General features: G+C 66.4%; 121 protein-coding genes and 6 tRNA genes (2 of these 127 running past the window's edge). 47 read left to right on the top strand and 80 right to left on the bottom strand.

From position 1 onward, the window contains the following. From AM590_RS16155 to AM590_RS16125, 7 genes are all read right to left on the bottom strand, one after another. Positions 1-190, bottom strand: the start of a protein-coding gene (locus AM590_RS16155; protein WP_058828351.1) for a Gfo/Idh/MocA family protein. Its footprint begins 905 nt before the window's first position; the window shows 190 of its 1,095 coding nt (coding positions 1-190); the start codon lies at positions 188-190; its stop codon lies off the left edge, out of view. Positions 191-346: 156 nt separating this feature from the next. Continuing rightward, positions 347-550 carry a hypothetical protein gene (locus tag AM590_RS16150; RefSeq protein ID WP_004042869.1) on the bottom strand — a complete coding sequence of 68 codons (204 nt, stop codon included), beginning with the start codon at positions 548-550 and terminating at the stop codon, positions 347-349. A gap of 101 nt (positions 551-651) precedes the next feature. After that, complete coding sequence (locus tag AM590_RS16145) at positions 652-1,839, bottom strand: ABC transporter ATP-binding protein (protein ID WP_058828350.1); 1,188 nt, start codon at positions 1,837-1,839, stop codon at positions 652-654. 2 nt (positions 1,840-1,841) lie between these two features. Beyond that, the gene (locus AM590_RS16140) at positions 1,842-2,801 is read right to left on the bottom strand and encodes a carbohydrate ABC transporter permease (RefSeq protein ID WP_058828349.1); all 960 of its coding nucleotides are present in this window, start codon (positions 2,799-2,801) and stop codon (positions 1,842-1,844) included. Position 2,802: 1 nt separating this feature from the next. Continuing rightward, complete coding sequence (locus tag AM590_RS16135; RefSeq protein ID WP_008095088.1) at positions 2,803-3,750, bottom strand: carbohydrate ABC transporter permease; 948 nt, start codon at positions 3,748-3,750, stop codon at positions 2,803-2,805. Between the two features lie 126 nt (positions 3,751-3,876). Further along, positions 3,877-5,424, bottom strand: coding sequence for a substrate-binding domain-containing protein (locus AM590_RS16130; RefSeq protein ID WP_157575475.1), 1,548 nt, complete (start codon positions 5,422-5,424; stop codon positions 3,877-3,879). A 180-nt stretch (positions 5,425-5,604) separates the two neighbouring features. Further along, the gene (locus AM590_RS16125; protein WP_082677752.1) at positions 5,605-6,582 is read right to left on the bottom strand and encodes an aldo/keto reductase; all 978 of its coding nucleotides are present in this window, start codon (positions 6,580-6,582) and stop codon (positions 5,605-5,607) included. Between the two features lie 125 nt (positions 6,583-6,707). On the opposite strand from AM590_RS16125, the gene priS reads away from it, so the two are divergent. The 3 genes from priS to bcp are packed head-to-tail and all read left to right on the top strand — an operon-like array spanning position 6,708 to position 9,352. Continuing rightward, positions 6,708-7,865, top strand: a complete 1,158-nt coding sequence (gene priS, locus AM590_RS16120) for a DNA primase small subunit PriS (RefSeq protein ID WP_058828346.1) — start codon at positions 6,708-6,710, stop codon at positions 7,863-7,865. After that, positions 7,862-8,848 (top strand): hypothetical protein, encoded by a 987-nt coding sequence (locus AM590_RS16115; protein WP_058828345.1) that lies wholly within the window; start codon positions 7,862-7,864, stop codon positions 8,846-8,848. Before priS ends, AM590_RS16115 begins: the two co-directional genes overlap by 4 nt. A 36-nt stretch (positions 8,849-8,884) precedes the next feature. Continuing rightward, entirely contained in the window at positions 8,885-9,352 is a 468-nt protein-coding gene (bcp, locus tag AM590_RS16110; protein WP_058828344.1) for a thioredoxin-dependent thiol peroxidase, read from the top strand. Positions 9,353-9,663: 311 nt separating this feature from the next. Here bcp and AM590_RS16105 read toward each other — a convergent pair whose 3' ends face one another. Together AM590_RS16105 and AM590_RS16100 are read right to left on the bottom strand one after the other, a co-directional pair. Then, positions 9,664-11,928 (bottom strand): CDC48 family AAA ATPase, encoded by a 2,265-nt coding sequence (locus AM590_RS16105; RefSeq protein ID WP_058828343.1) that lies wholly within the window; start codon positions 11,926-11,928, stop codon positions 9,664-9,666. Continuing rightward, positions 11,929-12,180, bottom strand: a complete 252-nt coding sequence (locus tag AM590_RS16100; protein WP_008095074.1) for an Hsp20/alpha crystallin family protein — start codon at positions 12,178-12,180, stop codon at positions 11,929-11,931. A 251-nt stretch (positions 12,181-12,431) separates the two neighbouring features. On the opposite strand from AM590_RS16100, the gene AM590_RS16095 reads away from it, so the two are divergent. Continuing rightward, positions 12,432-13,214 carry an alpha/beta fold hydrolase gene (locus tag AM590_RS16095; RefSeq protein WP_058828342.1) on the top strand — a complete coding sequence of 261 codons (783 nt, stop codon included), beginning with the start codon at positions 12,432-12,434 and terminating at the stop codon, positions 13,212-13,214. A gap of 45 nt (positions 13,215-13,259) precedes the next feature. On the opposite strand, the gene panB is transcribed toward AM590_RS16095, so the two are convergent. Then, positions 13,260-14,069, bottom strand: a complete 810-nt coding sequence (gene panB, locus AM590_RS16090; RefSeq protein ID WP_058828341.1) for a 3-methyl-2-oxobutanoate hydroxymethyltransferase — start codon at positions 14,067-14,069, stop codon at positions 13,260-13,262. A 142-nt stretch (positions 14,070-14,211) separates the two neighbouring features. Here panB and AM590_RS16085 point away from each other — a divergent pair, with 142 nt between their 5' ends. The 3 genes from AM590_RS16085 to AM590_RS16075 all read left to right on the top strand — a co-directional run bounded on the left by AM590_RS16085 (position 14,212) and on the right by AM590_RS16075 (position 16,028). After that, positions 14,212-14,718 (top strand): type IV pilin, encoded by a 507-nt coding sequence (locus AM590_RS16085; RefSeq protein ID WP_058828340.1) that lies wholly within the window; start codon positions 14,212-14,214, stop codon positions 14,716-14,718. A 133-nt stretch (positions 14,719-14,851) separates the two neighbouring features. Further along, on the top strand, positions 14,852-15,088 hold the full coding sequence (locus tag AM590_RS16080) for a DUF5822 domain-containing protein (RefSeq protein WP_058828390.1): 237 nt from the start codon (positions 14,852-14,854) through the stop codon (positions 15,086-15,088). Between the two features lie 91 nt (positions 15,089-15,179). After that, on the top strand, positions 15,180-16,028 hold the full coding sequence (locus AM590_RS16075) for a translation initiation factor eIF-2B (protein WP_058828339.1): 849 nt from the start codon (positions 15,180-15,182) through the stop codon (positions 16,026-16,028). Between the two features lie 51 nt (positions 16,029-16,079). Here the strand turns inward: AM590_RS16075 and AM590_RS16070 are convergent, their stop codons facing one another. The 3 genes from AM590_RS16070 to AM590_RS16060 form a co-directional block, all read right to left on the bottom strand. After that, complete coding sequence (locus AM590_RS16070) at positions 16,080-17,198, bottom strand: Gfo/Idh/MocA family protein (RefSeq protein WP_058828338.1); 1,119 nt, start codon at positions 17,196-17,198, stop codon at positions 16,080-16,082. A 3-nt stretch (positions 17,199-17,201) separates the two neighbouring features. Beyond that, complete coding sequence (locus tag AM590_RS16065; protein WP_058828337.1) at positions 17,202-18,170, bottom strand: sugar phosphate isomerase/epimerase; 969 nt, start codon at positions 18,168-18,170, stop codon at positions 17,202-17,204. 108 nt (positions 18,171-18,278) lie between these two features. Beyond that, entirely contained in the window at positions 18,279-18,755 is a 477-nt protein-coding gene (locus AM590_RS16060) for an N-acetyltransferase (protein WP_004969418.1), read from the bottom strand. A gap of 177 nt (positions 18,756-18,932) precedes the next feature. On the opposite strand from AM590_RS16060, the gene AM590_RS16055 reads away from it, so the two are divergent. Together AM590_RS16055 and AM590_RS16050 are read left to right on the top strand one after the other, a co-directional pair. After that, on the top strand, positions 18,933-19,343 hold the full coding sequence (locus AM590_RS16055) for an archease (protein WP_058828336.1): 411 nt from the start codon (positions 18,933-18,935) through the stop codon (positions 19,341-19,343). A gap of 87 nt (positions 19,344-19,430) precedes the next feature. Then, positions 19,431-20,936 (top strand): RtcB family protein, encoded by a 1,506-nt coding sequence (locus tag AM590_RS16050; protein ID WP_058828335.1) that lies wholly within the window; start codon positions 19,431-19,433, stop codon positions 20,934-20,936. Positions 20,937-20,958: 22 nt separating this feature from the next. On the opposite strand, the gene AM590_RS16045 is transcribed toward AM590_RS16050, so the two are convergent. The 3 genes from AM590_RS16045 to AM590_RS16035 form a co-directional block, all read right to left on the bottom strand. Beyond that, the gene (locus AM590_RS16045; RefSeq protein ID WP_058828334.1) at positions 20,959-21,306 is read right to left on the bottom strand and encodes a DUF6249 domain-containing protein; all 348 of its coding nucleotides are present in this window, start codon (positions 21,304-21,306) and stop codon (positions 20,959-20,961) included. A 105-nt stretch (positions 21,307-21,411) separates the two neighbouring features. After that, positions 21,412-21,825: a hypothetical protein gene (locus AM590_RS16040; RefSeq protein ID WP_058828333.1), complete on the bottom strand. Its 414-nt coding sequence runs from the start codon at positions 21,823-21,825 to the stop codon at positions 21,412-21,414. Between the two features lie 193 nt (positions 21,826-22,018). Next, positions 22,019-22,573: an HAD family hydrolase gene (locus AM590_RS16035; RefSeq protein ID WP_058828332.1), complete on the bottom strand. Its 555-nt coding sequence runs from the start codon at positions 22,571-22,573 to the stop codon at positions 22,019-22,021. A gap of 75 nt (positions 22,574-22,648) precedes the next feature. On the opposite strand from AM590_RS16035, the gene AM590_RS16030 reads away from it, so the two are divergent. Further along, positions 22,649-23,062, top strand: a complete 414-nt coding sequence (locus tag AM590_RS16030) for a hypothetical protein (RefSeq protein WP_058828331.1) — start codon at positions 22,649-22,651, stop codon at positions 23,060-23,062. A 38-nt stretch (positions 23,063-23,100) separates the two neighbouring features. Here the strand turns inward: AM590_RS16030 and AM590_RS16025 are convergent, their stop codons facing one another. From AM590_RS16025 to AM590_RS16010, 4 genes are all read right to left on the bottom strand, one after another. Continuing rightward, a complete protein-coding gene (locus tag AM590_RS16025) occupies positions 23,101-24,246 on the bottom strand; it encodes an acyl-CoA dehydrogenase family protein (RefSeq protein ID WP_058828330.1) in 1,146 nt (381 codons plus the stop codon). 99 nt (positions 24,247-24,345) lie between these two features. After that, positions 24,346-25,536, bottom strand: a complete 1,191-nt coding sequence (locus AM590_RS16020; protein WP_058828329.1) for an alanine--tRNA ligase-related protein — start codon at positions 25,534-25,536, stop codon at positions 24,346-24,348. A gap of 35 nt (positions 25,537-25,571) precedes the next feature. Next, positions 25,572-26,093: a multiprotein-bridging factor 1 family protein gene (locus AM590_RS16015; protein ID WP_058828328.1), complete on the bottom strand. Its 522-nt coding sequence runs from the start codon at positions 26,091-26,093 to the stop codon at positions 25,572-25,574. A 274-nt stretch (positions 26,094-26,367) separates the two neighbouring features. Continuing rightward, positions 26,368-26,452 (bottom strand) — tRNA-Leu (locus tag AM590_RS16010). A gap of 143 nt (positions 26,453-26,595) precedes the next feature. On the opposite strand from AM590_RS16010, the gene AM590_RS16005 reads away from it, so the two are divergent. Beyond that, entirely contained in the window at positions 26,596-27,156 is a 561-nt protein-coding gene (locus AM590_RS16005) for a DUF420 domain-containing protein (RefSeq protein ID WP_058828327.1), read from the top strand. 337 nt (positions 27,157-27,493) lie between these two features. Here the strand turns inward: AM590_RS16005 and purF are convergent, their stop codons facing one another. The 3 genes from purF to AM590_RS15990 form a co-directional block, all read right to left on the bottom strand. After that, on the bottom strand, positions 27,494-28,975 hold the full coding sequence (purF, locus tag AM590_RS16000) for an amidophosphoribosyltransferase (protein ID WP_058828326.1): 1,482 nt from the start codon (positions 28,973-28,975) through the stop codon (positions 27,494-27,496). 395 nt (positions 28,976-29,370) lie between these two features. Continuing rightward, positions 29,371-29,547: a 50S ribosomal protein L37e gene (locus AM590_RS15995; RefSeq protein ID WP_004042936.1), complete on the bottom strand. Its 177-nt coding sequence runs from the start codon at positions 29,545-29,547 to the stop codon at positions 29,371-29,373. Next, positions 29,544-29,774: an LSM domain-containing protein gene (locus AM590_RS15990; RefSeq protein WP_004042938.1), complete on the bottom strand. Its 231-nt coding sequence runs from the start codon at positions 29,772-29,774 to the stop codon at positions 29,544-29,546. The genes AM590_RS15995 and AM590_RS15990 overlap by 4 nt, the downstream gene beginning before the upstream one ends. Positions 29,775-30,156: 382 nt before the next feature. Here AM590_RS15990 and AM590_RS15985 point away from each other — a divergent pair, with 382 nt between their 5' ends. The 4 genes from AM590_RS15985 (at position 30,157) to AM590_RS15970 (ending at position 35,219) form a co-directional block, all read left to right on the top strand. After that, a complete protein-coding gene (locus AM590_RS15985; RefSeq protein WP_004974618.1) occupies positions 30,157-31,509 on the top strand; it encodes a ribonuclease J in 1,353 nt (450 codons plus the stop codon). Continuing rightward, positions 31,509-32,555: a geranylfarnesyl diphosphate synthase gene (gene idsA3, locus AM590_RS15980; protein WP_058828325.1), complete on the top strand. Its 1,047-nt coding sequence runs from the start codon at positions 31,509-31,511 to the stop codon at positions 32,553-32,555. The genes AM590_RS15985 and idsA3 overlap by 1 nt, the downstream gene beginning before the upstream one ends. A gap of 180 nt (positions 32,556-32,735) precedes the next feature. Further along, positions 32,736-34,493, top strand: coding sequence for a glutamate--tRNA ligase (locus AM590_RS15975; RefSeq protein WP_058828324.1), 1,758 nt, complete (start codon positions 32,736-32,738; stop codon positions 34,491-34,493). Between the two features lie 66 nt (positions 34,494-34,559). Continuing rightward, positions 34,560-35,219 carry a cyclase family protein gene (locus tag AM590_RS15970; RefSeq protein WP_058828323.1) on the top strand — a complete coding sequence of 220 codons (660 nt, stop codon included), beginning with the start codon at positions 34,560-34,562 and terminating at the stop codon, positions 35,217-35,219. Positions 35,220-35,247: 28 nt separating this feature from the next. Here AM590_RS15970 and AM590_RS15965 read toward each other — a convergent pair whose 3' ends face one another. Continuing rightward, positions 35,248-35,727: a DUF456 domain-containing protein gene (locus tag AM590_RS15965; protein WP_058828322.1), complete on the bottom strand. Its 480-nt coding sequence runs from the start codon at positions 35,725-35,727 to the stop codon at positions 35,248-35,250. A 167-nt stretch (positions 35,728-35,894) separates the two neighbouring features. Between AM590_RS15965 and AM590_RS15960 the strand changes: the two genes are divergently transcribed. From AM590_RS15960 to AM590_RS15935, 6 genes are all read left to right on the top strand, one after another. Then, positions 35,895-36,224 (top strand): ferredoxin family protein, encoded by a 330-nt coding sequence (locus AM590_RS15960; protein ID WP_004974610.1) that lies wholly within the window; start codon positions 35,895-35,897, stop codon positions 36,222-36,224. A 130-nt stretch (positions 36,225-36,354) separates the two neighbouring features. Continuing rightward, positions 36,355-37,236 (top strand): electron transfer flavoprotein subunit beta, encoded by an 882-nt coding sequence (locus AM590_RS15955; protein WP_058828389.1) that lies wholly within the window; start codon positions 36,355-36,357, stop codon positions 37,234-37,236. 2 nt (positions 37,237-37,238) lie between these two features. Further along, positions 37,239-38,966 carry an electron transfer flavoprotein subunit alpha/FixB family protein gene (locus tag AM590_RS15950; RefSeq protein WP_058828321.1) on the top strand — a complete coding sequence of 576 codons (1,728 nt, stop codon included), beginning with the start codon at positions 37,239-37,241 and terminating at the stop codon, positions 38,964-38,966. After that, on the top strand, positions 38,963-40,627 hold the full coding sequence (locus AM590_RS15945) for an FAD-dependent monooxygenase (protein ID WP_058828320.1): 1,665 nt from the start codon (positions 38,963-38,965) through the stop codon (positions 40,625-40,627). The genes AM590_RS15950 and AM590_RS15945 overlap by 4 nt, the downstream gene beginning before the upstream one ends. A 13-nt stretch (positions 40,628-40,640) precedes the next feature. Continuing rightward, the gene (locus tag AM590_RS15940; RefSeq protein WP_058828319.1) at positions 40,641-41,081 is read left to right on the top strand and encodes a hypothetical protein; all 441 of its coding nucleotides are present in this window, start codon (positions 40,641-40,643) and stop codon (positions 41,079-41,081) included. Positions 41,082-41,178: 97 nt separating this feature from the next. Then, complete coding sequence (locus tag AM590_RS15935; protein ID WP_058828318.1) at positions 41,179-41,913, top strand: GNAT family N-acetyltransferase; 735 nt, start codon at positions 41,179-41,181, stop codon at positions 41,911-41,913. A gap of 130 nt (positions 41,914-42,043) precedes the next feature. On the opposite strand, the gene AM590_RS20950 is transcribed toward AM590_RS15935, so the two are convergent. Together AM590_RS20950 and tmcA are read right to left on the bottom strand one after the other, a co-directional pair. Continuing rightward, positions 42,044-42,208, bottom strand: a complete 165-nt coding sequence (locus AM590_RS20950; RefSeq protein ID WP_172795821.1) for a hypothetical protein — start codon at positions 42,206-42,208, stop codon at positions 42,044-42,046. Between the two features lie 78 nt (positions 42,209-42,286). Beyond that, complete coding sequence (gene tmcA / locus AM590_RS15930; protein WP_058828317.1) at positions 42,287-44,551, bottom strand: tRNA(Met) cytidine acetyltransferase TmcA; 2,265 nt, start codon at positions 44,549-44,551, stop codon at positions 42,287-42,289. A 372-nt stretch (positions 44,552-44,923) separates the two neighbouring features. On the opposite strand from tmcA, the gene rpl7ae reads away from it, so the two are divergent. From rpl7ae to AM590_RS15905, 5 genes are all read left to right on the top strand, one after another. Next, positions 44,924-45,286, top strand: coding sequence for a 50S ribosomal protein L7Ae (rpl7ae, locus tag AM590_RS15925; protein ID WP_004042964.1), 363 nt, complete (start codon positions 44,924-44,926; stop codon positions 45,284-45,286). 6 nt (positions 45,287-45,292) lie between these two features. Beyond that, on the top strand, positions 45,293-45,517 hold the full coding sequence (locus AM590_RS15920) for a 30S ribosomal protein S28e (RefSeq protein ID WP_004042966.1): 225 nt from the start codon (positions 45,293-45,295) through the stop codon (positions 45,515-45,517). Positions 45,518-45,519: 2 nt separating this feature from the next. After that, the gene (locus tag AM590_RS15915; RefSeq protein WP_004974594.1) at positions 45,520-45,720 is read left to right on the top strand and encodes a 50S ribosomal protein L24e; all 201 of its coding nucleotides are present in this window, start codon (positions 45,520-45,522) and stop codon (positions 45,718-45,720) included. Beyond that, a complete protein-coding gene (ndk, locus tag AM590_RS15910; protein ID WP_004974592.1) occupies positions 45,720-46,184 on the top strand; it encodes a nucleoside-diphosphate kinase in 465 nt (154 codons plus the stop codon). Before AM590_RS15915 ends, ndk begins: the two co-directional genes overlap by 1 nt. Before the next feature lie 215 nt (positions 46,185-46,399). After that, on the top strand, positions 46,400-46,972 hold the full coding sequence (locus tag AM590_RS15905) for a hypothetical protein (protein ID WP_058828316.1): 573 nt from the start codon (positions 46,400-46,402) through the stop codon (positions 46,970-46,972). Between the two features lie 26 nt (positions 46,973-46,998). On the opposite strand, the gene AM590_RS15900 is transcribed toward AM590_RS15905, so the two are convergent. From AM590_RS15900 to AM590_RS15860, 9 genes are all read right to left on the bottom strand, one after another. After that, positions 46,999-47,511, bottom strand: coding sequence for an ester cyclase (locus AM590_RS15900; RefSeq protein ID WP_058828315.1), 513 nt, complete (start codon positions 47,509-47,511; stop codon positions 46,999-47,001). Between the two features lie 143 nt (positions 47,512-47,654). Beyond that, on the bottom strand, positions 47,655-48,728 hold the full coding sequence (locus AM590_RS15895) for a methionine synthase (protein ID WP_058828314.1): 1,074 nt from the start codon (positions 48,726-48,728) through the stop codon (positions 47,655-47,657). Further along, a complete protein-coding gene (locus AM590_RS15890; RefSeq protein WP_058828313.1) occupies positions 48,725-49,732 on the bottom strand; it encodes a 5-methyltetrahydropteroyltriglutamate--homocysteine methyltransferase in 1,008 nt (335 codons plus the stop codon). Before AM590_RS15890 ends, AM590_RS15895 begins: the two co-directional genes overlap by 4 nt. Before the next feature lie 59 nt (positions 49,733-49,791). Then, positions 49,792-50,388, bottom strand: coding sequence for a HemK2/MTQ2 family protein methyltransferase (locus AM590_RS15885; RefSeq protein WP_004042978.1), 597 nt, complete (start codon positions 50,386-50,388; stop codon positions 49,792-49,794). Then, entirely contained in the window at positions 50,385-51,620 is a 1,236-nt protein-coding gene (locus tag AM590_RS15880; protein WP_058828312.1) for a mechanosensitive ion channel family protein, read from the bottom strand. The genes AM590_RS15885 and AM590_RS15880 overlap by 4 nt, the downstream gene beginning before the upstream one ends. Positions 51,621-51,623: 3 nt before the next feature. Then, on the bottom strand, positions 51,624-52,487 hold the full coding sequence (locus tag AM590_RS15875; RefSeq protein WP_058828311.1) for a 16S ribosomal RNA methyltransferase A: 864 nt from the start codon (positions 52,485-52,487) through the stop codon (positions 51,624-51,626). Between the two features lie 42 nt (positions 52,488-52,529). Further along, on the bottom strand, positions 52,530-53,123 hold the full coding sequence (locus AM590_RS15870) for a DUF655 domain-containing protein (protein WP_058828310.1): 594 nt from the start codon (positions 53,121-53,123) through the stop codon (positions 52,530-52,532). 53 nt (positions 53,124-53,176) lie between these two features. Further along, positions 53,177-53,533: an RNA polymerase Rpb4 family protein gene (locus AM590_RS15865; RefSeq protein WP_004042989.1), complete on the bottom strand. Its 357-nt coding sequence runs from the start codon at positions 53,531-53,533 to the stop codon at positions 53,177-53,179. A 3-nt stretch (positions 53,534-53,536) separates the two neighbouring features. After that, a complete protein-coding gene (locus tag AM590_RS15860) occupies positions 53,537-53,827 on the bottom strand; it encodes a 50S ribosomal protein L21e (protein ID WP_004974579.1) in 291 nt (96 codons plus the stop codon). A gap of 123 nt (positions 53,828-53,950) precedes the next feature. On the opposite strand from AM590_RS15860, the gene AM590_RS15855 reads away from it, so the two are divergent. Both AM590_RS15855 and AM590_RS15850 read left to right on the top strand, forming a co-directional pair. Continuing rightward, positions 53,951-55,111: a cystathionine gamma-synthase gene (locus AM590_RS15855; RefSeq protein ID WP_058828309.1), complete on the top strand. Its 1,161-nt coding sequence runs from the start codon at positions 53,951-53,953 to the stop codon at positions 55,109-55,111. Positions 55,112-55,230: 119 nt separating this feature from the next. Continuing rightward, a complete protein-coding gene (locus tag AM590_RS15850; protein ID WP_058828308.1) occupies positions 55,231-55,488 on the top strand; it encodes a hypothetical protein in 258 nt (85 codons plus the stop codon). A gap of 57 nt (positions 55,489-55,545) precedes the next feature. On the opposite strand, the gene AM590_RS15845 is transcribed toward AM590_RS15850, so the two are convergent. The 8 genes from AM590_RS15845 to AM590_RS15810 all read right to left on the bottom strand — a co-directional run bounded on the left by AM590_RS15845 (position 55,546) and on the right by AM590_RS15810 (position 61,536). Further along, positions 55,546-55,812 carry an elongation factor 1-beta gene (locus AM590_RS15845; protein ID WP_004969379.1) on the bottom strand — a complete coding sequence of 89 codons (267 nt, stop codon included), beginning with the start codon at positions 55,810-55,812 and terminating at the stop codon, positions 55,546-55,548. 2 nt (positions 55,813-55,814) lie between these two features. Further along, entirely contained in the window at positions 55,815-55,994 is a 180-nt protein-coding gene (locus tag AM590_RS15840; RefSeq protein WP_004042997.1) for an HVO_2753 family zinc finger protein, read from the bottom strand. Between the two features lie 83 nt (positions 55,995-56,077). Next, positions 56,078-57,361 (bottom strand): tripartite tricarboxylate transporter permease, encoded by a 1,284-nt coding sequence (locus tag AM590_RS15835; protein WP_058828307.1) that lies wholly within the window; start codon positions 57,359-57,361, stop codon positions 56,078-56,080. 187 nt (positions 57,362-57,548) lie between these two features. Further along, positions 57,549-57,887, bottom strand: a complete 339-nt coding sequence (rpl12p, locus tag AM590_RS15830; RefSeq protein ID WP_004974573.1) for a 50S ribosomal protein P1 — start codon at positions 57,885-57,887, stop codon at positions 57,549-57,551. Between the two features lie 21 nt (positions 57,888-57,908). Next, entirely contained in the window at positions 57,909-58,955 is a 1,047-nt protein-coding gene (locus tag AM590_RS15825) for a 50S ribosomal protein L10 (protein ID WP_058828306.1), read from the bottom strand. Beyond that, the gene (locus AM590_RS15820; RefSeq protein WP_004969375.1) at positions 58,952-59,590 is read right to left on the bottom strand and encodes a 50S ribosomal protein L1; all 639 of its coding nucleotides are present in this window, start codon (positions 59,588-59,590) and stop codon (positions 58,952-58,954) included. The genes AM590_RS15825 and AM590_RS15820 overlap by 4 nt, the downstream gene beginning before the upstream one ends. A 305-nt stretch (positions 59,591-59,895) precedes the next feature. Further along, positions 59,896-60,375 (bottom strand): 50S ribosomal protein L11, encoded by a 480-nt coding sequence (locus AM590_RS15815; protein WP_058828305.1) that lies wholly within the window; start codon positions 60,373-60,375, stop codon positions 59,896-59,898. Positions 60,376-60,471: 96 nt separating this feature from the next. Then, on the bottom strand, positions 60,472-61,536 hold the full coding sequence (locus tag AM590_RS15810; protein WP_058828304.1) for a M42 family peptidase: 1,065 nt from the start codon (positions 61,534-61,536) through the stop codon (positions 60,472-60,474). A gap of 150 nt (positions 61,537-61,686) precedes the next feature. Here AM590_RS15810 and AM590_RS15805 point away from each other — a divergent pair, with 150 nt between their 5' ends. The 3 genes from AM590_RS15805 (at position 61,687) to AM590_RS15795 (ending at position 63,954) form a co-directional block, all read left to right on the top strand. Continuing rightward, positions 61,687-62,031, top strand: coding sequence for a hypothetical protein (locus AM590_RS15805; protein WP_058828303.1), 345 nt, complete (start codon positions 61,687-61,689; stop codon positions 62,029-62,031). 121 nt (positions 62,032-62,152) lie between these two features. Next, a complete protein-coding gene (gene mvk, locus AM590_RS15800; RefSeq protein WP_058828302.1) occupies positions 62,153-63,211 on the top strand; it encodes a mevalonate kinase in 1,059 nt (352 codons plus the stop codon). Further along, complete coding sequence (locus AM590_RS15795; RefSeq protein WP_058828301.1) at positions 63,208-63,954, top strand: isopentenyl phosphate kinase; 747 nt, start codon at positions 63,208-63,210, stop codon at positions 63,952-63,954. The genes mvk and AM590_RS15795 overlap by 4 nt, the downstream gene beginning before the upstream one ends. A gap of 12 nt (positions 63,955-63,966) precedes the next feature. On the opposite strand, the gene AM590_RS15790 is transcribed toward AM590_RS15795, so the two are convergent. Further along, positions 63,967-64,713, bottom strand: coding sequence for an MBL fold metallo-hydrolase (locus tag AM590_RS15790; protein ID WP_058828300.1), 747 nt, complete (start codon positions 64,711-64,713; stop codon positions 63,967-63,969). Between the two features lie 102 nt (positions 64,714-64,815). Here AM590_RS15790 and AM590_RS15785 point away from each other — a divergent pair, with 102 nt between their 5' ends. After that, positions 64,816-67,572, top strand: coding sequence for an ATP-dependent helicase (locus AM590_RS15785; RefSeq protein WP_058828299.1), 2,757 nt, complete (start codon positions 64,816-64,818; stop codon positions 67,570-67,572). 24 nt (positions 67,573-67,596) lie between these two features. Here AM590_RS15785 and AM590_RS15780 read toward each other — a convergent pair whose 3' ends face one another. Beyond that, on the bottom strand, positions 67,597-70,251 hold the full coding sequence (locus tag AM590_RS15780) for an AAA domain-containing protein (RefSeq protein ID WP_058828298.1): 2,655 nt from the start codon (positions 70,249-70,251) through the stop codon (positions 67,597-67,599). A gap of 122 nt (positions 70,252-70,373) precedes the next feature. Between AM590_RS15780 and AM590_RS15775 the strand changes: the two genes are divergently transcribed. Together AM590_RS15775 and AM590_RS15770 are read left to right on the top strand one after the other, a co-directional pair. Then, complete coding sequence (locus AM590_RS15775; RefSeq protein WP_058828297.1) at positions 70,374-70,952, top strand: hypothetical protein; 579 nt, start codon at positions 70,374-70,376, stop codon at positions 70,950-70,952. A gap of 100 nt (positions 70,953-71,052) precedes the next feature. Then, positions 71,053-71,280, top strand: coding sequence for a hypothetical protein (locus AM590_RS15770; RefSeq protein ID WP_058828296.1), 228 nt, complete (start codon positions 71,053-71,055; stop codon positions 71,278-71,280). Positions 71,281-71,547: 267 nt separating this feature from the next. Here AM590_RS15770 and AM590_RS15765 read toward each other — a convergent pair whose 3' ends face one another. Continuing rightward, positions 71,548-72,510: a zinc-dependent metalloprotease gene (locus AM590_RS15765; protein ID WP_058828295.1), complete on the bottom strand. Its 963-nt coding sequence runs from the start codon at positions 72,508-72,510 to the stop codon at positions 71,548-71,550. Positions 72,511-72,620: 110 nt separating this feature from the next. Between AM590_RS15765 and AM590_RS15760 the strand changes: the two genes are divergently transcribed. Beyond that, positions 72,621-73,439: a VOC family protein gene (locus tag AM590_RS15760; RefSeq protein WP_058828294.1), complete on the top strand. Its 819-nt coding sequence runs from the start codon at positions 72,621-72,623 to the stop codon at positions 73,437-73,439. Between the two features lie 57 nt (positions 73,440-73,496). Here AM590_RS15760 and AM590_RS15755 read toward each other — a convergent pair whose 3' ends face one another. The 14 genes from AM590_RS15755 to AM590_RS15690 all read right to left on the bottom strand — a co-directional run bounded on the left by AM590_RS15755 (position 73,497) and on the right by AM590_RS15690 (position 80,938). Then, a complete protein-coding gene (locus AM590_RS15755) occupies positions 73,497-74,657 on the bottom strand; it encodes a rhodanese-like domain-containing protein (RefSeq protein ID WP_058828293.1) in 1,161 nt (386 codons plus the stop codon). Positions 74,658-74,832: 175 nt separating this feature from the next. Then, the gene (rpsB, locus tag AM590_RS15750; protein ID WP_058828292.1) at positions 74,833-75,615 is read right to left on the bottom strand and encodes a 30S ribosomal protein S2; all 783 of its coding nucleotides are present in this window, start codon (positions 75,613-75,615) and stop codon (positions 74,833-74,835) included. After that, positions 75,612-76,811: a phosphopyruvate hydratase gene (gene eno / locus AM590_RS15745; RefSeq protein WP_004974537.1), complete on the bottom strand. Its 1,200-nt coding sequence runs from the start codon at positions 76,809-76,811 to the stop codon at positions 75,612-75,614. The genes rpsB and eno overlap by 4 nt, the downstream gene beginning before the upstream one ends. A 4-nt stretch (positions 76,812-76,815) precedes the next feature. Continuing rightward, complete coding sequence (locus tag AM590_RS15740; RefSeq protein ID WP_008094957.1) at positions 76,816-76,992, bottom strand: DNA-directed RNA polymerase subunit K; 177 nt, start codon at positions 76,990-76,992, stop codon at positions 76,816-76,818. After that, entirely contained in the window at positions 76,989-77,183 is a 195-nt protein-coding gene (locus AM590_RS15735) for a DNA-directed RNA polymerase subunit N (RefSeq protein WP_004061330.1), read from the bottom strand. The genes AM590_RS15740 and AM590_RS15735 overlap by 4 nt, the downstream gene beginning before the upstream one ends. Positions 77,184-77,195: 12 nt before the next feature. Beyond that, on the bottom strand, positions 77,196-77,594 hold the full coding sequence (locus AM590_RS15730; protein WP_004043023.1) for a 30S ribosomal protein S9: 399 nt from the start codon (positions 77,592-77,594) through the stop codon (positions 77,196-77,198). Further along, a complete protein-coding gene (locus tag AM590_RS15725) occupies positions 77,588-78,025 on the bottom strand; it encodes a 50S ribosomal protein L13 (RefSeq protein WP_004974520.1) in 438 nt (145 codons plus the stop codon). Before AM590_RS15725 ends, AM590_RS15730 begins: the two co-directional genes overlap by 7 nt. After that, the gene (locus tag AM590_RS15720) at positions 78,022-78,372 is read right to left on the bottom strand and encodes a 50S ribosomal protein L18e (RefSeq protein ID WP_004043025.1); all 351 of its coding nucleotides are present in this window, start codon (positions 78,370-78,372) and stop codon (positions 78,022-78,024) included. Before AM590_RS15720 ends, AM590_RS15725 begins: the two co-directional genes overlap by 4 nt. Before the next feature lie 26 nt (positions 78,373-78,398). Beyond that, positions 78,399-78,483 (bottom strand) — tRNA-Leu (locus AM590_RS15715). Positions 78,484-78,627: 144 nt separating this feature from the next. Continuing rightward, positions 78,628-79,407: a DNA-directed RNA polymerase subunit D gene (locus tag AM590_RS15710; RefSeq protein ID WP_004061327.1), complete on the bottom strand. Its 780-nt coding sequence runs from the start codon at positions 79,405-79,407 to the stop codon at positions 78,628-78,630. Between the two features lie 6 nt (positions 79,408-79,413). Continuing rightward, positions 79,414-79,806 carry a 30S ribosomal protein S11 gene (locus AM590_RS15705; protein ID WP_004043027.1) on the bottom strand — a complete coding sequence of 131 codons (393 nt, stop codon included), beginning with the start codon at positions 79,804-79,806 and terminating at the stop codon, positions 79,414-79,416. Further along, positions 79,803-80,330, bottom strand: a complete 528-nt coding sequence (locus AM590_RS15700) for a 30S ribosomal protein S4 (RefSeq protein WP_004043028.1) — start codon at positions 80,328-80,330, stop codon at positions 79,803-79,805. The genes AM590_RS15705 and AM590_RS15700 overlap by 4 nt, the downstream gene beginning before the upstream one ends. Next, entirely contained in the window at positions 80,327-80,830 is a 504-nt protein-coding gene (locus tag AM590_RS15695; RefSeq protein ID WP_004969358.1) for a 30S ribosomal protein S13, read from the bottom strand. The genes AM590_RS15700 and AM590_RS15695 overlap by 4 nt, the downstream gene beginning before the upstream one ends. A 23-nt stretch (positions 80,831-80,853) precedes the next feature. Continuing rightward, positions 80,854-80,938 (bottom strand) — tRNA-Ser (locus tag AM590_RS15690). A gap of 206 nt (positions 80,939-81,144) precedes the next feature. Between AM590_RS15690 and AM590_RS15685 the strand changes: the two genes are divergently transcribed. Then, positions 81,145-81,495, top strand: a complete 351-nt coding sequence (locus AM590_RS15685) for a co-chaperone YbbN (protein WP_058828291.1) — start codon at positions 81,145-81,147, stop codon at positions 81,493-81,495. 27 nt (positions 81,496-81,522) lie between these two features. Here AM590_RS15685 and AM590_RS15680 read toward each other — a convergent pair whose 3' ends face one another. From AM590_RS15680 to AM590_RS15650, 7 genes are all read right to left on the bottom strand, one after another. Continuing rightward, entirely contained in the window at positions 81,523-82,239 is a 717-nt protein-coding gene (locus AM590_RS15680; protein WP_058828290.1) for a TetR/AcrR family transcriptional regulator, read from the bottom strand. A 20-nt stretch (positions 82,240-82,259) separates the two neighbouring features. Continuing rightward, entirely contained in the window at positions 82,260-82,727 is a 468-nt protein-coding gene (locus tag AM590_RS15675; RefSeq protein WP_058828289.1) for a zinc ribbon domain-containing protein, read from the bottom strand. Between the two features lie 212 nt (positions 82,728-82,939). Further along, positions 82,940-85,417: an RND family transporter gene (locus AM590_RS15670; protein ID WP_058828288.1), complete on the bottom strand. Its 2,478-nt coding sequence runs from the start codon at positions 85,415-85,417 to the stop codon at positions 82,940-82,942. Positions 85,418-85,438: 21 nt separating this feature from the next. Beyond that, on the bottom strand, positions 85,439-87,064 hold the full coding sequence (locus AM590_RS15665) for a COG1361 S-layer family protein (RefSeq protein WP_058828287.1): 1,626 nt from the start codon (positions 87,062-87,064) through the stop codon (positions 85,439-85,441). A gap of 174 nt (positions 87,065-87,238) precedes the next feature. After that, positions 87,239-88,132, bottom strand: coding sequence for a universal stress protein (locus AM590_RS15660; protein WP_058828286.1), 894 nt, complete (start codon positions 88,130-88,132; stop codon positions 87,239-87,241). Positions 88,133-88,186: 54 nt separating this feature from the next. Beyond that, positions 88,187-89,149: a GTP 3',8-cyclase MoaA gene (gene moaA, locus AM590_RS15655; RefSeq protein ID WP_058828285.1), complete on the bottom strand. Its 963-nt coding sequence runs from the start codon at positions 89,147-89,149 to the stop codon at positions 88,187-88,189. A gap of 76 nt (positions 89,150-89,225) precedes the next feature. Continuing rightward, a complete protein-coding gene (locus AM590_RS15650) occupies positions 89,226-90,596 on the bottom strand; it encodes a PQQ-binding-like beta-propeller repeat protein (protein ID WP_058828284.1) in 1,371 nt (456 codons plus the stop codon). A 121-nt stretch (positions 90,597-90,717) separates the two neighbouring features. Between AM590_RS15650 and AM590_RS15645 the strand changes: the two genes are divergently transcribed. The 5 genes from AM590_RS15645 to AM590_RS15625 all read left to right on the top strand — a co-directional run bounded on the left by AM590_RS15645 (position 90,718) and on the right by AM590_RS15625 (position 93,983). Continuing rightward, positions 90,718-91,758 carry an Mrp/NBP35 family ATP-binding protein gene (locus AM590_RS15645; RefSeq protein ID WP_058828283.1) on the top strand — a complete coding sequence of 347 codons (1,041 nt, stop codon included), beginning with the start codon at positions 90,718-90,720 and terminating at the stop codon, positions 91,756-91,758. Further along, positions 91,755-92,072 carry a hypothetical protein gene (locus AM590_RS15640; RefSeq protein ID WP_058828282.1) on the top strand — a complete coding sequence of 106 codons (318 nt, stop codon included), beginning with the start codon at positions 91,755-91,757 and terminating at the stop codon, positions 92,070-92,072. Before AM590_RS15645 ends, AM590_RS15640 begins: the two co-directional genes overlap by 4 nt. A 293-nt stretch (positions 92,073-92,365) precedes the next feature. Beyond that, positions 92,366-93,001, top strand: coding sequence for a uracil-DNA glycosylase family protein (locus AM590_RS15635; protein WP_058828281.1), 636 nt, complete (start codon positions 92,366-92,368; stop codon positions 92,999-93,001). Positions 93,002-93,097: 96 nt separating this feature from the next. Beyond that, positions 93,098-93,853: a hypothetical protein gene (locus AM590_RS15630; protein ID WP_042661764.1), complete on the top strand. Its 756-nt coding sequence runs from the start codon at positions 93,098-93,100 to the stop codon at positions 93,851-93,853. Between the two features lie 46 nt (positions 93,854-93,899). Continuing rightward, positions 93,900-93,983 (top strand) — tRNA-Ser (locus AM590_RS15625). A gap of 199 nt (positions 93,984-94,182) precedes the next feature. Here the strand turns inward: AM590_RS15625 and AM590_RS15620 are convergent. Further along, positions 94,183-94,914 (bottom strand): GNAT family N-acetyltransferase, encoded by a 732-nt coding sequence (locus tag AM590_RS15620; RefSeq protein ID WP_042661763.1) that lies wholly within the window; start codon positions 94,912-94,914, stop codon positions 94,183-94,185. A gap of 150 nt (positions 94,915-95,064) precedes the next feature. Here AM590_RS15620 and AM590_RS15615 point away from each other — a divergent pair, with 150 nt between their 5' ends. After that, entirely contained in the window at positions 95,065-95,385 is a 321-nt protein-coding gene (locus AM590_RS15615) for a DUF5785 family protein (RefSeq protein WP_042661762.1), read from the top strand. 36 nt (positions 95,386-95,421) lie between these two features. On the opposite strand, the gene udk is transcribed toward AM590_RS15615, so the two are convergent. Next, on the bottom strand, positions 95,422-96,117 hold the full coding sequence (udk, locus tag AM590_RS15610; protein WP_042661761.1) for a uridine kinase: 696 nt from the start codon (positions 96,115-96,117) through the stop codon (positions 95,422-95,424). 186 nt (positions 96,118-96,303) lie between these two features. Here udk and AM590_RS15605 point away from each other — a divergent pair, with 186 nt between their 5' ends. Continuing rightward, complete coding sequence (locus AM590_RS15605; protein ID WP_042661760.1) at positions 96,304-97,617, top strand: ABC transporter substrate-binding protein; 1,314 nt, start codon at positions 96,304-96,306, stop codon at positions 97,615-97,617. A gap of 156 nt (positions 97,618-97,773) precedes the next feature. Next, positions 97,774-98,934, top strand: a complete 1,161-nt coding sequence (locus AM590_RS15600; protein WP_058828280.1) for a hypothetical protein — start codon at positions 97,774-97,776, stop codon at positions 98,932-98,934. Positions 98,935-98,973: 39 nt separating this feature from the next. Here the strand turns inward: AM590_RS15600 and AM590_RS15595 are convergent, their stop codons facing one another. The 4 genes from AM590_RS15595 to AM590_RS15580 are packed head-to-tail and all read right to left on the bottom strand — an operon-like array spanning position 98,974 to position 102,890. Next, on the bottom strand, positions 98,974-99,735 hold the full coding sequence (locus AM590_RS15595; RefSeq protein WP_058828279.1) for an ABC transporter ATP-binding protein: 762 nt from the start codon (positions 99,733-99,735) through the stop codon (positions 98,974-98,976). Beyond that, positions 99,732-100,595: an ABC transporter ATP-binding protein gene (locus AM590_RS15590; RefSeq protein ID WP_042661757.1), complete on the bottom strand. Its 864-nt coding sequence runs from the start codon at positions 100,593-100,595 to the stop codon at positions 99,732-99,734. Before AM590_RS15590 ends, AM590_RS15595 begins: the two co-directional genes overlap by 4 nt. Then, positions 100,588-101,955 (bottom strand): branched-chain amino acid ABC transporter permease, encoded by a 1,368-nt coding sequence (locus AM590_RS15585; RefSeq protein WP_058828278.1) that lies wholly within the window; start codon positions 101,953-101,955, stop codon positions 100,588-100,590. The genes AM590_RS15590 and AM590_RS15585 overlap by 8 nt, the downstream gene beginning before the upstream one ends. Then, complete coding sequence (locus tag AM590_RS15580) at positions 101,952-102,890, bottom strand: branched-chain amino acid ABC transporter permease (protein WP_172795825.1); 939 nt, start codon at positions 102,888-102,890, stop codon at positions 101,952-101,954. The genes AM590_RS15585 and AM590_RS15580 overlap by 4 nt, the downstream gene beginning before the upstream one ends. Positions 102,891-103,218: 328 nt before the next feature. Here AM590_RS15580 and AM590_RS15575 point away from each other — a divergent pair, with 328 nt between their 5' ends. Both AM590_RS15575 and AM590_RS15570 read left to right on the top strand, forming a co-directional pair. Then, positions 103,219-103,776, top strand: coding sequence for an N-acetyltransferase (locus tag AM590_RS15575; protein WP_058828276.1), 558 nt, complete (start codon positions 103,219-103,221; stop codon positions 103,774-103,776). Between the two features lie 11 nt (positions 103,777-103,787). Beyond that, positions 103,788-103,861 (top strand) — tRNA-Thr (locus tag AM590_RS15570). A 94-nt stretch (positions 103,862-103,955) separates the two neighbouring features. Here AM590_RS15570 and AM590_RS15565 read toward each other — a convergent pair. Then, positions 103,956-104,375 carry a hypothetical protein gene (locus AM590_RS15565; RefSeq protein ID WP_004974462.1) on the bottom strand — a complete coding sequence of 140 codons (420 nt, stop codon included), beginning with the start codon at positions 104,373-104,375 and terminating at the stop codon, positions 103,956-103,958. A gap of 59 nt (positions 104,376-104,434) precedes the next feature. On the opposite strand from AM590_RS15565, the gene AM590_RS21020 reads away from it, so the two are divergent. Continuing rightward, positions 104,435-104,608, top strand: coding sequence for a hypothetical protein (locus AM590_RS21020; protein WP_157837697.1), 174 nt, complete (start codon positions 104,435-104,437; stop codon positions 104,606-104,608). Positions 104,609-104,820: 212 nt separating this feature from the next. Here the strand turns inward: AM590_RS21020 and AM590_RS15560 are convergent, their stop codons facing one another. The 6 genes from AM590_RS15560 to sdhC all read right to left on the bottom strand — a co-directional run. Further along, entirely contained in the window at positions 104,821-105,039 is a 219-nt protein-coding gene (locus AM590_RS15560) for a helix-turn-helix domain-containing protein (protein WP_008094913.1), read from the bottom strand. A 234-nt stretch (positions 105,040-105,273) separates the two neighbouring features. Then, positions 105,274-105,371: transfer RNA gene (locus tag AM590_RS20580), tRNA-OTHER, on the bottom strand. A gap of 148 nt (positions 105,372-105,519) precedes the next feature. After that, on the bottom strand, positions 105,520-107,367 hold the full coding sequence (locus tag AM590_RS15555; RefSeq protein ID WP_058828275.1) for an FAD-binding protein: 1,848 nt from the start codon (positions 107,365-107,367) through the stop codon (positions 105,520-105,522). 55 nt (positions 107,368-107,422) lie between these two features. Next, complete coding sequence (locus AM590_RS15550; protein ID WP_058828274.1) at positions 107,423-108,304, bottom strand: succinate dehydrogenase/fumarate reductase iron-sulfur subunit; 882 nt, start codon at positions 108,302-108,304, stop codon at positions 107,423-107,425. Continuing rightward, positions 108,304-108,675 (bottom strand): succinate dehydrogenase hydrophobic membrane anchor subunit, encoded by a 372-nt coding sequence (locus tag AM590_RS15545; RefSeq protein WP_058828273.1) that lies wholly within the window; start codon positions 108,673-108,675, stop codon positions 108,304-108,306. Before AM590_RS15545 ends, AM590_RS15550 begins: the two co-directional genes overlap by 1 nt. Then, on the bottom strand, positions 108,675-108,937 hold the 3' portion of the coding sequence (gene sdhC / locus AM590_RS15540; protein WP_004974453.1) for a succinate dehydrogenase, cytochrome b556 subunit. Its footprint extends 133 nt past the window's final position; the window shows 263 of its 396 coding nt (coding positions 134-396); the start codon falls outside the window, past its right edge — the gene reads right to left on this strand; its stop codon occupies positions 108,675-108,677. Before sdhC ends, AM590_RS15545 begins: the two co-directional genes overlap by 1 nt.

Raw genomic sequence — 108,937 nt, 5'->3', positions numbered from 1 at the left:
CCGCGAACAGTTCCGACTTCTCTTCGTAGGTGTTCACGTCATACTTCTCGGCGAAGCGACGACGGGCGTCCGCCTGGATGTCGAGGCCGCCGACGAGAGTCGCGCCGAGGTCGACGAGGCGGTCTGCGTGGTGGTGTCCGATGTTTCCGAGTCCGACGATACCGACTCGGACCGATGATTCCGTACTCATGATTCGATGATTAACTACAGGTGGTGTTAAGTTTCACGTTCTTTGGCCTGAATTGCCAGAATCGACCGCGAGCGCCCGTTCAGGCGGCGTTCGAGACGCGGGGAGGGACGAACAACGAGCCGGGACGAGGCGACTGGCACGGGTCGAGACTGGGCATCAGTAGAGCTGTTCTTCGCGCTCTTTGCGCTCTTCCTCGCGGCGCTTTTCCTCCTTCAGCCGGCGTCGCCCGCGGAGGTACTGCTTGCCCTTCGGGATGAACTTGTTCTTCAGGTCGAGCAGGAACGAGACGATGCCGTAGGCCCAGAAGAAAAACAGGACCGTCATCCCGCCGAGGTAGAACAGACCGAGTTCGTTGACCATGGATGTGTGATGTGGTGTGGCTCCGATAAGCGTTGTGCGGGCTGTGCGAGTCGCGAACGTGCGAGCGAGGACGAACCGACGCGGGCCGTGTTACGGGCGCGTCAGTCGTCGCTTTCGGCTTCCGTGCCGGGCGCGCCGCTCGTCTGGACGGGCGTCTCGATGCCGTGGCTGATTGCCTCGCCCGTCGCCGTGTCGAAGAGGTGGACGCGCGAGCGGTCGAGGACGACCGTCACGTCCTCGTCCTCCTCGATGTCGGTGTCGGGGGCGACGCTCATCAGCAGTTGGTCGTTGGCGACGCCGCTGGTGTCTTCGAGGTCCGTCTCGGCCGACTCCGAGAGCTTTAGGTAGACGAATATCTCGTCGCCCATCGGTTCGAGCACGTCGGTCACGGCCTCGATGCGGTGGCTGGGGTTCGAGACGAGCGCCTCGTCGCCGACGAGGTACACGTCCTCGGGGCGGATACCCATCGTGACGTCAGTCCCCGCCTCGATGCCGAGGTTCGCGGGGTCGAACTCCACGTCGATGTTGGTCGAGACGAACCCGTCTTCTGTGACCTCGCCGTCGAGGAAATTCATCGAGGGCGAGCCGATGAAGCCTGCGACGAACAGGTTCGCCGGCTCGTTGTAACAGACGAGCGGCGGGTCGATCTGCTGGAGCTGGCCGGAGTCGATGACCGCGATGCGGTCGGACATCGTCATCGCCTCCGCCTGGTCGTGGGTGACGTAGATGATGGTCGTGTCCAGTTCCTTGTGCAGGCGCTGGAGTTCGGTCCGCATGTGGACGCGGAGCTTCGCGTCGAGGTTCGCGAGCGGCTCGTCCATCAGGAAGACATCGGGGTTGCGGACGATGGCGCGGGCGATGGCGACGCGCTGTCGCTGCCCGCCGGACATCTCGTCGGGCATGCGTTCGAGCATGCCCTGCAACTGGACGATTTCGGCGGCGCGCTCGACGCGGCGCTCGATTTCCTCCTTGTCGTAGTTGCGGAGGCGGAGCCCGAAGGAGATGTTGTCGTAGACGTCCATGTGGGGGAACAGCGCGATGTTCTGGAACACCATCGCCACCCCGCGGTCCTTCGGCGGGAGGTTCGTCACCTCCCGGTCCCCGATGAACACCTTCCCCTCCGAGGGGATGGTGAGACCCGCAATCATCTCCATGGTCGTCGACTTACCGCACCCCGACGGACCGACGAGGCAGATAAATTCGCCGTCCTCGATGTCGAGGTTCATGTCGTCGACCGCCGTTACGTCGTCGTAGTGCTTGCTTACGTGTTCGAGTGTTACGTCTCCCATGGTTACTCCTTCAGCGCTCCTGCAGTCAGTCCACTCACGATGCGTTCCTGTGCGATGATGACAAGGATGGCCACGGGTAAGACTCCCACGATGGAGGCGGCGGCCATCAGGTTGTACGGGGTGTCGAACTGCCCCTGATACTTCAGGATACCCGCGACGATAGGCGCCCACGAGTCGGCCTCGCCGTTGTTCATCAGGAACGAGAAGAAGAACTCGTTGTAGACGCTGATGAACGTGAGGACGCCCGCGGTCGCCACGCCGGGTGCCGAAAGCGGCACGATGACGCGGAACAGCGCGCCCAGTCGGGTCGTCCCCTCCACCCGCGCCGCGTCCTCCAACCCGTCGGGAATCTGCCCGTAGAAGGTCGTGAGGATGAATATCGACAGCGGCAGGAACAGCGCGCTGAACGGGAACACCATCGGTGCGGGCGTGTTGAACAGGTCCGGCGTCGATATCGTCACCATCCCGATGCTAATCGCCGTGTTCCCGGTGAACAGCTCGAAGAGCGGGATGAGGAACGCCGCCGGCGGGAAGTAGCTGATTGCGAGGATGCCGAGCATCAGCACGCCCTTTCCGGGGAACCGGAGGCGGCCGAAGACGTACCCCGCGAGGCTGGCGATGAGCAACACGAGCACGGTGGTCGTGATGCCCAGCACGAAGCTGTTGAACATGTACAGGTGGAACGGCACACGGTCGAACATCGCGATGAACACCTCGGGGTTGAAGCCCTTCGGAACGAGCCCCATGTTGGCGATGAGGTTGTTCGGCGTGAGCGCCAGCACGAGCAGCCAGTAGAACGGGAACAGCGTCGTGACGAGGAAGAACAGCATCGCGACGTAGAACATCGCGCGGTAGACCTTGTCGGGGTTCTTGATGGCCGAGTCGACCCAGCGGCCGAGCGGCCCGCGCTTCATGTCGGCGTCGGCGGAGCCGATACCGGCTCCCTGAGTTTCGTTGGACATATCAGAGACCCTCGCTGGCGAAGTTCACGATGTACACCGAGACCACGACGGCGATGATGCCCGCGGTGACGAACGCCACGGTCGCCGAGGTCCCGTACAGCGGCGTGTTGAACGTCGTGACGACGAGACACGACAGCGACGGGACCGTCTGACAGCCGGCCATGGTCTGGATGATGCCGTAGACGCGCATCGCGTCGATGGTGCGGAACAGCATCGCTACGAGCACCGTCGGCAGGATGAGCGGGAAGGTGATGAGCTTGAACTGCTGCCAGCGCGACGCGCCGGCGACCTTCGCCACGTCGTACAGCGACCGGTCGATGCTCTGCATCCCCGCGAGGATGAGAAGCGCCATGAACGCCGAGGTCTTCCACACGTCGGCCACGATGATGAGGAACAACGCGTCCGCGGTGTTCCGAAGCGGCGTCGTGCCGATGAGCCCGAGTTGGTTCAACAGCGCCGGGTTCTCGCTCGTCCCGACGAGAAAGCCGATGTTCGGCTGGAACATCAGGTACCAGATCATCCCCTGGATGACGATGGGCACGGCCCACGGGATGATGATGGCGACGCGGACCCACCGCCGACCGCGGAAGTCCTGGTCGAGGATGAGCGCCTGACCGAAGCCGATGAGCGTTTCGAACAGCACGCTGAACACGGTGAAGATGAGCGTCACCGCGAGCGCGCTGGAGTAGATGTTCGTGACGAAGGGGAACTCCGAGGAGAACGTCGGGAGGAACTGCGACGGGAGCGCGTAGTTGCGCGCGCCGGTGAACAGGTCCACGTAGTTCTGCAGTCCGACGAACTCGCCGAGTCGCGCGGTCCCCGTCAGCCGGTCGGCGAACAGCGACATGCTGAACGTCGAGACCAGCGGGTAGACGGCGATTACCCCTAAGAGGACGAGCGCGGGCGTCAGGAGCAGGTACGCGAACTGCGTCTCGGAAAGCGACTCCATCCAATTGACGGCCGACGCGTACGGGCCGCTCCGCTGGGTGTCGGAAAATGTCTCCCCTGATTGTTGTTCGGTAGCCATGTCAAATGATAACGTGTGTATTGGTTACGTCTCGGTAAAGACGTTGCTCTACGCGTTCTGCTCGATCTGTTCGAGCTGTGATGCGAGGTCGGACATCGCCTGTTCGGGGGATTTCTCCTGGGCGAACGCGGCGTTGACCTCTTGGGAGATGCGGCCGGACTGCTGCGGCCAGACGACGGTGACCGGGCGCGGAATTGCGTTCTCGCCGGCGACCTTCAGAGCGTCGAGGTAGCGGCCGATGATTGGCACCTCGGCGGCCTGGTCGGATTCGAGCAGCGACGGGCGCGGCGGAATCCAGCCGATGATACGGAACATGTCGAGCTGGAACTGCTCGGTTTGCATCGTCCGAAGCACCTGCACTGCGGCCTGCTTCTGTGCGTCCGAGGAGTTGGGGTTCATCGTCATGTGCCAGCCACCGAGGGCGGCGACGGGGCCGCCGGTACCCTCGTACTTGGCCTCGTCGGCGGTGACGCCGTACGGAATCGGCATGACGCCGAGATCCTCGCCGAAGCCGGTCTGATCGTTTTCTTCCGACGGCTCCGCGCCGTTGATGACGATGGAGTACGGCCAGTTGCGGTGCATGACCGCGTTGCCCGTCGTGAAGGGCTGTCGGGACGGGTCCTCGGTCCACTGGAGGACCGCCTCGGGCGAGATGCCGCCCGTGATACCGTCGAGGGCGTACTCGTCGTCCTCGCCGTGGATGAGCGTCCGGACCATCCGAATCGCGTTGATGACCGGCTCCTCTTCGACCGTGATGGGGCGGTCGCCGATGGGGCCGAACAGGTTCTCGCGGCCGCCGAAGTACGCGCCGCCGTACGAGGTCATGAACTCGTTGAAGTCACAGCACGACAGGCCCTCGTAGACGTTCGCCTGGAACGTGAAGCCGTTCTCGATGTCGGGGTTGGCGTCGAGCGCCTCCTTCGTGACGCGCGAGAAGTCCTCCCACGACATCGACTCGGTCGCCCACGTCGAGAAGTCCTCGTCGGTGTAGCCCGCGTTCCGGAGCAGGTCCTTTCGGTACTGGACCGTCGGGAAGTCGGGGAACAGCGGCTGGCCGTAGAGGTCGCCGTTCGACCCCTTCGCCGTCGAGACGCTGGCCTCGAAGTACTCCTCTTCGATGGTGGAGGTCAGCTCCTCCGGGAGCGACTGCGAGAGGTTCTGCAGTTGGTTACGCGCGATGAACGGAATCGTCCACCCGCTGTCCATCATGAGCAGCGTCGGCTCCGAGCGACCGCCGGAGAGCCACTGCTGGTACTGCGCCTGCCGGTTGTCCGTCACCTGCGACCCGGCGAGGATGTCGATGTCGATGTTCTCCGGGAGGCCTGCGTCCCGAAGCGCCTGCACGACTTCCTCTTCGGCCTCCGCGACGCGGGTGTCTGCGGCCCACTGCAGCGTGATCTCCTCGGTCGATTCTTCGGTGTTAATCGGCGTGTCGGTGTCGGTGTCCGTCCCGCCGTTACCGCCGTTGTCGTCACCGCCGCCTGTACTAATGCACCCGGCCAGTCCGACGGCGACACCCGATGCGCCGGCCGCTTTCACAAAACTGCGTCGAGAGACGCCAGTACGCTTGCCCTTGCGTGAGTCAGCATCAACCATTACAGTCTGTATTCTACAATTAGTGATTATTTATAGTTTTGGTGCTGGCCACTATTGGTGTTGTAGTAAATTACTTGTCAATATTCCCGGCAGTCCGAAATTCAATCAGTCGAGAATCTGTAACTACGGTGGCTCCGATGAATTATAACTATTGTTTGTGTAGTTTGGACTCGCCGACGTTTAGTCTTTACCCGGTGCGGGCCACCTCGGCGTCTTCGGAGCCTCGATTCGTTCGACGTCGTCGTCGCTCAGGTCCACGTCGAGCGCGCCGACGTTCTCTTCGAGGTGGTCGAGTCGGCGCGGGCCGATGATGGGCGCGTCGACGACGGGCTTGTGGAGGAGCCACGCGAGCGACACCTGCGCGGGGGTGGCGTCTTTCTCCTCGGCGAGCGACCGAATCGCGTCGAGGACGGCCCAGTTCTCGTCGGTGAACCGGTTCGACGTGTACTCGTCCGAGTCCGCGCGCGTGTCAGCGGGCACCTCGGCGTCGCGTTCGTACTTGCCCGTGAGGAAGCCGCCCGCGAGCGGCGACCACGGGATGACGCCAATACCCTCGCCCTCACAGACCGGAAGCAGATTCGCCTCCTCGTGGCGGTCGACCGCGTTGTACTCCGGTTGCATGCAAGCGAAGCGTTCGAGGTTCTCCACGTCGGCGGTGTACAGCGCCCGCGTGAACTGGTACGAGGTCATCGTGGACGCGCCGACGTAGCGGACGAGGCCCTCCTCGACGAGGTAGTCGAGCGCCGAAAGCGTCTCCTCGATGGGGACGCCCTCGTCCCAGCGGTGAATCTGATAGAGGTCGATGTAGTCCGTGCCGAGGCGGTCGAGGCTCGCGTGCGCCTGGTCGATGATGTGCTTGCGCGAGAGCCCGGACTTGTTCGGCCCGTCGCCCATCGGGAAGTAGACCTTCGTCGCGATGGCGAGTTCTTCCCGGTCGCGCTCGGCGATGGCCTCGCCGACGATTTCTTCCGACTCCCCGCGGGAGTAGGCGTTCGCCGTGTCGAGGAAGTTGATGCCGGCGTCGAGCGCGCTGTCGAGGAGGTCGAGGCTCGCCTGCCTGTCGTTCATCATCCACTCCGCGCTGGAGCCGAAGTTCATACAGCCCAGACAGAGCCGCGAGACTTCGAGGCCGGTGTCGCCGAGGTAGGTGTACTCCATGTCGGTCACACGGGTGCATACACAAACGATAATGATAAGCATACGCACACCACGGTGGTGAGAGAAACGACCACGGACGCGCGGAGACGTAATCGCTTTACCCACGCCTCCGGAACCCGAGGTGTATGGACGGGCGCACTCGCGAGTACCTCGAAGGTCGCTTCGGCGATTACTACCGGAGCACCGACGTTCCGCTCCCGCCCGCCCCGGGCGAACGTGAGTGGGGCGTCATCCCGTGGTCGGCCGGCGGCACGCGGATGCACCGCCACCAGTCGCTTCTCGACCTCGGCGACCTCTCGGACTACCTCGCCCGGAGCGCGCCCCGGCACGTCTACTTCTCGTCGGCCCGGTTTTCGGACCCCGGCGCGGCCTCGATGGACGACAAGGGCTGGCGCGAGGCGGACCTCGTCTTCGACATCGACGCGGACCACCTCCCCGGTATCGACCCTGAAACGACGGGCTACGCCGACATGCTCGACGCCGGAAAAGAGGCGCTCCTCGACCTCCTCGACCTCCTCGAAGACGACTTCGACTTCGAGGAGATGCAGGCGGTGTTCTCCGGCGGCCGCGGCTACCACGTCCACGTGCGCGACGAGTCGATCCGCGGCCTCGACAGCGAGGCCCGCCGCGAGGTGGTCGACTACATCCGCGCCATCGACCTCGACTTCGACGCGCTCATCGAGACGCGACAGCACGGGACGACGACCCAGCGGGTCCTCCGGGCCGAAGGCGGATGGGGCCGACGGACGCACCAGCGACTCCTCGAATTCGTGGACGCGCTGTTGGAGATGGAAGAAGACGCCGCGCTCTCGCGGCTGAAGGAACTCGACGGCATCGGCGACGGGCGCGCGAAGACGATTCTCGGCGCGTTCCGCAACAACCCCGATGCAGTCCGCGAGGGCAACGTCGAGGCCGGCGGCCCCGGCGTCCGAACGCTGGTGGAGGCGCTCGCCCACGAGACCGTCGAGGACGAAACCTCGCCGATAGACGAACCGGTGACGACCGACACGAAGCGACTGATTCGGCTCCCAAAGAGCCTCCACGGCGGGTCGGGGCTCGTCGTCGAACCACTCGACCGCGACGAAATCGACGACTTCGACCCCCTGTCCGACGCGGTCCCGGACCGCTTCCGCGGCCGCGACATCGCCGTGAAAGTGACCGACCCCGGCGAAGTCGAGTTCGACGGCGATAGCTTTACACTCGACTCCGGCGTGCAGTCAGTAGACGAGAGCCTCGGCGTGTTTCTCATGACTCGCGGTCGAGCCGAGAAGGTGACAGAATGAACGTAGACGACCTCAGGAGCGTGCTTCGGACGGAGCGACAGAAAGACAGCTTACAGCACCTCCGCGAGTCGTTCTACGAGGACGTCGCGGAGTTCATCGCCGAGCAGAAGGCGAAACGCGAGGAGAAGGCCGAACAGCTCGGCACCCACTACTCGCCTGAGATTCGGCGACTCACGGACGAAATCGAGACCGCTGAGGAGGTCGTCACCTCCATCTACGAGCGCCGCGTCGGCAAGGTCGTCAAGGCCGCGAGCTTCGCGGCCGCGGGGATGTCCTCCGAGACGGACGGATTGACCCACGAGGAAAAGCGGCTGTTCGACGACCTCGTCGCCCGCATCGAGGAGAACCGCGGCACGGTGCTCTCCGCGCTCGAAGACGTGTCGGCCGCAGACTCCCCGCGGGACGCCGTTGCCGCGACCGACGTGACGACCGCGGAACCGGACGCCGGCGCTCCCGGTGTCGAATCGACGCCCGCGACGTCGCCCCCGGACGCAGTTGACGATTCCGGACCCGCGATTCCGCCGGACGAACCCGACCCGGAGACCGCACCGACCGGCACCGGAACCGACGACTCGGCCGCGGGCGGCGTGCTCGCGGACGCGATGGGTGGCGGAACCGGCGATGACGCCTCGGACGCGGAGTCGAGGACCCAGACGGGGACAGACCGACCAGCCACCGAGGCGGCCGCGGTGTCGACTGATTCCGGCCCCTCAGACTCCGGTCCCGCGGTTCCACCGGACGAACCAGACCCAGAGACCGCGGCTCCGTCAGCGGGCGATACCGACACGGTTGAACCGTCCGACGACGACCCGCTTTCCGGCCTCGGCGACGAGCGCGAGACGGTGCGCATCACCGCCGACGTGGGGACCATCCTCGGCGTCGACGAGCGCGAGTACGACCTCGCCACCGAGGACGTGGTGACGCTCCCGGCGGCCAACGCCGACCCGCTGGTCGAACGCGGCGCGGCCGAGAAACTCGACTGAGAAAGATCCTTCTGCCCGCCGCCAGAACTGGTGGCTATGCTCGAAATTGGTGACGACGCCCCCGACTTCGAACTCCCCGACCAGCGCGGCGATCTCGTCTCGCTGTCCGACTTCCGCGGCGAACACGTCGTGGTCTACTTCTACCCGCGCGCCGACACGCCGGGGTGTACCACCGAGGCCTGCGGCTTCCGCGACTCGTGGGACGAGTTCGAAGACCGCGACGCAGCGGTTCTCGGCATCAGCGACGACCCCGTCTCGGACCTCGACTCGTTCGCCGAGAAGTACGACCTCCCGTTCACACTTCTGTCGGACGAAGACGGCAGCGTCTCGTCGGCGTACGGCTCCTACGGCGAGAAGAACATGTTCGGCAAGACGTTCGACGGCGTCTTCCGCAACTCGTATCTCGTCGGCCCCGACGGGACCATCGAACGGGTCTACGAGGGCGTCTCGCCCGACGGTCACGCCGACGAAATCCTCGCCGACCTCGACGACCTCGACGGCTGAAGGAAACTCCACCTCGACCGGGCGACCGCTCCGCCGGGCCGCCCGGTCTCCGTCCCGCGCCGAACCGACAACTACTGACCGAGTACATTCTTTACAAACGACGGGAGACACACCGCATTTCCGGTGAAATAAACGTAGAACTCATTGATTATTCCGTATCCCGAGAACTGCGTACCACTACGTAGCAGATGGGAGTGATATGAACGTGACGGTCGCGTCTCTGAGTCGGGCGGATGGTGGGCGAACAGTCGCCGTCGCTCGGTGGCTGGGACGCGTTCGAAAAATACGTCTGAAGGGGCGTTACGAGGCGCTTACTGGAAGGTGCGACCGACTTCGGTCTCGCGGTCGCGTTCGACCTCGCTCTTCTGGAAGCGCTCTTCGATCTCCTCGTAGCGGCGGCGCACGTCGTCGGTGACGCTCGCGCCGATTTCGTCGAGGGCGTTCTCGAAGTGTTCCATCGTCACGCGAACGTTCCCGACGCTCTCGCCGATGTCCTCCTTTTCGACGCTCCGGATGAACTCGCGGGAGGCGTTCATCGACGCCTCGCGGGCGAGCGCTTCGAGGTCGGCACCGACGTAGCCGTCGGTCTTCGACGCGATTTTATCGAGGTCGACATCATCCGCGAGCGGCTTTTCGCGGGTGTGCACGTCGAGGATGGCGCGGCGGGCGTCCTCGTCAGGCACGGGCACGTGGACGTGGCGGTCGAGGCGGCCGGGGCGCAGGAGCGCCGAGTCGATGAGGTCCGGCCGGTTGGTCGTCGCGATGACGACCACGTCTTCGAGCGCTTCGAGCCCGTCGAGCTCGGTGAGCAGTTGGGAGACGACGCGCTCGGTGACGCCCGAACTCGACGAGTCGCGGCCGCGCTCGGTCGCGATGGAGTCGATTTCGTCGAAGAACACCACCGTCGGGGCGTTCTCGCGGGCCTTCTTGAACACCTCGCGGACGCCCTTTTCCGACTCGCCGACGAACTTGTTCAGGAGTTCGGGGCCCTTGATGGAGATGAAGTTCGACTCCGCCTCGTTGGCGACGGCCTTCGCCAGCAGGGTCTTCCCCGTGCCCGGCGGACCGTACATCAGAACACCCTTAGCGGCGTCCATGTCCATCTGCTGGAACACCTCGGGGTATTCGAGGGGCCACTGGATGGTCTCGCGAAGGCGTTCCTTGGTGGATTCGAGTCCGCCCACGTCCTCCCACGTCACGTCGGGGACTTCGACGAACACCTCGCGGAGCGCCGAGGGCTCGATGCTCTTGAGCGCCTGTCTGAAGTCGTCTTCCGTGACTCTGAGGCCTTCGAGCACCTCGGCATCTATCTCCTCGGCGTCGAGGTCGAGCTGCGGGCGGATGCGCCGCAGGGCGTGCATCGCCGACTCTTTCGCCAGCGACTCGAGGTCGGCCCCGACGAAGCCGTGGGTGCTGTCGGCGTAGGCGTCGAGGTCCACGTCGTCGGTCAGCGGCATGTTCCGCGTGTGGACCTGCATGATCTCCTTGCGGCCGTCGCGGTCCGGCACGCCGATTTCGATTTCGCGGTCGAAGCGCCCGCCGCGGCGGAGCGCGTTGTCGATGGCGTCCACGCGGTTGGTCGCGCCGATGACGACGACCTCGCCGCGCTCGTCGAGCCCGTCCATGAGCGACAGCAGCTGAGCGACGACGCGCCGTTCCACGTCACCGCCGGCCTCGCTGCGCTTGGGCGCGATGGAGTCTATCTCGTCGATGAAGACGATGGCGGGCGAGTTCTCCGTGGCCTCCTCGAAGATTTCGCGGAGCTGCTCTTCGGACTCACCGTAGTACTTCGACATGATCTCCGGGCCGGAGATGGTGTGGAACGAGGCGTCGATTTCGTTGGCGACGGCCTTCGCGATGAGGGTCTTCCCCGTCCCCGGCGGGCCGTGGAGGAGCACGCCCTTTGGCGGCTCGATGCCGAGGCGCTTGAACAGCTCGGGGTGGCGCATCGGGAGTTCGATCATCTCCCGGACCTGTTCGAGCTCCTTGTCGAGGCCACCGATGTCCTCGTAGGTGACGGAGGGACCGCCGTCGTCGCCCGGCGCGGAGTCTTTAATCTGCTCTGCGGGCTTCTGGCTCACCTGGAACTCGGTGTTGTCGGTGACGACGACGGTGCCGTCCGGGTCCGTCGACGCGATTTTGATGGGGACCGACTGGTTCGACGCGCTCATGAAGCCGAAGCCGAGCGGAAGCTGGACGCTCTGGCCCTGCGCGACCGGCTGGCCGGAGAGCTTATCGCGGATGTACGTCCCGATGTTACCGCCGATGCGGAGGTTCTGCGGGAGCGCGATAGTGACGCGTTTTGCGGGCTTCACGTCGGCTTTCTCCACGTCCACGCGCTCGTCGATGCCGACGCCGGCCTGCTGGCGGAGGCGACCGTCGATGCGGATGATACCCGTTCCCTGGTCTTCGGGGTACCCGGGCCAGACGCGGGCGATGGCGGTCCCGTCGTTCGGACCGTCGATGCGGATGAAATCTCCGCCTTCGAGGTCGAGTTCCGCGGCCGCGGCTCGGTCGATGGCGGCGAGTCCGCGACCGGCGTCCTTCTGTTTGAGGGGTTTGACGATGAGTTTCATTTACTTGGTGAGGGTGATGGTGAGCACGCCGTTTCGAACCGCTACGTCGGCGTCGCCGCCGGCGGGGAGTTCGAACTCCGTCTCGGTCACGCGGTCGCCGAGGTCGGCCACGACGATGGCCGTCGACCCGACGATGTCCACGTCGACCTCGTCTTCCGAGAGGCCCACGTCGGCCGCGATGACCCAGCAGTCTTCGTATTCGTACCGGCGAATGAACCGCTCGTTCCCGCCGGCGAACTGTTGCATGCTCATGGTAAGTCTAACCTAAAGTTAGCGTTTTGAATATATAAATCTTTCTCCGATGAATCGGGTGACGACACCGATATGCCGCATTTCGGTTGAATTGCGGTTCACAGTCGTCACGCCTCACCGTGCTATTCGCGTCGGGGTAACGTCAAACTAGTGGCCACGGCAGTCGGTCTCACGGGGACCCGAAGCGGCCGACCGTCGAAACTCGGTGCCGGCGTGGGGGTTTATTGGCTCTCGGCGACCAGTTTCGAGTCATGGAGACGGCCTCGGTGGACCACCACGGACGGGAGACAGCCTATCGATACCGCGACGCGGGAGGCGAGGGGCCGACGCTCCTCTGCGTTCACGGGAGCGGCGGCGCGCACGGTGTCTGGCGCGGACAGTTCCGCCTCGCGAGCGACTACCCGGTCGCCGCGCTCGACCTGAGCGGCCACGGCGACAGCGACGACGTGACGGCCGCCGACGGCTACGAGACGCTGTCGGCCTACGTCGACGACGTGGTCGCCGTGGCCGAGGAGACGGGCGCGAGCATCCTCGTCGGCAACTCGCTCGGCGGCGCGGTCGTCCTGACACTCGCGCTCGAACGCGACCTCGACCTCGACGCGCTGGTTCTCGCGGGCACGGGCGCGAAACTCGCCGTGCTCTCGGACCTGCTGAACTGGCTCGACGACGACTTCGACCGCGCCGTCTCCTTTCTCCACGGCGAGGACAAACTGTTCCACACCGACGACGAGCGACTCGTCGAGGGCTCCAAGGAAGCGATGTACGACGCCGGACAGGCCGTCACCCGCCGCGATTTCTTGTCGTGTCACACCTTCGACGTTCGCGACGAACTCGGGAATATTTCGGTTCCGACGCTCGCGCTCGTCGGCGAGTACGACCGCCTCACGCCGCTTTCGTACCACGAGTACCTCGCGGAGACGATGCCCGACTGCGAACTCGGAACCGTCGAGGACGCCGCGCATCTCGCGATGCTCGAACGGCCGGCGGCGTTCAACGAGGCCGTGAAAACGTTCCTCGACCGACGCGTCGCGTAAGTCGTCGAGACCGGGTGCGAGCGCGGATGTCGGAGACGAGCGCCCTCAGTACAGTTCGTCGAGGTCGTCTTCGACGTGGCTGTGTTCGTCGGCCGGGAACTCGCCGGCCTCGACGGCGTCCCTGTACGCGCCGACCGCCTTCTCCATCTCCGATTTCACGTCACCGAACTGGGCCGCGAAGGGCGGCGTGCGGTCGCTCATTCCGACCACGTCGTCGACGACGAGTACCTGCCCGTCGCAGTCGGGGCCCGCGCCGATGCCGATAGTCGGGATGTCGATGGCCTCTGTGACCTGTTTTGCGAGGTTCGCCGGGACGTGTTCGAGGACGAGCGAGAACGCGCCCGCGTCGGCGTGGCCCTTCGCGAGGTCGAGAATCTCCTGTGCGTCGTCGCGGTCCGTCCCCTGCCTGCCGTAGCCAACCTCCTTGACGCGCTGGGGGGTCAGACCGAGATGGGCCATCACGGGGATGCCGAGTCGGACGAGGTGTTCGGTCAACTCGACGGTGTGGGGGCCGCACTCCAGTTTGACCGCGTCGGCGTCCGCCTCCTTGAGCATCCGGCCGCAGTGTTCGACGCTCGACGCCTCGTCCACGCCGACAGAGAGAAACGGCATGTCGGCGACGACGAGAGCGTCGTCGGTCGCGCGCGCCACCGCGGCGGTTCTGCTCACCACGTCCTCGACGGTCACCGGGAGCGTCGAGTCGTAGCCGAGCGCCGTGTTGCCCATGCTGTCGCCGACGAGGATGATGTCGATACCCGCCTCGTCGACGACGCTCGCGGTCGGCGCGTCGTACGCCGTGAGCATCGTGATGGGCTCGCTACCAGCCTTCGCCCGAATGGACCGTACCGTGACCATGCGTGCCGTTCGCGCGTCCGGGTTATCAGCCTTATCAGCCAGCCCCCGAGCACCGCCGGAGGGTCGGCCGGCGCGCCCGGATTTCCCGACCCGCCCCCGAAGTAACACTTTACTCCGGGGAACGCGCCCGTGCGAACGACGCATGCCCGCTTTGTCCCCCTCCGGACGCCGTTCGGCCCGCGGCATCTCGCCGGTCGTCGGCGTCTCGCTCCTCGTCGTCATCGTCGTCCTCCTCGCCGCGATGGTCAGCGTGATGGTGATGGGGTTCGAAGACGTGCTCTCCGAGCCCCAACCGCAGGTGTCGTTCGACGTGGACTACCACCCGTCCGGGCCGGGCAACGGCGCGAACGGCGCGTACATCAACATCACCCACGAGTTCGGTAGCATCGAAGACGGCAGTCAGGTGTTCGTCGTCGACGACGCCAACAACCGAATCGCGTGGGAGGACGTGTGGACCGGCGGCGAGCGGGTCGGTCCCGCGGGCGAGTACGCCCACATCGACGGTGCCGGCACCGACAGCGCGCTGAAGCCCATCTGTGAGGCGGGACAGCGCTACCGGGTCGTCATCGAACACGAGGACGGGTCGTCGAGCGTCCTCGTCGACTACGAAGTTCCGACCGAGCCGACCGCCAAAAGCGCCGCCTGCTGAGCGACGACCCGCACCGGGCCGTCGGAGGCACGTCGCGAGCGCGAACCGGCACGCATTAGCCGCCGCCGTGATAGTGCCACACGTGCAACCAGTCGAGCGCTCGAATCCGGACGGCGTCGATTACGGGTGGGTCATGCAGATGACCTTCGTCACGACGATTCTCGTCGGGTCGCCCATCGTCGCGGTCCTCTCCGTCAACGCTGGCCTCCAGACGTGGGGCGCGCGCGCCGAGTTCGCGATTCGGGTCGGCGCAGTCATCTGGTTCGTGACCGCCGTCGCCCTGTTCATCTACGCCAAGCGGACCAACGCGGGCGACGGCGGGACGCCCCCCGAAGCGGAGTTAGACACCGACATCGACGCGGAGAACTGAGCCGAGTAGAGCCCCGTCCGAGGTCCGCGTCCGCGACCGCGGCGGCGCTCGCTCCCGGAAACTCTTTCACACGATACGGCGACGTTCTCGTATGATAGACGAGACCATCGAGGAGATTCGCGAGATGCAGACGCACAGCTCCTCGGTCGTCGCCGTCAAGGCCACGCGGGCGCTCGCGGAGCTGACCGAGCGCAACTACGCGACCGTCGAGGAGTTCGAACGCGACCTCGAACGCAACGTCGGCGCGCTCAAGCGGGCGAACCCGTCGCACGCGTCGTTGTACAACGCCCTGCAGGACGTGCTTCACAGCGTCCAAGGCGAGGTCGACGACCTCGACGAGGCGCGGGAACTCACTCTCGCTACCATCGACCGCGTGGTCGAGACCGTCGAGACGGGCAAGCGCCGCGCGGCCCAGGAGGCGGCCGCGACCATCGAGGACGGCCAGACGTTCCTCACCCACGACTACTCCTCGACGGTCATGGAGGCCGTCGAACTCGCCGTCGCCGACGGCGCGGAGCTCACCGCCTACGTGACGGAGGCCCGCCCGCGCTTCCTCGGCCGGAAGTTCGCGCGCGAACTCGCCGCCATCGACGAGGTCGAACCGCACCTGATGGTCGACGGCGCGTCGGGGATGTTCCTCCCGAAGTGCGACCGCGTCATCATCGGCATGGACTGCATCGTCGAGGAGACGCTCTACAACCGCATCGGGACGTTCCCGCTCGTCGCCGCCGCCAACGAGGTCGGCGTGCCGGTCACGGTCGTCGGCTCGAGCGCGAAGGTCGTCGACGGCGGCTTCCGCTTCGAAAACGAGATTCGCTCGCCCAGCGAGGTCATGCTCGAACCCGTCGAGGGCATCGAACTGGAGAACCCCGCCTACGACGCCACGCCGGTCGACCTCATCGACGAGGTCATCACCGACGAGGGCGTCATCGAGTTCTGAGCGGGCGGCGACCCGCCCGCGGTCCGTTCGGTTTTCGTCGCTTCGACGCTGTCAGCCGAGGCTAACCCACTCGCCGGTCTCGTCGGAGCGCTCGATGGCGTCGAGCACCTCTTGGACCTCGTAGGCGTCCTCGAACGAGGGGGAGAACTCGCCGCCCTCGGCGACCGCCGACAGGAACTCGTAGTTCTCGTGGACGAAGGTGTGTTCCCACCCGAGGACGTGGCCCGGCGGCCACCAGTGGTCGAGGTAGGGGTCGTCCTCGTCGGTGACGAGCACCGTCTCGTAGCCGCGGGCGTCGCCGGTTTTGACCTCCAGTTCGTTGAGGCGTTCGAGCGAGAACTGCAGGCTCCCCTCGGAGCCGTGAATCTCGATGGTGTGGTCGTTCTTGTGGCCGTCGGCGAAGCGAGAGGCCTCGAAGTTCCCGACCGCGCCGTTTTCGAACTCCGCCTGCGCGGTGTAGGCGTCGTCGACGGTCACGGGCTTGTACTCGTCCCCGCCGGGGACGGGCCGCTCGTCGACGAACGTCTGGAGGTGACCGGAGATGCGTTCGATGTCGCCCGCGGCGTCGCGGACGAGGAAGCGCGCGAGGTCGACCGTGTGCGCGCCGAGGTCGCCGAGCGCGCCGGAGCCGGCGAGTTCCGCGTCGTTCCGCCACGACCACGGCGCTTCGGGGTCGACGAGCCAGTCCTGCAGGTAGCGCCCGCGGACGTGTCGAATCTCGCCGAGTTCGCCGTCCTCGATGAGTCCCTTCGCGTACCGAATCGCGGGGACGAAGCGGTAGTTGAACGCACAGCCGGCGACGCCGTCGGCCGCGCGGGCGGCGTCGCGCATCGCCTCGGCCCGGTCGAGCGTCGGCGCGAGCGGCTTCTCGCAGAAGACGCTGGCACCGGCTTCGAGCGCGGCGATGGACGGTTCGGCGTGGAGGTGGTTCGGGCCGAGGTTGTAGAACACGTCCACGTCGTCGACCACGTCGCGCCAGTCGGTCGCGGTCGATTCGAAGCCGAAGCGGTCGGCGGCGTCGGCGAGCGCCTCCTCGTTGCGGCCGACGATGACGGAGCGCTCCACGTCGGGCGCGTCGGGGAAGAACATCGGCAAGCGGGCGAGCGCGTTCGAGTGCGCCTTGCCCATAAAGCGGTAGCCGAGAACACCGACGGAAAGTTTGTCAGTCATGGATTACTCCGCCCAGTAGGCTTCGCCGGGTTGCGTTTCGAAGACCGCGCGAGAGAGCACGTCGACGGCCTTTTCGAGCCCTTCCTTGGACGACGTGAGCGCGTCTTCGTGTTCGATGGAGAGCGCGCCCTCGTAGCCGACCATCCGGAGCGTCGAGACCACGTCCTTCCAGTGGCCCTCGTCGTGGCCGTAGCCGATAGAGCGGAACAGCCACGAGCGGTCGGCGGTGTCCGCGTAGGAGGTCGTGTCGAGGACGCCCTTGATGCGCGACTCGGACTCGTACACTTTCGTGTCCTTCGCGTGGAAGTGGTGGATGGCGTCCTCCTCGCCGAGGAACCGAATCGCGTCGGTGATGGAGATGTCCTGCCAGTAGAGGTGCGAGGGGTCGAAGTTCGCGCCGATGCGCTCGTTCGTCGCCTCGCGGAGTTTCAGCATGCCCGTCGGTTCGTAGACGAGCATGTTCGGGTGCATCTCGATGGCGATGTCGACGCCGTGGTCGTCGGCGAACGCGGCGAGCTCGGACCAGTAGTCGACGGCGACCTCCCACTGGTAGTCGTGGGCGTCGGCGTGCTCGGTCGGCCACGGCGCGGTAATCCAGTTCGGTACCTCGTCGTTCGGGCCGCCGGCGGGGAGTCCCGAGAAACAGGTGACGGTGTTCACGTCGAGGGCGTCCGCGAGTTCGATGGCCTCGCGGAGTTCGGTGTCGGCCTCGGCGGCCGTCTCCTCGACGGGGTGTAGCGGGTTGTTGTGCGTCGCGAGCGCGCTGATTTGCAGGTCTCGGCTCTCGACCGAATCGAGGAGGTCGGCCTGCGCGTCGTCGTCCGCGAGGACGGCGCTTCGGTCGACGTGGTCCTCGCCGGGCCAGCCGCCGACGGCGAGTTCGACGCCGTCGACGCCGATACCGGACAGATAGTCGAGCGCGTCGTCGAGGGGTTCGTCTCCGAGCGGGACGGTGAGTACTCCGATGTACATATCAACCATATATACTAGGAAGTGAATAAAAATTAAGGATACACGCAATGAGGGTGACTGCGGCCTCACGGCTCTCGAATCTGTGTCGAATGCGCCGATGTCGGTCGGTTACCGGCGGAGGAACTCCGAGAGCTTCTCTCTGAGGCCGGCTTCCTCGCCGAGTCTGAGGTAGAAGGCGGCCCCGCCGTCCTCGTAGTAGTTGTCGATGCGGCGGCGGACCTCGAAACCCATCCGCTCGTAGAAGTCGAGGGCGTTCGTGTTCGTCGTCCGGGCGTGACAGGTCACGACCGGGTGTTCCCTCGCGACCTCGGCGACGAGGCGCTTGCCGTAGCCCTCGCCGCGGGCGTCGGGCGAGACCGCGAGAAAGAGGATGTAGCCGTCGCGCCGGGTGGAGGCGAACGCGACGAGCGCGTCGTTCTCGTAGAGGAGATACGTGTTCGACCGGCGGTAGGCGTCCATGAAGAAGCCCCGTCGCTGTTTCAGGAGCCCCTCCTCGACCCGAATCCGCTCTTTCAGGTCCCACGCCTCCTCGGCGTACTCGCGCTGGCCGGGGGCGTCGACCCGCATCTCCACGTTGACGCTCACGTCCCGTCGTAGCCGGAGCGAGAATATAACTCCACCGTCCGTTTGCAGGTCCGACCGAAGTCGCCGTCGGTGAACCGGATAGCTCACCGACACGAACGGTGCGCGAACGCGGGGAGTCGAGACGCGCACCCGTCGCCGACCGAAAGGACGAGGGTCGGCGGCGTCCCTCCCTCGGATATGGGATTCACGCTCCGCGACCACACCGCCGACGTGGCCGTCGAGGCCGACGGCGAGAGCCTCGGTGCCGTCTTCGCCGCCGTCGCCGACGGACTCACCGCCGCGATGTGCGACGACCCCGCCGAGACGGGCGACCGCTTTTCGTTCGCCGTCCGCGCGGAGAGCCGCGAGGCGCTGTTGTTCGACTACCTCGACCAACTCATCTACGAGCGCGACGTGCGCGGCGTCCTCCCCGCGGCCCACGAGGCGACCGTCCGGCGGGAGGGCGACGAGTGGGTCGTCGAGGCGTCCGCGCGCGGCGTCCCCTTCGCCGACGTGGACGCCCGCGACGTGAAGGCCGTCACCTACTCCGAGATGCGACTGGCGGAAACCGACGCCGGCTGGGAGGCGTACGTCGTCTTCGACGTGTGAGTCGTCGTTACCGACGGTCGCGCGGCGCGCCGCGAACGCTCGCGGCGTGACGGAATCCTATTGAGTCGCCGCGTTGATTGTCCCGGTATGGAAACGCGCGAGTTCGGTGACATCGAACTGCGACGGGTTCGCGAGCACGTCTGGGAGATTCCGCAGGAGGGCGAGATGAACGCCCCCGCGCGGGTGCTGGCCTCCGAGGCGCTGCTCGACCACATCGGCGACGACAAGACGCTCGAACAGCTGCGGAACGCGACGCACCTGCCGGGTATCACCAAACACGCCATCTGCATGCCCGACGGCCACCAAGGCTACGGCTTCCCCGTCGGCGGCGTCGGCGCGACCGACACCACAGACGGCTGTATCTCGCCCGGCGCGGTCGGCTACGACATCAACTGCGGCGTCCGCATGATGACGACGAACCTCACCTACGAGGACCTCCAGGGCCACGAGGAGGAACTCGTCGACGCCCTGTTCGAGGCCGTCCCCTCGGGCCTCGGCGGCGGCGGCGTCGTCAAGGGCGACGCCGAGACTATCGAGGACATCCTCGCCCGCGGGATGCAGTGGGCGGTCGACGCCGGCTACGCCACGGACGACGACCTCGCCCACTGCGAGGACGAAGGCTTCCGCGACGACGCCCGCCCCGAGTTCGTCTCCCAGAAGGCGAAGGACCGCGGCCGCAACCAAATCGGCAGTCTCGGCTCCGGGAACCACTTCCTCGAAGTCCAGCGCGTCACGGACGTCTACCGCGAGGACGTGGCCGAGTCGTTCGGCCTCGAAGCCGACCAAATCGTCGTCCTCATCCACTGTGGCTCCCGCGGGCTCGGCCACCAGACCTGCACCGACTACCTCCGGCGCATCGAGAAGGAACACAAGGACCTGCTCGACGACTTGCCGGACAAGGAACTCGCGGCCGCGCCCGCCGGCTCCGAGCTCGCGGAGGAGTACTACGGCGCGATGTGCGCCGCCATCAACTTCGCGTGGGTGAACCGACAGCTCATCATGCACCGCACGCGCGAGGTGTTCGCCGACGTGTTCGACCGCGACTGGCGCGACATGGAGATGCGCCTGCTGTACGACGTGGCGCACAACATCGCCAAGAAGGAGGTTCACGAAGTTGGGGTCGACCCGGAGGGGCGACCTGTGCGAGACGGCGACGCCGTCGAGCGCGAGGAGCGCGAACTCTACGTCCACCGGAAGGGCGCGACGCGGGCGTTCCCCGCGGGGCGACCCGAACTGCCGCCCGCCTACGCCGACGTGGGCCAGCCGGTCATCATCCCCGGCAGCATGGGCGCGGGGAGCTACGTCCTCCGCGGCGGCGACCAGTCGCTCGACCTCACCTTCGGCTCGACGGCCCACGGCGCGGGCCGGCTCATGAGCCGAACCAAGGCGAAACAGGAATACTGGGGCGAGACAGTGCAGGACGAACTCCGCGAGCAGGAGAAGATATACGTGAAGGCCCAGTCGGGCGCGACGGTCGCCGAGGAGGCACCGGGCGTCTACAAGGACGTGGACGAGGTCGTCCGCGTCTCCGACGAGTTGGGCATCGGCGACAAGGTCGCGCGGACGTTCCCCGTCTGCAACATCAAGGGCTGAGTTCCCGACCGATTTTCGCGGCTCAGGCGACGGTCGTCCCGACCGCGCGGCGCTTGTAGAAATAGTACGCGAGCGCCGCGAGACCGACGAACACCGCGGTCACGCCATCGCCGACCGCGCCACCGGAGAGGAGCGCTGAGACGACGCTTCCGAGGCCGAGCGCGAGGACGAGCAGGCCGCCGCCGAGAATCCACGCCCGCGAGTCGCGGCTGGCTTCGTCGTACTGGCCGCGCTCGATGAGCGCCATCTCCTTTCTGTGTTCGAGGTAGACCACCGCGCCGGCGAACGCGAAGATGACGACGGCGAGGGCGACGAACGGGACGAAGAACAGCGCGTCGCTGAGGCCGAACATGGACTGAATGGGAACCATGGTGGATAGTCGACGCGTGAGCTATTGAATACGGAGGGACGCGCGTTCGCACGACGCGAAGACATCATCTCGGGGCGCTCGTGGTGCGCGAGTCGCGCCGAAAGTTCAGAACCCGCTGGGACCGTGCGGCCCCGCGTCCGGACCTCGCGGGCCCGACGGACCGGACGCCCCTCCCCCGCCGATGACGACGTAGTCGCTCTCGGGAACCGCCTCGACCTCGCGGCCGTCCTCGTATCTGACGAACGAGAGGTAGAACTCGCGGCCGCACGGTGACGCCAGCGAGGGGTTCTCCACGTCGTCAGCGTCGACCACGTCCCCGGTCCACGACAGGGCGGGCGTGTCGCTCTCGCCGCAGGAGAACCGGACGCCCTCGGCGTCTTCGAAGTCGTCGGTCGGTTCGGCGTACGACCAGCCTTCGAGCGGGTACGGCGTCACCGACTTGTCGGCCAGATAGCCGTCGCGTTCGAGTTCGACGACCGCGCCGCAGTGCGGACAGTAGTACGAAACGGGGAATCCCATGGGTGAGCGTAGGACTCGGCGGGCTTAACGCCCGCGCCGGTGCGGAGATTTATCACGCATTCCGCGGCCAGCGCCCCCGTGCGTTGAGCATCGGCGCCGGGCGAGACGCGGGAGCGCGGCACGCCGCCCGGCGGAGCGGACGTGCCGCCTGTTCGCCCTTCATCTTCGAGTTCCGGTTCGTTTGAGCCTCGTCTCAGACGCCCGACGGGCTGCCGTCGACGTATCTGAAGGCGACGCCGGCGCGGTCGGCGGTCACCTCGTCGCGGGTGGAATCACCGACGAACACGGCTGAGTCGGGCTCGACCGCCATGCGTTCGAGCGTCGTGAGCAACGGCTCCGGGTCGGGCTTCTGCGTCGCCACGGTGTCGCGGCCGACGACGGCGTCGACGTGGTCCGAAAGGTCGTGCACGTCGAGCGCGACCCGGCAGGCGTCCTCGGCGTTGAGCGAGCAGACGCCGGAGGGGACGCCGTCCTCGGCGAGGTGGTCCGCGAGCGGGAGGCGGTCGGATACCCACGCCCCCTCCCGCTCGTGCGCCGCGATTTCCTGCTCCAGTTCGTCGCGGACGCCCGCCTCGTCGGCCGCGTCGAGCATCTTCCAGAGATCCAGCGAGTCGGCGTCGACGCCGGCGTCCCGCAGGACGGCCGCGGCGTCGCTGGCGGCGTCGTCCCAGTCGACGCGGAGTCGGACGATTGTCCCATCGAGGTCGTAAACGACGGCGTCGAACGCCGAGAGGTCGGGGAGCGTCATTGCCCGCAGTAGGGTACCCTGGGGAAAAGACGCTTCGGGAGAAGGCCTATACGGAACACCGGCATCGCCTTCGGTATGGCATTCCCGCTCCGCGAACGCCTCGCCCCGGTCCTCCCGTCGCTCGTCGTCGCGGCCGGCGTCTTCCTCCCGTGGATACAGGTCGACCCTGCCCACGAGGGACCGGTTATCTCAATCTACTACGGCGGCATGGGAAGCGGGCTGGAACTCGTCCACGGCATCGTCCTCCTCCCGACAGTCGTTCTGCTCTCCGTGGCCGCGCTCGCCGGACGGCGCTCCCGCCGCGCGGAACTCGTCGTCGGCGTCGTCGGGACTGTCGCAGTCCTGCGGTTCATCCAGTTGTGGGACGAGACGTTCGTCTCGGCAGCCGGCGCGTGGGTAACGCTCGTCGGATGTCTGCTTCTCGCGGGTGTCGCCGCCGTCGACGTGGTCCGCGAGCGAGGACTCCCGACGCTCGCCCGGAGTCCGTGAGCGACTCGACTGGCTGAAAAAGCGGCCTGCTCGCCCGTTCAGTCGAGGAGCGACCGCGCGATAATCTCTTTTTGAATCTCGCTGGTCCCCTCGTAGATGGTCGTAATCTTCGAGTCGCGGTAGTAGCGTTCCACGTCGAAATCGGTGGTGTAGCCGTAGCCGCCGTGGACCTGCACGGCCTCGTTCGTCACGTCGACCGCGGCCTCGCTGGCGAAGTATTTCGCGATGGACGCCGCGGTCCGCGGGTCGTCGCCGGCGTCAGCGACGCGGGCGGCCTCGCGCACGAGCATCCGTGAGGCGTGGACCTGCGTGCCCATGTCGGCGATTTTGTGGCGAACCGCCTGAATCTTCGAGATGGGCTTGTCGAACTGCTCGCGCTCGTTCGCGTAGTCGATAGCGTCGTCGAGCGCGGCCTGCGCGAGTCCCACGGCCTGCGAGGCGATGCCGATTCGGCCGCCGGTCAGGATGCGGAAGGCGGCGGAGAGGCCCTTCCCCTCCTCAGTGAGTCGGTTTTCCGCAGGAATGCGAACGTCGTCGAAGAGGAGGGCCGTCGTGTCGGACGCGCGGAGACCGAGTTTCTCCTCTTTCTTGCCGACCTCGTAGCCGGCCTCCTTCGGAACGAGGAACTGCGTGACCGACGAGGGGTCGTCGGGGTCGGTCTTTGCGAAGAGGATGCAGACGCCGCCGCGCTGGCCGTTCGTTATCCACTGCTTTTTCCCGTTGATGACGTACTCGTCGCCCTCTCGTCGGGCGACCGTCGACATCTCCGCGGGGTTCGACCCGGCGTCCGGCTCGGAGAGGCCGAACATGCCGACCGGCCGGCCGCGGGCCATCTCGGGGAGCCACGTCTCTTTCTGCTCCTCGGTAGCGAACTCGGCGATGCACTCGGTGGCGAGACAGTGCACCGAGAGCGCGGTGGCGACGGCGAGTTGGCCGTAGGCGACCTCCTCGTTGACGATGGCGTAGGTGGCGCGGTCGGCACCGAACCCGCCGTACTCCTCGGGGACGGTCAGGCCGGTCAGGTCAAGTTCGGCGAGACCGTCCCACACGTCCTCGGGGAACGTCTCCGTCTCGTCGGCCTCGCGGGCGGTCGGGCGAATCTCCTCGACGGCGAACTCGTGGACCACGTCGCGGATGGCCCGTTGCTCGTCGGTCAGACCCGTGGCAGACCCTACGGTTTCCATGGTGATGAGTACGGACCATCATTGAAAAAGATGATTGAACCGCCGGTCGTCCGTCGGGCGTCAGCACGCCACAGTCTCGGTCGCTCCGCGGGGCTTCGCTCAGTCGCGTAAGTACGCCAGCACTTCGTCCGCCGGCGCGCCGAGGCCGCCGCCCTGCGCGAAGGTCGGCCCGCCGCCACCGCCGCCGCCGAACTCGTCTGTCACCTCGGCGACGACATCCCCGGCGGCCGCGTCACCGGCGCTGGCGACGACGACGAACGGTGCATCGGACTCGCCGACGGCGACGAGCACGTCCGCGCCGTCGCGGGCCTCCTTGGCCGCATCGCCGACCTCGTTCGCATCGAAGCCGGAGACTGCGCCGACTTTCCACGTCAACCCGTCGCGTTCGACCGTCTCGAAGTCCGCGAGTCGGGAGCGCAGTACCTCGGACTTCAGGTCGGCGAGTTCGAACTCCAGTTCTTCGCGCGCGGCCGCGACGGTGGCGGCCGACTCTCCGAGGCCGTCGAGGTTCGTCCCGAGCGCTCGGGCGGCCTCGTAGGTGGACGTTCGAACCGCGGCGCGGCGGTCGATAGCCGAGGGGCCGACCGCGAACTCGACGCGGGTGAGTCCCTCGCCGGGGTTCGACCGGCCGAGCACCTCGACCGGCCCGATTTCGACGGTGTTCGAGACGTGCGTCCCGCCGCAGGCCGCCCAGTCCCAGTCGTCGATGGAGACGACTCGGACCTCGTCGGCGTCGGCGAAGACGCCCTCCTCGGTCTTGACGTTGAACGCGATTTCCTCGCGCTCGCGGGCCTCCGAGACGGGAATCTCCTCCCACGACACCTCGCGGCTGTCCCACACCGCTCGATTGACGAGGCGCTCCAGTTCGACGAGCGCGTCGTCGTCGACCTCGGTCGAGGTCTCGAAGTCGACGCGGACCTTCTCCGCGGAGATGTCGAAGCCGCCGTAGCCGAGGTCGTCGAAGATGCGGCGACCCGCGCCGTAGAGAACGTGACTGGCGGTGTGCGCCCGCATGCAGTACGTCCGGAAGTCGTCGTCGACGACGCCCGTCACCTCGTCGCCGACGCCGAAATCAGGGTCGGCCGCGAGGTCGTGGACGACCGCGCCGTCGGCGTCCGTGCGGACGTGTTCGACGTCGACGCCGCCGAGAACGCCCCGGTCCGCGGGCTGACCGCCGCCTTCGGGGTAGAAGTACGTCTCGTCGAGGACGACCGACCGACCGTCGACGCGCGTCACCGTCGCGTCGAACGCCCGGACTGTCGGGGACTCGGGTGCGAGTGAGTCGGACATATGCGCGTCGAGACGCCCGACCGAGAAAAATCGTGCTACTCGTCGACGAGGGTCACGTCGAGGCGCTCTTCGAGGGCGCGGATGGCCGAGCCGCCGACGTTCGCCCGGGTGGCGCGGCCCTGTTCGATAGCGAGTAGTTGCTTCTCGTCGAGGTCGAGTTCGTCGGCGAGGTCGGCGAGTTGGAGGCCGGCGTCCTGCCGGGCGGACTCGACGACACCGCCGTAGCCGGAGACGAGGTAGGGGAGCCGGTCTTTCTCGTAGTTCGTCCCCTTTTCCTCCCAGTGCTTGGAGTCGCCCTTCGCGCTATCGTACATCTTGGCGGTGCGCTGGGCGGCGCGTTTCTTGCGGTTCCGCTCGGAGCCGTCGCGCGAGGAGTCGGTCGACTCGCTCTTTCGGTCCGCGTGGCGGTTCTCGCCGTGCGGCGCGCAGTCCGGGCAGACGAGCAGGTCCGCGCCGGCCACGTTCGCGCGCCGGAGCTTCGCGGTGCTGCGCCCGCAGAGTTCGCAACTGTCGCCGTCGCCGCCACCACCGCCCCGGTTGGTCGAGTACTTGGCCATGCCGCGTGTTACTCGTTCGACCCTTTTAAACTCGCGGCACGTGGCGACCGCCGGCGTCGGAAGTCGAGGGCGGCACGGCCGCTGTCCGGTGAATAGCGAGAAACCCAGAGAGGAGTCCCTCTCCGGAGAGTGAGTCAGAGAAACCCAGAGAGAAATATCTCAGGGGTGTAGTTTTGTGGAAGGATTGTGCGTGGGTGATGTCCGTGTAGGGACGTCACCTGCATCATTCGGCGGCTACGCCGCCTCATTGCGGACTGTGAGTCCGCACATGCGATGCGTGGGACCGGATTTGAACCGGCGGACCTCTACAGGACAGCGCCCTCAACGCTGCGCCGTTGGCCTGGCTTGGCTACCCACGCTCGCTGTGTCTTGCTGCACTCTCGTTTACCCCGCGGTAATTTAAATGACTTTCCTTTCGACTCGGCAATGTCGGGCGTTTGCAGGCGCCGTGCCGCGGGCGGGCGACCGAACGATTTTGGCCTCGCAGCACCCGGATACGCCTATGGAGTTCCGAGCACGCGACCACGTCCGCGGACTGACTGCGATTCTCTCGGTGCTGTCGCTCGCGCTCGTCTTCGGCGCGGCGCTCGGCGCGATTCCCCGCGCCGCGATTCCGACTGTTCCCGAGGCCGTGCTGAACGCGATTCCGCACGTGAACGCGGTCATCAGCACTGTCGCCATCGTCACCATCCTCGCCGGCGTCCGGTTCGTCCGCCGCGGCGAAATCGAGCGCCACCGGCGCATGATGCTCACGTCGTTCCTCCTCTTTGCGACGTTCCTCGTCCTCTATCTCTACAAGGTCGTCGTCCAGGGGACCGCCGAGTTCCCCGGCCCCGACGCAGTCTACCAGTTCGTCTACCTCCCGACGCTGGCGATTCACATCCTCCTCGCAGTCGTCTGTGTCCCCGTCGTCTACTACGCGTTGCTGTTGGCGCTGACGCGACCGATAACCGAGGTCTTCGGCACCGAACACGCCCGGTTCGGCCGCGTCGCCGCGTCGCTGTGGCTCGTCTCGTTCGTCCTCGGAAACGTCGTCTACGTCCTCCTCTACGTCGTCTACTGAGACAAGTGTGGCGAGCGCCGTCGCTCGGGCGTTCAAAGGGAGTACCCGCCCGACGCCCGCGGCGGGGCGCGCGGCCCGAGGGCCACTGATTCGGACGGGTGGTAGTACGTGGTGCGACCGGTAGGTCACAGAGACGGGGCGTGCGGGCCCTCCCGCGGCGTTCCACCGCCCCGTCGATTCGCACTCCGTACTCCGCTCGCAACCCGGTCCTCGGCGAGTCGGAGTACGGTTCGAACCACGGGCGCGAGAGAAAAGAAAGGCGGCGTTGACTATGCTATCGAGGCTCTCGGTGACTGTCAGACGGAGCGATAGGTCGGGGGAACGAGACGGGTGAGACTCAGTCGCTCAGCGGCGCTTCGGCACCGACGACGGGGCGACTCACGTCGCGGTCGGTCGCCTCGCCGTCGATATCGTAGGGATACTCGCCGGTGACACAACCGAGACAGAGGTCGGCGCGGGACTTTTCGAGCACCTCAGCGACGGCGTCGATAGAGAGGTAACCGAGGCTGTCGGCGTCGATGGTGTCGCGGACCTCCTCGACGGACTTGTCCGAGGCGATGAGTTCCTCGCGGGTGGCCATGTTGATACCCATGTAGCAGGGCGCGACGATGGGCGGCGCGCCGATGCGCATGTGGACCTCGGTCGCGCCGGCGTCGTACAGCAGTTGGACGAGCTGATTCGAGGTCGTCCCGCGGACGATGCTGTCGTCGATGAGCGTCACGGACTTGCCCTCGACGGTGCTCTTGATGGGGTTGAGCTTCAGGCGGACAGCGCGCTCGCGCTCGTCTTGGGTCGGCATGATGAACGTCCGGCCGACGTAGCGGTTCTTCATCAGCCCCTCGGCGAACTCGACGGTCGCGTCGTCCTCTTGGGCGGCCTCCGCGTAGCCGGAGGCGAACGCGCGGCCCGAGTCGGGGACGGGCATGACCACGTCGGTGTCGACGCCGTTTTCGTCCCAGAGCTTCCGGCCGAGCCCGCGGCGGACCTCGTAGACGAGCGTGTCGTTCATCACGGAGTCCGGGCGGGCGAAGTAGATGTGTTCGAAAAAGCAGTGGGCCGTGTTGTCGCGTTCGACCAGTTGATACGAGTCGAAGCCGCTTCCGTCGGGGTCGAGGACGACGAGTTCGCCCGGTTTCACGTCGCGGACGAGTTCGCCGTCGAGCGTGTCGATGGCGGCCGACTCGGAGGCGAGCACGTAGCCGTCGTCGAGTTTCCCGATACAGAGCGGTCGATTTCCTTCGGGGTCGCGCACGCCGAGGACCGTCTCGTCGTGCATGATGGTGAGCGCGTACGAGCCGTGGATACGCTCCATGGTCCGCTTGACGGCGCGGACGAGGTCCTCTTCGAGGAGATTGCGCGCGAGGTCGTGGGCGATGACCTCGGTGTCGCCCGTGGAGGTGAACGCGTGGCCGAAGTTCTCCAGTTCGTCGCGGAGTTCGTCGGCGTTGACGAGGTTGCCGTTGTGCGCGAGGCCGAGCGACCCCGACTTGAACGAGACGGCGAACGGCTGGGCGCACGACTTCGACACGTCGCCGGCGGTGGGGTAGCGGACGTGACCGATGCCCGCCTCGCCCTTCAGGCCGTCGAGGTCGTCGGCACCGAACGCGTCGCCGACGAGACCCATCTGGACGTGACTGTGCTGTTGGAACCCGTCGTGGGTGACGATGCCTGCGGACTCTTGGCCCCGGTGCTGGAGGGCGTATAGCGAGTAGTACAGGGGCCGTGCGGCGTCTCGACCGCCGAGTGCGACGCCGACGACACCGCACTTCTCGGTCGGTCCGCTGATGTGGTGGTGGGAGTCGTCCCGCCCAGTTACCATGGAAGATGGTAGAGAGTCGAGGGGGTAAAAAACCCGTCCTTATGCAGTAACGGCGGGTTCCGAAACCGGGAAATATACACATTAGTGCATAAGTCGGCGAGCGTCGGCGACTGCGAGGCGGCGTGCGACCCACACGAGACGGGAGACGTGACATGGGAATAGACCCACCCGTGACCGCGACTCGTCGCCCGCGAGGACAGCGACGGCTCAACGGGTAGTAGTGATGAAACTGGTGACAAAATCTGAACGCGAGTCGAAGGTGCAGAGAAGATGCCGTACTCGGTGCTAGCGAGTGTCACTGTCGGGAAAACAAACCGGGAGTCAGGAACGCGGATTCGTTCTCGCCGCAGACGGCGAGAGAGAAGACAGAGACGGTCTGAGACCGTCGAGAGTCGTTAGTTGTCGCCGGACTTCGACTGCCAGGCGTAGCTCCGACGCTTCTTCGACTTACCGAAGCCGCAAGACGAGCAGACCTTCTTCTTCACGTGGTAGGACTTCTCGCCGCAGCGACGGCACTTGACGTGCGTCGTCTTGTTCTTCTTTCCTTGGCTGGGGGTTCCTGCACCCGTCATGCTTTGATGGTGACGACGTTATCGCCGCGTATAATGGTTGTGTCTTGGACTTGCTCGAGTTCGATATCCCCGGGCACAGTGTCTTCGTCCAGCGCTTCTTCGAGTACGACGTTCATGTGCTGGTCGTAACCAGCGAGGACGCCGAAGTACGCGTTTCCGTCCTTGAGGAGAACCGTCACCGGCTCGTCGAGTGACGCTTCGAGGACATCGAGGGGTCGGCCGCTCATGCATCAAATCCGTCTCGTAGTTATCTTAAATGTGCCGGACCGACAGTGCGAGATGGCCGTCGAATCCGATCGTCCGGGTCGAAATCGTCGTCGAGCGAGGGAATCTTCGTCTCACGTGAGACGTTCTCTCACGAGCCCGGGCGTGCGGGCGCGGTGAACCCACGTAGTTTTTAGTACCCCCGTGAGTAGAACTCAGTACCAGAAACCCGCGGGTAAGTGCGGGCGCGCCCAAATCGACCGGTTCGGGCCGTCTCGTACGCGGGGTCATTCGACCGACGAGCTGCAAGACGCCGGGGCCGGTGGCCCCCAGACACCCGTCTTTCCGTGAGCACCTTCGCCACATCGTGGCTTTCGATGCTCGGAATATCGAGACACACAAACCATGGAAATCGAAATCGCAACCATAGGCGGATACGAAGAAGTCGGCCGTCAGATGACGGCCGTCCGTGCCGGAGACGACGTCGTCGTCTTCGACATGGGTCTCAACCTGTCGCAGGTCCTCATCCACGACAACGTCGAGACCGAAAAGATGCACAGCCTCGACCTCATCGACATGGGCGCTATCCCGGACGACCGGGTCATGAGCGACCTCGAAGGAGACGTGCAGGCCATCGTCCCCACGCACGGTCACCTCGACCACATCGGTGCCATCTCCAAGCTCGCTCACCGCTACGACGCCCCCGTCGTCGCGACGCCCTTCACCATCGAACTGGTGAAACAGCAGATTGAGGGCGAGAACAAGTTCAACGTCAACAACGACCTCGTCAAGATGGAAGCCGGCGAGACGATGTCCATCGGCGACTCCGGCAACGTGGAACTCGAATTCGTCCACGTCACCCACTCCATCATTGACGCCATCAACCCGGTCGTCCACACGCCCGAGGGCGCTGTCGTCTACGGTCTCGACAAGCGCATGGACCACTCGCCGGTCCTCGAAGACCCCATCGACATGAAGCGCTTCCGCGAGATCGGTCGCGAGGGTAACGGCGTGCTCGCGTACATCGAAGACTGTACGAACGCCGGCCGGAAGGGCCGCACGCCCTCCGAGTCCGTCGCGCGCCGCCACCTCAAAGACGTGATGACCTCCGTCGAGGACTACGACGGCGGCATCGTGGCGACGACGTTCTCGTCGCACATCTCTCGGGTCTCCTCGCTCGTCGAGTTCGCCAAGGACATCGGCCGCCAGCCGGTCCTCCTCGGCCGCTCGATGGAGAAGTACTCCGGCACCGCCGAGCGCCTCGGCTTCGTCGACCTCCCCGACGACCTCGGGATGTACGGCCACCGCAAGTCCGTCGACCGCACGTTCAAGCGGATCATGAAGGAGGGCAAGGAGAACTACCTGCCCATCGTCACGGGTCACCAGGGCGAGCCGCGCGCGATGCTCACCCGTATGGGCCGCGGCGAGACGCCGTACGAGATTGACGACGGCGACAAGGTCATCTTCTCGGCGCGGGTCATCCCGGAGCCGACGAACGAGGGCCAGCGCTACCAGTCCGAACGCCTCCTGCGCATGCAGGGCGCGCGCATCTACGACGAGATTCACGTCTCGGGCCACCTCCGCGAGGAGGGGCACTACGAGATGCTGCAGGCGCTCCAGCCCCAGCACGTCATCCCGGCCCACCAGAACCTGAAAGGCTTCGCTCCGTACGTGGACCTCGCGGAGAGTCAGGGCTACGCCCTCGGTCGCGACGTCCACGTCACGCGGAACGGAAACATGATCCAGCTGGTGGAGTGATGACTCCCGACGCGACGGAAAAGCGGGTGCTCGAGGCGATTCGCGAGCGACGCGAACTCGTCAACGACGCGCTCGACGAGGACGTACCGATGGCCGAGCCAGAACGGCTCTACGAGGCCTCACGGTACCTCCTGAAAGCCGGCGGCAAGCGCCTTCGGCCGACCGTCTCACTCCTGACCGCGGAGTCCCTCGCGGACGTCGAACCGATGTCGGAGGACTACCGGGCGTTCCCGACGCTCGCGGGCGACCCCATCGACGTGATGGTCGCGGCCGTGAGCATCGAGGTCATCCAGTCGTTCACGCTCATCCACGACGACATCATGGACGACGACGACCTCCGTCGCGGCGTTCCGGCGGTCCACAAGGAGTACGACAACTCGACCGCCATCCTCGCCGGCGACACGCTGTACGCCAAGGCGTTCGAGCTCCTGACGAAGACCGGCGCTGACCCGGCCGACGGCCTCGAAGCCGTCCGCCGACTCGCGACCACCTGCACGCAGATCTGCGAGGGGCAGGCGCTCGACATCGAGTTCGAGCGCCGCACCGAGGTGCTCCCCGACGAGTACCTCCAGATGGTCGAACTGAAGACGGCCGTCCTCTACGGGACCGCGGCCGCCGTTCCGGCGGTCATCATGGGTGCCGACGACGAGGTCGTCGAGGCGCTCTACCAGTACGGCATCGAGTCCGGCAGCGCGTTCCAGATTCAAGACGACGTGCTCGACTTGACCGTGCCGTCGGAGCAGCTCGGTAAACAGCGCGGCTCGGACCTCGTGGAGAACAAAGAGACCATCATCTCCCTCCACGCGCGCCAGCAGGGCATCGACGTGGACGACCTCGTCGACGCCGAGACGGCCGAGGAGCTCACCGAGGAGGCAGTCGAGGCCGCCGTCGCAGAACTGAACGAGGCGGGCAGCATCGACTACGCCCGCGAGATGGCAGAAGACCTCACCGAACAGGCCAAGTCGCGGCTCGACGTCCTCCCGGACAACGAGGCCCGCGAGCTGCTCTGCGACATCGCGGACTACCTCATCACCCGCGGCTACTGAGCGCGCGGCGTCGCCGCGAGTCGCGGCCGCGAGAATCTCTTCTTCGGTCGTTCCGTCCCCGAGTTCCGCCGTAACTCATATTTACTCTGAAGTGCTAACATTTCACGTACCCCTGCCCGCGCGAGGACCCTTCCCCGCAATCCGGGCCTGTTTTTAGGCGCGCCGCGGAAGCGAACGGTAATGGACGACGAGCTTCGAGAGCGCATCGAGCGAGAGGCCGAGAAGCACGCGCTTCTCAACGCAGTCAAACACGACAGCGACGCCGACGTGGGCGCGATTATGGGCCCGCTGATGGGCGAGAACCCCGACTTCCGACAGCACGGCGGCGAGATTCCGGGGCTCATCGGCCCCGTCGTCGCCGAGGTCAACCAGCTGTCCGCCGACGAAAAGCGCGACCGACTCGAAGACCTCGCGCCCGAGGAACTCGCCGAGATGGAAGCCGAGGAGGAGGCCGACGAGTCGCTGCTCCCCGACCTCCCGAACGCCGAGGCGTACGACGAGGTCCGCATGCGCGCCGCGCCGAACCCCAACGGCCCGTGGCACCTCGGCCACGCCCGCATGCCCGCGGTCATCGGGACGTACAAGGAGATGTACGACGGCTCCTTTATCGTCCGGTTCGACGACACCGACCCGGAGACGAAGCGGCCGGACCTGACGGCGTACGACGCCATCCTCGACGACATCGACTACCTCGGGTTCGAGCCCGACGACGTGATTCGCGCCTCCGACCGGGTGGAGACGTACTACGACTACGCCCGCGAACTCATCGAGATGGGCGGCGCGTACACCTGCTCGTGTTCGGGCGAGGCGTTCTCGAACCTGAAGAACGACGGAAAGCCGTGTCCGCACCGCGACAAGGACACCGAGACGACCCGCGAGGAGTTCGAGGACATGGTCGCAGGCGAGTACAGTTCGGGCGAGATGGTCCTCCGCGTCAAGACCGACATCGAACACAAGAACCCCGCGCTGCGCGACTGGGTCGCCTTCCGCATGATAGACACGCCGCACCCCCGCGAGGAGGCGGCTGACTACCGCGCGTGGCCGATGCTCGACTTCCAGTCCGGCGTCGACGACCACCTCACGGGCGTCACCCACATCATCCGCGGTATCGACCTTCAGGACTCCGCGAAGCGCCAGCAGTTCGTCTACGACTACTTCGGCTGGGACTACCCCGAGGTCGTCCACTGGGGCCACGTGCAGGTCGACGCCTACGACGTGAAGATGTCCACGTCGAGCATCAAGGAACTCATCGACGCGGGCGAGGTCGAGGGCTGGGACGACCCGCGTGTGCCGACCATCAAGAGCCTCCGCCGCCGCGGCATCCGCGGGCAGGCCATCGTAGACGCGATGGTCGGCCTCGGCACCTCCACCTCGAACGTCGACCTCTCGATGTCGACGGTCTACGCGAACAACCGCGACCTCGTCGACGACGAGACGGACCGGTACTTCCTCGTCCGGGACGTCGCCGAGGGAACCTCGGCGGACAGCCAGACTGTGTCTGGCCCGTGTGAGGAGTTCGCCGTCGAGGGCGGCCCCGACAGTGCCCACCCGCCGCTCCACCCGAGCTTCGAGGAGCGCGGCACCCGCGACATCCCCGTCGGCGACAGCGTCCTCCTCGAATCGGGCGACGTGCCCGCCGAGGGCGAGCGCGTCTGGCTGAAGGGCTTCGGCGCGGTCCGCCGCGAGGACGACTCGCTCGTCGCCACCGGCGACGACCTCGACGTGGTCCGCGAGGGCGACGTGGCCGTGATTCACTGGGCTCCGACCGACGGCGTCTCGGTCCGCATGCGTACCATGGACGGCGACGTGACGGGCGTCGCTGAACCCGACTTCGGCGACGTGCCCGAGGACGAACTCGTCCAGTTCGAGCGTGTCGGCTTCGTCCGCGTGGACGACCGCGGCGACGACGAGACGGTCGTCTACTTCGCGCACAAGTAAGCCGAACGACGGACAGTCGCGCTCGACACGAACACTCGTTTTACCCACCACCGCGTAGGGAGTGGTATGACCCTCCTCGACCTCACCCGCCGCGTCGAGACCGGGATGCCGACGTATCCCGGCGACCCGCCCGTCACAGTCGAACCCCACGCCGACTTCGACGCCGACGGCTACCGCGTTTCCCGGCTCGAACTCGGGACCCACGCCGGAACGCACGTCGATGCGCCCGCACACACCGAACCGGACGGCGCGACCCTCGACGACTTCCCGGTCGACGACCTCCGGTTCACCGCTCGGATCGCCGACTGCCGAGACGCGGGGCCCCGCGGGCGAATCGGGCCGGACGCGATTCCGGAACACCTCGAACCGCGCGTGGACTTCCTCGTGTTCCGAACCGGCTGGGAGGATGAGTGGGGAACCGAACGCATGCCCGACCACCCGGCGCTCGCGCCCGAGACGGCGCACGCCTGCGCGGACCGAGGGCTCTCGGTCGGCACCGACGCACTTAGCCCGGACCCGACCGGCGGCGACGGCGTCCCGGCGCACCACGCGGTTCTCGGGGCGGGACTGCTCGTCGTCGAGAACCTCTGCGGGTTAGACGCGCTTCCGACCGACCGGACGTTCGACCTGTACGTCATGCCGCTGCGCGTGGACGCCGACGGCGCGCCCGCTCGGGTGGTCGCCGACGCGGAGACGGGGCTGATTCGGCGGCGCGACGAGCAGTAACCCGGTCACGGAGGGAGCCGGGCGGGCCTTAGAACACCACGACGAGGACGAACCCGACGAGCATCGAGAACGTTAACAGCGCCTGCACCGCCGCGGTGGCGAGGACGCCGACCGTGGCGACGAGCGCGCGACGACCGCTCTCTTCCGCGTCCTGGTGTTCGAGGTATTCGAGGGCGAAGACCGTACCAGCGACGCCGACGAAGATGCCGAGCGGGCCGATGAGGAACATGAGCAGGAAGCCGGCGACCCCGGCGACAATCGACGTTCGGGTCGACGCGCCGCCGAACCGCGCGGCGACCATTCCGCCGGCGTAGTCGGTGACGAGCGCGACGAGGCCGACGAGGATGAGCCCGACGAACGCGATGGGTCCGGGGTCCGAAAAGCCGGTCGATACCCAGTAGACGACCACGCCGAGCACGGAGAGGAGCGCGCCGGGAAGCAGTGGCAGTACGCTCCCGACGACGCCGAGGACCAAGAGGGCGAGCGCGACCCAGAGGAACACGTCCATACCGAGGTGATTCGGACCGGGGGCTATTCACCCCACCGAGTGGGCGCGTCGAGGCCGTGTGGGGACCGCGGCGCAGGTAGAGGGACCGACTCGCGCGCCGCGTCGCCTGGTTTCCGCCCGTTCGGGGGATAGTTTATTGCCTCTACCGGAATATGTCACTAAGAGTCATGGCTATCGACCCGCAGTTCGAGACAAACAGGGAGAAGGTCGGAGAGGAAAACGGCGTGGCCGTCTGGGGACCGGTCGACCCGCCGGAGAAACACGGTATCCACGGCACGCACGTCGCGGTGGACTTCGACATCTGCCTCGCCGACGGGGCGTGTCTGGAGGACTGCCCCGTGGACGTGTTCACGTGGGTCGACACGCCGGGGCATCCGGAGTCCGACATCAAGGCCGAACCGACCCACGAAGACCAGTGTATCGACTGCATGCTCTGTGTCGACGTCTGCCCGGTTGACGCCATCGACGTCGACCCCGGGCGAGCGGGACGCATCTAAGGGAAGAAACCCCGATTTTTTGCGGGCGAGGACGCCGACAGCGACCCCCGTGAGCGGCGCGGACATTCCGGCCACCTAGCACAAAAGATTATTATGAATATGAGCTAGCATTAACGGGAGAGTGTTCTCAATGCACATGGTGGTACTTACGAAAGGTGTGCCCGACTTCCGGGAGGGCCAGGTATCGTTCGACGAAGACGGGCATCTCGAACGGGGGAAGACGCCCACAGTGATGAATCCGAACGACCGCTTCGCGCTGCAGGCGGCGCTGCAGACGCGGGTTCGACACGGCGGGCGAGTGAGCGTGATGAGCATGGGGCCGCCGGGGTACAAGGAGGTGCTACGGGAGGCGATGGAGACGGTGTACGCCGACGACCTCCACCTCATCTCGGACCGCGAGATGGCGGCCGCCGACACGTGGGCGACGGCCATCACGCTCAGCGCGGGCATCGAGACGCTCGGCGAGCCGGACGTAGTGTTCGCCGGGTTCAAGACCGCAGACGGGGAGACGGGCCACACCGGCCCGCAGACGAACTGGTGTCTCGACATGCCGCTGGTCACGCACGTCATCTCCCTCGACATCGACGAGGACGCGGGGACCCTGCGCGCCAAGCGACTGGTCGAAGGCGACATCGAGGAGATAGAGACCGTCGAGACGGAGCTTCCGGCGTTCGTCGTCGCGGACCCCGAGTTCGAGCCGTCGTATCGGACGGCGGGCGAGCGGCTGACGCTGAAGGACCTGCGTGAGGAGACCCAAGCACACGCCGAGAACTACGAAGAGCACCTGACGGTGCGGGACCACGCCGACATCAACGTCGACCCGGACTACATCGGCCTCGATGGCTCGCCGACCATCGTCTCGTCGGTGGACCCGATTCCGAAAGCGCCGGCCGAGCGGGAGGCCACGATGGTCGACCCCGACGATACGGGTGCCATGCAGGACGTGCTGACCGCGATGCAGTCGGCGGTCGGCGACGACGCTGGCGACGCCGCGGCTGCGGGGGGTGACTGACCGTGACGGACTTCGACCCCGGCGACTACGAGATTTCGGAGCTCGGCCCGGCCATCAAGGACATCGACGACCTCGGTGAGTTAGAGGAGATTCTGCAGGCCGAACACCGCGGGCAGAACCGCGCGCCGGCCGTCGCGCTCATCGAGAGCCGAATCGAGAAGTTCTCCGAGGACGACGACGAGCCGGCCGACGCCGACGAGATGGACCTCGCGTCGATGAGCACTGCAGAGGTCGGGAACGCCCTCCAGAGCGTCGAGGAGGTCTCGGACCTCGAATCGCTCCTCGAACGCGAGGAGGCCGGCGAGGACCGCGACCCGGTGAAACGACTCATCAGAAACCGCATCGACTCCGTGAAGGGAAGCGACGAGGAAGACACGGAAGTCGAGGTGGACGAACGGCCGCCCGAGGAGCGTCACCCGGACCTCGACCACCCGACTCGGGACAAGCGACACGTCCGGTCGCTCCACGGGGGGACCTACCGCGACATGTGGGTCTACTGTGAGACGCAGGCAGGCGAACTCGTGGACGTGTCCAAGGAGATGCTCGGGAAGGCCCGCGAGCTGATGGACACCTACAACGACGACTACACGACCGACGAGCGGGTCGTCGCGGTCCTCATCGGCTCCGACGTGTCGAAGCACGTCGAGGACGTCATCGCCTACGGCGCGGACGTGGCCGTCGTCCGCGAGGACGACCGACTCGAACGCTTCCAGCACAAGCCGTACACCGAGATATTCTGCGACATGGCTCGCGCGGGTGCCACCCACCAGAACTTCGAGGTCCAAGGCGGCCGCGACGAACCGTGGCGCGACTACGACAAGCCGCGGTACGTGCTGTTCCCGGCGACGAACAACGGCCGGGACCTCTCGGCGCTCGTGCAGGCCGAACTCGACTCCGGTCTCGCCAGCGACTGCTCTGGGCTCTACATCACGGAGGAGGTCATCTCGAACCCGGTCAAGACCGGCGTCGCCGGTGAGAAAAAGGAGTTCCAGCGCGTCCTGCACATGAAGCGGCCGGACTTCTCAGGCTTCGAATACTCGACCATCCTCTGTATCGACAACCCGACGCGGGAGTTCCACCCGCAGGGCGCGTCGGTCATCCCGGGGAGCTTCGACCTGCCCGAACCCGACGCCGACCGCGAGGGCCTCGTGGTCGAACACGACGCCCCGCTCGACGACGACTGGTTCCGCGTCACCGTCACGGACTTCGACCAGCTGGACGAGGGTATCGACCTGACCGGCCACGACGTCATCGTCGCGGTCGGCCGCGGCATCGACGACGACCCGACGAAGGGTATCGAACTCGCCTTGGACCTCGCCGACCAGTTCGAGGACGCCGAGGTCGGCGTCACCCGCGGCATCGTCACGGGGTCGTTCAACTTCGACGGCCACGTCGAGCAGTACACCCACGAGGACAGACAAATCGGCGAGACGGGGCAGGTCGTCGCGCCGAAACTCTACATCGCGGCGGGTATCTCCGGCGCGGTCCAGCACAAGGTCGGCATGGACGAGTCGGACACCATCGTCGCCGTCAACACCGACCCCGACGCCCGCATCCGCGACTTCTCGGACTACTTCATCGAGGGCGACCTCTTCGAGGTGCTGCCGCGGCTGACGACGGCGCTCAAGGAGGGCCGATTCGAGGCAGCGGTCGCCAGCGACGGGGGAACCGCGCCGATCGGAACGCCCGGCGATGTCGCGGCTGCGGACGAACGGGGTGAGTCGAAATGAGCGATTACGAACACTACGAGGCGCTGGTCGTCGGGGCGGGTCCCGGCGGGGCGGCGGCGGCCGCGACGTTCGCCAACTACGGCATCGAGACGCTCGTCCTCGAACGCGGCGTCGAGGCCGGGTCGAAGAACGTCTCGGGCGGGCTCATCTACGCCGAGGAGTCCGCGCCGTACACCATCGACGACCTCTTTCCGGGGTTCCGCGAGGCGGCCGCCGAGCGGCCCATCACGAAGTACCGCATCCACAACATCGCCGGCGACAAGGTCGAGTCGTTCGACCTCACGGACCTCCACGAACACGACACCGAGTGGTCCGACTCCGTCCTCCGGCGGAAGATGGACTCGTGGCTCGAAGACCGCGTCCACGAGCGGACCCGCGAGACCGGCGGCGGCCTCCTGACGGGCGTCCACGTCAACGGCCTGCTCCGCGAGGAGGGCCGCATCGTCGGCGTCACGCTGGACGAACTCGACCCGATAACCGCCGATATCATCGTCGCGGCCGACGGGGTGAACTCCGAACTCGCCCGCGACGCGGGCCTGATGGACTGGGACGAGCCAGACGAGTGGTTCCAGGGCGTCAAGGCGGTCGTCGACATGCCGGAAGACGCCATCGCCGACCGATTCGACGTGGCGGAAGACGAGGGGGCGGCGCACCTGTTCTCGGGCGACCTGTTCGAGGGCGTCCGCGGCGGCGGCTTCCTCTACACGAACCGCGACACGCTGTCGCTCGGGACGGTGTTCCACCTCGACAGCCTCGTCGCGGAGGAGGCGGAGCCGCACGAGCTACTGGACGGGCTTCTGACCCACCCGTTGCTCGCACAGTGGCTCGGCGACGACTACACCGAACTGGAGTACAGCGCGAAACTCGTGCCCGACTCCAAGAAGGTCGCCCTGCGCGAACCGCACTTCGGTCGCCTACTCCTCGTCGGCGACGCGGCCGGCCAGATGCAGGCGCAGGGGCCCATCATCAAGGGGATGAACCACGCCGTCACCGCCGGGGCACTCGCCGCGGAGTCGTACGCGCAGGCCAAATCGCGCAACGAACCGGAGAAGGCGGGAACCCGCTACGCCCGCAAACTCCGGAGCGAGGGCGTGATGAAGAAGCTCCGGCCCCGCGGCTACGAACTGCTCCGCGGCGTCGCCGAGGATGACGGCGTGACCAACGTGGTCGATACTGTACTCACCTCGGCGGTCGGGCGCGCCGGTATCCGCGCGCTCTCCGGGCGGCTCGAACGCCTCTACAACGTCCCGACGCTGTCGGCGCTGATGCCGGACACGCGGACGCCCTACGTCACGCTCCCGACGGTCATCGCCGAGGAGTTGGGGACGCGGGTCCGCGACAAGAGTTCGGTGACGCCGCCGGACCTCGAAGCCCGCATCGGCGAACTGACCTACGACACCGACATCGGCAACCCGCACATCACGCTTCGCGACGAGTCCTACGAGGCCAGCGGGGCCGCGGTGGCGGCCTGCCCCGTCTCCGCGGTCGACTTCGGCGGCGGTTGTTACCGCGAGGAGGTCGTCCGGACCAACGGCTCGGAGGAGCGCGTCGTCAGCCTCGACACCCAGCCCTGCGTCGAGTGCGGCACCTGCGCCGTCGTCGCCGACACCGAGTGGACCCACCCGCGCGGCGACAAGGGCGTCGAGTTCAAGTGGGGATGACCGAGGTGAGCCCGTGAGTCGCGACGTGACCCAATCGGAGTCCCGCACCGTCGCCGACGGTCGAGGGGCCGAGGAGCGCCACCCCGAAGACGTTCGGTTCGGGGAGCGCGCAAGAGCCCTCGCCGACGAGGCCCGAGAGGCCCGGGAGTCGTTCGACCCGCCGCCGCCGTCGGCCGCGGACCAGCGCGCGCTCGAATGCGCCCGCGACGGCGTCGGCCCGGCGGTGTCGCTCTACGTCAGCGCGCGGACGGGCGACCGGCAGGTCTCCTTTACCGGCGAGGAGTTCGAACTGCTCCACCGGGCGATGAACGACTGGCTCACCATGTACGCCCGGTGCTACGGCGTCGACCTCGACGCGGACTTCACGGTCCGAGAGGCCGCCGAAGTCCTGCTGCGGACCCACGACGTGCTCGACACCGCCCAACTGCTGACCTGCGTCCCCGAGAGGCGCTGAGGGCGGCGCACGGGCCCCGATTCACCCGTCGGCTCCACCGACTGTCGTCGGGTCCGGCACGAACAACAATTATAAATCATGAGTGTGATTGTGTACCATGGAAGTAACTGACAGTCTCAACTTCGGACACAAAGACCGCAAGGACATCTACGAGTACATCGAGCGCCACGGGACCGTCCGCGAGGACGAGGTACGGCGGGCGCTCAACTTCGAGCCGGCGGCGCTGGGGGCGCACCTGACCGTCCTGCGACGGGACGGCTACATCCGAAAGGTCGGCAACCACGTGGAGGTGGCCTACGCGCCCGGCGAGGAGGAGACGGTGGAACTCGGCGACCTCGACGTGACGATTCGGATGGCCCAGAACGTCGACTTGGAGAGCCTCGTCGACGCCATCCACGAGGTCGCGGACGAGGGCCGGTACATCGAGGCCGAGACGGTCGCGGACCTACTCGACCACGAGGAGGTCGTCCTCCGACACAACGAGGTCAGTTCCCGGATGGTGTTCGTCGCCACCGTCGGCGACGAACTCGCCGGCTGGGTCCACCTCGATCTGCCCGAGGCAGAGAAGCTGAGCCACACCGCCGTCCTGACGGTCGGCACGCGACCGGAGTTCCGCGGCCACGGCGTCGGGAGCAAACTCCTCGACCGCGGCGTCGAGTGGGCTCGCGAGCGCGGCTTCGAGAAGCTCTACAACAGCGTTCCGGCGACCAACGAGGAGGCCATCGCGTTCCTCGAAGGCCACGGCTGGGAGACCGAAGCCGTCCGCGACGGCCACTACAAGATAGACGGCGACTACGTCGACGAAGTGATGATGGCCGTCTCGCTCCGGTGAGCGCGGACTCGTCCCGTCCCTGACCCCGAAATTTCTGCGCGCTGTCTCTCCCCGCCAGCGACGCGTCGGCTTTCGACTGCCCCGTTTGTGACTGCCCCGCTTGCGACTGCCACGTTCCCGGCCGGTCGCACTACGACCAGTCGTCTTCGGCCCCGTCGAGGGGCTCGGCGACGACGCCGTCCTGCTGGACGAGCGCCCTCGCGTGGGCCGTACAGACGTTCCTGTCGGCGTCCCACGGCACGTAGAGCCTGACGGCCGCGACGTTCTCGCAGTCGGGTTCGCTACACTCGGCCATAGGGGGAGCGTCGGCACCGACGACTATCGGTGTGTCGGCGGGCAAGCGGCTGAGACGCGGCCGCTCCCCCGGCGGGTATCACCGGAATCGCTCGCGTTCCTCGTGGGCTGCGTCGGTGCCGTACTCGTCCACGAGCGGTTCGTAGGCGTCGCCGAGCGCGCGCATGGCACCCGCGGTCGAGTGGAAGTCGAGTTCGTCGGCGACGGCGTCCCACGGCCGCGTCTGGAGGACCTTGCGGACCAGCAGTCGCTCCTCTCGGGGCGTGAGCGAGGCCCGCTCGGGGTTCGTGAGGTGCGCGAGGCTGAGTCGCCGGAACGCGCCGGGCGCGGTCGTGTAGAGCCCCGGGCCGTAGGACGCGCTCACAACGACGCGCCACTCGTACTCGGAGAGGTCCGGCGAGGAGGTGCGATCGACGGCGGCGAGGGCGGCCCGCGCCACGTCGGCGTCGAGGTCCGAGAGGGCGTCGCCGAGCACGTCGCCGACGCGGCCGAGGAACCACGCTGCGTGGCGGTTACGGAGGTCGCGGCCGGCGGGCGACAGCGGGCGCATCATGAGCGCCGAGTACTCGCCGCTGGTGTCGTTTCTGGTGGTCGAGAGGTGGACCGTGCCGTAGCCGTTGTCGCGCCAGAACGAGAGGAGTTCGGGCGTCGCGCCGAACCCGACGCCGAGGTAGTCCGCGTCGCCCGCGAACTCGTCGCGTATCGCCGAGAGGAGCCGCGAACCGAGACCAGACGACCGGACCGCGTGGTGGGTGGCGATGCGCATCACGCGGTAGCCGACGGGGACGCCCGCGTCCTCGTCGCGGAGTTGGCTCGTGAACACGTCGGGGAGCATGTTCCCCCGGATGCGGCCGCCGTCGTACATGTGCCGGCGGGTGTCGGGGCCGAGGCCGCCCTCGCGGGCGAGCAGCGCGACCGAGACGACGCGTCCCTCGTGAGTGAGCGCCCGGAGCGTCAGGTTCGGGGCGTCGAGGAGGCGGGCGAGGTCGTCCGGTTCGGTCCGGTAGTGCGCAAGGACGAGCAGGCCGAACGCCTCGCGGAGCAGGTGTTCGTCCGCCAGCAGGTCGTCGGGTGAAAGCGCCCGGTAGGACGCGGACTCCGGCGTCGCGTCCGCGACGAGCTGGTCGACCGGGGGCCGGGCGTCGAGGAGGAGCGCGCGGAACGTCCACGACTCGACGGGGTCGCCGGCGGCGTAGCGAATCGGGTCATCGAGGCGCGCGTCGGTCACCTCGCGGTCCGCGTCGTCGAGGCGGTCGCGGAAGCGGACGGCGAAGCCGCGACCCGCTCCCTCGTAGCCCCGAACGGTCGTACAGAAGGCGACCGCGGGCGCGGCGAGGAACGATTCGAGGAGCCTGACGGGCAGGGCGGCCGCCTCGTCCACGACGAGCGCGTCGGCGTCTGCCGCCGCCGCGCCGGCCTCTGTCGGCGGGACGTACCGGACGCGCCCGCCGCTCTCGGACAAGATGTCGAAGTCGTCCGCGCCGCCGCCTCGGAGCGCGCCGAGTTCGGAGAGGAGTCGCTCGGCGCGGGCGAACACCTCGGCGGCGTTTCGCTTCCCGGGCGCGGTCACGACCACGTCCGCGCCCTCGGCGGCGAGACTCCCGGCGGCGAGACCCGCCGCGCTCGACTTCCCGCGGCCGCGGTCGGCCTCCACGACGACGGCGGTGCCCGGTTCAGCCAAGGCTTCGAGGGAGGCGAGCACGTCCGACTGGTCGGCGGTGAGACAGTCCTCGTAGGCGCGCCGCGGGAACCTTCGGTTCTTCTCTCTCGGTATCCGCGGCGGCGCGGCGTCGAAACTGATTCCCTGTCGGTACGCGCCGTCGCGCTCGACGGTCCCCGAATCGAGGTCGACGAGGGCGACGCCGGGGTGGTCCCGGAGCGTCGAGACGAGTCGACCGCGGAAGCGACCGGTCACGTCGTCGACTGTGAACGGCGGAACCGCCAATCGCTCGTCGAACGAATCGCGACGGGTCGGCCAGTCGTCGAGCGACGGGGTAAGCAGGACGAGCAGGCCGCCGCCGTCGACAGCGCCGGCGACGCGGCCGAGCGCGTTCGCCGAGAACTCCTCGTGGGCGTCGAAGACGACGAGCGTACGAGTCGTGCCGAGGAGCGACGAGGCGCGCTTCGGTTCGACGCGGTGGAAGCGAAAGCCCTCGCGGGCGGTGACGAACGTCACCTCGTCGTCGGGCACGTCGGCCCCGCGGACCGCGTCGAAGGCGGCGTCGATGCCGGCGTCATGGTCGCCGGCGAGGACGAGGAGGCGTCGCTGGTTCGTCGCCAGCGCCTCCTCTCGGCGGGCGGCGGCGAGCGCCTCGACGTCGGGGTCGTCGCCGAGTTCGGTCATGGGTGCGATACGCCGGCGCGACTATTCACTTCCTTCGGTCGGGTGCGAGCGACTCGCAATCCGGTCGGCACAGCGGTGGTTTTGGTGGGGCTTCACACCCTGCTACGAGTGTTTCGTGTGAGCAATCGACACGAGAATTCGCGGCGCTTCGGTCGGCGAGAAATCGGGTGTTTCGCGGGTCGTGCGGACGCGTCGCACGCCGGTACGATTTTGAAAGCGCTTTTATGGGGGCCGAAGCAAAGAGTGGTTACAGCCTGTCCGGGGTTGATGAACCTCCTCGCCGTAGGGAAATCGTTGACCGGTCGCAACCGACCGACCGGTGTGATACCGGCGAGGGAGTCGAGCCCGCGAGCAGGATATAGGTGAACAACAATGGCTGTCTACGTAGACTTCGACGTACCGGCCGACCTCGCTGACAGCGCCGTCGAAGCGCTCGAGGTCGCCCGAGATACTGGTATCGTGAAGAAAGGAACCAACGAAACGACCAAGTCCATCGAGCGGGGCAACGCCCAGCTCGTCCTCATCGCGGAAGACGTCTCCCCCGAGGAGATCGTCATGCACCTGCCCGAACTCGCAGACGAGAAGGGCATTCCGTTCATCTTCGTCGAGACGCAGGACGACATCGGCCACGCCGCCGGCCTCGAAGTCGGCAGTGCCGCGGCCGCCATCGTCGACGCCGGCGACGCGTCCGACGATGTCGAGGACATCGCGACTAAGGTCGAGGACCTTCGATAACCGACCATGAGCGCGGACGAACAAGCCAGCGACTCGACGCCTGCCGAAGTCATCGAAGTCGTTGGAAAGACTGGGATGCACGGCGAGGCCATGCAGGTCAAGTGCCGCATCCGCGAAGGCTCCAACCAGGGCCGTATCATCACGCGAAACGTGCTGGGTCCCGTCCGCGAGGGCGACATCCTCCAGCTCCGCGAGACTCAGCGTGACGCCGACTCCATCGGAGGGCAGTAACAATGGTCGAGAAGCGCACGTGCGACTACAGCGGTGAAGAGATCGAGCCCGGCACGGGCACGATGTACGTCAAGACCGACGGCACCATCCTCCACTTCAAGGACTCGAAGGCCGAGAAGAACTACTTCCTCGGCCGCGAGGCCCGCGACCTCGAGTGGACGGAGGCCGGCCGCCGCGCGAGCGGCAAGTCGGAGGACAACTGATGTCCGACGCAGAGCGCACCTTCGTGATGGTCAAGCCCGACGGCGTCCAGCGCGGCCTCATCGGAGACATCGTCTCCCGCTTCGAGGACCGCGGTCTGAAGATGGTCGGCGGCAAGTTCATGCAGATCGACGAGGAGCTCGCCCACGACCACTACGGTGAGCACGAGGGCAAGCCCTTCTTCGAGGGTCTCGTCGACTTCATCACGTCCGGTCCCGTCTTCGCGATGGTCTGGGAAGGACAGGACGCGACGCGACAGGTCCGCGGCATGATGGGCGAGACGGACCCCGCAGAGTCCGCTCCCGGCACCATCCGCGGCGACTACGGTCTCGACCTCGGCCGGAACGTCATCCACGGCTCCGACCACGAGGACGAGGGCGCGAACGAGCGCGAAATCGCGCTCTTCTTCGACGAGGACGAACTCGTCGACTACGAGCGCATCGACGAGACCTGGCTCTACGAGTAAGTCTCGTCTCGCGGTTCTCACGCTTTCTTCCGAGAGGAGCGACGGCCACGTCTCCCCTCTCGTCCGCGCTCCAGCCGCCGAGAGGACGTTCTCGTCGGTTCGGTGTGCGGGATTCTACCATCGGTCATCCGCGGCCGGTGACGACCGTCTCCGCGACCTGACCGTCTACCACGCGGCGAACAACGGTTTTCTCGTCACCCGGCGAAACGTGTCACATGGTCGAAATGGAACTCGTACTCCTCGCGCTCGCGGCGCTGTTCGTCGTCGGCGCGGTGGCGATGCTCGGCGCGACCGCGGTGGCGGCGTGGACGGCCACGCGGCTGGTGGCGACGCTCTCGACGCTCGTGCGACCGGTCGTCCTCGGGCCGACCGACATCCACGACGTCGAACTCCGCGTGGCCGGCCTGCGCGCGCTCGACCACGTCGATTCGGGCGTCGTCACGAACGTCGTCCCCGAGCGGCGGCGCGGCGCGAGCGGACTCGCCCGGTTCTCTCGCCGAGACGGCGTGCGACTCGATCTTGCGCTCGCGACGCCCGACGACCGGACCGCGACCGTCTGGGTGCCGGTACCCGAGACGCTGACCGGCGGCTCGCGGTTCGAGCGCATCGCAGCGGCGTGCGACGTGGCCCCCGAAGAGATTTCGGACGCCGTCGGCGCGGAGCTTCCGCTAGTGCGCGGTTCCGACGGCGGATGGCGCGTCGAAAACGGGAGCCACCGCGGACTCGGTGGTTCCGACGTTGGAGACGACGCGACTCGGGAACGCTCGTTCGAGACCGAGCGCGTCTAATTCGCGCAACCGGTACTGGCGGGTCGTCAGGCGCGTCGTCGCCGACCGCCGCCGAGGCGTGACCGAATACGGTGGGCCGCCACCTTGGCGATGACCCGCGGCCCCGGCGGGAGCAAGCCGAGTTGGCGCGCGATTCCCATCAGGTTCACGAGGTTCCACTGCTCGACGATGCGGCCGTCTTCGAGGTGGAAGACGAAGAACGCCGGCTGCTCGAACGACTTCCCGGTCGGGACGAGGTTCCCCCACGGCTCCTGCGGCGTCCCCCGCGCCGTGAGTCGCATCATCACCCGGTCACCCTCGCCAACGACGTCTTCGACCGCGAGGTGCCAGTCGGGGACCGCCCCGCGGAAGCCGAGTATCTGGTCGACCAGCGCGTCTCTCCCTACTCTGTCGGCGTCGACGCCCAACTGGTGAGTGACGACGTCCTCGTGGACCAACTCCTCGGCCGCGGTCGCGTCCCCCTCGTTGACGAACTCCTCGACGTATCGGCGGCACAGTTCGACGTTCGCCCGTTCCGGTGCGACTGATTCGGTTCCCATATCGAACGATACGCCATGTGGTGTGTTAACATTTATTTAACGTGGCGAGAGCCGTGACACTCACGGCAGCGAGAACGCGGTCGGGAGACTCGGTGCTCGATGCGGCTACAAAAGAACGAACGGGGAACGACGGGTCGAGTCGCTCAGTCGGCCTGCGGGACGGGCGCGTCGAGGTCGATTTCGCCGGCGTCGAGTTCGGCTTCGACCTCGCGGGCGGCCTGAACCATGTTCTCCATCTTCTGGTAGGCGACCTCGCGGGGGAGGAGCTTCACGCCGCAGTCGGGCGAGACGGTGAGCTTCTCCGGCGGGACGACCTTCAGGCCCTGCTTGATGTTCTCTTTAATCTCTTCGACGGTCTCGACTTCGGTGGTGTGCACGTCGAGGACGCCGAGCGCGAGGTCCGGCTCGAACTCGGGGTCGGTGAACACGTCGATCTGCTCGTAGCCGCCGTTGCAGAGTTCCACGTCGAACTCGTCGATAGGGTAGTCGTTGAGTTCGGGGTAGATGCGGGAGTAGTCGCCGTAACAGACGTGGAGGCCGATGCGGACCTCGTCGGAGATTCCCGCGACGATGCGTTCGAGACACTCGCCGACGATGGCGTGGTCGTCCGGCGTCGTCGCCAGCGCGGGCTCGTCGATCTGGATGTAGGTCGCGCCCGCCTCGACGAGTTTCTCGATCTCCTCGTTGACGAGGTCGGCCAGCGCGTACGCGAGGTCCGCCTCGGAGTCGTAGTGCTCGTTGAACGACCAGCTAGCGAGCGTGTAGGGACCCGTGATGGGTACCTTGACGGGCTTGGAGGCCACGTCGCTCGTGAACTCGAACTCGTCGACCAGCCACGGCTCGTCGTACTCGACCTCGCCGACGACAGAGGGCTTGTCAAAGTAGTTGTGGCCCCACACCTTCACCGGGCCGTTGAACTCGTAGCCGGGGATGCGGTGGGCGAAGTACTCGACCATCTCCTCGCGGCGCATCTCGCCGTCCACGACGGTGTCGAGGCCGGAGCGCTCGTGCTCGTGGGTGATGACGCGACAAGCGTCGTCGTGAGCCTCGTGGAGGTGCTCCTGCGTGAACTTGGAGTCGGGGTCCTCCGCGAGGTCGTTGGCGCGGTTGAGCCACTTGGGCTTCGGGTAGGAGCCGACGACGGTGGTGAGCAGGAAGTGCTCGTTGTCGTGGTTCTCGGGGCGGAACTGCTCGCGGTTCTCGGCGTCGCGGCTCATGCTTCCACCTCCAGTTCGTCCTCGGTGGCGGCCGCGAGGGCGGCGAGCTTCTCCGTCGCGCGGTTCTCCGGCAGGTAGAACAGTTCGGTGTTGGAGGTCACGTAGGCGGTGTCGAACGTCTGGCTCTGGATGTTGTCGAGCGTCCACTCGACGCGCTCGCGGACCGTCTCGGGGTCTTCGACCAGCGTGTTCTGGCCGTCGACGAGACCCAGAGCGATGTCGTCTTTCGTGCCGTACTCGTTGACGTTGTAGAGCGTCTGGTCGCGGTCACCGGCGACGAAGTCGAAGCCGATGGCGTCCACGTCGGCGTCCATGAGGTGCGCGTAGACCTTCTCGTCGAGCGCGCCCCAGTAGGTGTGGACGACCACGTCGGCGTCGGTCGCGTCGGAGACGGCGGAAATGGCCTCGGGGACGCGCTCGTCGACGTCCTCGCCCGGCGGCGAGAACACGAGCGAGGGTTCGAGGAGGAACAGCGTCTCGTGGTCGGGGAAGGCGTCGACCTCGCCCGCGAGGAACTCGCTCACGGCGTCGAGGAAGTCGGCCTCGTCGCCGTAGTGCTCGTCCGTGGCGAGGTCCGAAAGCGAGTACGGGCCGGGGAGGACCGCCTGCAGCGACTCGTCGCCGAGGAGGTCGGCGGTGGCGTCGAGTTCGGCCGCGACGTCGCCGGAGAAGGTGAGTTCGCCGCGGACCTGCGGGTCGCGGTAGAAGTTGTTGTTGTCGTAGTAGCGGACGATGCCGCCGGTCTCGACGTTCTCGTGGACCGTCAGCGGGTGCGCGAGCATGTCGTCCCAGCGGAGTTGCCCCTCGACGACGCGGTCGAGGCCGGCGTCAGTCTGCTCGGAGACGACTTCCTCGCGAGCGCGGTCGTACGCGCTCACGATGTCCGCGCCCTCGGTACCGGAGATGAGGTCGTGTTTCTGGTGACCCTTGAGGTCGGAAAGCTCCTGTTTCGCCCAATCCGGGAGGGGATACAGTCCCGGTGTCGTCGAGACGAGTTCAGTCATCACCTCTCGCTAAGAAATGACGGTGTATAATATTTCCTGTATCAACATATGCGCATTGGTTATTCCAACGCGAGCACCGTGAGCGTCTCGTAGGGGTACGACTCCTGGACGACGACCTCGTGGCCGAAGCCGTTCGCCTCGGCGCGGGCAAGCACCTCGTCGTAGCCGGTGAAGCTACTCACGAGGAGGAAGACGGTGCCACCCGGCTTGAGGACGCGCCCGACCGTGTCGAGGAAGGGGTCGATGATTTCGCGGCCGTCCTCGCCGCCGGTGAGCGCGACCTCCATCCAGTCGTCGCGCGCGGCTTCGAGGTCCTCGGGGAGGTACGGCGGGTTGAACGCCACCGCGTCGAAGGCGTCGTCGCGAAACGGTTCGACGAGGCTCCCGCGAACGACCTCGAAGCCGCGGTGGCCGTCGGCCCGGAGGGCGGCGGCGCGCTCGGCCGCCTGCCGACAGGCGTGTGGGTTGAGGTCGCTCGCGACCACGTCGGCGTCGGTCTTCGTCGCGAGCTGCTCCGCGACCCAGCCCGAGCCGGTGCCGACTTCGAGGACGCGCCCCGAGACGCGCCCGACCGCGGCCTGCGCGAGCAGTCCGGAGTCCTCCGCGGGCTGGTAGACCGAGGTGTTCATCCCGCGGCGCTCGGCGAGGTCGGTCATTCGTCCGCCCCCTTGGAGCCGGCCGAGGCGTCGCCGTCGCCGCCTTCACCGTCCTCGACGCCGCCGTCGGCTTCGGGGCTCGCTTCGGGTTGCTGGTCGGTGAGCGGAACCGGTCGCGAGGGGTTCCGTTCGGACAGTTCGCGCTGCGGGAACGGGATGGTGATGTCCTCCTCGGCGAAGGCCTCGCTGACGGCCGAGATGGTCGCGGTCCGCGCGCGCCACCACCGGCGGGCGCTCGGACGGTCTATCCACGGACGCACCCCGAGGACGACCGCCGAGTCGCCGAACTGCTTGGCGACGACCTGCGGCTTCGGCACCGACAGCACCTCGTCGAGGTCTTCGACCGCTGACTGCGCCACGTCGGCGGCGCGATCGAGGTCGGTCTCGTAATCGACGCCGACCTCGACATCAAGGCGGAGTCGACCCTTGCGACTGCGGTTGACGAGGCTCTCCGAACTCACCACGTCGTTCGGAATCATCACGAACTCGCCGTCGAACGTCTGGATGCGCGTGTTCACGACCGTGATTTCGGTGACGATACCCTCGTGGTCGCCGACCTCGACCCAGTCGCCGATTTCGAACGGCCGAGAGAACATGATGACGAAGCCCGCGATGAGCGCGCCGAGGGTCTGTCTCGCGGCCATACCGACCACGATACCGAGGAAACCAGCGCCGACGAGGAAGCCGCCGAGGTCGGCCCGCCAGATACCAAGGATGACCGCGAGGGTCGCCAGATAGGTCGTCACCTGCGCGATGCGGTAGATGATTTCGCGCTGGTGGTCCGAAATCTCCGGGCGCGTGCTCGCAATCTCGCCGATGAACCGGCCGAGGACGGTCGTGAGGACGTACGCGCCGACGACGAACGCCAGCGAGAGGACGATGCGGACGAACGTCTGTCTGTTGAGATCGTACTGTGCCGAAATCGTGCCGATGTCGCCCGACAGCGACCAGACCGTGAAGACGAACGCCCCGCCGCCGCCGACGACGACGAGTCGGAGGACTGTCACCGAGAGGTGCCACACCGGCATCGAAACGAAGTCTACCTCCTTGTCGTGGAGCCGAGCGCCGAGTCGCCAGACGGCGACGACGGCGACGGTCACGAGGACGCTCGCGGCGACGCGGAGTTCGAACGTCGGGAACAACGACGCGGTGTCGAGGACCGTACCGCTCTGGAGGAGGGTTCCCGTCGAGGCGAGGCGGAGGAGAACGGCGGCGAGTGCGGGGAGCGTCATGGGTTATAAGCCGACTGACGCGGCGAGTTCCGCGAGTTCGGCGAACTCCGCGGGAGCCATGTTGCCGGCGCGCTTGCGCAGTACGTCCTCGTCCGCGGCCTCGACGACCGCTTCGGGGTCCGACAGTCCGGAGATGTGCGCCGTGTTGCGGATGCCGTTTCTGATAGTCTTCCGTCGCTGGGTGAAAAGCGCCTTCACGAAGTCGAGGAAGAACGCTTCGTCTTCGACCTCGTACTCCGGGTCGCGCGGCGTGATACGGACGATAACGCTCTGGACCGCGGGCTTGGGGTCGAACGCCTCCCGGGGGACGTGCTCGCAGACCTCGACGTCGCCGTAGTGCTGGGTGCTCACCGAGAGGCGGCCGTACTCCGAGGTTCCCGCCTCGGCGGCCATCCGCTCGCCGAACTCCTTTTGGAACATCAACACGAGCGGCTTCCCGCGGGGGAGCAGGCGGAACGAAATCTCCGAGGAGATGCCGTACGGGAGGTTCGAGACGCAGGCGGTGAACTCGGGCAGGTCGACGTCGAGCGCGTCGCCCTCGACGACGGTGAGCCGCCCCGATTCGACCTCCTCGGCGAACTCGCGGCGCAGGTGCTCGGCGAACGTTCGGTCCTGTTCGACGACGGTCACGCGGTCGGCGACGCCGAGCAGTCGGTCCGTGAGGACGCCCGGCCCGCCGCCGATTTCGAGGACGTGCGAGCGGTCCGCGTCCTCGGGGAGATACGTCGGGATTCGGTCGACGACGCGGTCGTCGACGAGGAAATGCTGGTCGTGGTCCGGGTTCCCGCGAGCGCCCGCCCGTCGGATGAGGGCGTCCGGGTCGCGCGCGCCGGCCCCGCGGACCTGTTCGCTGCCGTCGCTCGTCATTGGGAGAGGTATCGCGCGGGAGCGGGTAAAAGTCCCGTTCCGCTACCGCCCGTCGCGACCGACGAACGTCTTGTACTTCACGTCGTTGTCGCGGAGTTCGTCGAGGATGCGCTCGACGATGACCTCCTTCGGGCGGTGGAGCCCGGAGACGCGCTCTTCGAGGTCCTCGAACGACTCGAACGGCCCCTGTCGCTTGCGCGATTCGAGAATCTTGTCGCGGAGCTTCTTCCCGATGCCGGGCAGCAAGTTGAGTTGGTGGAGCCGCAGCGTGATGGGCTGTGCGTCGTTGTAGAAGTCCACGAACCGCCGTTCGTTGGCCTCGACGATGTCCTCGACGACGTAGTCGACTTCGGCCGTCGCCGTGTTCGAGAGGTCGCCGTACGAGAGTTCTTCGACGGACTGAATCAGCTCGCGGTCGGCGACCGGCGAGACGACGAGCCGGTCGCCGATGCTCACGTCGGCGTCTTCGACGAGGGTCAACTCGAGGAGACGGAAGTCGGACTCTCCGAGCGCGTACGCGATGGGTGCCGCGTCGAAGCGCCGTCGGTCGTCTCCTTGACGCCCGTGGCGGAGTACGTCGAGTACGACGACGTACTCGGTCGTGGCGTCGGCGTCACCGCTCTCCGTACGTGTCATGTCAGTAGTTACGGCGAGCCGATATTTAAATAGTTGGCCGCGCTGTCACGCGGTCAGACGTACTTCGCGACGACGTTGAGGATTTCGTCGAGTTCGTCGCCCGAGAGCGCGTAGCGCTGCTGGGCGAACACCGCGCGGAGTTCGTCGCGCGACTGCGGGAGGAGGTCCGCGATTTTGATGGCGGTCGGACCGTCGACCTTCTCGAGCTCGGCGAGCTCCTCGACGAGTTCGCGAGATTCCTCGGGGTCGAGGTGGGCGAACCGGTTGACGTGTTCTATCGCACGGGCCAGTTCGTAGCGCATCTCGCGCTCTTCGTCGGCGGCGCGTTCCGCCTCAACCTCGGCGAGCAGTTCCTTGACCTCGGAGGTCGTCAGATACTCCTCGTCGAGCTTTTCTTTGAAGATGGTCATCGCTTACTGCTGGGCGCGCAGGTGAGCGGGTCGGACGATGACCGTCTTTTCTTTGCCGCCGTCGTTGATCTGCACCTTGAACGCGCGGCCCTGCTTCCCGAGGACCTCGCCGGTGAGACCGTTGAAGCGCGGGTGGAAGCGACCCTCGCGAACGCTCGGGTCGATGTTGAGGTGGACCTTCTGGCCCTCCTCGAATTCCGCGATAGCGCGCTGCGGCGGCGAAGTGCCGCGCTCGCGCGGCTTGTTCGAGAGCTTTCCTCGCGTCCCCTTCATTGGACCGTTGGAGCTCGGCATAGTCGTGAGAACGAATACTTGCGTCGCCATTATAAATTGCACGTTACGAACCGCGCGTGTGTGTCTCCCGCGTGGTCGCGCGGGAGGGACGGACTTAACCCGAGTCGGCGCGGCGCTTCTCGTATGTCCGAAGACGAGCGACGCATCGAGACGCGCGCCATCCACGCGGGACAGGAGCCCGATGAGGAGACGGGGGCGCTCATGACGCCCATCTACGCGAACTCGACGTACGCCCAAGACGGGCCGGGTGACCACCGCGGCTACGAGTACTCCCGCACGGGGAACCCGACCCGAACCGACCTCGAATCGAACCTCGCGGCGCTCGAAAACGGCTCGCACGGCCGCGCCTTTGCCTCGGGGATGGGTTCGATAAACACCGTGCTCAACCTCCTCGAAGCGGGCGACCACGTCGTCGCCGGCAACGACGTGTACGGCGGCACCCACCGCATATTCACCCAGGTGTACGAGAAGTACGACCTCGAGTTCGACTTCGTCGACACCACCGACCACGACGCCGTCCGCGACGCCGTCCGCGACGGCACCGAACTCGTGTGGGTCGAGACGCCGACGAACCCCCTCATGCGCGTCAACGACATCGGCGCGCTCGCCGACATCGCCCACGAGGTGGACGCGCTCTGCGCCGTCGACAACACCTTCGCCACGCCGTACCTCCAGCGTCCCCTCGACCACGGCGCGGACATCGTCTCGCACTCGCTGACGAAGTACCTCGGCGGCCACTCCGACGTCGTCGGCGGCGCGCTCGTCACCGACGACGCGGACCTCGATGAGGAGATCGCGTTCTACCAGAACTCCGTCGGCGCGACGCCCTCGCCGTTCGACTGCTTCCTCGTCCTCCGCGGGACGAAGACGCTCCCGGTCCGGATGGACCGCCACTGCGACAACGCCCGCGAGCTCGCTGCGTGGCTCGACGGCCACGAGGCGGTCTCCGAGGTGTTCTACCCCGGCCTCGACTCTCACCCGCAACACGACCTCGCGGCCGAACAGATGGACGACTTCGGCGGGATGCTCTCGTTCGAACTCGACGGCTCGCTCGAACAGGCCTCGACCGTCGTCGAGGAGACCGAGGTGTTCACGCTCGCCGAGAGCCTCGGCGGCGTCGAGAGCCTCATCGAACAGCCCGCGGCGATGACCCACGCGGCCATCCCCCGCGAAGAACGGCTCGAAGCGGGACTCACCGACGGTCTGGTCCGCGTCTCCGTCGGCATCGAGCACATCGACGACATGAAGGCGGACCTCCAGCGGGCGTTCGACGCGGCGTTCTGAGGCGTCTAAGTCCGCGTCGGCTCGTCCTTACGCGCCCTCGCACCTCTTTCCGTACCAGCCGTTGCCGAAGGTTGAGAACGCGGGTAAGGGTTATTGAATAGCACGATGAATAATGATGTATGTCCCAGGAGTCAGTCACCCTGAGCGCGGAGTCCGTACAGCGACAGAGCTACACCGAACCCACAGACCGCGTGATGGTCGATTCCGACGACCACGAGGGGTCGAGCCACAGCGCCGAGCAGTTCGGTATCGGGCTGGCCATCGGCTTCCTCCTCGGCGGCGTCGCGGGCGTTATCGGCGACTCCCTGGCCATCGGCGTGATGCTCGGGCTCACGTTCGGCGTCGTCCTCGGCGTCTACTTCATGGAGCACCGCTGACGGCGGACGAACGCGGTCGCTCCGGGGACGGGACTTCGAAAAAGGTCGGTCGTCAGTTCAGATACGGCCGACGTTCTCGACGGAGACGCTCTCGACGCCTTCGACTTCGATGAACGCCTCTTCGACGGCCTCAGTGCCACCGGCGTCGTCGGGGACGATGACCGTCGGCAGGAGGGCGACGAGACCGAACGCGACGTCGTCGCGTTCGAAGCCCTTGATTTTCGCACCCTCGGGAAGGGAGTCTTCGAGCGCGTCCTCGAGGTTGTCGAGGTCGAGCTCGGGGCTGTTCGGCATGACCTTGATTTTAGCAGCTACTTTTCCCATGATTATGGACCCATGAATCCGCAGTCGGGACACTCGTAGAGGTTGCTCTGCTTGCGGCACTTGGAACAACGCGAAATCTCCTGGCCACAGTCGGGGCACTTGAACGTCGCCGCGCTCATGCCGGCGATGTTGATGCCACAGGACACACACTGGTGCGCGTGTCGCTGTTCGGACTCGCTCATACGCTCATAAACCGGCGCGCGACTTTTAACCGTTGTCTTTCCGGGTTCTGCTGGGGGAAACCCGTGGCCCGCGTGGACACGACTCACCCGAGCGCCAGCGGCCCCATGAGGACACACATCAGGTGGACCCGCCGACACCCGAACCGGATGGGGAGGTGACCGACGGCCCCGGCGGCGACGAGGACGGCGACGCCGCCGACTCCCGCGAACGCCCACGAAAGAACGACGAGGAGGGCGCAGACGGCGGTGACGAGTCGGCGCTGGTCGAGCCTCCCGACGAACGCAAGCGCCCGGTCGCCAACGACCGGCACCAACACCGCCCCGCAGAGCCCCGAGGCGACCGTCACCGGCACCGCGAGACCGAGTCCGGTCGGGAGTTCCGCCTCGGTGAGCGCGACGAGCGCGCCTGTTCTGGGCGCCCCCAACCCGGCGAGCGCGAACAGCGCGAACACCGTCGTCGCCGTCGTGGCGGCGCTCGTCGCTGTGACGTAGGCCCGGGTCGACTCGTCTGGGTCGGCTTTGGGGAGAGCCGCGAGCGCGAGCGTTCCGGCGACGCCGGCGGAAACGCCCGGGAGGTAGCCGACGAACGCCCCGCCGCCGGCACCCGCCACGACGCTCCGCGCGACCGAACGCGGCGACGTCGCGAGCGCGGCATCACCCTGCGGCGGAACGCCCCCGCCACGTCGCGCCGCCAAGAGGACCGGCACGCCGAACAGTCCAGCCAAGAGCGGGGCCAACACGCCACCGACCGGAAGCGGCCCCCCGAACGGCCGGTCGAGGACCGCGAGACCCAGCCCCGTCGAGGCGGCGATAGTCACGCAGGCCGCCAGCCTCGCCCGCCGGCTCGGTTCGGTCCAGACGAGCGCGGCGGCGACGGCGGCGAGCACCACCCACAGGTGACTCCGGACGACGGGATAGCCCTCGACCAACACCGCCGTGAGCGGGACCGCGACCGGCACCGCCAGACAGAGCGCCGCGCCGCTCCCGAGCGCCGATAGCCTGAGCGCCTCGCGTCCCCGCCCGCCGAGAACGAGTTTGTGCGCCGGCAACGCCCCCGGCGCGAGCGCGGCGTCGGGCACGCCGAGCGTCAGCGCCGGCACCACGTCGAGGAAGGTGTGGACGGTCGACGCGGCGAGGACGGCGGCCGCGACGGCGACCGGCGGGCCGGGGAACTCGGACGCGACGCCGGCGAGGAGCAGCGCGAATGCGTTCGCGTGGAGACCGGGAATGAGGCCCGAGCAGGTCCCGAGGCAGACGCCGACGACCACACCGAGGAGGGCGGCGGTCGTCGGATCCGCCGTGACGGGCGACGCGAGTGCCGCCGCTTGAGCGAACAGGGAGACGACTGCCCCGCCGGTGAGGAACATCGCGCCGAAGTGGCCACGGCTTCCGGTATGAAGCTACGCGCTCGGCACCGACACAGACACCGACTGCGCCGTGGCCCGCGTCCGAGTCGTTGGGCGTGCGACCGACGCCGCCGCTGGTGAGTTGCGTCGAAAGAAATCGGAGTTTCGAAGCGAGCGTCGCCGCGGATGCGGCGGGGTCTCGCGGGAGTTAGCCGAAGAGCGCGCCGAGGCCCTCGCCGTCGGCTTCTTCGTCGTCGTCGTCGTCGTCGCCGCCTTCGTCAGCGGCCTCTTCTTCGGCGTCTTCCTCGTCGTCGTCGTCAGCGGCCTCGACCTCGCCACCGGCGGAACCGCCCGCGGCGGGCGCGGGGGCAGCGGCGGCCGTCTCGATGGCCTCTTCGATGTCGACGTCCTCGAGCGCGGCGACGAGCGCCTTGACACGGGACTCCTCGACATCGACACCGGCGGCCTCGAGGACCGCGGTGATGTTCTCTTCGTTGACCTCTTCGTCCGACTCGTTCAGGATGAGCGCAGCGTAGACGTATTCCATTGTTGTGTACCTTGTGTGTTGTTAGAACAGGGAGCCGAGGGCGTCGCCAGCGTCTTCGTCGTCGCCGTCGTCTTCGGCGGCGTCTTCGTCGGCGTCGGCGTCTGCCTCGTCGGCGTCCGCTGCTTCTTCGTCAGTCGATTCTTCTTCCTCGGCGGCACCCGTGTCAGCCGCGGACACGCCGCGGAGTTCCTCGGGAAGCGCCTCTTCGTCGTCGATGTTCGCCGCGAGCGCCCGAAGCTGGGCGTCCGCCTTCGAGATGAGCTCGGGCATGAAGTCCGGGCTCTCGATGTTGGCGAACAGACCGACGGCCTTGGCCTCGCTCGTCGCCTTGGCGATGAGCGTCGGCGCGGTCTGGGCGGTCGGGTAGACCGCGTTGACCGACAGGTTCGTCGCGGCGGAGACGGCCGACTGGATGTCGGCGCGGTACTCGTCCACGTCGATGGCGAGTTCGTCGGGCTCGAACAGGACGCCTTCGGAGAAGACGCCGCGGAGGTCGAGACCGACCTCCTTGGGCTCGATGCCGAGTTCCGCCAGGACGTTCGCGAGTTCCTCGGAGACTTCCTCGCCCGCGGAAAGGACGTTGGAGTCTTCCGTCACCTTGATCGAGCCGTCCATGATGCGGGCGGACGCCCCGACCTGCTGGAGTTCGCCGACGAACGGACCCGGGTCGACACCGGTGTCACCCTCGGGGATGACGATGTCGTTCGGGGCGACTTCACCGGCGTTGATGGGCGCGGGCGTCTTCGACGCCTCGAGCTCCTTGTACAGGGCGAACGGGTTGTCGTTCGTGCCGATGAGGGCGACCTGCCCGGCGATGTACTCCTTGAGTTCCTCGAAGCCGTCGTCGACTTCGTCGAGCGCGCGGTTCGCGAGCGTGTTACGGCTCATGCGCACCGCGGCCGAGCCGTGAAGCTCGCGGCGCATGGCCTGGAGCTGGCGGCTCGGGATGCCCGCGACGCCGACGACGCCGACGGATTCGTAGGATTCGATGAAGTCGACGAGCTCGTCGACCTCTTCACGCTTCCACTGCGGGATAACCTCGGTCTGCCGAACCTCGGACTCGCTCATGCGGGCACCTCCACGGACGGCCCCATCGTCGTCTTCACGTAGACGGAATCGATGTTGAGCGGGCCCTTTTCGAGCGTCGCTTCGAGACGACGGACGATGACGTCGATGTTCTCCGCGATCTCGTCGGGCGTCATGTCGTCTGCGCCGACGCGCGTGTGGAACGTACGACGGTCACGCGAACGGAGCTGCACCGTGTTCTTCATCCGGTTCACCGTCTCGACGACGTCGTCGTCGGGCTGAAGCGGGGTCGGCATCTTACCACGGGGACCGAGCACGGTACCGAGGTAGCGACCGATGTCCTGCATCAGTCCTGCCTCGGCAACGAAGAAGTCGGTCTCGTCGGCAAGGTCTTTCGCCGCATCGGTGTCGTCGCCGAAGTCTTCGAGCTCATCGGGCCCGAGAACTTCGTCGGCGACATCCTCTGCGCGGAGCGCGGTTTCACCGGTCGCGAACACCACAATCTGGGTGTCCTGGCCGGTGCCAGACGGGAGCACGATGCTCTCGTCGACACGCTTCGACGGGTCGTTAAGATCTAAGTCTCGCAAGTTCACGGCGAGGTCAACCGTTTCGCGGAAGTTCCGCCCGGGTGCCTCGTCGAGTGCGCGAGAGACTGCGTCAACTATTGTGTCTGCCATTATTCACCTCCGTAGTACGCAGGATTGCTCCTACGGGTCAGTGAAACAGGCTACTGCCTGCCTCGTCCGGCAGGACGAGTAGGCTCAACTTAAGTCCGTCGAACTACGGGAGCCGAAACCCCCGAATTCGGGGGTTTCGCGTGCCACAGCCACACATGCGGGCTGGCGAGCACGCGAGCGATTCGAGGTCGTCGACGGTCGGGCCGCTCCGGGTCGAATCGGGTCGGTGGAGAGAAGAAAGCGGGCCGAGTCGACTCGGCCCGACGGAAAGGGCGGTTCGAACCGCCGAGACGGTTCCGAGACGATTACTCGTCGTCGAAGTGGTCGTCGAAGTCGCCGCCGTCGATGCGCTGTTTGAACGTGCGGGCGTCTTCGCCCTCGATGGTGACGCCGAGGGACGCGCACGTCCCGGCGACCTCCTTCGAGGCGTTCTTGAGGTCGTACGAGAGCAGGTCAGAGGACTTCTGCTCTGCGACCTTCTTCAGCTGTTCGATGGACATGTCGGCGACGAAGTTCTTCTGGGGTTCGCCGCTGCCGGTGTCGAATCCGACTTCGTCCTTGATGAGCGCCGCCGTCGGCGGGACGCCGACTTCGATGCTGAACGAGCCGTCGTCGTCGTACTCGACGGTGACGGGGACTTCCATGCCGTCGAAGGCAGCCGTCTGGTCGTTGATGTCGTTGACGACGTCCTGCACGTCGACGGGGGTCGGGCCGAGTTCCGGGCCGAGCGGCGGACCGGGGTTCGCCTTCCCGCCGGGAACGAGTACTTCGATAGTTCCAGCCATACGTGGAAACACCGTGTGGCGACTTTTAACGGTTTTCTTTCGCCCGGAGTCGTGTGCGACAACTACGCACAGCGCGCGGGACCACCGTCCGCCCGATTACAGTTCGACGCCGAACGACTCCACGTCGCCCGCGAGCGCGGCCATCGTCCCGAGCAGTTCGGCCACGTCGTCGAGGTCGCTCGTGGAGACCACTTCGACGGGCGTGTGCATGTAGCGGTTCGGGATGCCGATGTTGAGCGAGGGGATGCCGGAGCGACTCGTGTAGAAGGCGTCCGCGTCGGTGCCCGTGCGGATGCCGGCGGCCTGTAACTGCACGCCGATGTCGGCCTGCGCGGCCGCGTCACGGGCGAGTGAGACGACGTTCGGGTGGTTCGCGCTCCCGCGAGAGACGACCGGTCCCTCGCCGAGTTCGACGGGGCCTTTGCGCTTGCCGGGCACGTCGGGGTTGTCCGTCGCGTGAGTCACGTCGACGGCGACCATCGCGTCGGGGTCGAGGTCGTAGCCGACCATCTTCGCCCCCTGCACGCCGACTTCCTCCTGAACGGTGCTGACGGCGTACACCGTCGCGTCCACGTCGGCCTCGACGGCGGCGCGCAGGCCCTCAGCGGCCGACCACGTGCCGACGCGGTTGTCCATCCCGTTAGCCGCGACGCGGTCGCCCGCGAGGTCGCGGACCCGCGCTTCGACCGTCACGGGGTCGCCCACTTCGACGTGGTCCTTCGCGTCGCCCTTGCTCGTCGCACCGATGTCGACGAACTGCTCTTCGAGGTCGTCGTACTCCTCGCTTCCCACGTCTCGGAGGTGGATAGCGGTCTGACCGATGACGCCCGCCACGTCGCCGCCGTCGCCGTGGACCGTCACGTGCTGGCCCTTCGAGACGGTGCGGTCCGCGCCGCCGATGGGGCCGATGCGGACGAAGCCGTCGTCGTCGATGTCGCGGACGATGTAGCCGATTTGGTCCGCGTGGCCGGTGAACGCGATTTCGGGGCCCTCGCCGGTGCCTTCGTGGACCGCGACGGCGTTGCCGTAGTCGTCGACCGTTACGTCGTCGGCGAACTGCGAGACGTAGTCCACCCACACGCGCTGGCCGTCGACCTCGTAGCCGGACGGGCTGGGTGTGGTGAGCAGGTCTTCGAGGAAGGCGCGTCGATCGTCGTCCATACGAGACGTTGACGGGCGGCGGGACAAGAACACAGCGAATCCAGCACACCCCACCGGGAGTCGCCGCGGAGCGATGCCGTCGCGTCCCGCGGCGGTCCGCACCGCCCCGTCGCCACAAGGCATATCCATCTTGTGAGCGTACTGATTGGTATGGCCGACTTCACCCTCTTCGAGGTCCACCTGCACGACGGATTCGAGTTCAGCCCGACCAACAGTTCGCCGCTCCTCTCCACGGGCCGCGGCGAGGATGCGCTCGAAGCCGACGACGAATCGCACGACGACTACGACGACTACGATGTCGAGTTCGACGACGACGAGGCCGAGGCCGAATCGGACGAGTCGGGCGGCCGCCCCGGACTGGGGCTCCTCGTCGGACTGGTCCTCCTCGTCGGCATCGCGGCGGCGGTCCGGTACATCCGCGGCGGCGACGACCTCGATGAACTCGCCGACCTCGACGACGACGAGGAACGCGACGAAGTCGAAATCGACGCCTGAGTCGGCGTCTCCGAACACCGTTTTTCTGCGACCGTTCCCACCGACAGCCTTCACCGCCGACCACCGCCGGGTTCGACCGCGGTCGGATACCCTTAAGCGAATCCCGTAGCAACTCCGGGGTATGACCGTTTCGAGCGCTCCCGGCAAGGTGTACCTGTTCGGGGAGCACGCAGTCGTCTACGGCGAACCGGCGGTCCCCTGCGCGGTCGAGCGCCGGGCGACCGTCACCGTCGCCGCCCGTGACGACGACCACGTCCGCGTCCGCGCCGAGGACCTGAGTCTCAACGGCTTCACCGTCGAGTACCGCGGCTCGACCGGCGACCGGCCCGACGTGGACGTTCCGGCACCGCTCGTGGAGGCTGCGATGGGCTACATCGACGCCGCGGTCGACCAGGCCCGCGACGCCGCCGACGCGCCCGACGCCGGCTTCGACATCACCGTCGAAAGCGACATCCCGCTCGGGGCCGGCCTCGGCTCCTCCGCGGCCGTCGTCGTCGCCGGCATCGACGCCGCGACCCGCGAACTCGGCGTCGAACTTACGCCCCGCGAAATCGCGGAACGCGCCTACCAAGCCGAACACGAGGTCCAAGACGGACAGGCGTCCCGCGCCGACACCTTCTGCTCCGCGATGGGCGGAGCCGTCCGCGTCGAGGGCGACGACTGCCGGACCATCGACGCGCCACCCCTCCCGTTCGTCATCGGCTTCGACGGCGGCGCGGGCGACACCGGCGCGCTCGTCTCCGGCGTCCGCGCGCTCCGCGAGGAGTACGACTTCGCCGCCGACACCGTCTCGACCGTTGGCGACATCGTCCGCCGGGGTGAGGAACTCCTCGCCGAGGCGGACCCCGACGCCGACGAACCGCCCGAGGAACTCCTCTCCGAACTCGGCCGGTTCATGAACTTCAACCACGGCCTGCTGGAGGCCCTCGGCGTCTCCTCTCGCTCGCTCGACTCGATGGTGTGGGCCGCCCGCGAGGCCGGCGCGTACGGCGCGAAACTGACCGGCGCGGGCGGCGGCGGCTGTATCGTCTCCTTGGACCCGACGCCCGAGACCCAGACCGCGCTCCGATTCACCCCCGGCTGCGAGGACGCCTTCCGCGCCGAACTCGCCACCGAGGGCGTCAGAGTCGAGGTCCCGCCCGAGGCCGAGCGCGACTCCGACGGGGAGGGGTCGGCGTGAGCCTCGTCGTCCTCAAACTCGGCGGGAGCGTCGTCACCGACAAGGACGAACCGGAGACGGTGGACGAGGCGGGTCTGGCGGCCGCGGCGGACGCGGTCGCGACCCTCGCCGAGTCGGGCCGCGTCGCCGTCGTCCACGGCGGCGGGAGCTTCGGTCACCACCACGCCGCCGAACACGGCGTCTCCTCGGAGTCTGGAAGCCACGACGCCCTCGGCGTCCGCGCCATCCACGACGCGATGAAGCGCCTCAACGACGCCGTCCTTGACACCCTCGCGGACCGCGGCGTCGCGGCCCTGCCGGTCCACCCGCTTTCCGCCGGCGCGCGCGAGGCCGACGACTCGCTGTCGCTTCCCCTCGCGGCGACCGAGACGATGCTCGACGAGGGATTCGTCCCGGTCCTCCATGGTGATGTCATCGCGCACGCGGGAAAGGGCGCGACCATCGTCAGCGGCGACGACCTCGTGGTGTCGCTCGCGTCCGGACTCGGTGCGGACCGCGTCGGCCTCTGTTCGACCGTTCCCGGCGTGCTCGACGCCGACGGCGATGTGATTCCCGAGATTACGGCGTTCGCGGACGCGGCTGACGCGCTCGGCGGGTCTGACTCGACCGACGTGACCGGCGGCATGGCCGCGAAAGTCAGAAAACTGCTCGCGCTCGGCGCGCCGGCGCACGTCTTCGGCCCCGAGGGGCTGTCGGCGTTCGTCGCCGGCGAGTCGCCGGGGACCGTCATCCGCGGAGAGTAGTCGGAACCGAACTCAGAGTTCGACGACCAAGCCGTCTTTTGCGACCCGGACCTCGCCGTCGAAGTGTTCGCTCACGCTCGCCCGCAGGTCGTCGGTGACGCGGTCGGCGTGCGGGTAGAGGTGCGTCAGGTAGACCGAGTCGATGTCCCACCCGGCGAGCGCCTCGCCCACCTGCGACGGTGTCGGATGGTTCGACACGTCCACGTCGTCCGGGAACGAGCAGTCGTGCGCGAGGACGCTCGCGCCGTCGGCGAAGTCGCCGAGGGCGGAAAACGCCTCGGTGTCTCCCGAGAAGACGAAGTCGGCCTCGCCCCGCTCGTTGCTGAAGCGGTAGGCGAGCGTCGGCATCGAGTGGCGGACCTCGAACCCCATCACGTCGAAGCCGGCGACGCCGAACTCGGTCGGGCCGACCTCCCGAATCTGGATGTCGAGGCGGCCTCGGAGGTAGTCGTGGACGTCGAGCAGTCCCTCGACGAGTTTTTCGGTCCCCTCCGGACCGACGATTTCGAGGCGGTCCTGCCCGGCGAGCCACCGGGCTTTCACGAGCGCCATCAGGTCCGAGACGTGGTCGAGGTGGTGGTGCGTGAGGAGGACCGACGAGACGCCCTCGTAGCCGACCTCCGTCTCGGCGAGGCGGGCGAGGACGCCCGACCCGCAGTCCACGAGGAGGGCGTTGCCGTCCGATTCGAGGAGGAGCCCGGTCTGGGCGCGGCCGGTGACGGGCATCGCACTACCGGTTCCGAGGAACGTGACGCGCATGCGCAGAGCTACCACGGCGGCGGCGTTAGTCCTTGTGCTCGCTGGGTCGGCCGCCGCGGCACAGGCACAACCCTCATACCCGCGCAGGCTAACCCCGAGGTAATGACCCGGCGCGGCCGCTCGCTTCTCGCGTCGAGAGGCGGCGACTACGAGTTCGACCCCGAGTCGGTGTCGGTCGCCGACGAGGACGTGCTCGACCTGCTGGAGCCCGCCGTGCAGGAGTGGTGGGTCGACCGGTTCGGGGAGTTCGTCCCCGGCAACGGCGGCTTTTTCACCCCGCCACAGCGCGGGGCCATTCCCCGCATCTACGACGGCGACAACGCCCTCATCTGCGCGCCGACGGGGTCGGGCAAAACGCTCGCCTCCTTCACCGCCATCATCAACGAGCTGTTCCGCCGGGAGCGCGAGTCGCCCGACGGCCTCGACAACTCGGTGTACTGCCTCTACGTCTCGCCGCTGAAGTCACTCGCTAACGACATCCACCGGAACCTGACCGAACCGCTTTCGGGCATCGCCGACATCGCCGAGGGCCGCGGCGAGACGGCGGATATCAAACACGCCATCCGCCACGGCGACACCTCCTCTGCGGACCGCCAGAAGATGCTCTCGGAGACGCCACACATCCTCAACACGACGCCCGAGACGCTGGCGATTCTGCTCAACTCGCCGAAGTTCAAAGAGAAGCTCCGGACCGTCGAGTACGTCGTCGTCGACGAGATTCATAGCCTCGCGGAGAACAAACGCGGCACGCACCTGTCGGTGTCGCTGGAGCGGTTGGAGGACCTCGCCGAGTCGTCGCCGACGCGCATCGGCTGTTCGGCCACCGTCGAACCGCTCGACACGGTCGCGGAGTTCCTCGTCGGCTGCGAGGGCGGCGAGCCCCGCGACTACGAACTCGTGGACACGCGGTTCGTCCGCGACTTCGACGTCCGACTGGAGTGTCCGACCGACGACCTGATTCGGACGCCCCGAAGCGAGGTCCAGAGCCGGTTTTACGACCGCCTGCACGAACTCGTCGCCTCGCACACGAACACGCTCGTGTTCACCAACACGCGGTCGGGCGCGGAGCGCGTCCTCCACAACCTCCGCGAGGAGTTCGACGACATCGACGAGTCGAACTCCGGCTGCCACCACGGAAGCCTCTCGAAAGAGCGCAGACAGGAGATAGAGTCGAAGCTGAAGGCGGGCGAGTTGCGCGTCGTCACCACCTCCACGAGCCTCGAACTCGGCATCGACATGCCCCACATCGACCTCGTCGTGCAGGTCGGCTCTCCCAAGTCGGTCGCCGCGCTCCTCCAGCGGGTCGGCCGGGCCGGCCACCAACTCGGCCAGACGGTCGAAGGCCGCGTCATCGCCCTCGACAGGGACGAACTCGTCGAGTGCGCGGTGATGCTCTCGAAGGCCGAATCGGGGTTCGTCGACCGGGTGTTCATCCCCGAGAACGCCTTCGACGTGGCCGCCCAGCAGGTGTACGGGATGGCCATCAACGCCATTCGCCCCGAGTCGGAACTCCGCGAGACGCTCCGTCGGGCCTACCCCTACCGGAACTTCTCAGACGACGACTTCGAGCGGCTGTTCCGCTATCTCACCGCCGACTACGACGGCCTCGAAGACAAGAACGTCTACGCGAAGATCTGGCGCGACACCAACGACCCGCCGGACGGCGAACACCACTACGAGGAGTACCCCGTGGGCGAGCCCCTCGTCGGCAAACGCGGCCGGATGGCCCGCGTCATCTACATGACCAACATCGGCACGATTCCCGATTCGTTCACCTGCGACGTGCTGGTCCGCGGGGCCGACCAGTGGGTCGGCACGCTCGACGAGGGCTACCTCGACACGCTGGAGAAAGGCGACGTGTTCGTCCTCGGCGGCGACCACTTCGCGTACCGCTACCGCCGCGGGTCGAAGGTGTACGTCGACCGCACCTCTCAGCGCCCGACGGTCCCGTCGTGGTTCTCCGAGCGCCTGCCGCTTTCGTACGACCTCGGCCGCGAACTCGCGGCGTTTCAGGCCGACCTCGTGGACCGACTCGACGCCGGCGGCGCGCCCGCCGTCAGGTCGTGGCTCCGGGAGTTCCCGCTCGACGAGAACAGCGTCCGCGCCGTCACGCGGATGTTCGACGAGCAGGTCAGGTACGCCGGCCCCGAGAGCGTGGTGACCCCCGACAGACTCGTCGTGGAGACCGAACTCGACCGCGACACCTATCGCCGACATTTCTACGTCCACTGTACCTACGGGCGGCGGTTCAACGACGGCCTCTCGCGGCTCCTCGCCTACCACGCGGCCCGCCGGACGAACGCGAACGTACAGGTCGCCGTCGCCGACAACGGCTTTTCGCTCTCGATGCCGCTCAACCGCAAGGTCGACCTCGCGGGGGTCCTCCGCGACCTCGAACCCGAGGAAGTCGAGGACGACTTACGGGCCGCCCTCGACGGGACGGACCTCCTGAAGCGGTACTTCCGCATCAACGCGACGCGCTCGCTCATGATTCTCAAGCGCTACAAGGGCTACGAGAAGTCCGCCGCCCAACAGCAGGTCTCCTCGGAGATGCTGCTGTCGTTCGCGCAGGACCTCGACGAGTTCGCCGTGATGGAAGAGACCTACCGCGAGATTCTCGAAGACAAGCTGAACCTCGACGCCATCGAGGACGTGGTCGCGGCGATTCAAACGGGCGACGTGGGCGTGGTCGGCCACCAGGTCTCGTCGCCGACGCCGCGGGCGTTCGGCCTCGCCACGCTGACGGCGAGCGACGTGGTCCTCGCCGAGGACGAGAGCGCGGCGCTCCGGGAGTTTCACGAGCGCGTCAAGGCCGAAATCGGCGACGACGAGGCGGACCTCGGCATCGACGTGGACTGACAGTCGATCGGTCGTGAGGCTGCCCTACCGCCGCGCCCACGCGAGCATCCGGTCGTAGAACGGGTCGGATTCGAGCGCGTCGGCGTCGCCGACGAGACACAGCGCCTTCTTCGCCCGCGTGAGGGCGACGTTGATACGACGGTGGTCCTCGAACAGCGGGCCGTCTAACTCGCCGGTGGCGACGAAGGAGACGACGATGACCTCCTTCGAGGAGCCCTGGAACCGGTCGACCGTGTCCACGGTCGCGTCGGTTCGGCGGGAGATTTCGGCGACCTGCGCCCGGAACGGGGCGATGACGCCGATGTCGTCGATGTCGACACCGGCGGCCTCATAGGCGGCGACGACTTCGGCCACGCGGTCGGCTTCGACGGGGTTCGTGTTGCCGACGCGCCGGCCGTCGGGGTCGACGAAGGCGACTTGGTCCGCGAGTTCGGCGGGGAGGTCCGCGGTGTCGACGCCGAGGTCGCGGAGATGTTGGGCGGCGACGGCCCCCGTCGCCGGGCGGAGCGCACCGTCGTAGAACTCCTTGGAGGCAAAGGCCTGAATCCGCTGGGACATGCGGTACTGGCGGTCGAGCATGACCGAGGCGTCGGGGTACGTCTCGATGAGTCGCTGGAACAGCGATTTCTGGAGGTCGTTTTCGGCGCGGACGACCGGCGGAAGCTGTTTGTGGTCGCCGACGAGGACGAACCGGTCGGCGAGATTGACGGCGGCGAGCGTCCCCGGTTCGGTTATCTGGGACGCCTCGTCGACGAGCGCCACGTCGAACGACTGCTCGCGCATCACGCGCGACCCGCAGGAGGCGGTGGTCGCGGCGACTACCGGCGCGTCGTGGAGGGCGGCGGCGAGCGCGTTCGGGTCGCCGCTCCGTGAGAGACGCACGTCCTGCATGTCCTCGCGGACGCCCGATTCGGTGCCGACGCGGACGATATCTTCGAACCCTTGGTCGCGCAGGGCCTCCAGCGCGTTGTCGACCGCGCGGTTCGTGAAGGCCGAAAGCAGGACGCGGTTGCCGTCCTCGACGAGCGCGCGGATGGTCCGGGCGATGGTGTAGGTCTTGCCCGTCCCCGGCGGCCCGTGGATGAGCGCGAGGTCGTCGGCGTCGACCGCGAGGCGCACCGCGTCGTCCTGCGCGTCGTTGTTGTCGATGAACGTGCGGCCCGCAGAGCGGTCCGAAAAGTCGGGGTCGCGGCGGCCGAACAGCACGTCTTTCCGGCCGGGCGAGCCTTTGAGCACCGCGTCGTGGAGCGCGGTGAGCAAGCGGTCGACGGTGAGTTCGGAGGGGTACACGTCGAGACGGCGGAGCGGCACGGGTTCGTCGGTTGTGACGACGATCTCGTCGCCGAGTTCGACGATGCGCGCGAGTTCGGCGTGCCCCTCGACGGGGTGGCCGTCGCTGGCGAGCGCCACGTCGCCGGCGCGGAGTTTCGACACCGCGTCGTCGGTCTGTTTGGCTCGGAGTTCCCACGTGCCGTCGGGGCGCTCAGTCTGGCCGAGGGGTTCGAGACCGATGAGCGCCCGGTCGTCGTCGGCGCGCTCCTCGGCGCTCTGGTCCCAGAGCTTTCGGTACTCGTTGTGGACCGCCCGGCGCTCTTCTTCGACGGCGCGGTAGAACCGGTCGAAGTAGTCGCGTTCGTCCTCGGGGACCGGCTGCCCGATTGCGCCGGCTTTCGACTCCTGGTCGAGTCTGCCAGAGACGACCATGCAGGTGTCCTTCTCGAAGCAGTACTCGCACTTCGAGTTCACCTCGTAGCCGGTCGGCACCGACGCGTCGTGTTCCATCGCCGCGATTTCGTTGCGGGTGCGGACGACGAATTCGAGGAGCCCGCGACCGATGGAGAAGTCCTTCGCAGGCGAGAGATCGCCGGATTCCTCGGTGCGGTCGAGCGTCGTGTTCTTCGTGTAGAGGAGCGTCCCCGTGTCGACCGGCACGCCCCGCTCTTCGAGGATGAGCGCGTAGGAGGCGGCCTGAATCTTGTCCTGGAACCGCGGGTCGCGGTTGAGGTTCTTGCCGGTCTTGAGTTCGACGGGCGACCCCCGCCGGAGGGCGTCGGCGCGGCCCTTGATGCCGAACGTCGGCGAGATGAGGGTGTACTCCGAGCGCCACTCGTCTTCGTCCGTGAGGACGCCCTGCGAGAGCCAGCCTTCGATGGCGGCGGCGTTGCGGCGCACCTCGTCTGCGACTTCGTCGACCTCGCGGCCGAGCAGGCCGAGTTCGAGGCCGCGCTCGTCGATGCGCTCGTCGATGGACGAGTCGAGGTCGCGGCCGCGGAGGAGGTCGCCGAACACGTCGTGGACGATGGTCCCTTTCACCACCGGGTAGTTCAGCGGGATGCCCGAGAGCTTGTTCAGGTAGTACATCCGCGAGCACTGCACCCACGAGCGGATGTCGGTCACGTCGACGAGGAAATCGGGCTCGACGACGACGAACGACTCGGAGCCGGTCGAGTACGTCGTCTCGCCGCGGTACTCGGACTCCTCGGCGTCGGTGACGAGGATATCCATGCCCGGCTCGGCGTGTTCGGCGGCGTGGGTCCACTTCCCCCAGAGGGTGACGGTGACTGGCTCTCCGGTCCCGCGCTCGGGGCGGAGCGTCACCTCCGCCAGCGAGCGCTCGCCGTACTTCGTTTCGACGTCACGCGGCTCGCCGACCTCGACGAGCGGACCGCGAAGGTTCACGTCCGAACCGTCGGTGAGGCGCGGCCAAATAGCCGTCGGTGGGGTGTGAGTCCCGTGGTGGTTCGCGTACACGAATTCCCCCGACCGTCACGCTCTTTCTCCCCCGCGTGGTACGCCCAACCATGCGCGTCAGAGATTGGCAGGACATCCTCTCGGAGGTCGTCGAAGACGGCCGCGACCGCGACCCCGACGCGTGGCGGGCCGTCGCGGGCACCCGGCGACGGAGCCTCGGCGAGGACCTCTTTCTCGCCCACCCAAACGCCGGAGTCTACCAACTGAAGACGTACGCGAAGAACCCCTACGAGGTCCGCGGCGTCGGCGCTCGCGTCGCCCGTCGCATCGACGACGACCTCGACCCGCTGTTCCCCCACCGGCGCGGTGACGAGCACGGCGAGAGCGACGCCGGCCGGTTCGCCGTCCAGCGACCCCCCGAAGATGAGTCACAGGCCGAGTCGATGGCGCGGCGACTCGAAGAAACTGTGAAAGTCCACGCCGACGCGCCGACCACCGCCGACGACTTCTTCACCGACGTGATGGAGGCGCTCGAAAGTCCGGCGTTCGGCCCGATGGACTACGAGTTCGACGCCCGGCCCGACCGCCTCGACGACCTCGCAGACGAGTTCGCCGACGCTGACGAACTGCTGTCCACGGACCTCGACGACCTCATCGAGTCCGACGGCGTCGACCGCGGGTTCCAGTGAGACATCGGTTTCAAACCCTCCCAACCCAATGGACAGCTATGGACGATAGACTCCGCGGGCGGTCGCGAAAACCGCCCAACGGCGTGATTTCGGAGGAACGATGGTCGGTTCCAGCATGAGCGACGAGGAGACGCGGCTCGCCAACAATCGAATCAAAATCGGATTCGTCCTGTTGGTCGGCGCGTCGGCCGGACTCGTCGCTGTCCAAGCCGGAGCGACGCTCGTTCAGGGCGCAATCGCGCTCCTCGCCGGCCTGGCCGTCGGCGGGCTCCTCACGTGGTATCTGGGCCGCTGGGCCCAGGAGTTCACCGCGGTGAACCGACGCTAGACGTATCGTCTGTTGTGAATTTCGAACACAGATATATATTCCATATTAACCGTATGGGAACGAATCGCAGAGTATATACCCGTCCTCTGAGGAGGGGCTTTCGCCGGTAACCAGGGCAGGGGCAATGACCTGGTTATTCACCGGAGAGCGCTGTGGGGCACCGGAATTGGGCCTTCGATGCAACACAGCGTCCTACCCAAGGTACGTACGCGACCCGAGCAGGGCTCGGGCATCGGGTACGCATGTTAAGATGGAGTTGCAGTCTCCTCAGGGCGACACCCGCGCGATCCATCGCTCGGGTGCGTCCAATTCCGCGTCGGTCGGTAAGTTCTCCGGATGATCCCACACCCGCGAAGCGGCCGCGACGCCGCGTTCGTCAGCGACGTGTTCGAAGAACCGAGCGCCGCGTTCGTACTGCCGGCGCTTAAGTCCGAGTCCGAGGAGCCGCCGCGCGAGCTTCGCGACTGGGCCGCCGCCCTGTCGTCGCTCGTCGAGCTTTCGGCGGAGGTCCTCGTAGTCGTCGTCGAACGCCCGGTCCATCAGCAGTTCCGCGTAGCCCTCGACGGCGGTCATCGCCGTGTCGAGTTCGCGGAACGCGTCGCGGTCGAGGTCGCCTTCGACGAGCGCGTCGACGCCGCGTTGCATCCGCGATTCGAGGTGCGTCGAGAGCCACGGGGCCGCGCCGAACTCCGCGGCGTGGGACACCTCGTGGAAGGCAATCCAGCGGCGGAACCGCGGGTAGTCCACGTCGAGGCTGTCGGCGACCCGGCGGATGTTCGGGTGGACGAAGTACAGGCCGTGGTCGTCGTCGCCCTCGGCGAGGAGCAGCGGGTCGTACTGCCCGAGGACGTTGTTCCCGAGGAACGAGAGGACGAAGGCGAACGAACCGGTGTTGACGGCGCGGGTGACACCGGGAAGGAGCGCGGGGCCGTGTTCCTCGAACGGGAGCATCACCCGGCGGAACGTCGCCACGTTCGCGTCTATCCAGTGGTGTCGGTTCTGGACTTCGACGACTTCGGGCACGTCGAACTCCACCTCGGCGACGGTCGAAAGGCGGTCGCGCGCGTCGCGAACGTCCGCGGCGTACCCCGCTCGCTCCGCCTCCGAGAGGTCGAGCGAACTGGGGTCGGTCGCGGCTTTTGCGGCCTCGGCGACGGCGTCCCAGTCGATGGTGCCGGAGCCGGTCGCCGAAGCGTCCGCGACCGCTTTGACGCTCCGAAAGAGGTTCATACGGTATCGTGGTGGGCCGGACGCAAAACGCTTCGGTCGGGCGGAACGAACCCTCTGATTCGCAGACACGACGCCCCTAAACACTATACCGAGTCTGACGTGGGGAGCGTATGGACCGAACCATCGACCACGTCGCGTTCGGTGGTACCGAACTGTACGAACTTCGGGCGGCCGCGAACGAGGTCGGTCTCACGCCGACGTACGGCGGCGAACACGGGACTGGAACGACACACATGGCCGTCGTCCCGTTCCCCGACGGGTCGTACCTCGAACTCATCGCGCCGACGCTTGGGACCGACGCCGAAGACGCTGGCTTCTGGCCAGACCACCTCGCGACCGACGCCGGCCCCGCATCGTGGTGTCTGGAGACCGACGACGCCGCCGCCACCGCCAAAAGCGCCATCGATGCCGGCCTCCCCGTCGACGGCCCCCACGAGGCCTCCCGCGCCCGGCCGGACGGCCGCCTCGTCGAGTGGGACATGTGCTTCGAAGGCGCGGACCAGCGACTTCCCTTCTTCATCCGCGACCGCACCCCGCGGAGCTACCGCGTCCCGAAAGCCGCGCGAAACGCCGCCGTTCGCGGACTCCAAACCGTCGTCGTCGCCACCCGGGACCGCGAGACGACCGCGGCGCTGTTCGCCCGGCGGCACCGCTACCCCTCGCCGGTCGATATCAACGGCCCGTTCTCCGAGTTCGCCGCCGTTCCCGGCACGCCACTCGCCCTGTGCGAACCCGGTGGCGGCGCGCTCGGGGAGCGCATCGACGAGGTCGGCGAGGGACCGTGCGCGTTCCTCGTCGGCGTCACCGACCTCGACCGGGCGCGGAACTCGCTGTCGCTCGGTCCCCGGATTCGCTACAGCGACCGCCACATGGCGTGGTTCGACCACGACCTGTTCGAAGGTCGATTGGGCGTGGTGGAACTCCCCTGAGTCGCCCCGATCCGACTCGAACCGCCCTGAATCGCGAGCAGAAGTCCGACGGTCGGCTCAGGCGGCGCAGTTGTTCGGTCCGAGTTCGAGTTCGGTCGCCTCCTCCTCGTCGCCGACCGAGGCCCGTCCGGTGTTGATAGCGATGACGCGCTCGTAGTTCACCGGCTTCTCGGGCGTGTCCCCGGCCACGCGGTCCACGAACGCCGACTCGTCCATCGACAGGAGGTCGAGGTCCGCGCGCAGGTCGCCGAGGGTCGCGCTCACGAGTTCGCCCGGTGCGGCGACGCCGTAGCGCCCGTCCGTCCCGACTGAGACGTGCCCGGGGAGGACGCGCGTCTCGTCGGGGAGCGACAACAGCGTGTCGTGGAGCGTCTCGTAGAGGAGTTCCGCGCCCGTCGCCGCGTCGGCGTCGCCGAACTGGAGCTCCGTCCGGCCGACCGACTCGACGAACAACGTGTCGCCGGTGCAGAGGAACCGACCGTCGACGAGGTAGTTCGTCATGTCCGAGGTGTGGCCCGGCGCGTGAATCGCTTCGATATCGTAGTCGCCGACGGCCAGCGTCTCGCCGTCGTCGAGCGCGGTGAACTCGTATTCGACGTCGCGGTCCGTCGCCTCCGAACCGAGGTAGTACGGCACGCCGAGTCGGTCGGCGAGGGCCCGGCCGCCCGAGACGTGGTCGGCGTGGACGTGCGTGTCGAGCACACCCGAGACCGTCATACCGGCGTCAGCGGCGACGAGTTCGAACTCGTGGACCTGCCGGGTCGGGTCCACGACGACCGCCTCGCGGGCCGACCGCGAGCCGACGACGTAGCCGAGACAGCCCTTCGCGCGCCGCTGGACCTGCGCGACGAACAAGTCGTCGTTGCCGGTGTCGAGTTCGACCACCTCGTACAGCTTGCTCCAGTCCTCCATGCCGCCTTTGACGACCTCAACCTCGTCGTATCCCCGCGCCGCGAGTTCGAAGCCGAACGACGTCGAAGACAGCCCTTTCCCGCAGATGGCGACGACCGGCCCTTCCTCGGCGAGGTCGTCGACGCGGTCCCAGTCCCAGTCGCCGCCGAGTCCGTCGACGGGGTGGAACGGGACGTTGACCGCGCCCTCGATGTGCCACGCGTCGAAGCTCTCCGGTGGTCGCGTGTCGACCACGGTGAACGAATCACCCGCGTCGAGTCGGTCCGCGAGTTCGGTCACGGTGAGTTGGTGGAGGAGTTTACTCATGTGGTTAGCTATGGGAACAACGCACAAAACCGTTTGTGGCGGACTCGGGTCTGTGGTCTCGCGTGGCATCGACCCGACGCGCGGTCGGCGGCGTCGTGACTGCATCGAATCGGGCGAAAGCGCCGCCGCTCACCGGGCGGGCGTCAGAAAAGTCGAATCGAAAGGTCGTCCCGGACTACAGTTCGGCCTCGAAGTCTTCGAGGGCGTAGACGGTGTCGGAGCCGCGGCGGTCGAGCGTCTCGTTGGCGAGGAGCCAGTAGACGACCGACAGCGCGCGTCGACCCTTGTTGTTCGTCGGGACGACGAGGTCGACGTTCGACGTCTGGTTGTTGGAGTCGCACATCGCGATGACCGGGATGCCGACCGTGATGGCCTCCTTGACGGCCTGCGCGTCACCAATCGGGTCGGTGACGACGACCACGTCGGGTTCGATGTAGCCGGCGTAGTCGGGGTTCGTCAGGGTTCCCGGGATGAAGCGGCCCGTGCGGGCTCGAGCGCCGACGGCGTCGGCGAACTTCTCGGCCGGGAAGCGACCGTACTGGCGCGAGGACGTGACCAGAATCTGCTCCGGACTGTAGTTCGCGAGGAAGTCCGCGGCGGTGCGGATTCGCGAGTCCGTCTGGCTGACGTCGAGCACGTAGAGCCCGTCGTCGCGGACACGGTGGATGAACCGGACCATGTCCTTGGTCTTCTGCTGGGTACCGATGTGGACACCGGCGGCCAGGTAGTCCTCGACCGGGATGAGCAGGTCGGCGTCTTCGTCGGGCATAACGTCCTCGTCGAAGGCCGGTTCCGGCTCTGCTTCTTCGGCTTCGGCGGCTTCGTCGGCCGCCTCAGCGGTCTCTGCTGTCTCGTCTTCGGTGGCGGCCTCGGCGGGTTCCGTCTCGGTGACCGCTTCGGTCTCCGTCTCGGGTTCCTCGTCGGCGACCTCCACCGCGTCGTTTTCGTTGTCGCTCATACTGCGTCGTCCGCGATGCGGATGAGTTCGTTCAGTTTGGCGGTTCGCTCGCCCTGCACCGTGCCAGTCTTGATGAACGGCGCGTCGGTTGCGACGGCGAGGTGTGCGATGGTCGCGTCTTCCGTCTCACCGGAGCGGTGAGAGATGACGGCGTCCATCCCGTTTCGGGAGGCGAGTTCGACGGCGTCGAACGCGTCGGTCAGCGTCCCGATCTGGTTCGGCTTGATGAGGATGGAGTTCGCGGCGCCCACGTCGATGCCGTCCTGCAGACGGTCGACGTTGGTGACGAACAGGTCGTCACCGCAGATGAGCGTGCGGTCGCCCACGCGCTCTGTGAGTTCCGCGAAGCCCTCGTAGTCGTTCTCGTCGAGGGGGTCTTCGACGTAGACGAGGTCGTACTCGTCGACCATCTCGGCGACGTAGTCGATCTGCTCGTCCGTCGTCTTCGTCTCGTCACCGTAGTGGTAGACGCCGTCTTCGAACATCTCCGAGGCCGCGATGTCGAGGCCGAAGCGAATCTCGAAGCCGAGTTCGTCCTCGACGTCGGAGACCGCTTCGGACATGATTTCGAACGCGTCGGCGTCCGAAACCGGCGGTGCCCACGCACCCTCGTCGCCCTTCGCGGCGGGCACGCCGCGCTCGTCGAGAATCTCGGACGCGCGGGCGTGGACCTTCGCGTTGGCGAAGACGGCTTCGGAGACGCTCGGCGCGCCGACGGGCGCGGCGAGGAACTCCTGGATGTTCGTCGCTTCCTTGGCGTGTTCACCGCCACCGATGACGTTCCCGAGCGGCGTCGGGAAGTTGTCGCCGCGGAACGCGCCGCCGAGGTGCTGGTACAGGGGTGCACCGAGCACGTCGGCACCGGCCTTCGCGGCCGCCATCGAGATGGCGACCGCGCTGTTCGCGCCGATTTCCGAGAAGTTCTCGGAGCCGTCTGCGGCGCGGAGCGTCGCGTCGACCTCGCGCTGGTTGCCCGCGTGGACCTCGTCCACGAGTCGGGGAACGGCGTGTCGCCGCGCGGCGGCGATGGCTTCGGTCGGCGGCAGTTCGATTGCCTCGTACTCGCCGGTGGACGCCCCGCTCGGGGCCGCAGCGCGACCGAACCCACCGGATTCGGTGAGCACGTCGGCTTCGACCGTCGGGTTCCCACGGGAGTCGAGCACGCGGCGCAGAGCTACGGATGTGATTCGAGTCATGTTGTCACTTACCCTCTCGTTTGACGGTGAACGGAAGTACACCTGCGTCGTACTCCTCAGCGGCGATTAATATCGGTTCGGTCTGTTCCGAATCGACGAGTACGGGCGCGCCGTAGGATACCTGCAGCGCTCGTGCGCCGAGGATGCGTGCCTTCTCGTATCGGTTGTATCGTTGAATCATTGGTAGGGAGATACGACGTCCACGAGGTCCTTGTGCGACACCATCATCCGCCGGCAGCAAGCACGGGTGACCCCGAGGTCGTCGAGGACGTCAGCGGGGTCCTCGTCTCCCTCGCGAGCACGGGCTTTGAACTCGTCCCAGTGTTCGCCGATCACTGTGCCGCAGGTGAAACACCGGACGGGAATCATCATGGTTAGATCACCTCAGCGGTAGGACTTCTGGTAACGAGCGCGTGCGCCCGGTCCGCCCCACTTCTTGGGTTCGGACTGGCGAACGTCGTTGACCAGAAGCGAGCGGTCGAACTCCATGTACGCGTCGCGAAGCTCCGCGTCGTTCAGGTACTGCACCAGGCCACGAGCGAGCGCGGTGCGGACTGCGTCGGCCTGACCGGCCACGCCGCCGCCGTTGACGCGCACGTCGATGTCGACCTGCGAGCGGAGGTCCTCGCCTGCGATGCGGAACGGTTCCAGCATCTTGAGGCGGGCCATCTCCGGCTCGACCAGCTCGACCGGCTGGGAGTTGATTCGGACTCGACCTTCGCCCTCGCGCACGGTGGCGCGGGCGATTGCGGTCTTCTTCTTACCGGACGTGTTCGTTACCATGTGACGTTAGCACCCAGCTTCTCGGAGACCTCTCCGAGCGAGATGAACTTGATGTTCGAAAGTCGGTCCAGCGAGGTGTCTTCGAGCATCTCGCCGTCTTCGTCGTACGGATTGCCGACGTAGACGCGGACGTTCGAGAGCGCCTCGCGGCCGCGGGGCTTCTTGTACGGAAGCATGCCGCGGATGGCACGCTTGAAGATGCGGTCGGGACGCTTCGGGTAGTACGGACCCTGGTCCGAACCGACTTCGACGCGCTTTCTGTACTTAGCCATCACGTCCTGTTCCGAGCCCGTGATGACGGCGTCTTCCGCGTTGACGACGGCGACCGTCTCGCCTGCGAGGGCGCGCTGTGCGACCTCCGAGGCGACGCGGCCGACGATGCAGTTTCGAGCGTCGACGACGACGTCTGCGTCGAATTCTGCGAGGCTCATCGGATCACCCGTACGTTGGACCCGTCGGGGTTCTGTTCAGCGAGTTGTTCTAGCGTCACGGTGTCGCCGACCTGCTCGATCTTCTTTCGAGCGGTGGACGAGAAGTCCACGGCCGCGACTGTGACGTTCTTCTGCAGCACACCGCTACCCAGCACCTTGCCGGGCACGACGACGGTCTCGTCTTCCTGAGCGTATCGTTCGATACGACCAAGGTTGACTTCCGCGTGGGTGCGCCGTGGCTTTTCGAGACGGTCCGCGACATCCTGCCAGACGTTGGCACCGGACTCACGCGAGACCGCCTTCAGCTCGGCGATGAGACTGTTGAGTCTCGGGTTCGTCTTACTCATTGTCTACCTCCAGAGAGAAAGCGGAGTGCAGGGAGCAGGATTTGAACCTGCGGACTCCTATGAGACAGCGCCCTGAACGCTGCGCCGTTGGCCAGACTTGGCTATCCCTGCAAGCATTCCGCTGTACTTCATGCCCCGTAAAAACACCTTCGGTCCGACCCGCCGCCGTGAGGGAGTCACACGCCACGCTATCGGTGGCTGTAACCCCTCGTGGGGCGGGCGAACGTCGGTGTTGAGACGGGGCAGTATTCATTCTTACAGTGCGACCTTCTCTTCGAGCTCGGCCGCGCGGTCACCCAAGGAGGCGACAGCGCGGGTCACGAGTTCGTCGACGTCGAACGAACCGTCCGTCTCCACACTGAAGACGAACGCTCCGGGCACGTCGTGTACTTCGACCTCTTTACCGGGGTACCGCTCCGTCAGGTCGTTCCCGAACGTTTCCGTCGCGACGAGGTCGCCGTCTTCGGCGTCCCCCTCGGCGTGCTCCGCCGCGGCCTCTTCGATGACGCCGCGGAGAATGTTCGGTTCCTGTTCATCGAACTCGCCGGCGTCGCCGACGACCTCCACGCGCTGGAGGTGTCGGTAGCCGACGGCGACCCCGCCTTGGTTCTTGGCGTGGTCCTTTCCGTAGCCGAGGACGGCGTCGGCCTCGAACTCGAGGCGCTGGCCCTCCTTCAGCTCGATGATGGGGATGTTCTCGTCCGCCGGGACGACCATGTCGTCCGCGGATTCGATGTCCCCGGAGTAGGCGGTTGCCGGCCCGTCGACTTCGAGCGCGACGGTGACGGTGTCACCGGGCTCGAAGTCATCGAGAGGCGTGGTCAACGGAACCAGACCGAGACGAAGCCCGATCATCTCGTCGAACATGACCGAGGTGTTCTCCACGAACCGAACGGTGTCGATGGAGAACGTCGGCACGTCGGCGACCATCGCCCGGCGAATACCGTTGGCTAGCGCCGGGGTCAGACCGCGCGCGACGAAACGGGCGCGTCGGTCTTCGCGTTCGATGAACTCGACCTGGAAGTCGTTTACCATGGTGTGTTAGAGTCGGCTGTTTTTCGGCGCGCGAGTTCCGTCGTGCGGAATCGGCGTCACGTCCTCGATGCGACCGATCTCGAGACCGGCGCGAGCGAGGGCGCGAATCGTTGCCTGTGCGCCGGGTCCGGGGCTCTTGTTACCGTTGCCACCGGGACCGCGGACGCGGACGTGCAGACCGGCGATACCGGCCGCCTTGATCTGGTCGGCGACGCTCTCTGCCATCTGCATGGCCGCGTACGGAGATGCCTCGTCACGGTTCTGCTTGACGACGGAACCGCCGGACGACTTGACGATCGTCTCGGCGCCCGTGATGTCAGTCACCGTGATGAGCGTGTTGTTGAACGATGCGTGAACGTGGGCGATGCCCCACTTGTCACCGGTTTCGGATTCGCTCATTCTTGGGCCTCCGCGCGCTCAGGGTGCAGTTCATCCGCGAGCTTCGACGTCTCGTCGAACGCCACGGTGTCCTCTTCGTCGACCTCGACCTTGCGGGAGGGGACGGTCGTCCGAGCACCGTCGACGGTCACGTGACCGTGGACGATGAACTGACGGGCCTGCTGGGGCGTCTGTGCGAGCCCCTTGCGGTAGGCGACCGTCTGGAACCGACGTTCGAGGATGTCGGTCACGTCGAGACGCAGCGTCTGGGAGATGTCGTCCTCCGCAGAGAGGATGCCGTAGCGGCGCATGCGCGCCATGAACTCGGCACCGAGCGACTCGGCTTCTTCGACGTCACCCTGGGCCTCGCCGAGGAGGCGTCGCGCCTCGCGGCGGAGGTTGCGCAGTTCGGACTGCGCGCGCCAGAGTTCTTCCTTGTTCTTGAGACCGTACCGAGAGAGGAGGTCCGATTCCTGCGCGATACGCTCGCCCTGGAACGGGTGGTTCGGGGTCTCGTAGAACTTGGTGTTGTTACCCGTCGTCATTCTTCAGCCTGCGCCTCCTTGATCTCCTCGACGTTGACACCGATGGTGCCTTCGGTACGTCCAGTGGACTTCGTCCGCTGGCCGCGAACCTTCTGGCCGCGCTGGTGTCGAACGCCCTTGTAGGAGCTGATCATCTTCATGCGGTTGATATCATGCCGCCGCTTTTCTTCGAGGTCCGAACCCGTGATGTGGTCGGTCTCACCGGAGAAGAAGTCCTTCCGTCGGTTTGCCATCCACTCGGGGGCGTGGTCCTCGAAGTTCTCGACGACATCGACAACGGAGTCGATCTCGTCTTCGGGGAGCTTACCGAACAGCGCCGTTCGGTTCACTTCCGCGGCGTCGGCGATGATGCGCGCTGTGCGCTTGCCGATACCCTTCATGTCCGTCAGACTGCGCTCTACCGTCTTCGTTCCGTCAAGGTCGGTCTGACCAATTCGGATGAAGTAACGGAGGTCCTCTTCCTCCTCCGGAGAGCCGTCCTGTGGTTCTTCTGCACTCATGACTTTGGAAGTCGTGTTGTGAGCGTTGCGGCGGGGATTCGAACCCCGGGGGCTTGACGCCACTGAGTTAGCAACCCAGCGCCTTGGGCCAGGCTTGGCTACCGCAACACTTCGGTCGTGTTAGTTTCGCCCTTCCGGACTCGGGGACGACATTCCCCTACATCGATTGCATCCGTTACGAGACGGGGGCATTACTTAAACATCACGAAAGCCCCCTCGCGTGACAGGCCGAGTCACCGTCGCTCGCTGCCGAATTGTGGTGTGGTACACAATCTCACCAAAATCATAATAACTACGGTTACGTATTCTCGTCAATGAGTTCGACAGAGCCCGCTACCGAGGCGACGAAGCCGGTCCGGATCGAGACCGCCGAGGAGCTCGACGCCCTCGTTGACGAGCACGACCGCGTCCTCCTCGACATCTACACTAAGGGCTGCACGCTGTGCCAGAGCATCGAGCCGGTGCTGGGCAACGTCGCGAAGGCGACCGACGTAGTCGTCGCGATGATAAATCCGCAAACGGACATGTCGATCGCAGAGCGATACACGATTCGGAGCGTCCCGACGCTCCTCCTGTTCGAGGACGGCGAACTCGTCGACCGCCTCGCCGACGGCTTCCAGGGGGCACAGGCGGTAGTGGACTTCGTCGAGAACGACGAGCGATAAGGAGTTTGTTCGGCGCGGCGACGCGGGTTACGCGTCGTAGTCCGCGTCATTACCGTCGGCGTCTCGCGCGGCGGCCTCGCCCGGGTGGCTCCCTTTCGGCATCACGTTGTCGAGAAGGAAGTACACCGAGTCGCGCATCGCGTACGCCGATTCGAGCCGCGTCCCGGTGACGCGCACGTCCAGGCTCCGAAAGAGGAAGGCCATCAGATTCTCGGCCATCATCTCGGCGTTCATCTCGCGGTAGTGACCCGACTCCATCTCCCGAGCGATGAGCGTCGCGACCGTCTCGACCATGTGCGTCTCCATGCGCCGGAACTTCTTTCGGTACTGCTCGTCGTGGACGGTCTGCGTGCGGAGTTCGAAGATGGCCCGCTGGAACGGGTCAACGCTGCCGTTGTCCGCGACCACCTCCGGAACGCCGGAAGGGACCGACTCGCAGGTCGAAAGGTTACCCTCCGGGGGGAGGACGTACTCGACGAAGTCGCGAAGCTCGGTGTCGGGGTCGTCGGCCTCCGGGTCGATGGTCTCGACGAACAGGTCGATGATGTAGTCGAGGAACGCGAGCAGGAGTTCGTCTTTGTTCTCGTAGTGGTAGTACAGAAGCGAGGTGCTCTTTTCGAACTCCGTGCCGATGTTCTTTATCGAGAGGTCGGCGTAGCCGTGTTTCGCGAGCGCCCGGAGCGTGGCGTCCATAATCGCCTGCTCGGTCTCGCTTCGGCCGGTGTCGATTCGGTCGTCGTCCATGATGTGTCTCGTTGGGGTTCTCAGTCGTCAGTTGGTTCGTCGAGGCGGGTGGTACACCAATGGCAGAAATCGAGGTCGGCGTCGACCTCGCGGCCACATTCGGGGCACGTGGCCTCGTCCGACTCGGCGTCGGAAACGGCCGCCACCGAGCCGTCGGCGGCGTCGACGTCGTCAGCGGCGGAGCGCGCCGCCCGCTCGGCGGCCTGCTGTAGGCCGAGGAAGAAGGCGTCGAGGACGCTCACGAGGCTCACCGCGAGGATGGGAAGCAGTTCGGTGAGAATCGATACGAACTCCGACGGCGGCATCGTCCCGGCGTTGGACAGCGATTCGAGCGCCTCCGGGGGGACGAACAGCGCGGACACCGCGAGGGTGAGAAGCACCCACATCGCGGCCCGTCGCCAGCGCCGCAGGTACAGGTGGCCGAGTCCGGTAATCGCCAGCCCGAGTATCGCGGCGAGCCAGGGGCGGACCTTCGTGAGTGCGGACATACGTGGACTCGATTGATTCTCGCTCATGAGGGTTCCGTTCGTGGTGTGTCGTGGGAGTCGTGGGCGGGTCGCGTGCGATTCGTCGTGGGCTGTTTGGCGTTCGTTTCGACCGTGTGGGCTGTTTTGCGAGCGATGCGGGCGTAGGGGCCGGGGCAGGGGCAAACTGAATTTGGGAAGGCGGTGCGTCAGCGTGGGGGTTGGAAGGCGATGCGTCAGGGGGACGTTGGTGCCGCGGTGGCGGTGTCCTGCTGGGTCAACCGCTCCCAGAGGACGATGGCCGAGGGCGTGACGAGGAGCGCGGTGAGATACGAGTAGAAGATACTCAGCGCGGTCACGACCCCGAACTGTCCGAGGACGGGGGTGATGGCGATGGCGAGGACGCCGAGGCCCGTGGTCGTGGTGAGCATACTCCCGGTGAGTGCACCCCCGGTCCCGCCGACGGTCAGCCGAAGCGCCTCGTCGAGGTCGTGGCCTTCGGCGTTGTACTCGTCGGCGAACCGGTGGACCACGTGGGCCGAGTAGTCGATGCCCAGCCCGATGGCGATAGCGAGAATCGTCGCCGTCAACGCGTTCAGCGGGATGCCGAGATAGCGCATCGTCCCGGCGAGGAGCGCAATGGAGACGATGATTGGCACGAGGTTCACCACGCCGAGCGTCCACTGTCCTTCAAGCATCTGGTAGATAAACACCAGGAACAGCGCGGTCGCGGCGAGCGCGACGGCGAGGCTCTCGATGGCCGACAGGAAGATCGTGTCGGAGACTCCCTTGAAGACGACGGTGCTCCCGGTCGCCGTGGCGTCCATACGGAGACGCTCAGCGACGAGTTTCCCGTCTGCGACGATGGCGTCCTGTGTGGCGTCGCCCTCAACGGTGTAGACCACGCGAGTCTTGCGGTAGTCCTCTGTGATGTACGACGACGCCTGGTCGGAGACCGGCGAACTGAGGAGTTCGTCGTATATCGTCTCAAGGTTGTCGTCCGGGACGCCGTTACCGTCGGCGTCGTTCCGGGCGACGAGCGCGGCGAACTCAGGGTTCTGTTCCGCGTAGCTCTGGATGACTGTGACGATGCTCGTCGTCTCCGCACGCCGGTCGTCGGTGACGAACGACTCCGGTGGGTCCTCGCCGGCGCGGTGAATCATCTCGAGGGACGAGTCCTGCCGTAACTGTCCCTCGACGTATATTGTCACGCTGTCACCCTGCGTGCTCTCGAAGTTGTCTTCGAGGAAGTTCAGGTCTTTCGTGACGGTGTAGACGCCGGGTTTGAACGGCTCTGGGAGCTGTTGGAGGTAAGCGGGTTGGTCCTCCGGCGGAAGGAAGTCCTCCTGGGAGAACGTCGTATCGACGCCGGTCCCGTACGCGCCGGCGACGACCGTCGTGAGCAGGATGACCACGAGGAACGCCCGCGGGGCCTTCCGACCGATGATGACGCCGCCCGACAGGACCCGCGCGAGCAGGCCGCCCTCGCTTCCGAGGGGTTGGGAGGCGAACTCGGGGACGTTGTACTTTTCGCGGAGTTCGTCCGCGTAGAGCTTCGCCGCGGGGAGGAACACCCCGAAGACGAGGAACGTGAAGATGATGCCGACCGCCGCGACGAGACCGAAGTCGCGGATGGGCGCGAGGTCACTCGTGGCGTTCGCGAGGAACCCGAGGACCGTCGTGCCGGTGACGATGAAGAACGCGACCGAGAGCTGTTTGATGGTGGTCCGCATCGAGGGGACCGGCGCGAGGTCTTTGACGCGCTCTTCGCGGTAGCGGTTCACCGCGTGAAGCCCGAAGTCGATGCCGACCGCGAGCAACAGCGGCGGCACCGCGATGAGCATCTGGCTAAACGCGATACCCGCGAGGCCCATGAACCCGAACGTCCAGACGACGGCGATGATGAGCGAGACGACGCCGAGGAGCAGGTCGATGGGGTCGCGGTAGGCGACGACGAGGAACCCGAAGATGAGGAGCACCGCCGCCGGAACCACGAGTAAGAGCGAGTCGGCGATGACGTTGCCCAACTCGCTGGAGATGATGCCGCTCCCGAACACGCGGATGTCGCTGTCCGAGACGGAAGTCATCGTTTGAATCTCCTCTTGAATGCCCGTCATCGGGCTGGTTCCGGAGGTGCCGGCGCTCGACGAGAGGCCGGGAACCTCGTGACTCACGACGCCGATGGTCGAGGAGGCCTCGACGGACTGGCGGTTGAAGTCGTCGCTCAGAAGCGACGAGACCTGCGGGCTCGCGGTCGCCTGCTTGGCCGCGGCGCGGACCTCGCTTGGCGAGGCCGATTCGAGCGCGTCTATCTGTTCGTCGATGGTCGTCGCCGACGGGTCGAGCGTCTGGGCGACCGTGGACGCGACGCTCGACGCGGAGGTCGCCCGGAGGTCGGGCCGGCTCAAGATGCGCTCTTGGAGCCGCAACATGTCGAGCATCGCCGGTTTCGAGAGGACGTTATCGTCCCGTTGGATGAGTTGGGTGCTCCCCGAACTCGTCTCGAACGCGGGTGAGAACTCCCGGTTGACGTCGTCGAGGGCTTCCTGTGCGGGCGAGTCCTCGGTGAACTGCGAGGTGCCGGAGTCGGTCGAGATGTTTCCGAGTCCGGCCCCGAAGACGAGCGTCAGCACGAAGAACAGCGCCACGACTCTCCCGGGGTTCTCGACGATGAACCCGCCGAGGCGGTCGACGTACACTTCGTAGTCTATCATTGTGGGGGGAAAGTGGGGCGGTTAGCGGCGGTACCAGAGGAAGCCGACGACGCCGAGTCCGACGACGACGAGACCGCCGACGAGGGGCATCGAGAGGCCGCCGCCGCCACTCGCTTCGGTGACGTCGATAGCGACCGGATACTGGTCGGAGAGCTTGCGCTCGCCGTCCTCGTTTTCGTACTGGAAGTCGATGTCGAAGGAGTAGACCTTCGGGTTGGCCGAGGAACCGACGCTCAGTTCGAGGGGAATCTCGGTTGACTCGCCGGGGCCGAGTTCTTGGATGAACGCGGTGTCGTCGGTAAGCGTCAGCGGGCTGTCGGCGAAGGCTTTGGCGTCGATGTTGCGGTAGGTCTCGTCGCCGTTGTTGGTCACGACGAGCGTGACGGTCTGCGAGCCGCCCGCCTCGATGCTCCCGTTCTTCGTGGTCACGCCGAAGAGGTTCTGCTTTGGTTTCACCTCGGCGTTCATCAGGAGAGACTTCGACTGCTGGGTGTCGCCCTCGGAGTTTCGGTACTCAACCGTGTAGCTCAGTTGCCGCTGGCCGGCGTCCGCAGAGTCGGTCACTTCGACCGAGAACGAGAAGTCCGAGGACTCGCCGACTCCGAGGGTTCCGAGCGCGTACTCGGTCTCCTTGATGTTCGTGTTCGGCGACTTCGAGGAGATAGTGAGCACGGCGTCGCGAGCCGTTTGCGGGCCGTCGTTCGTGAGCGTTCCGCTGACGGTGGTCTCGCGGCCGACGCGGAGCGTCGACTGCTCGGCGTCGATGGAGAACTCCTGTTCGGCCACCGGCCTCACGCCGGTGGCGATATTCTTCGACTGCTTGGCGACGCCGTCTTCGTCCTCGTAGCTCACCCCCAGCGAGAGAGCGTACTGCTGGACGGCGGCGCTGGACGCGACGCTCGTCTCGTATTCGATCCGGCGCGTCTCGTTGACGCCCCACGAACCGGCGTACCGAGTCGCGGAGGCGGACTGACCGAACGTTATCGAGGGGTTCTGCGAGGTCGCGGTGACGGAGGAGTCGAACGCGGGGAGCGTCCCGACGTTGCGCATCGTGACGGTGGTCGTCCCGCTGCCGCCGACCTGCGCGGTCGTGTTCACGGAGACGACCTCGAAGCGCGGGGCCTGCTCGACAACGACGGTCACGGGAATCTCTTCGGTGTTCTCCTCTTCGTTCTGCACGTCACCGTCGTCGCGGACGGACGAGTCGTGTTCGTACTTCGCGACGAGCGTCATCTCGTAGGTCCCCGGCGTGGCGTTCTCCTTGACTGAGACGGAGAACGAGGCGTCCCGCTGGGTCGCGTGCGGGATGTCGCCGACCGGGAGTGTCGCGGTGTTCACCTCGACCGGCGCGTCACCGGATTCGAGTGTGAGCCTGACGTTCCGCGTCGATTTGACCTGGGCTTCGAGCGCCGAGCGCTGCTGGTCGCTCAGCGACGCGGCGCTTTCGGCCGAGGAGAACTTCCGGTATTCGCTGTCGCCGCCGTAGTTAGTTACGACGACATTCAGGGAGGTCTCCTGCCCGGGAACGAGTTTGTTGCTCGGCGCGTACGCCTGAAGGTTCGGTTCGCCGACGATACCGGCCATCGCTGGGCTCGGTACGGCGACCAAGACGACCAGCAAGACCACGAGTGCACGTGAGAGTTTCATGGAGTGTAGAGGGGTGGTGGGGTGCGGATGTTGAATCGCGTCCGCCGGTGGGGATGGGGGAGAGACGAACGCGGTCGTACGTCCACGCCGAACGGCGGCTGACTGAACGTACAATCAACACGCTACCCTGAGTAGTGGGGACGTATAAATTGAATGGAACTTCTAAAAACTAGTTCAGCGTTTTGCACCGTTACTCCCGCTCGGGACGACGAGAACCGGAACTCCTGCGTGGCGGACGACTCGACTGGCGACGACCCCGCCGGCGCGGTGTTCCGTGCGCCGGGTTCGCCGGGTTCCGCCGCCGGCCCCCGCGACACCGAGGACAACCGCGTCGGCCCCCACCCGTTCGACGTGTGCCAGCAGTTCGGCCGCGGGCTCGCCGGTTTGGACGGTTCCTCCGGATTCCACGGCGTCTCTCGCGGCCGCGGCGACGACGTCGTTCAGTCGGGCTCGCGCTTCGGTTTCGAGCGCTCGGAGGTTCTCCGGCGACGCGATTGCGGCATCGCGACCGTCTACGATGGCGAGCGGTTGGAGCGTCGCGCGGGTCGCCGCGGCGATACGGCGGGCGAGCGGCGCGACCGACCCCGCCGACGACTCGCCGTCCGCGAGAAGCGCAACCGTCCGGTAGTTCGGCTCGGTGGCCGCCGCCGGAACCGCGAGCGTCGGGACCGGCGGCGCGTCGAGAAGTCGCTCCGCGACCGACCCGACGAGAAACTGGCCGGAACCGGTCTGTCCGTGCCGTCCGAGGACGAGTAGGTCTCCCTCGCCGACGGCGCGCTCCACGACGGCCGCTGCCGGACCGTCGGCGACTTCCGAGGTCGTTCGGACCTCCGCGAGGAGCGCACGGCGGACGACCGTTCCGACGGCCTCCTCCGCTTCGAAGGCGGCGCTTACGGACGGCTCGGCGGTCTCAACGGTCTCGGCAGCGGCCGGCGGCGTCCCGGTCGCGGAGACGACGTGGAGCGACGCGTCGAGGACGCGGGCGAGAAACAGCGCGTGGGCCGCGGCGGTCGCCGCGGGGGCGCTTCCGTCCGTCGCGAGGACCACCCGCTCGACGGTGACAGTCATGGGCTCCGAAAAGTCGTCAGAGGACAAAAGCTCGCGCGTCGGGGCGACCGGCGCTCAGGCCCCGATGTACTCTTCGTTGATGGTCCAGCCGTCGTCGTCGTCGCGGACGAGGTACTCGCCGTAGTACGGCACGCGGTTGGCGACGACCGCCTCGAACGTCTCGCGGATTTCCTCCCGCGTCATCTCGCCCATCGGACGGAGGTCGTCGTTGCGGTTGAGACAGCCCTTGAGGTAGCCTTGGTGTGTTACGCGCACGCGATGGCAGTTGGCGCAGAACTCGGGGTTCTCCACGGGGTCGACGATTTCGACCATCCCCTCGCCGACGTAGTAGCGGCGTCGGTGATGCATGTCGCGAACCTCGACCTCGTCGGCGAGGTCGGCCAGCCACCGGTGGACGCGCTCGATGTCGATGTTCCACTCCGGGCGCCCCGTCAGTTCGGGCATGTACTGGATGAGCTGGAGCTGTAGCCCCTCGTTTTCGGCGACGTACTCGACCATCTCCTCGACGTGGCCCGCGGTCTTCGTGAACACGACCATGTTGAGCTTCACGGGCGTGAGACCGGCGTCGACCGCGGCCTTGACGCCCTCCATCACCTTGTCGTACGCGCCGGACTTCGTGATTTGGGCGAACGCCTCGGGGTCGAGGGCGTCCTGCGAGACGTTCACGCGGTCGAGTCCGGCCGCGACGAGGTCCTCGGCGCGGTCGCCGAGGAACGTCCCGTTCGTGGTGAGCGAGGTCTCCATCGAGTCGGGCGTCCGGCGGATAATCTCTTCGAGGTCCGCGCGGAGCATCGGCTCCCCGCCGGTGAACTTCACTTTCTCGACGCCGTACTCCTCGACGACTTCGAGAAAACGGACCACGTCATCGGCGCTCATCTCCTCGTCAGCGGGGTCCATCGGCCCGCGCGTGTCGCCCAAGCCCTCGTTGTGGCAGTAGACGCAGTCGAAGTTACACCGGTCGGTCAGAGAGATTCGAACGCCGGTTACCTCGCGGCCAAAGTCGTCCACCAGCACCATATACCGAATCCTGGGAGTGTACGTTGATAAATTCGCTGTCGATGACTGGATCGGAGTAACTGATATCGGTTACCACTCACCAGAACTCGAAGGCGTTCGTATCGACGGCGTGGAGGAAGTGCGGTGTCGTGTAGAACGCCACACCGTCTGCGACTGCAGGCGAGCCTTCTGTGCCGCTCGCGCCCCATCGTCGGTGCGGTGCGGCATCGAGGGGTTCGCCCGTGTCACTCTCGAGCGCGACGAGTGTTCCGTACTCGCCGTCGCCCGCATAGACCACATCGTCGATAACGACGGGGACACCCCACCCGGCAATCGGTGCGTGGTCATCGTCGAACCACCCAATCTCGGACCAGTCGCTCGCATCGCTGAAGGCACGCCACCGCGGCTCACCGGTCTCGGCGTCGAGCGAAACCAGGTGGTGGTCACTCGAGAGGTAGAGCGCAGACCCGTCGTGTGAGATACCCCGTGACGACCACGCACCACCGACAGGTCGGTCCCAGACCGTCTCGCCGGTCTCGGCGTCTAACGCGTACAGTCTGTACTCGTACGTGTCGTCACGCTCGTGGAAGACTTGCGTTGCGACGTACGCCGTTCCGTTTCGCACGGTTGCGGGTGTGTCCGCAGGAACCGCTCTCGTCCACTGCACCTCGCCGTCGGCGGTGTCGAGCGCGACGAGAGCGCGTCCGAGAAAGCAGAGATAGACCGTTCCATCGGCGACAGTCGGACTGAACGTCAGGTCGGTCGCGTACTCGTCCGGCTTGTACTTCCACAGGAGACTCCCGTCTGCGGCGTCGAGAGCGAACAGTCCTTCTGAGCCGCGGTACTCGTCGCCGTCACCCCGAACTCGTGTCGACCCATAGGTTCCGGTGTACACGACGCCGTCGACGACCGCCGGGTGGCAGATGTCTGCGAGAAACCGAGGACCCGTGTTCTCGAACGTCCATCGTTCGGTGCCGTCGAAGTCAAGCGCGCGGAGGCCACGGAACGTCTGGATGAAGAGGCCGTCGTCACTAGCGGTGAGGGAGTCAGCGTACGAACTGTTGTATTTCGGGGTGTGTTGCTCTATGGACCGCGTCCACCGAACCTCCCCAGTACTGGCGTCGAAGGCGTTGAGATAGGTTTCGGCTTCTCTCCCCGACATCCCCCCGGTCATCGACCCGAGGTAGACGGTGTCGCCGACGACGATTGGTGAGGTTTGGTTCCAGTCACCGACGAAGTCGGCTTTCCACCGCCGGTCAAGTGGTGGCTCTGGTCCAGATACGTCTTCAGGTGCGCCAGTACGAGCAGGGTCGTAGCCGCGCGTCTGCCACGACCCGGTGACAGTCGTGCGACGATTCGTCGCCGAACACCCCGCGAGTGAAACCGTCGCGCCGGTTCCGAGCGCCGCGAGGAGTCGTCGTCTGGAGAGGGCTTGGCCGCCGGCACAGGGACCGTGAGTGGAGGGCACTAATGTTTGGTCCCAGACAGGATTTAAACGTCTTCGGGTGCGGCCGTCGGGACTGTCTCGGTCGCCATTCCCGACTGGGCCTTACAAAACTCTTATCGGCCGCACCGCCGGAGTGACGGACATGGACGAAGCCGACGTACGCGACCGCTTGCGTGCGGTCGAGGACCCAGACCTCGGAGACGATATCGTCTCGCTCGGGCTCGTGAACGCCGTCGAGGTCGACGGCGACACCGCCCGCATCTCGCTCGCGCTCGGTGCCCCGTACTCCCCGGCGGAGACGGACATCGGCCGTCGAATCCGCGAGGTCCTCGCCGAGGACGGACTAGAGGCCGACCTCACCGCCAAGATTCCGAGCGACCGCGACCCCGACGAGGAGGTCCTCCCCGGCGTGAAGAACATCATCGCCGTCGCCTCCGGGAAGGGCGGCGTCGGGAAGTCGACGGTCGCCGTGAACCTCGCGGCGGGCCTCTCGAAACTCGGCGCGCGCGTCGGCCTGTTCGACGCCGACATCTACGGGCCGAACGTCCCGCGGATGGTCGCCGCCGAGGAAGCGCCGCAGGCGACCCAAGACCAGACCATCGTCCCGCCCGAGAAGTACGGGATGAAACTCATGTCGATGGCCTTCCTCGTCGGCGACGACGACCCGGTCATCTGGCGCGGCCCGATGGTCCACCAACTTCTCACGCAGCTCGTCGAGGACGTGGAGTGGGGCAGCCTCGACTACCTCGTCCTCGACCTCCCGCCGGGCACGGGAGACACCCAACTGTCCATCCTCCAGACGCTCCCGCTCACGGGCGCAGTCATCGTCACGACCCCGCAGAACGTCGCCCTCGACGACGCCAACAAGGGGCTTCGGATGTTCGGCAAGCACGACACGAACGTCCTCGGCATCGTCGAGAACATGAGCACGTTCCGGTGTCCCGACTGCGGGAACCGCCACGACATCTTCGGCGCGGGCGGCGGCCGCGAGTTCGCCGCGTCGAACGACCTGCCGTTCCTCGGGGCGCTCCCGCTCGACCCGGCCGTCCGCGAGGGCGGCGACGGCGGCAAGCCCATCGTCCTCGAAGACGACGACGAGACCGCCGACGCGTTCCGCGTGATGACCGAGAACATCGCCGACATGGTCGGCGTTGTCCAGCGGCGGACCGTCAGCGAGCGATGAGCGACGACGGACGGCCCGACGCGGGCGGGGACGCCGATGCGGACGCCGCCCCCGGCGCGGACTCCGAGGAGGTCGACTGGGAGATGGCTCCAGACTCGGACGCCGACTTCCCCGCGGACCCAGAGCGCGTCGCGTTCCTCCGCGAAATCGCCGACGACATCTACGGCGAGTCCTCCGAGAGCCGGCAGGTGTCGGCCATCCTCTACCGCGTCAGCGACCTCTACGACCCCGACGGCGACACCTCGCCCGAGGAGATTTACCTGAACGTCCGCCACATCATGGACATCAAGGCGCAGGGCGGCATCGACCGCTGAGCTGACTCCCCCGACCGCCCGCTTCGTGCCTCTCCCCCGCCTCGCAACCGACCCGCAACCGACCCGCAACCGACCCGCAACCGACCCACAACCGACGCCAGTCGATTCACTTCCGCTTTTCTCGATTCCGCGGTTCGAGCGACTGCGCCGTCTTTACACACGTCTCCGCCTGTTCGCCCCGTGTTTACTTTCACCACGCACTCGCCGACTCGGCTGCCCCCCGTCAGCGAGGGTGCGACTCGATTATCTGCGCGGACCGGGCGGGTTTTGGTCCCGGAGCCGAATTCGTGGGTGTGGACGCACACCAACGCCAGTTCCGGAACCCCTTCTCGATGGACACCGACTGCACGAACTGCTCGGCGCTCTGCGAGACGCGCGAGCAGGTCGTCCACGGCTACGGCGACGTGGGCGCGGAGTTCCTGTTCGTCGGCGAGGCTCCGACCGGGGCCGCGGAGCGGACGGGCGTCCCCTTCACCGGCGACGAGGCTGGCGAGCGCGTCCAGCACATTCTTGGCGACCTCGGGTTCGTCCGGTCCGAGCCTGACGCCGAGGAGCCGGACGTGCAGAACGTCTTTTTCACGTATCTCACGCGCTGTCGCCACCCCGACCGCGGGCCGACCGATAACGAAGTCGCGACCTGCGAACCCTACCTGAACGCGGAGATTCGGATGATAAACCCGCACATCATCGTCCCCGTCGGGCAGGCCGCGCTGGAGGCGCTCGCGTTTGACTACACCACGCGCGCGGCCGACAGCTTCGACGTGGACGCGGAGCACGCGACGACCATCCGCGGCCGCGGCTTCGAACTCGTCCCGATGAAGGAGCCGGAGCGCCTGACCGACGCCGACGCCGAGGCGTTCGTCGAACACGTCCGCGAGTCGGTGTTCGGCCGAGACTACCGACAGACGAAGGGTCGGCAGAGTCGCTGAGACGGGGCGGTACGCGGAGGGTCCAGTCTTCGCCGGCCTCCGATTCGCCGGGCCACAAGCGGCGGGTTCAAGGGTTCCCCGGCGCGAGGGGAGGGTATGACGGTCATCGCCGTACTCGCCGAACCGCCGCGGCCGGGACTGGTGCTTTCGGAACTCGCGGAGACGAGTCCGCTCACCGAAGCCGAAGCCGCGGAGCTCTACGCCGCGATGCTCAAAGACGTCTGTATCGCCGTCGAGCGGTCGGGCGGCGACCTCCTCGTCAACTACCGCACCGAGGACGACATCCCCGACGAGTTCGCCGGGGACCACGACTCGGAGGCCGAGATTCGGAGCGTCGTCGCCGACGCCCTCGGCGGCACCGACGACGCGCGGTTCGAACCGCAGGTCGGGTCGTCGTTCTCCGCCCGCGCGGGCAACACCGTCTCGCATCTCCTCAACGAGGAGGAGGTCCACTCGGTCGCCGTCGTCCGCCCGGTCGCGCCGCTTCTCGGGCGCACCCACATCGACAGCGCGGCGATGAAACTCCGGAGCACGCCGGTCGTCCTCGGGCCCTCGACGGAAGGGCGCGTCTACTTCTCGGGCTTCCTCGACCCCATCGACTTCACCGACGCCTACGCGGAGCCGGAAGTCGAGACGCTCGCCGAGCGCGCCGACGACGCGGGCCACGGCCTCGACTACGTCCCGATGCTTCCCGTCCTCGAAACCGGCGCGGACCTCGCCACGGTCGTCCCGATGCTCCGCTCCCGGGTCGAATCCGAGCGCCTCGTCCCCGAGCACACGACGACGTTCGTCTTCGAGAAGGGGCTTCGAGTCGAATCGACGGACGGCGTGTTGGAACTCGTCCGCGACTGAGCGAAGCGACAACACTTAGGTATCCGACGCAAAACTGTCGTGCGAAGGTGGGATGGCGGAGTGGCCTAACGCGCCTGCCTTGAAAGCAGGTTTCCTCACGGAATCCTGGGTTCAAATCCCAGTCCCACCGCATTTTCCACGAATCCTACGCCGCGCAGTGGCATCTGCGCGGCTCTGTGAGTGGAAATCGGAGACGGACTGGGATTTGAAGCAGCGAGCGGAGCGAACGACGTGAGCGGAGCGAGTGGGGTTTAAATCCCAGTCCCACCGCACCCTCGCTAAGCGACACCAACGACCCCGCAAAAAGCGACCCACCGCCCACAACCCGCTCAGAACTGGTACGCCATCATCACTTCGTCGACGTGCTCGTCGCCGATGGTGTAGTGGTCCCTGCGAATCGCTTCGGTCTCCCAGCCGTGGTCGCCGAGGAACTCCAGCGCGCGGTCGTTCGTCATCGGAACGCTGTTGTACACCTTCCGGAAACCGTTGGCTTCGGCCCAGTCGAGGCCGCGACGAAGCAGGAGGCTCCCGATGCCCAACCCGCGGTAGTCCTCCTTGACGCCGACGGTCTGCTGGGCGGTCTCGCGGATGCGCGACACCTGCGGGAGTTCGAGGTGCGTCCAGCCGACGACCTCCTCGCCGATAGTGGCCACGAAGAACACCCGAGACTCCACCCGGTTGTGGCGCGTGACCGCCTCGTCGTAGAGGAGTTGCTCGGCGATTGTCTCGGCGACGACGTACGTCTCTTCGGAGGTCACGTCGCGAATCGCGTCGACGAGGCCCTCGAAGTCCCGCTGGCGACCCGGTCGGATGGTGACGATTCCCGCGTCGGTCTCGTGTTCCTCGATAGCGCCCACGTCGAGCGCCAACTGGAGCGTGCCGCCGTCTTCTTGGAGATAACCGCGGGATTTCAGCCGCTCCAGTTCGGTTCTGAACTCGTCGGACGAGACGGGCGCAACGTCGAGGAGGACGTTTCGCTTGGCGGTGCCATGCCGCTCGACGTACTCGTAAATCAGCTTGCTGGCCTCGGATTCGAACGTCGGGCGCTCGGTCGCTCGCATGACTCCAAGAACGATGGCGTGCCACGCGTATATTTCTTGTTCATCGGTAGCAAACGGCACGAGTAGACGAGGCGGCTCGACCGCGACGTTCCGCGTGACAAATCCCCACAAATGCGTAACGGCTTTGAATCGGCCTGCCAACACTCGGGTATGGATTGGCCACACGACCCGGACGGCGAAGAGGGGAGCGAAGGCGGACGCAAGTACGGCCAGGCAGTCATCGCGAAGAAGGTCAACGAAGACGAGGACTTCCCGCTGAACAAAGCGGAGTTCGTCGAGGAGTTCGGCGACCACCCCATCCGACTCGACTACGAACGCGTTGTCTCGCTCGCGGACATCTTCGAGCACGTCGAAGGCGAGGAGTTCGGGGACTTCATCGAACTGCACAAGGCAGTCGGCAAGGCGATGCGCGAAAACGACTTCTGGTTCTACGAGGGCGCAGCGCAGTTCGTCACCGGCAAGAAGGCGTAAGCTTCGAGACCCCGATTTTCGACCCGCGACGCCGCGTTAGTTGTCGGGCCCGCGGGACGAGGTCCGCTCTTGGACTTTCCGTTCGATAGCGTCGCGCTCCCAGGTGCGCGTCTCGTCGCCTTCGACTTCCGCTTGGACTTTCTCTTCGAGCAGCGTGACGGCGACGCTGTTGGCTCCCTCGGGAATGATGAGGTCCGCGTGTTTCTTCGTCGGCTCGATGAACTGCTCGTGCATCGGCTTGACCGTCGAGAGGTACTGGTCGATGACGCCCTGCAGGTCGCGTCCGCGGTCGATAGCGTCGCGCTGGATGCGCCGGAGGATGCGAACGTCGGCGTCAGTCTCGACGTAGAGTCGGAGGTCGAGCATCTCGTTTACGTCCTCGTCGTAGAGCGCGAGAATCCCTTCGAGGATGATGACGTCGGTCGGTTCGACGGTGTTCCGCTCGGGTTTCCGGTTGTGTATCTCGAAGTCGTACTGCGGCATCTCGACGGCTCTCCCCTCCAGTAGCTCCGAGAGCTGTTCGTACAGGAGGCCCCACTCAAACGCCGAGGGGTGGTCGTAGTTCACCTGCTCGCGTTCGTCCATCTCCAAGTGACTCTGGTCTTTGTAGTAGTTATCAATCGGAATCCGCGTCACGGACTCGCCGACGTTCTCCGTGATGAGTCGGGCCACGGTGGTCTTGCCGGCACCGCTCCCCCCCGCGATACCGATAACGAACGACGGGATAGTCATTGTTCCAAAGACGCCCGCGAACGGGTTTGAACGCAGCGGTTCACCGGCTTCGGCGCGGTCGTATATAAAACACGATGTCTGACGTTCTCACACAGCCGATTCTCGCACCGCCGTCGGTCGCAATTATCATGGCTTTTCAAACGTAGGGAGTAAGTTTTATAAGTAGGAGTTGCCATTGCCTTTCACATGGTACGTGATATCGTACGCCGCGACTTCCTCAAGGGAGTGGGAGCCGCGGGCGCGGCAGGCTTGACTGGCTTATCCGGATGCATCGGTGGCGGTGGCGGTGGCGGCGGTCCCGAAGGGCTCGTCGTCATCGGCTACCCCGAAAGTGGTATTCAACTGTTCCGTGACTACTACAGCGCGTCCGACGGGAGCGAGGAGATACTCGTGCCCGACGGAATGCGCTCTGGGTCGATGCCCGGACAGGTCGGCAACGACATGGAGAACGTCACCGGGACGGCCCCGGCGGCCGGCGGTCCGAACCAAGACACGTTCAACCAGCTGTTCCAGGACGAATACGGCTCTGCACCTGGCGTCTTCACGTCGCAGACGTACGACTCGGTCGCGATTCAACTGCTCTCGAACGCTGCGGCCGGCGAGAACTCCGGTCCGGCCATCAAAGACCAGATGCGCCGGATGGCGAACCCCGGCGGAATGACCGTCGGACCGGACAACCTCGTCGAGGGTATCGAGGCTGCCGCGAACGGCGAAGACATCGACTACCAGGGCGCGTCCTCGTCGGTTAACTTCGACGAGAACGGCGACCCGGCAGAAGCCGCGTACGCCATCTGGGAGTTCGACGCCGAGAACAACGCCACGTCGAGCGTCGAGACGCAGTCGTTCGCCGGCGAGAACCCCGACGGGAACGGCCCGTCCGCGGACAGCGGCCCGGGCGGTTCCGACCGCGAGATGTCGGTCGGCATCCTCCTGCCCGAAACTGGTGACCTCGCGGCCGTCGGTGCGCCGATGATTCAGGCCGCACAGATTCCGGTCATACAGGTCAACGATGCCAACCCGGCCGGACTCTCCGTTAACGCGCAAATCGAAGACACCCAAACGTCCCCGGACGCCGGTGTCTCCGCCGCGCAGTCGCTCGTCTCCGCGGGCGTCCCGTCCGTCTGTGGCTCCGCGTCGTCCGGCGTGAACGTCCCCGTCTCACAGCAGGCGTTCATCCCGAACGAAATCGTCGGTTGCTCGCCGTCCTCGACGGCGCTGTCCGTCTCGAACCTCGAAGACAACGACTTCATCTTCCGGACTGCACCGTCCGACTTCCTGCAGGGCCGCGTCATGGCGCAGGTCATGGCCGAGCGCCTCGAAGTCAGTTCGGTCTCGACGCTGTACGTCAACAACGACTACGGCCAGCAGCTCTCGGAGCGCTTCTCGAACGTGTTCAGCGACTCGTTCGACGGCGAAGTGTACAATCAGGTCGCGTTCAACATCGGCGAGTCGTCGTACTCCTCGGTCATCGAGACGGCGCTGTCCGGCCCGGAGAACTAAGACCGACCCGACAGGCCCGACTTTTCTTTCGTCGCCGCCGCCACGAGCGGCCGCGCTCGGTCACCGCGTCACGCCTCCACCACAGTTCCACCACGCTCCCGCCGAGCGTCCATGACGGCACAAGACACTCATACGACCGCTGACAGGTGTACGTCGATGAAGCGCCGCGCCCTCCTCTCGACGGTCGCCGGCTCGGCCCTCGGGCTCGTCGGCGGCTGTCTCGGCGACTCGGACGAGTCGGTCGAGACTCCCGCGAACCCACAGACGACCACGGCGACGACTGACTCGCCGACTGATTCGACGACCGAGACGGACACGTCGGAACCGGAGCCGGACTCCAGCATCGGCCTCTCGGTCGTCAACGAGGACGACGAGTCACACACGCTGTCGGTCCGAGTGACCGACGGCGACGAGACGCACTTCGACGGTTCGTTCGACATCGGAGCGGGACCCGGCCGCGGGCGGAGTGTCGAGAACGACCTCGTCGGTGAGGGTTCCTTCCGCGTCGTCGCGGAACTCGAAACGGGTGCGACGCTCGACTACGAGTGGACGGTCACAGACGAGGCGCGCCACCTCGAACTCGTCGTCACGTCCGACGCCGTCCTCGAACCGCGGCAGCGCGTGACGCCGGACCTCGACGACGCCGACCTCCCGTACTCGTTTCCGGACACGACGGACATCTTCGCGCCGCCGACCGCGAAGATTCGAAACCGGAGCGACGACGACGTTCGGCTCACCGTCGCCATCGAACACGACGGGACTCGCTTTTTCGAACACGCCTTCGACGCGGCGACCGACCGAGAGATTTCGACGCCGGCGCTCGTGAAGTCCCACGGCACTTACGAGGTGTTCGTAGAGGCCGAAGACGGACGCACCGTGGCCCACGAGTGGCACATCCCGGAGAAGTGGGCGTGGCCGACGCTCGCGGTCCTCGTCGCGGAAGACGGTTCGATCCGAGTCGGCTGTGCGTGGCCGAAACGGGCCTCAGTTCACGTGAAAAACGAGGGTGAGACGGAACGCGACGTGACCCTGACGCTCCTCCGACCCGACGCCGGGGACGCCGGTGGTGGCGACTCGGACGCTGACGGGACCGGCTCCGAGGACGCGGTCGTCTCGGAGACGACGCAGACCGTCCCACCCGGCGAGTCGAACGTCGCGTTCGACGTTCCAATCGGCGACAAGTACCAGTTGACCATCGAGACGCCCGTGGGGTCGGAGACGGTCGCCTACGCGGCGTGTTACTGCTGGAACACGAACACGACGGTGACGCTCGATGGCGGACTCTCTGTCGAGTCGTTCCAGTACGTCTGCGACTGACGACCGAAAAATACCGCGGCCGCCCGACGGCGGTACGGACTATCCGCCGAGGAAGTCCTGCCGGACCTGTTCGTCTTCGAGAAGCGCGGTGCCGGTGTCCATGTAGCGGTTCTGTCCGTTGGCGAGGACGTAGCCGCGGTCGCAGCGCCGGAGCGCCTCCTTCGCGTTCTGTTCGACCATCAGGATGGCCGTGCCGGCCTCGTTAATCTCGTCGATTTTGTCGAACATCTCCTTGACGAGGTCGGGTGCGAGGCCCGCCGAGGGCTCGTCCAAGAGCAGTAGGTCGGGTTCGAGCATGAGCGCGCGACCCATCGCGAGCATCTGCTGTTGCCCGCCGGACATGGTACCCGCCTTCTGGTCTTTCCGCTCTCTGAGGATGGGGAACCGCTCGTAGACCGCCTCCATGGCGTCCTGTGGCACCTCGTCGAGGATGTACGCGCCCATCTCGAGGTTCTCCTCGACCGTCAGCGTCGGGAAGATGTTGTCGTTCTGCGGGACGTAGCCGATGCCGACGTGGATGATGTCTTCGGGTCGACGCCCGGTGATATCCTCGTCTTTGAACTGGACCGTTCCGCCCATGTGGGCGGTCAGGCCGAAGACCGACTTCATCGTCGTCGACTTGCCGGCCCCGTTCGGCCCGACGATGGTGACGTACTCGCCGTCGAACACGTCCATGTCGACGTCGGTGAGAATCTGGAGGTCGCCGTAGCCGGCGTCGAGGTCGCGGACGCGAAGGAGCACGTCGTCGCGTCCTTCGACGCCCGCACCGCTCGTCGCGTCGGTGTTGGCGTCGACGCTCATACGTTGCCCCCGAGGTAGGCCTCGATGACCTCTTCGTTGCTCCGAATCTCGTCCGGCGTCCCCTCCGTGAGCACCGAGCCCTGGTGGAGGACGATGACGTGTTCACAGTTGTTCATGATGAGGTCCATGTCGTGTTCGACGAGCAGGAACGTGTAGCCCTGCTCGCGGAGTTCGTGTACGTGTTCGAGCAGTTTCTTCTCCAGTGTGGGGTTGACCCCGGCGAACGGCTCGTCCAAGAGCAGCATGTCTGGGTCGGTCAGAAGCGCCCGCGCCATCTCGAGAAGCTTGCGCTGCCCGCCGGAGAGGTTACCCGCGTACTCCTCTGCGATGTGGGCGATGTCGAAGAAGTCGAGCACCTCCCAGACGCGTTCGAGCAGTTCCTCTTCCTGTTCGCGGACGTCGTCGCGGACGCCCGGCATGACGGAGCGCCACAGCGTCTCGCCGCGCTGGTGTTTCGGCGCCAGCATCATGTTCTCGAGGACGGTCATCTCGCTCAGTTCGCGGGCGATCTGGAACGTCCGAACCATCCCCCGATTGGCGATTTCGTGCGGCTCCTCGCCGGTAATGTCCTCGCCGTTGAACGTGACCGTGCCGGCGTCGGGCTTGAGCATGCCCGTGATGAGGTTGAACGTCGTCGACTTGCCGGCCCCGTTGGGGCCGATGAGACCCGTGAGCGACCCGGCTTCGACCTCGAAGCTGGCCCCGTCGACGGCGGTGATGCCACCGAAGGACTTCTCCAGACCTTCGACCTGAAGCGGGTAGTCGACCGACGTTTCGACGCCGGAGGCGAACGCGCCGAGCGCCCCTTCGTCGACCTTGTTTGCTACGTCTTCGACCGGCTGGTCCGCGGCGTCACTCATCGGTCTCACCTCCCTGAGCCGGGGAATCGACGCCGCCGTCGGTGCGGACCGAGTCGTCGCTGCCGCCGTCGGCGGCCATCGACTTCGGCCGCGACAGCGGGATGACGGACGCCGTCTCCTTGCGGTAGCCGAGCATCCCCTCCGGCCGGTTGTGCATCAGCCAGATGAGCACGAGCCCCATCACGACCAGTTGGAGCTGCCGGATGCTGTCGACCGTGTACAGGAGGAACGGCACGGGGTCGAACTGCGAGATGAGCGGCGAGATGGCCTGCCCGAAGCCGGACGGCGAGTCGAGGTTGGGGAACACCGCCGACACGAGGTTCTGGAAGTACCGCGGCCCCTGGTAGAGCACCGCCGCGAAGACGGCGCCGCCGAGGACGCTCCCCGTGTTCGAACCGGCCCCGCCGATGATGAGTGCGATCCAGACAAAGAACGTCACGCGCGGGCGGAAGAAGTTCGGGGTCACCGCGCCCTGCGGGACGAGCCAGAGGATGCCGGCGAGCCCCATGAGCGCACAGCCGAGCATGAACGACTTGATTTTGAACCGGTCGGTGTTCTTTCCGAGGGCGTTCGCGACGTCCTCGTCCTCGCGGATGGCCTTCAGCACGCGACCGAACGGCGATTCGCCGGTGCGCTTGAGAAGCCAGTAGAACGCCGCGACGAACCCGAGGAGCAACAGCCCGTAGACGAGGCCGTCGACGACTGGCTTGGGGTTCCTCGGCACGAGGACTTGGAAGGCATCGACGAAGCCGAGATACCCGTTCCAGAGACCGACGCCGCGAAGCAGCGCCTCCAGCGGCGGAGCGAAGTCGAGGATGAGACCCGACCCGCCGCCGAATCCGACGCGGTTACCGAACAGCTGGAACTGCTGGAGTTCGCCCGAGAGGAAGCTGAACCGGACGATTTCCGACATGGCGATGGTGACGATAGCCAAGTAGTCCGCCCGCAACCGGAGCGCCGGGAGCGCAACCACGAGTCCCAAGAGCGCGGCCGCGAGCATCCCAGCGAGGATGCCGACCCAAAGCGGCAGGCCGAGGCCGCCGACCTGCGCTGCGCCGCCGGCGACGTACGTCGGCTTCGTCACGATGGCCGTGACGTAGACGCCGACGGCCATGAAGCCGACAATACCGATGTTGAACAGCCCGGTGTACCCCCAATGGAGGTTGAGCGCGAGCGACAGCATGGCGAAGACGCCGATGTAGAACGTCAGCGTCGCGATGGAGTTGAGCTGTCCGCGGAGCGTGTATCCGAGGACGAGCCCCGCGAGGACGTACGCGAGGTACGTCGCGAGGAGAACCAGCACGATGAGGCCCGCGTCGCCGCCCGGGATGCGGGCGGTAAAGTCGTCGCGGACGCTCATGCGGTCGCCCTCCCGCTGAACAGCCCGGACGGTTTCACGAGGAGGATGACAATCATGACGACGAAGGCCGCGGCCCGCGAGAACGCCGAGGGAATCCACAGGACCGACATCGACGCCGTCAGTCCGATGACGAGGCCACCGGCGATGGCCCCGTAGATGGAGCCGATGCCACCGAGGATGACCGCGGCGAAGATGAGAAGCAAGAGGAGCCACCCGTCGTTGAACCCGAGCGTCCCTTTCCAGAGGATGAACATGTACCCCGCGACGCCGGTCAGCCCGCCGCCGATAATCCACGTCGCGCGGACGACGCGCTCGGTCGAGATGCCGGTGATGAGCGCGAGGTCCTTGTTGTCGGCCATCGCGCGCATCGCCTTCCCGAGTTTCGTCCGCTGTAAGAGGACGTGGACGCCGAGCATCAAGGCCGAGGCGACCACGAGAAGCGTGATGTCGTGGGCGTTGATGAAGACCGTACCATCGATGAAGTACAGCGACACCGACGGCGGCTGAGCGGTCGTCCCGCGCACGTCAGAGCCGAAGACGAACTGCATCAGGTAACGCAGCGCGAACGCGACGCCGATACTCGTGATGAGAAGGGTGATGCCGTCCTCGTTCCGAATCGGTTTGAAGATGGTGCGGTCGACCGCGAGCGACAGCGCGATAGCGAACGCGCCGGAGACGACGATGCCGGCGACGACCGCGAGCGGCGTCGAGAGCATCCCGATGCCGAGCGTCCCGCCGTAGACCGACCCCCCGGCCCCGACGAGCAGGAGCGCGCCGATGTCGGCGCGTCCGAGTCCGGCGATGAGGTACGTCGTTGCCCACCCCGAGAAGGCCCCCGCTGTGATGTAGTCGCCGTGCGAGAAATTAGCGAAGTTTAGAATACTGTACGTCATCGACAACCCGATGCCCGCGAGGCCGATTACGAGCCCCCGCATCAGACCATCCCAGACCAGCGTGCCAATGTCGGCAAACTGCGTCTGCCCTGTTGCTAACCCGCGAAGCAAGTCACCGAGAAGTATGACTACGATGACCGCCAAGACGAGCGCGAACGGACGCTCGATGGCGAACTGCCTGCCACGGGAGTAGGTTTCGGCAATACCCATTGATAACTATCCTCATGATATGTGCGGACGATAAACATAGATAAATCTTTCTTCATCGGTCGTCTTTACTGACCCCGCTCGGCACCCCGCAGGGCCGCGATTACCCGATCTCGGTCCGAATCGCCGACACTTAAATGCGGATAGAGCCCCGACAGGACCCATGCGCGTCAGTTCGGCGGCGTTTTCCGACCTCGACGACCTCGCCGACCTGTGGGTGGAACTTGCCGCGGACCAGCGGGCGTTCGGGTCGCACCTCCGCGCCGACGCCAACCGAACGCCGATACGGGAGGCGCTGGCGCGACACGTCGCCGCCGACGGCGTGCTCGTCGCCCGCGAGGGACAGGAGAACGACGCGACCGGAGCGGCCGGCGGAGGCGACGGAGGCGGCACGGAGGACGTGGGAGACGCAGAGACGGGCGGCATCGTCGGCTTCGTCATGTTCGACATCGAAGCGGGGGCGTACGAGCAGGACGCGACCCGCGGGATGATTCGGAACCTGTTCGTCCGCCCGGTGTACCGAGACGCCGGGGTCGGCGCGCGGCTACTAGCGGCGGCGGAGGCCGCACTCGGAGAGGCCGGCGCTGATACCGTCGCGCTGGACGTGCTGGCGGACAACGACGCCGCCCGTCGGTTCTATCGGCGGCACGGCTACCAGCCGCACCGCGTCGAACTGGAGAAATCGATGCGAAACGATACACACTCAAAGGAGGACCGGTAATCGACAGACGCGCCAGGAGAGCATGGGCGGTTCATGCACTCGACTTGTAATCGAGACTTCGTGGGTTCAAATCCCACTCCTGGCTTCCTTCGCCGGTTCGACTGTTTTCTGCGCTCCCGCACGTCTCCCCGTTCCCTCGTCGCGAGCCGGAGCCGCGCCCGCGGTTCGTCGAGACGGGTTCAGTTCCGCCTCGCCGGCGGCCGGACCCGAATGAGGAGAAGCGACCCCGGCACGCCGAGGACGAGCGCCCGAAACGGATTATGCTTGATGATAACGTCGGGGTCAAGCGGCTCCGACTGGAGGTCGGTGATGCGGATGCACGAGTAGTAGACCGTGACGTGAGTGAGCACGTACGCGAACGCCGCGGGGACGACGACCGGATACCGGATGCCGCTCATCGCGAGGCCCTCGAACGCGAGGGCGGTGAGCGCCGAGATGAACAGGAGGTTTCCCAGTTGGAGCGTGACACCGGTCAGCGCCGTTATCGCGGTGTCGAACAGGGACGCGCCGTAGGGCGTGTACGTGAGCGCAGTGACGACTGCCACCGCTCCGAGAAAGAGCCCGGCGAACAACCCAGACAACGCGTACACGAACTCCATTGGAGGACCGTTACGGGACCGACGGAGGCGATGAATTTAGTTCTACCTCCCTCGTTATCGTGGTCGAAAATCAGAAATCCGTCGAGTGCGGCGGGGACGCGGCGTCGAGACGGGATTTTATCTTTATCCGGAACGTCGTGTTCGGTATGAACGCGACCGACCAATTCATGCTCGCCGTGACGCTTCTCATCTTCGCGCTCCTCGTTGTCGGCCTCCTTCTCGCACTCGTCTAGGGAGAAAACTTATGTGATATTCATGGAGGATACTAGAAACCATGCCGGAATGTCAGAACTGTGGTTCGTTCGTGACGCCCGCATACGCCCGAGTCTTCACTCCCGATGGCATGGAGAATCCGCGCGTCTGCCCGAACTGCGAGGATATGGTCCGCGACGGCGCACAGGTACGGGCGGCGCGGTCGCCGAGAAATCACTGACTCGCCGAGCCGTCACTGAGCGACGTGGTAGCGTTCGGCGTCCTGTCGAACGAAGCCGCGCTTCGACAGCGTACTGAGGATGCTGTAGAGGGCGATTTTCTTCATCTCCAGCCCGTTCTGCAGGTCGGTGATGGACGCGCCGTCGTGTGTGGTGAGATAGAGGTACACGAGCTTGGCCGAGGGCGATTCGAGTTCGCCGGGGACTTCGATGGTCGGAACCGTCTGTTGCATGGTCGTTGTCATCCTGTTTGCTTCGACGATAATAAAACTCTCTTACAACAATCGTCGAAGAACCGCGGGCGGGGGTGAGGCGTCAAACGTCCCGAATTCGAGAGAATCGTTGTATTCGTCACGAACGTACATCGGATAATTGTCGGTGTTCGACGCCCCCAACTTCGACTGTCGTCGAAGGGACCGGGTGGTGGACCACCGGATGGCGAGGCCCGGCGACCCGCGGTTCCGAGACGGAAGGGGCGGGAGTCGAACCACGCGAAGCCATTGAAAACCACCGGACCGACCGCGAGGGCCTGCGCCGGTGTGCTCTACCACTGAGCCACCCTTCCGGGCGGACGTAGGGTTCGAGCGGGCAAATAGCCGTTGGTGGGCCCCGGCCGCGGTCACGCGATTCGGCGCGCTGAGCGCGTCGGTGCGCCGCTCGGGGGGCGGCGTCGAAAGAAAGGGCGTCTGCGACTCGGACGAGTCGCGGTCGGCTCAGTAGCTCCGGACCTTCGGCTCGTACGTCTTGTCCTCGCCTTCGAGGATGACCGGCTTGTACCAGAGTTCCGGGCGGCCGTCGTTCCACGAGAGCATCGTGTGCTTGAGCCACTCCTCGTCGCGGCGCTCTTGGTACTCCTTGCGCCAGTGGGCACCGCGGAACTCGTTGCGCGCGAGCGCGCCGAGCGTGATGGCCTCCGCGATGTCGAGGATGTTGCGCGTCTCCAGCGTCTGGAGCAGGTCCGTGTTGAACGTCCGCGACTTGTCGGCCACGAACACGTCCTGATAGAGTTCGCGCGCCTCGCGGATGTCGCGGAGCGCGTCCTTGAGGGCCGACTCCTCACGGAAGACGTTCACGTTGCGCGTCATCGACTTCTGGACGCGCTCGCGAATCTCGGCCTGCTGGATGCCGTCTTCTCGCTCCAGGAGGGTGTCGATGGTCTCGCGCTCGTCTTCGACGGCGCGCTGGACGAGGTCCGCTCCGGAGACGGACGCGCCCGCGTCCGCCGCCGTGCCGCCGTCGGCGACGGCGTCCTCACCGATGCCCGCTTCGCCGAGTTCGACCGGCGACTCGACCTCGCCGAGCTCGTAGTCGCCGACCTTCCCGGTCGTGATTCTGGCTTCCTCCATGTCCTTGCCCGCGGCGTGGTGACCGGCGCGCTTGCCGAAGACGATGAGTTCGGGGAGCGCGTTGCCGCCGAGACGGTTGCCGCCGTGGACGGAGGCGCAGGCGCACTCGCCGGCCGCGTAGAGGCCGGAGATGCAGGTCTCGCCGTTCTCGTCGGTCTCGATGCCGCCCATCGCGTAGTGCTGGCCGGGCTTGACCGGCATCGGCGCGTCGAGGGGGTTGACGCCCTCGAAGTCCTCCGAGAGGTGGACGATGTTCTCGAGGCGGTCGATGATGCGCTCTTCGCCGAGGTGGCGCATGTCGAGGTGGACGTACTCGTCTTCGATACCGCGGCCCTCGTTGACCTCCGTGAGCTCGGCCCGGGAGACAACGTCGCGCGAGGCGAGTTCGCCGAGGTTGTTCGCGTAGCCGTACTCGAACATGAAGCGCTCGCCGTTCTCGTTGTAGAGGATGCCGCCCTCGCCGCGGACGCCCTCGGTGATGAGAACGCCCGTCGAGGGGAGCGTCGTCGGGTGGAACTGGATGAACTCCATGTCCTCCATCGGCGCGCCGGCGCGGTAGGCCATCGCGACGCCGTCGCCGGTGTTGGCGACCGCGTTCGTCGTGTGGTCGTAGACCTGTCCGAGGCCGCCGGTGGCGAGGATGACGCCGTTGCGGGCGCGGAAGCCCTCGACCTGCCCGGTCTGAACGTCGTAGGCGACGATGCCGTGGCAGTTCCGGTCCTCAGGCTTCTCCTCGTCGGAGACGGCCAACCGGGTCACGTGCCACTCGTCGTAGACCTTGATGCCGCGCTTGACGAGCTGCTCGTACATCGTGTGGAGCAGCTGGTGGCCCGTCTCCGCACCCGCGTAAGTGGTCCGTGGGAACGAGAGCCCACCGAACGGTCGCTGGCTGACGCGGCCGTCGTCGTCACGGGAGAACGCCATCCCCCAGTGTTCGAGTTTGATGGTCTCTTTCGGGCTGTCCTTACAGAGGGTCTCGGCCGCCGGCGCGTCGGCCAGATAGTCCGAGCCCTTCATCGTGTCGTACGCGTGGTCCTCCCACGAGTCGCCTTCGCGGAGCGCGGCGTTGATGCCGCCCTCCGCCGCGCCCGTGTGACTTCGGACCGGGTGGAGCTTCGACACGATGGCCACGTCGGCCCCTTCCTCGTGTGCCGCAATCGCCGCGCGCAGGCCCGCCCCGCCCGCGCCGACTACGATAACGTCGTGTTCGTACATGGTGTGTTTGGGTGTGTCGTAGGGTTGGTCGAACTTCAGGGTTTCACCGGGAAGTTCACCAGAACTTCAGGTTGTTCTTAATCGCCTCGCGCTTGAGTTCCTGGATGTGCTCCGTGAGAGGGATGTCCTTCGGGCACACCTCGGTACAGGAGAACTGGGTCTGACAGCGCCAGACGCCGTGTTCCTGTTCGAGGATTTCGAGGCGGCGCTGCTTCATGTCCTCGCCCTCGCGTTCGTCCATGGCGAAGCGGTAGGCCTTGTTGATGGCCGCGGGACCGAGATACTCGTTGTCGCCGGCGGCGATGTTACACGAGGACATACACGCGCTACACCAGATGCAGCGGGTGGACATCTTGACCTTCTCGCGGTTCTCGCGCGTCTGGCGCTGCTCGTCGAGTTCGTCGTCGGGAAGCGAGTTCGTCTGGAAGTACGGCTCGACCGACTCCATCTGGTCGTAGAAGTGCTCCATGTCGACGACGAGGTCCTTGACCACGTCGGCGTGCGGGAGCGGTTCGACCCGAATCGGCTCCGAGAGGTCCGACAGCTGGGTCTTACAGCCGAGTCGCTGTGACCCGTTGACGAACAGCGCGTCGGACCCGCAGATGGCCTGCCGGCAGGAGTGCCGGAAGGTAAGCGAGGAGTCGTAGTGGTCCCGCGCCCACATGAGCGCGTCGAGGACCGTCATCCCCTGCTTGTACGGGACGTGGAAGTCGTCGAAGCGGGGCTCCTGTTTCTCCGGCACCTCGGGGTCGTAGCGGAAGACCTTGAGGTGGAACGTGTCGTCCGCGGAGCGCGCCTTCTCGGCCGCCTCGGCCTCGCGCTGCTCTTGGACTCGCTCGGCGCGCTCGCGCTTTTTCGCGTCGCGCTTCTGCTTGCCGGCGGACGCCGTCTCCGTGGCCGATTCCTCTTCGACAGATTCGGGAACTTGCGTGCTCATTAGATGGGAACACCTCCGGCCCACTCGAGGGCCGTGCGGACGCCCTGCACGATGAGGAGGACGCTCGCGAGACCGAGAATCGCCTTGACCGCCGTCTTCCGGGTACCCGTGAGGCCCTGGTTGACGAGGGCGTTGTAGACGCCGTTGACCCCGTGGAACGTCGCGGTGACGAGGAACAGGATCATCAGCGAGAAGTACGTCAACTGCTCCATGCGCGCCTGTGAGAGGGCGAACGTCACTTCGTCGGCGTGGTTGACGAAGTGGAGCAGGAAGAAGTGGAACGCCAGCACCACGACGAGGAAGGCGGCGGTCAGCCGCTGCCAGAGCCACCGCCGGCCGCCGGGTTCGAAGGACGTGTATCGTTCTGCCATTAGATGCTCACCCCCGAGAGGAACGTGGGAACGCTCGCGACGACGATGACACCCGTGAGGATGAGCGACGCGTAGAAGCTCTTGTCCTGTGCTTCCAGCCCGACGCCCAGGTCGACGAACAGCAGTCGCAGTCCGTTGAGGATGTGAAACACCGCCACCGCGAGCAGCCCGACTTCCAGAATACGCACGACCAAGAGACTCTCCAGCGCCTGAATCGTGTTCGTGTACGCCGCCGCGCCCGAGAGGGCCGTCGACAACACGG

The organism is Haloferax sp. Q22 (assembly GCF_001482285.1).
Taxonomy (GTDB): domain Archaea; phylum Halobacteriota; class Halobacteria; order Halobacteriales; family Haloferacaceae; genus Haloferax.
This window is presented reverse-complemented; position numbering and strand designations above follow the sequence as displayed.

Bases quoted from the DNA above. Each gene is read 5' to 3' on its own strand.
- AM590_RS15900 (WP_058828315.1), bottom strand. From the start codon at position 47,511: ATGGGAACCGAATCAGTCGCACCGGAACGGGCGAACGTCGAACTGTGC.
- AM590_RS16030 (WP_058828331.1), top strand. From the start codon at position 22,649: ATGGCATTCCCGCTCCGCGAACGCCTCGCCCCGGTCCTCCCGTCGCTC.
- AM590_RS15765 (WP_058828295.1), bottom strand. From the start codon at position 72,510: ATGAACCTCTTTCGGAGCGTCAAAGCGGTCGCGGACGCTTCGGCGACC.
- rpl7ae (WP_004042964.1), top strand. From the start codon at position 44,924: ATGGCTGTCTACGTAGACTTCGACGTACCGGCCGACCTCGCTGACAGC.
- AM590_RS15805 (WP_058828303.1), top strand. From the start codon at position 61,687: ATGGCCGACTTCACCCTCTTCGAGGTCCACCTGCACGACGGATTCGAG.
- AM590_RS15595 (WP_058828279.1), bottom strand. From the start codon at position 99,735: ATGAGCGTCGACGCCAACACCGACGCGACGAGCGGTGCGGGCGTCGAA.
- AM590_RS15700 (WP_004043028.1), bottom strand. From the start codon at position 80,330: ATGACGACGGGTAACAACACCAAGTTCTACGAGACCCCGAACCACCCG.
- AM590_RS15915 (WP_004974594.1), top strand. From the start codon at position 45,520: ATGGTCGAGAAGCGCACGTGCGACTACAGCGGTGAAGAGATCGAGCCC.
- AM590_RS15885 (WP_004042978.1), bottom strand. From the start codon at position 50,388: ATGACCGACCTCGCCGAGCGCCGCGGGATGAACACCTCGGTCTACCAG.
- AM590_RS16080 (WP_058828390.1), top strand. From the start codon at position 14,852: ATGCAGATGACCTTCGTCACGACGATTCTCGTCGGGTCGCCCATCGTC.
- AM590_RS15725 (WP_004974520.1), bottom strand. From the start codon at position 78,025: ATGAGCCTCGCAGAATTCGACGCAGACGTCGTCGTCGACGCTCGAAAC.
- AM590_RS15770 (WP_058828296.1), top strand. From the start codon at position 71,053: ATGGTCGGTTCCAGCATGAGCGACGAGGAGACGCGGCTCGCCAACAAT.
- AM590_RS15810 (WP_058828304.1), bottom strand. From the start codon at position 61,536: ATGGACGACGATCGACGCGCCTTCCTCGAAGACCTGCTCACCACACCC.
- moaA (WP_058828285.1), bottom strand. From the start codon at position 89,149: ATGGTGCTGGTGGACGACTTTGGCCGCGAGGTAACCGGCGTTCGAATC.
- AM590_RS16035 (WP_058828332.1), bottom strand. From the start codon at position 22,573: ATGACGCTCCCCGACCTCTCGGCGTTCGACGCCGTCGTTTACGACCTC.
- AM590_RS15860 (WP_004974579.1), bottom strand. From the start codon at position 53,827: ATGCCGAGCTCCAACGGTCCAATGAAGGGGACGCGAGGAAAGCTCTCG.
- tmcA (WP_058828317.1), bottom strand. From the start codon at position 44,551: ATGACCGAACTCGGCGACGACCCCGACGTCGAGGCGCTCGCCGCCGCC.
- AM590_RS15895 (WP_058828314.1), bottom strand. From the start codon at position 48,728: ATGAGCCGCGACGCCGAGAACCGCGAGCAGTTCCGCCCCGAGAACCAC.
- AM590_RS16095 (WP_058828342.1), top strand. From the start codon at position 12,432: ATGGAGACGGCCTCGGTGGACCACCACGGACGGGAGACAGCCTATCGA.
- AM590_RS15790 (WP_058828300.1), bottom strand. From the start codon at position 64,713: ATGCGCGTCACGTTCCTCGGAACCGGTAGTGCGATGCCCGTCACCGGC.
- AM590_RS15665 (WP_058828287.1), bottom strand. From the start codon at position 87,064: ATGAAACTCTCACGTGCACTCGTGGTCTTGCTGGTCGTCTTGGTCGCC.
- AM590_RS15670 (WP_058828288.1), bottom strand. From the start codon at position 85,417: ATGATAGACTACGAAGTGTACGTCGACCGCCTCGGCGGGTTCATCGTC.
- AM590_RS15730 (WP_004043023.1), bottom strand. From the start codon at position 77,594: ATGGTAACGAACACGTCCGGTAAGAAGAAGACCGCAATCGCCCGCGCC.
- AM590_RS15685 (WP_058828291.1), top strand. From the start codon at position 81,145: ATGAGTTCGACAGAGCCCGCTACCGAGGCGACGAAGCCGGTCCGGATC.
- AM590_RS15710 (WP_004061327.1), bottom strand. From the start codon at position 79,407: ATGGTAAACGACTTCCAGGTCGAGTTCATCGAACGCGAAGACCGACGC.
- AM590_RS15630 (WP_042661764.1), top strand. From the start codon at position 93,098: ATGACGGTCATCGCCGTACTCGCCGAACCGCCGCGGCCGGGACTGGTG.
- AM590_RS15945 (WP_058828320.1), top strand. From the start codon at position 38,963: ATGAGCGATTACGAACACTACGAGGCGCTGGTCGTCGGGGCGGGTCCC.
- AM590_RS15680 (WP_058828290.1), bottom strand. From the start codon at position 82,239: ATGGACGACGACCGAATCGACACCGGCCGAAGCGAGACCGAGCAGGCG.
- AM590_RS15755 (WP_058828293.1), bottom strand. From the start codon at position 74,657: ATGAGTAAACTCCTCCACCAACTCACCGTGACCGAACTCGCGGACCGA.
- AM590_RS15580 (WP_172795825.1), bottom strand. From the start codon at position 102,890: ATGCGGGGGCTCGTAATCGGCCTCGCGGGCATCGGGTTGTCGATGACG.
- AM590_RS16070 (WP_058828338.1), bottom strand. From the start codon at position 17,198: ATGACTGACAAACTTTCCGTCGGTGTTCTCGGCTACCGCTTTATGGGC.
- AM590_RS15740 (WP_008094957.1), bottom strand. From the start codon at position 76,992: ATGATTCAACGATACAACCGATACGAGAAGGCACGCATCCTCGGCGCA.
- AM590_RS16100 (WP_008095074.1), bottom strand. From the start codon at position 12,180: ATGAGCATGCAACAGTTCGCCGGCGGGAACGAGCGGTTCATTCGCCGG.
- purF (WP_058828326.1), bottom strand. From the start codon at position 28,975: ATGGTAACTGGGCGGGACGACTCCCACCACCACATCAGCGGACCGACC.
- AM590_RS15735 (WP_004061330.1), bottom strand. From the start codon at position 77,183: ATGATGATTCCCGTCCGGTGTTTCACCTGCGGCACAGTGATCGGCGAA.
- rpsB (WP_058828292.1), bottom strand. From the start codon at position 75,615: ATGAGCGACAACGAAAACGACGCGGTGGAGGTCGCCGACGAGGAACCC.
- AM590_RS16005 (WP_058828327.1), top strand. From the start codon at position 26,596: ATGGAGTTCCGAGCACGCGACCACGTCCGCGGACTGACTGCGATTCTC.
- AM590_RS15820 (WP_004969375.1), bottom strand. From the start codon at position 59,590: ATGGCAGACACAATAGTTGACGCAGTCTCTCGCGCACTCGACGAGGCA.
- AM590_RS15550 (WP_058828274.1), bottom strand. From the start codon at position 108,304: ATGAGCACGCAAGTTCCCGAATCTGTCGAAGAGGAATCGGCCACGGAG.
- panB (WP_058828341.1), bottom strand. From the start codon at position 14,069: ATGGTCACGGTACGGTCCATTCGGGCGAAGGCTGGTAGCGAGCCCATC.
- AM590_RS15545 (WP_058828273.1), bottom strand. From the start codon at position 108,675: ATGGCAGAACGATACACGTCCTTCGAACCCGGCGGCCGGCGGTGGCTC.
- AM590_RS15845 (WP_004969379.1), bottom strand. From the start codon at position 55,812: ATGGGAAAAGTAGCTGCTAAAATCAAGGTCATGCCGAACAGCCCCGAG.
- AM590_RS15565 (WP_004974462.1), bottom strand. From the start codon at position 104,375: ATGGAGTTCGTGTACGCGTTGTCTGGGTTGTTCGCCGGGCTCTTTCTC.
- AM590_RS15600 (WP_058828280.1), top strand. From the start codon at position 97,774: ATGAAGCGCCGCGCCCTCCTCTCGACGGTCGCCGGCTCGGCCCTCGGG.
- udk (WP_042661761.1), bottom strand. From the start codon at position 96,117: ATGACTATCCCGTCGTTCGTTATCGGTATCGCGGGGGGGAGCGGTGCC.
- AM590_RS15880 (WP_058828312.1), bottom strand. From the start codon at position 51,620: ATGACGCTCCCCGCACTCGCCGCCGTTCTCCTCCGCCTCGCCTCGACG.
- AM590_RS15955 (WP_058828389.1), top strand. From the start codon at position 36,355: ATGCACATGGTGGTACTTACGAAAGGTGTGCCCGACTTCCGGGAGGGC.
- AM590_RS15960 (WP_004974610.1), top strand. From the start codon at position 35,895: ATGGCTATCGACCCGCAGTTCGAGACAAACAGGGAGAAGGTCGGAGAG.
- AM590_RS16115 (WP_058828345.1), top strand. From the start codon at position 7,862: ATGAACGTAGACGACCTCAGGAGCGTGCTTCGGACGGAGCGACAGAAA.
- AM590_RS16015 (WP_058828328.1), bottom strand. From the start codon at position 26,093: ATGGCCAAGTACTCGACCAACCGGGGCGGTGGTGGCGGCGACGGCGAC.
- AM590_RS15605 (WP_042661760.1), top strand. From the start codon at position 96,304: ATGGTACGTGATATCGTACGCCGCGACTTCCTCAAGGGAGTGGGAGCC.
- AM590_RS15965 (WP_058828322.1), bottom strand. From the start codon at position 35,727: ATGGACGTGTTCCTCTGGGTCGCGCTCGCCCTCTTGGTCCTCGGCGTC.
- AM590_RS15720 (WP_004043025.1), bottom strand. From the start codon at position 78,372: ATGAGTAAGACGAACCCGAGACTCAACAGTCTCATCGCCGAGCTGAAG.
- AM590_RS15855 (WP_058828309.1), top strand. From the start codon at position 53,951: ATGTCCGAAGACGAGCGACGCATCGAGACGCGCGCCATCCACGCGGGA.
- AM590_RS16075 (WP_058828339.1), top strand. From the start codon at position 15,180: ATGATAGACGAGACCATCGAGGAGATTCGCGAGATGCAGACGCACAGC.
- AM590_RS15875 (WP_058828311.1), bottom strand. From the start codon at position 52,487: ATGACGAGCGACGGCAGCGAACAGGTCCGCGGGGCCGGCGCGCGCGAC.
- AM590_RS20950 (WP_172795821.1), bottom strand. From the start codon at position 42,208: ATGGCCGAGTGTAGCGAACCCGACTGCGAGAACGTCGCGGCCGTCAGG.
- AM590_RS15615 (WP_042661762.1), top strand. From the start codon at position 95,065: ATGGATTGGCCACACGACCCGGACGGCGAAGAGGGGAGCGAAGGCGGA.
- eno (WP_004974537.1), bottom strand. From the start codon at position 76,811: ATGACTCGAATCACATCCGTAGCTCTGCGCCGCGTGCTCGACTCCCGT.
- AM590_RS16145 (WP_058828350.1), bottom strand. From the start codon at position 1,839: ATGGGAGACGTAACACTCGAACACGTAAGCAAGCACTACGACGACGTA.
- AM590_RS15840 (WP_004042997.1), bottom strand. From the start codon at position 55,994: ATGAGCGAGTCCGAACAGCGACACGCGCACCAGTGTGTGTCCTGTGGC.
- AM590_RS15620 (WP_042661763.1), bottom strand. From the start codon at position 94,914: ATGCGAGCGACCGAGCGCCCGACGTTCGAATCCGAGGCCAGCAAGCTG.
- AM590_RS15975 (WP_058828324.1), top strand. From the start codon at position 32,736: ATGGACGACGAGCTTCGAGAGCGCATCGAGCGAGAGGCCGAGAAGCAC.
- priS (WP_058828346.1), top strand. From the start codon at position 6,708: ATGGACGGGCGCACTCGCGAGTACCTCGAAGGTCGCTTCGGCGATTAC.
- AM590_RS15660 (WP_058828286.1), bottom strand. From the start codon at position 88,132: ATGACTGTCACCGTCGAGCGGGTGGTCCTCGCGACGGACGGAAGCGCC.
- AM590_RS15590 (WP_042661757.1), bottom strand. From the start codon at position 100,595: ATGAGTGACGCCGCGGACCAGCCGGTCGAAGACGTAGCAAACAAGGTC.
- AM590_RS15985 (WP_004974618.1), top strand. From the start codon at position 30,157: ATGGAAATCGAAATCGCAACCATAGGCGGATACGAAGAAGTCGGCCGT.
- AM590_RS15775 (WP_058828297.1), top strand. From the start codon at position 70,374: ATGCGCGTCAGAGATTGGCAGGACATCCTCTCGGAGGTCGTCGAAGAC.
- AM590_RS15645 (WP_058828283.1), top strand. From the start codon at position 90,718: ATGGACGAAGCCGACGTACGCGACCGCTTGCGTGCGGTCGAGGACCCA.
- AM590_RS16135 (WP_008095088.1), bottom strand. From the start codon at position 3,750: ATGGAGTCGCTTTCCGAGACGCAGTTCGCGTACCTGCTCCTGACGCCC.
- AM590_RS16130 (WP_157575475.1), bottom strand. From the start codon at position 5,424: ATGGTTGATGCTGACTCACGCAAGGGCAAGCGTACTGGCGTCTCTCGA.
- AM590_RS15850 (WP_058828308.1), top strand. From the start codon at position 55,231: ATGTCCCAGGAGTCAGTCACCCTGAGCGCGGAGTCCGTACAGCGACAG.
- AM590_RS15815 (WP_058828305.1), bottom strand. From the start codon at position 60,375: ATGGCTGGAACTATCGAAGTACTCGTTCCCGGCGGGAAGGCGAACCCC.
- AM590_RS16045 (WP_058828334.1), bottom strand. From the start codon at position 21,306: ATGGTTCCCATTCAGTCCATGTTCGGCCTCAGCGACGCGCTGTTCTTC.
- AM590_RS15905 (WP_058828316.1), top strand. From the start codon at position 46,400: ATGGTCGAAATGGAACTCGTACTCCTCGCGCTCGCGGCGCTGTTCGTC.
- AM590_RS15760 (WP_058828294.1), top strand. From the start codon at position 72,621: ATGGACCGAACCATCGACCACGTCGCGTTCGGTGGTACCGAACTGTAC.
- AM590_RS15870 (WP_058828310.1), bottom strand. From the start codon at position 53,123: ATGACACGTACGGAGAGCGGTGACGCCGACGCCACGACCGAGTACGTC.
- AM590_RS15935 (WP_058828318.1), top strand. From the start codon at position 41,179: ATGGAAGTAACTGACAGTCTCAACTTCGGACACAAAGACCGCAAGGAC.
- AM590_RS16105 (WP_058828343.1), bottom strand. From the start codon at position 11,928: ATGAAACTCATCGTCAAACCCCTCAAACAGAAGGACGCCGGTCGCGGA.
- AM590_RS15675 (WP_058828289.1), bottom strand. From the start codon at position 82,727: ATGTCCGCACTCACGAAGGTCCGCCCCTGGCTCGCCGCGATACTCGGG.
- AM590_RS15555 (WP_058828275.1), bottom strand. From the start codon at position 107,367: ATGTACGAACACGACGTTATCGTAGTCGGCGCGGGCGGGGCGGGCCTG.
- AM590_RS15995 (WP_004042936.1), bottom strand. From the start codon at position 29,547: ATGACGGGTGCAGGAACCCCCAGCCAAGGAAAGAAGAACAAGACGACG.
- bcp (WP_058828344.1), top strand. From the start codon at position 8,885: ATGCTCGAAATTGGTGACGACGCCCCCGACTTCGAACTCCCCGACCAG.
- AM590_RS15890 (WP_058828313.1), bottom strand. From the start codon at position 49,732: ATGACTGAACTCGTCTCGACGACACCGGGACTGTATCCCCTCCCGGAT.
- AM590_RS15920 (WP_004042966.1), top strand. From the start codon at position 45,293: ATGAGCGCGGACGAACAAGCCAGCGACTCGACGCCTGCCGAAGTCATC.
- rpl12p (WP_004974573.1), bottom strand. From the start codon at position 57,887: ATGGAATACGTCTACGCTGCGCTCATCCTGAACGAGTCGGACGAAGAG.
- ndk (WP_004974592.1), top strand. From the start codon at position 45,720: ATGTCCGACGCAGAGCGCACCTTCGTGATGGTCAAGCCCGACGGCGTC.
- AM590_RS16025 (WP_058828330.1), bottom strand. From the start codon at position 24,246: ATGGAAACCGTAGGGTCTGCCACGGGTCTGACCGACGAGCAACGGGCC.
- AM590_RS16020 (WP_058828329.1), bottom strand. From the start codon at position 25,536: ATGTCCGACTCACTCGCACCCGAGTCCCCGACAGTCCGGGCGTTCGAC.
- mvk (WP_058828302.1), top strand. From the start codon at position 62,153: ATGACCGTTTCGAGCGCTCCCGGCAAGGTGTACCTGTTCGGGGAGCAC.
- AM590_RS16040 (WP_058828333.1), bottom strand. From the start codon at position 21,825: ATGGGATTCCCCGTTTCGTACTACTGTCCGCACTGCGGCGCGGTCGTC.
- AM590_RS15560 (WP_008094913.1), bottom strand. From the start codon at position 105,039: ATGCAACAGACGGTTCCGACCATCGAAGTCCCCGGCGAACTCGAATCG.
- AM590_RS16055 (WP_058828336.1), top strand. From the start codon at position 18,933: ATGGGATTCACGCTCCGCGACCACACCGCCGACGTGGCCGTCGAGGCC.
- AM590_RS16085 (WP_058828340.1), top strand. From the start codon at position 14,212: ATGCCCGCTTTGTCCCCCTCCGGACGCCGTTCGGCCCGCGGCATCTCG.
- AM590_RS15825 (WP_058828306.1), bottom strand. From the start codon at position 58,955: ATGAGCGAGTCCGAGGTTCGGCAGACCGAGGTTATCCCGCAGTGGAAG.
- AM590_RS15575 (WP_058828276.1), top strand. From the start codon at position 103,219: ATGCGCGTCAGTTCGGCGGCGTTTTCCGACCTCGACGACCTCGCCGAC.
- AM590_RS15970 (WP_058828323.1), top strand. From the start codon at position 34,560: ATGACCCTCCTCGACCTCACCCGCCGCGTCGAGACCGGGATGCCGACG.
- AM590_RS16150 (WP_004042869.1), bottom strand. From the start codon at position 550: ATGGTCAACGAACTCGGTCTGTTCTACCTCGGCGGGATGACGGTCCTG.
- AM590_RS15835 (WP_058828307.1), bottom strand. From the start codon at position 57,361: ATGTTCCTCACCGGCGGGGCAGTCGTCTCCCTGTTCGCTCAAGCGGCG.
- AM590_RS15705 (WP_004043027.1), bottom strand. From the start codon at position 79,806: ATGAGCGAATCCGAAACCGGTGACAAGTGGGGCATCGCCCACGTTCAC.
- AM590_RS16140 (WP_058828349.1), bottom strand. From the start codon at position 2,801: ATGTCCAACGAAACTCAGGGAGCCGGTATCGGCTCCGCCGACGCCGAC.
- AM590_RS15990 (WP_004042938.1), bottom strand. From the start codon at position 29,774: ATGAGCGGCCGACCCCTCGATGTCCTCGAAGCGTCACTCGACGAGCCG.
- AM590_RS15585 (WP_058828278.1), bottom strand. From the start codon at position 101,955: ATGAGCGTCCGCGACGACTTTACCGCCCGCATCCCGGGCGGCGACGCG.
- AM590_RS15865 (WP_004042989.1), bottom strand. From the start codon at position 53,533: ATGACCATCTTCAAAGAAAAGCTCGACGAGGAGTATCTGACGACCTCC.
- AM590_RS16065 (WP_058828337.1), bottom strand. From the start codon at position 18,170: ATGTACATCGGAGTACTCACCGTCCCGCTCGGAGACGAACCCCTCGAC.
- AM590_RS15695 (WP_004969358.1), bottom strand. From the start codon at position 80,830: ATGAGTGCAGAAGAACCACAGGACGGCTCTCCGGAGGAGGAAGAGGAC.
- AM590_RS15640 (WP_058828282.1), top strand. From the start codon at position 91,755: ATGAGCGACGACGGACGGCCCGACGCGGGCGGGGACGCCGATGCGGAC.
- idsA3 (WP_058828325.1), top strand. From the start codon at position 31,509: ATGACTCCCGACGCGACGGAAAAGCGGGTGCTCGAGGCGATTCGCGAG.
- AM590_RS16125 (WP_082677752.1), bottom strand. From the start codon at position 6,582: ATGGAGTACACCTACCTCGGCGACACCGGCCTCGAAGTCTCGCGGCTC.
- AM590_RS15785 (WP_058828299.1), top strand. From the start codon at position 64,816: ATGACCCGGCGCGGCCGCTCGCTTCTCGCGTCGAGAGGCGGCGACTAC.
- AM590_RS16050 (WP_058828335.1), top strand. From the start codon at position 19,431: ATGGAAACGCGCGAGTTCGGTGACATCGAACTGCGACGGGTTCGCGAG.